A 115,343-nucleotide genomic window follows, 5' to 3' on the forward strand; every position below is an offset into this window, starting at 1 on the left:
CCAGCGGGATTTCAGAATTGGCGATCCGGATTCTGTTCTTTTTCTTCGCCGCGCTTCTGGTGAACCGCTTTGTGATGGAGAACCGCAAACAGGTTGAGCGCTATCAGGCGCTCTCCGCCATCCTTACGGAAGCCAATCGGCAGCTCCAGCAAGCCCAGGCTGATGCCCGGCGGGCGGAGAGGCTGGCCGCTCTCGGCCAGCTTTCTGCCGGACTGGCGCACGAAATCCGCAATCCGCTCGGGGTTATCAAGGGCTCCGCTGAAATGCTGACCAAAAAACTGCAGGTCTCACAGCCCCTTGAAAGCGAGCTCGCGGGTTACATTTCTTCAGAAGTCAATCGGCTGAACGCGCTCGTCGCCCGCTTTCTGGATTTTGCGCGCCCCTCACAACTTGATCTGCGCCCGGTTGAAGTTCGTACGCTGGTGGAGCACGCCCTTGAGTCCGTTCATGCGCAGTTTCCTGACTCGAAAATCTCCGTCGAACGCCACTACGCGGATGCCCTGCCCCAGGTACAGGCCGACGAGCAGCTATGTGAGCAGGTTTTCGTGAACCTTATCTGCAATTCGTACGAGGCGATGAACTGTGCTGGAGGAAAAATTAAAGTCTCAATTGCGCCCGACGAGACCAATAGCCAGGCCGGGGTGACCGTGGAGATCGAGGACTCTGGCCCCGGCATTCCCACGGAACTGCGCGAACAAATTTTCAATCCCTTTGTCACTTCGAAGAAGAGTGGCGTTGGTCTTGGTCTTTCCATCGTCGCTAAAATTGTGGACGACCATCGCGGCTCCATTCAGCTCAAGAGTGGACCCGGGGAAGGAGCTAAGTTCCGCGTGTTTCTGCCCAAGGCGGCGAGTTGATATCCATGGCATCAATACTGATCGTTGAAGACGAAGCCAAGATGCGGCGGCTGCTTGAGCTGAATCTCGGCCAGGAAGGCTTCACCACCCACGTCGCGGCGGACGCCGAGACCGGACTGAAGCTCTTGAACAGCGAAAAAATTGACCTGGTCGTCACCGACTTTCGGCTTCCCGGCATGAGCGGTCTCGAATTCCTGCAGCAAGTGAAGCGGGTGAACGCCGCGCTCCCGGTTGTGGTGATGACCGCCTATGGCTCCGTGGAGTCTGCAGTTGAGGCCATGAAGATTGGCGCCAGCGACTACGTTCTTAAGCCTTTCTCGCTGGATGAAATGGTTCTGGTCATTCGCAAGGAATTGGATTCCCACAAACTGCGCGAAGAAAACCGTTCCCTGCGGGAGGCGCTCGGCCGCCGCTACGAGTACAAAAATATCATCGCGCAGAGTGACCGGATGCAGGCGGTTCTCGGGTTAGTGGAGAGGGTTGCTCCCACCACCACCACGGTCCTGGTGGGCGGCGAAAGCGGGGTTGGCAAGGACCTGATTGCGCGTGCTATTCACGAGCACTCGCATCGCAGCGCCGGACCCTTCATCAAGATCAACAGCACTGCCATTCCGGAAAATCTGCTCGAGAGCGAACTTTTCGGATACGAGAAAGGCGCGTTCTCCGGCGCGACCACGAGCAAGCCCGGAAAATTCGAACTGGCCGACAAGGGAACTCTTTTCCTCGACGAAATCGGCGACGTTCCACCCGCCATACAGGTAAAGCTGTTACGGGTTCTTCAGGAGCGTGAGTTCGAGCGTTTGGGCGGAACTAAAACTCTAAAGGTGGATGTCCGCCTGGTGGCAGCTACCAACCGTGACCTGCGCGCCGCACTCGAGGAAGGTACTTTCCGCGAAGATCTTTACTATCGCCTGAATGTTGTTGCCATTGATATTCCGCCGCTGCGCGAACACAAAGAAGACATCCCGGCACTGATAAATAGCTTCCTGCAACGTTTCGCCCGAGACGCGAAGGCGCCGGTGAAAACCGTCACTCCCGCCGCTGTGAAGATGCTGATGGATTTCCATTGGCCCGGTAACATTCGGGAGTTGGAAAATGTAATTCAACGCGCCGTCACCCTGGCGACAGGCCCAATCCTCGACAGCGACGACATTCATCTTGATTTGCCCGTGTCGAAGGTAGGGGCCGCACCGACCCTCCCCGAAGGGGTGACCCTCGAGCAATGGGAGCAGGAGATCATCCGCGAAGCTCTTCGCCGCGCCAATGGCAACAAGAGCCAGGCGGCACGCGTGCTAGGGCTCTCGCGTAATGCTCTACGCTATCGCTTGTCGCAAATGGGCGTTTCCGATCCCCCAGAAAAAGATTAGGGTCGAACCCCGGTGGTTGAAATCCACCACCGCCGCTTGAAAACCACCACTCCGGCCAGCGGCCTAGATTTTCATCTCGCTAAAAACACGGCACTTACAACTTCGTCTATTTGGCACATCCGGTGCATTACTGAGGGCGGATTATGGCATCTCGACTGGACCAATTCAGCGGGAGGTGGGCCGTGAAAAGCTACTTGGGAATACTGGCAGGCATTTTGTTAGTGATAACGGGAACTGCCTTTGCGGGTGATCCGGTGCGCCTGCAACCGGGTGTTGCTCGGGTGAGCCTGATTCATGGGGACGTCACCTTGCAGCGCGGTGATTCCAAGGATTGGGTAGCTGCCACGCTGAACACGCCGGTAGTTGCCGGCGACCAGATCGCAACCGGCGTCCGCTCCCGCGCTGAGATCCAGCTCGATTACGCGAATGTGGTCCGGCTCGGCGAAAACTCCACCGTCAAAATCGCCGACCTCACCCGCACGCGCATTCAAGTGCAAGTAGGGATGGGCCTGGCTAATTACAGCGTGCTGCGGGGCAGCGAGGCCGACGCCGAGGTGGACACTCCGAACATCGCCGTGCACCCGGTGCGTGATGGTAGATATCGCATTGAGGTTAATTCCGAAACCGAAACGGAAGTCATTGTCCGCGACGGCGAAGCAGAGATCACAACTCCTCAGGGCAGCACTCGCGTACCCAGTGGGCAAATGATCACTGTACAGGGCACTACCAATCCTCAGTATCAGACGGTTGATGCCCCTCGCAAAGACGACTTTGATAGCTGGAACAGTGACCGCGATCACCTTATCGCGCGCGCTGAGAGCTGGCGCCACACCGATCGCTATTACACCGGTTCCGAAGACCTGGACGTCTACGGGCACTGGCAGAGCGTTCCTGACTATGGCAGTGTCTGGATTCCGGCTCAGGGCCCCGATTGGGCTCCATATCGCGATGGTCGTTGGGTTTGGGAACCTTATTATGGATGGACATGGGTTTCCTACGAGCCGTGGGGTTGGGCGCCGTACCACTATGGCCGGTGGTTTCTCTATAGCGGCTCATGGTGCTGGTGGCCGGGCCCGGTACGGCTGTACCCGGCCTACTATCCGCTGTGGGCGCCGGCTTACGTATCGTTCTTCGGCTTCCACCACGGTGGCTTCGGATTCGGCTTTGGCTTCGGCCACATCGGCTGGTTGCCTATTGGGCCTGGGGATGGCTTCTACCCCTGGTATGGCCGCCACGTAAACGTCGTCAACGTCACCAACATTACCAACATTACGAACATCACCAACGTTCGCAATGTGAACGGAGTTCAGCCGCTCTTCCGCGGCGCACGCGGAATCTCCAACCTTCATACGGCCATGAATAATCCGCGCCTGTTGCGCGGAGTCTCGACGATGCCGACTGAGCACTTTGGAAGAGGAGCAGTTCCTCGCGGTCAGCAGGGAATTGACTCGGGCGAGTTCCGTCAGGGAGGCGTTCTTACTGGTCGCGTCCCCATAGTGCCAACCCGCGCGAGTCTGCGACCTGTAGATCGGAACGTGAATCCTCCGGCCAATGCAGTACGCGGCGGGAACCAGCGCTTCTTCGGAACACGGCAACCGACAACTAGCTCGCGTCCTTTCAACCAGCAGGCAGCGCAGGTGCAGAAGATGATCGCGCAGTCACCTCGCACTCAGCCGATGCCATCGGGACGGCATCCCAACGTGTCTGCGGGTCGTTCACCTGCCACTGATCGAGGTTCGCCTCCAGAGGGAACGCGGTCCGGTGGGTTCAGGCCGATGGGTCCATCTGGCTCTCGCAATGGCGTGGACAAACCACTGGGACCGTCAAGCCCTCAGCGGGGCGCGCCCGGAACAATGGATCGCTCTCCCGCGTCGAGAACTTCTCAAGGCCAAGGCCCCACTCAGTCTGAAGCGCGGCCCGGCTGGCGCAGCTTCGGTGAGGGCAGCGGCGGAAGTATGGGCAGGGGAGCCGCTCCACAAATCAATCGTCCGCTAAACAACGGAGCCGTTCCTCGCGGTTCTAGTAACAACCAACCCTCCGAAGCTTCGGGATCTCGCGGCCCGGCATGGCACAGCTTCTCGCGCCCTAACGGCTCAACCGCCGGTCAATCCGGGGAGTCGGCCGCGCCTTCCACCATGAGGCCCTCGGGCAGCGGGGCTTGGAACCGGACCGGTGATCGCGTTGAAAGTGCACCTGCGGCGCGCGGAATCGGCCAGACATCCGGCGGAAACAGCAATGGGTGGCATCGCTTCACGCCTTCATCTCAGTCAGCATCTGGCGGCGAGTCGCGCGGCGCCCAGCCACAGGAGTTTGGCAACCGCGGTTCAGGTTCTCGCGTGGCCCAACCTCCGAGGAGCGCGCCGTCGGAAGGATCCGGCTGGCAGCGTTTCACGCCGCGATCAGAGTCAGGAGGATCGTCTTCGCCTTCCAACAATAATTCCTGGCGATCACCTTCCTCGAACGGCGGCGGGCGTCCGCCACTCGACCTCCGACAGCCGGTGGTGACGCCGCGCTCATCCTCGGGACAAGGTGACTACGGGCGGGGAGGATATGGCCGGGGTAGCTACTCGGGCAGCTCAAGTGGCGGTTATAGCCGGCCGCAAGGCGGCTATTCTTCGGGAGGCGGATACCAGGGCGGTGGCGGTCCCTCAGGTGGACACAGCAGCGGTGGCGGCGGTGGTGGTGGACGCCAGTCGGGGGGAGGGCACCCTTCAGGAGGCGGAGCTTCACACTCTTCCGGTAACCATCATTAATGAAATGTCCGGCCCGCGCTTCCCAAAAGCGCGGGCCATTTCTTTTTCCGTAATTTCGTGACGACTCATCGAACCGGCGTAATGCTAGTCTGACCGGTATGATCTCCCGCAGATGGTAAGGCCGAAAACTTATTCCCTTACGATAGCCGCCGCGCTCTTGTTGGCAGCATTTCTTGCGTCGCCTCTCAATATAGCGGCGCAAGAGCAAACTGCTTCCGTGACGCCTGCAGCGTTTTCGCGGGAAACTCCGCCGCAATTACGAGTTAACGCACAAACGCCGGTCAAGCGGCCCGGCACGCACAAAGAATTTTGGGACGAAACGAATATTTTGCTGGTCTCCGGAGTCGCGGCAGCCCGTGGTTTGGACTACGCTTCCACCTTGCAATTTCGCACGCGCGGCCGGAAAGAGCTTCTACTCAATAACTCGATCGTGGACAATAAACCACTCTTTCTCAGCATCGAGGTGGCAGCCGCCGCAGCTTCGGTTGGGGTTTCCTACTGCCTGCATCGCAGCGGACATCATCGCCTGGAACGCCTGATATCCATCGCGCACATCGCAGCAGGAATCGGGGGCGCCATCCACAATTATGAGCTTGCGGCCCCAGTTCGACACTGAAGTTCCAATTTGGCGGGAACCATGCAGCTCCTTGAAACGATTCAAGTTGTGCGCTCGCGACCGAGGAATCCCGCTCCCGGCAAGCCTTTCAAGGGACATGTCCCTCTGGCCACCACACCTCGGTGATGTTTGCTGGTAACCGCACAGGTTTATAGTCGTACTCAATGAAGCACTTACATGCCCTTATCCATTCCCGGGATTCACAAGCCTTCCAGGCCCTCAGGCCAGTGCTCGAGTTCCTGGGTGTAACCGCGGAAACCTGTACCGAGGAGGAGCGGGCCGTGCAAGTTGCCATGAGCCGGCACTTCGATGGCTTCCTGGTTGACTTCGCAAGTGGAGTCGCGGCCAAGGCCGTGGTCAGTGGAATTCGCGCGTCGCGATCAAATGCTGTGACGCCCATCATTGCTCTGGTGGACAGTTCAGCCAGCGAGCGGTGGGCGCAGGAGATGGGAGTCAGTATCCTGTTCAACAAACCTATTTCAGTCAGTTATCTTCGGGCCTCGCTGAGAATTGCTTCTCTATCCATGGCCCGGGAGCACCTGCGTTATTTCCGCCATCATATTTGCACTCCAGCCTTCATCAGTTGCGCCGACCGCCGTGTACTTGAAGCCGACACTACGAATGTCAGCAAAGAGGGGTTGGGAGTACGCTTGGGACACCCCACGCCCCTCAGTTCAACTGTGCGCGTGCGCTTTCAGCTCCCGGGAAGCGAGCGCGTCATCGTTGATGCTCAAGGGGAGACCGCATGGACGGATGGCGCCGGCCGTGCCGGAATTCGCTTCAAACACATGCCTGAAATCTCGCGGGAAAACTTTCAGCGCGGACTTGCCGAATTGAACAGTCGCGCCACCGCCGACCTGGCGCTACACTGCTTCTAAAGCCGTGGAGAGCGGACATTCTTGTCCGCCCTGCTCTTAGCTGACTTTCTCTTCGTTACCTCTTCTGAGAAGACGCGCCAGTAAACCGCGTCTTGGCCGGTCAATCGCTTTTTCGGAGGGCGTTCGTGGAGACTCTACCGCACATTGCGAACCCAGCTTGCTCCGCAGAGTGGACACTTCGTGAATTCGGGTCTCTTGTTGTCTTCGTTCCAACCGCTGTTGTTGCCGCTCATGCAGCCGGACCTTAATTGCGAGTTCTAACAACTCATCCACCCACGGGCCTTCGATGAAGCTCTCAATGCTGCGGGGTGACCACCTCCGCCCGCCGCTTGCCAAACGGCTGCAGGAGGCGCCAATTTTAAACACCAGCGTGTTATTGCAGCGCACTTCAAGTTGGCCGGTTTCAATGGCTTCATTGATCTCATCTATGATCGTGGACCGCTGCGTGAAGCTGAAAATGTACTCGGCGGATTTGGTCTTGACTCGCGTCGCGTTGTAGCTGATCTCGACCGCTTGCAAAACATCCGGATGCAGGTAGGGCTGGCACAATTTTTTCCAGCTCGGATAATTGCGCAAGCTGCTCACGTATAGACGCAGCACGCGATGCGGGACTTTGCGCTCCCACGGAGATGAGGCGGGCTTGTGGAAGTCTAGATTCGGTTCTGGGCTGGACATACGACCGATCCCTACGGCAAAACCACTCGAGTTTCGCCATTATATGCCGTTTGGTGTATACCGGCTCCGTCTTCGGAATTTATCTGTTGGAAAGCCCCTCTGCCGCCCAATCTCGCGGTAATGGTCACTCATGTTGATGATGCAATGATTTGCGGAAGCTGCGATCAAGCTCGGGGCCCATATCTCGCAATTCAGGGACAAATTATTGTCTGGAAACAACTTGCATCAGATGTGCAAAATCATGCTCGGTCGCGCCGTTCGCGCCCAAACCCGCGCTGGCCGCACTTTTCGCTTCCCCATTCCTCGCTGGTTGGGTAGAATTTCAGACTCGAGAGTTGCTGGTAGGTGCAATGGTCTCCCCTCTACGTAAGGCCCGCAGCAACGAGGCGGGCGCCGAGTTACTGGAATTTGCTTTCGTTCTCCCGCTGTTTGTCGGGTTGATCCTGGCGATCATCTGGTTCGGACAAGCGTTCAACGCTTACGAAACCATTACTCGCGCTGCGCGCGAAGGCGCGCGTACGGCATTGGCGCCCACGTGTGGCTCGTGTGGGAACGCCTCGGATCCGTCAAAAGTTGTGGATGCGGTCACCACTGCTTTGCAAGCTTCTCACATTGATTTGGACGCACTACAGGTTTACGCGCCCAGTGCTATCTCTTGCAGCGCAACCTTGGACTGCAGCATGTTGGACCATAACATCAGATTGTGTCGCAACATAAAGCTCAACTCTTCGTCTCCCAGTTCAGATCCGCAACAATGCGGGGTGTTGGTGAGCTTCGGTTATGCGACGCCATTTTCATTTTCCATGAATACCAATGTCAGCTCGGTATTGAACCTGCCGGCGGTCACACTGAAGACCAGCGTGCAGATGGCACAGGAACAATAAGTGAAAGAACAACAATCCACGAAAACCACCCTCAGGCGCAGCGGCGATACTCATCCACCGAAGCTGCGTTCAGCCCGCAGCAAAGAGCGCGGATCACAGATCGTGGAATTCGCCATGGTATTGCCGGTGTTTTTGGTTTTCACGGTGGCAGCTTTCGATCTGGGCGGGGCTTTCACATTGCGCGACAAGCTCGCCAATGCCGCGCGCGACGGAGCGCGTCTCGCCGTCCGTCAAAGCACGTTGGATTTGTCATCAGCGGCGCCACCTTCGGTTAACGCCGTGGCTAATGCGGTCCTGAATTACCTGAAGCAGGCCAAGGTCATAGACAGCGCCTGCACTCTCAGCGAAACTCATCCCGGATTTTGGACCTGGACCTTCACCGGGAGTTGTCCCGACAATTTGGTCATCACCATAGAAAGGGCTTATCGGGGAAGTCCCGCGGTATCCGCCAATGGCGCCGCTGTCATCATGAGCCGTGTCACAATCTCTTTTCCGGCCCGGTTTTACATGATCCATAAGGCCATCCAATTGATTGCTCCCGGAGCGAACTTACCCGGTCTGTTTACACTCACCACGCATTCGGTAATGAACAACCAAGTGTAGAGAGACGTGTAGAGAGACGAAATGAAACCTTACAGATTTCCGCAAGCGCCATCCAAAGAACGTGGATCAACCCTCCTCCTGGCAGCATTTGCCCTGGTCATACTATTGGGGATGGGCGCTCTGGCCATCGATGTGGCTACTCTGTATGTGGCTCGCACCGAAGCACAACGCGCTGCCGATGCTGCGGCTCTTGCTGGCGCCAAGGTCTTCGTTGACGCTGGTTGCAGCAATGACGCCACCTGTGACGGCTTTAAACCGCAAGCCAGGACGCAGGCGAAAGCTGTGGGTGATGCCAACGAAGTGTTTGGTCAGCTCGCGAATATTGCGGATACGGATGTGGTTATTACCGACGACACTAGAAATCCCCAAGTTCAAGTGACCATCCGCCGTGCCGTACCGACTTTTCTTGCCGGTGCCTTGCAACGCTTCTTAGGGAGCTCTGGCTCTTCCAGCAATATCGTCGCCAAGGCTACAGCCGAGGCATTCAATCCCTCAGGTTCCTCGGCCCAATTTTCCTCTGCCTGCCTGAAGCCTTGGATCTTTCCAAACAGCACCCCCGATGGCAAACCTATCCTTACGGCCGGCGGGACAATCGCCGATGCAGCCCTCATCGGAACAAGCTTTACCTGGTACGCAGGTGGCGATGCATCAAATTATAGAAAGATCAAATTGGCGCCGGCTGAAGACCCAGCGCAATATCAGCCCAACATTGAAACCTGCAACCCTGCTCAGCACCAGTCCGGCGACCAGATGAGCAAGCTGCCGGACAACGCTCGCGGCACGCAAGCCGGGCTCAATGATCTCATCAACTCTCCCGGGCAGGATGACATCAATGGACCTCCATTTTTAGTCACTCCTGGTAGCTCCAATCCGCTCGTCCAGGCTGGTGTCATCACCACCACCAACCGGGTTACTACCAGTTCATCTATAGTTTCAGTCCCGCTCTACAGCTCTTGCCTCGGTGGCCAGTGCACTATCCTAGGGTTCATGCAGCTTTTCATCCAAAGCTACGCCGGGGATGAAGGTGAAGGCGGGGGCGGTGGGAGCGAAGGCGGCGGCGGAGGACATGGTGGCGGCGGGGGTGTTGATGGAATTAAAGCCACCATACTTAACATAGCCGGTTCGAGTGCGGTCGGCGCGACTCCTGTTGTTGGTGGCGGCGCCAGCCTTCTGCCCGTGCGTTTGATTCAGAACCAGTAACTCCCATCCAAGGCAAGCTCACCATGAGTGGCTGGCCACTTAAATGGCTTGTGCTCAGTGATCGCTTATGTGCACATACCACCCCGCTGTGTTCTAATTTCTCGCCGTTCTTAGGAGGCAAAATGCGCAAGCAATTTTTTGCTGCACTGTTCACGTGTGCTCTCTTCGTCAGTCCACTCTTCGCCGCCGATTCCGGCAGCGGCTACCACCTGCTGAAGAAAGTCACCATTGGAGGAGAAGGCGGGTGGGATTACCTCACTGCAGATGCCGATGCCCGACGCATTTACATTTCCCACGGAACTCACGTGCAGGTGGTGGATGCCGACAATTACTCCGTAGTCGGCGACATTCCGGATACCCCCGGCGTGCACGGTATTGCTGTCGTGCCGTCATTGGGTCGCGGCTTCACCAGCAACGGACGCGAAAACACAGTCAGCATCTTCGATCTCAAGACTCTCAAGCTCATCCAGAAAGTCAGCGTCGGTCAGAACCCGGACGCCATCATCTTCGATCCCGCTTCTGGGCACGTTTTCAGTTTCAACGGCAGGAGCAAGGATGCCACGGTGGTTGATCCTTCGAAGGGCACAGTTATTGCAACCATCCCCCTGGGCGCAAAGCCGGAATTCGCCGCGGCCGACGGCAAAGGTAACATTTTCGTAAATCTCGAAGATACGAGCGCGCTCGCTAAAATTGATTCGCGCCAAAACAAGGTCCAGGCGACTTACAACCTGAAGCCCTGCCAGGAACCTTCCGGGCTGGCCATGGATCGCGAGCACCGGCGCATTTTTTCTGGCTGCGATAACAAGATGATGGCGGTCACCAATGCTGATACCGGCAAGGTAATCACGACTCTGCCCATTGGGGAAGGGGTGGATGCAAACGGCTTCGATCCCGCCACTGCTCTCGTGTTCAGCTCCAACGGCGAGGATGCCACACTCACCGTCATTCATGAGGACTCGCCGGACCAATACAAAGTGCTGGATAACGTTAAGACCGAAAAAGGCGCTCGCACCATGGCGCTGGATGAGAAGACCCACAACGTATTTCTGGTGACTGCAAAGCGCGGCCCCGCAGCCCCCGCCACTGCAGATAATCCGCATCCTCGTCCCAGCGTCATTCCCGGAAGCTTCGTGCTACTGGTATACGGAAAGTAGCCGATTTATTCGGGGACTGGCATCAGGTCATCGCGACGCTTTAATATTGAAGCATCATGAGCAGTCGCGTGAAGAAGGGTACGAGGACCTCGGCAGAATCGAGGGCGCTCGACACCTACGTGAAATTGCTGCGCGCCAGCGAGAGCGTGCATGCCGCGGCAGTGCGCACCCTGGCCGGCCACAATTTAACGCCCAGCCAGTTCGCCGTTCTCGAAGCGCTCTACCACGTGGGGCCGTTGTGCCTTTCGGATTTGGCCCGCAAGATCCTGAAAACCGGCGGCAACCTTACCATGGTGGTGCGCAATCTGGAAAAACGCGGTCTGGTCATCAGAGAACGGGGCGCTCAGGATCGCCGCTATGTCAGCGTGGCCATTTCCGACAAGGGCAAGCGCATCATGGATCGTGCCTTTCCACAACACGCCCGGCGGATTGTCCAACTGCTCGGCCACCTCAGCGCTCAAGAGCAAGAGAGACTGGGCGAGCTCTGCCGCAAGCTCGGATTGGCAGTCACCGGAGCCACGTGGGCACAGGCGCCCTCGCCTGTGCGGCCGAGCGCCAGCTCGGCAGTAAGGTAAGCGGCTGGCCCTAGGCATCATACCCGCTTGAAACTATTTTAACGTTAAAGCATCTAAAGCAGTGAAGGAGAGCGCCTATGACCACCATCCGTCCTGCCGACGAACGCGGCCACGCCAATCATGGCTGGCTGGATTCACATTTCACCTTTTCATTTGCTGATTATCATGACCGCAAGCACATGGGTTTCCGCAGCCTGCGCGTGATTAATGAAGATTGGGTCTCACCGGGCAAAGGCTTTGGCATGCACCCACATCGTGACATGGAAATCATCACCTATGTGCTGCAGGGCGAGCTTGCCCACAAGGACACCATGGGTACAGGTTCCAGCATTCGACCTGGCGAAGTGCAGCGTATGAGCGCCGGCAGCGGCGTCCTGCACAGCGAGTTCAACCACTCTCGCACAGAACCGGTTCACCTACTCCAGATCTGGATCCTGCCGGAGGAGAACGGAATAGAGCCCAGTTATGAACAGAAAACATTTCCGGCAGAAGAAAAGCGCAACACCTTGCGCCTGATCGCTTCGCCTGAAGGGCGGGATGGGTCCGTAACCATTCACCAGGATGCGGAACTCTATGCCAGCTTGCTGCAGAAAGGAAACACCGTACGCCACCCGCTTGAGAAATCCCGGGGTGCGTGGATCCAGGTGGTTGAGGGCGAGATCACGCTCAACGGCACGACCCTAAAAGCCGGCGACGGGGCTTCAATTGAGGGCGAACCCAACGTCGAGGTCAGGGGTGAAGCTGATACTTCTGAGTTCCTGCTTTTCGACTTGGCGTAGCGCCAGCAGGGGGCTCCGACGGGCGCCGGGACGCGGGGAATCCGCCCTCGTGCCCGTTCTCAAACCTTATTGGGCGGCAGCCATCAAATAGGTCACCGGCTCGCCGACGACTTCGCCAAAATAATGGCTGTTCCCGTGGGAATGGAATCGTAGTAGGTCACAAACCGTCGAGTTTCCATAGCTTGATAGGGCGCGAGGTTGTGGGCCCAGCGAAAACCTATTGGCTGATACCACAGCTCCGCATCCACATGAAACGGTCCTGGCGCATCGCCGACTGATACGGAATACCGCACCAGATCTCCCGCTTCGGTAAAGTTAGGATCCTCCGCAGCATCTCCCACCACAGCGATGTCTTGGTCGGCGGTCTGCTTCTGGAAACCGAACGGCAGCAGACGGTTATCCTTTATATATCCCACTGCGTTAACCAGTCCCGTGGTCACATGCCCATCTTGGTCTTTAAGAATGGGTTCGTAAATTTGTACTTCGTCAGTACTCTTGATTTCTCTGTAGTGTGGTTCAAAACGCAGCGGATCGTTATCGTTGTCATTGCCTTGTATGGAGCCGTCGGGATTCAAAGCTCCAGATTCAAACACCTTACGTCCGTTGTGGTCCTGAACCACCAAATGGAGCCAGGCGCGACGCGACGGATAGGCAGTAGGGAGTTTGTGGCCGGTCAAATTTTGTACGAATACGTCCACTTGCAGACGATCGGCACTTTGCTCAATGTTGCGAATCGTCACCTTGGCAGATTGCGATTGCAAAAACGCAGTCGTCCTGTCCACTGCCGCAGCTAACTCCACGGGAAGCGCATCCACGCTGAGGTCATTTCGATAGAGGTTCAGCACCTTCAGCATGAAGAAGTTTGCCCCCACGAATGTGTGCTCCCGAACATTAGGCCGAAGCTCGCCCAACACAGCTGAGATGGGCGCGACTCCGTGGACTTCAGGCATGTGGCACGACTGGCAGCTGTTCTTGCGAGGATAGTCGCTGTGCAACCACTCCAGGTACGGCATCTGTTCCGGGAACAATGCGATCTGTTTGCCGCCCGGTGCCAAAGATTTCGTGTAAAGCGTGTGGCAAGTGGCGCAAAGCGCCGAATCCTGAATATGGGCATCGTTAGTCGGGCGAAAGCCTCCGGTGGAGGTTTGCATGATGTGCGCCTGCCCATTTTGAATCACGTAAGGCCCGTACTCCGGATGGTTATCTTTAGAGATGGGACCATCAATCACGAATCCCCCATTGAAACTTTCTCTTGTGCCTAGTTTTTCCTTTCCGATCTGGTGGCAAAGCGAACAGGTAACGCCGTCTTTGGCCGCAGCGTTCTTCTCGGGATCACTATTAAAAGGCAGGTGCGCGAACACTTCACCCAAACGACCTTGCAATTTTGCCTGATACCGGGCGATTGGCATGTGGCAGTCCGCGCAACCATCCTCGATTGCAGCTTTTGATTCTGGGTGGTCGATGTCTTCGCGTCGAACACTCGCTTGCCAATAAGGATCACGCGCGGAATTCGCCATGATACTGGCCCGCCAATCGAACCCAATTGAGACGTCTTTGCCTGACGGAGTTGTCAGGCCGTTATGACAGGCCAGGCAGCGATCCGAGGTGTGAAACTCTGGCTTCAACTCTTTCTGTTGTCCCCAGCTCGTCGAGACCAAAGGCGAGCTGAGCAGTCCCAGAGCGAGAATCAAACGCCAGGCGTGTGGTCGCATTACCATCCTTCGTTCAGCCTTCCGTCCTGCCAATCCCACAAAATGTAGAACATGACTTGGGTCGATCGTCCGGCGGTGTTGTTCACGGGCACTCGAAGGCCAAGATCGGCCTTAATATGCTGTCTCTTACTGATGGTGACTTGCAGTTGAGGAACCGTATCCCAATCCGTCTTTGCCTTGTCCACAAGATCTCGGGCGGCGACGAACTCCACCATGGGCGACCATAATCGACCCAACCCGTGATCGGCTGCGAAGCTCTGGCCCAATGCGCTGTTGAAAAATACGGATTGAGGTGCGATTTGAGTGTGACGCGGCAACTCAGCGCCGAATTGCGTTTGTATGAAAGTATTCGTGCTAAAAAGGTGGTCGAAAGCGGCGAAGGTCTCGAAAGTCGTGGTTCCCGTTCCGAAGCCTCGTGCTCTGCTGCCGGTCGGCACCAGCACCCCGCCAAATAAACTTAAAATCGATCCCGTGGTCGAAAACATGACCCGCTTCAGACCGATAGTGGTATCGCCGACCCCGCCGTACCAGGTGTGGTTCTGGTCTTCAAAAGTGATCGGAACATCAACCTCAAGCTGATTCTTGATCCCAAAGCGCTGCTCATGGACGATGTGGGTCATCACGCCGGGAGCGCCATGCGCATTGACCGCGGTTGAGATCACCTCTTCTTTCTCTGGAAAGGCCTTCTCTGTCACCAAGGCTCGCGGGAGATTCAATTCGCCTCGCGGCCAATGAGGATTGCGGCAGAAAGCGCGCAGGTACTTAATTACATCGTCCATCTGCTCAGAGGTCAGAGCTTCGCCGAAAGATGGCATGATCTGTGAAAACCCGCGGGTAGGCCCACCGTGAGTTATCACCGCCTTCCAGGCGGTGTCCGGTTCCGGAGTGGTCTGGTCGCATTGGGTGAAATCGGGGAAGGTGCGCGGCGGTTCAAATCCGGCAATGGCCTTGGCCATCCCTGTGCCGTCCGGACCATGACATGCAACGCACCCGGACTTGAAAATCTTCTCTCCCGATCGCAAGTCAGCCGTGGAACTGGTCGTAGTTTGTCCGAGCAGCACGCCGGCGGTCGCGACAACAAAGAGCGCATTCAGTGCGAGAACAACCGCGGAGAGACCAGTACAGCGGCAGTTTTGCTTTCTCATACAGGTGATTTCATAAACTGCGGTTGCTGTTGTGCTTTGTGCTTCGCCAGTACGGAATGCCGACGACCAGATGAATGTTGAAATTGCGGCAGCTGTTCGTACCGCCGTAATTGTCCAGCCATTATACGGAATGAGTTTTGAATTTTCGCCAGGAGCGGTCTTTAGTCTTATTTGCTGCCGGTGAGAAAACGGTAATCCAATAGCAGGATCAGCGCCCATGTGATGCAGGCTGTCTCGCGCACCCACGTCGCCAAGCCTAGGTCTTGCCTACGGCCCTCGGTGGAATTCAGGGCGTAGGCAGGTAACTGGATTTGGTCCATCGGCGGCGTCATATTTCCCGTCAGGAAATCGAACAGCGGGAAAAATACGTTGTAACGTCCGTCAGGAATATCGTGGTGCGCCAGATGATAAATGCGCGCTTCGCGCAGGCCCAAAGGAAGCCACCCGCCCAGATGAAAACGCCAGTGAATTTCCTCTACTGCGATCATGTAAATAGCCCAGCCGAGGAAGAGTCCCGGCACAAGTCCGGTATGCAGAAAGTATTCACCGAGGACCGCCGGCACACCGTTCACCACGAAGAGCGCCATTACGTACACCGGCGACTCACCAAAGGTCGCATGTTCAGCTTCTTCCGGAGTTCCAACGCTGCTGTGATGTAAGAGATGTCCTTTGCCAAACAAGGTCGTGGGACAGTGAAGCAGCCAGCGGTGATAGACGTACTCAAAGGCGTTCGACCAAAGCAATCCGACAATCACCCCGATAACACATCTTTGCCAGCTGGTGGGAAAGTAGTGGGCGAGAACGATCGCCGGCAAAATGCCAGAGAGCATCGCCGACATAGCGTTGTTACGTTTTTTGATTGATCCGTACGCGAGGGCGTGAGCCGTCACTTCGTTGGCGCTCAGCTTGCGAACTTCCGTGGGCCTGAACTCCGTGGCCGAAACATCCGTTGCTGACATATGGGTCCCGGGGACCGCCGAAACCATCTACAAACGTTAGACACCGAACAACACGGCTGAGTTGCTAACCCGCGCCAGTGGCTGCAGAAGAAGGACCCTTCGAGGTTACCGAGGTCACGGTTTGGCGGGCATCCCGGAAAGGGGGTGCCTCCGACCCGACCTTTGGATTAGCTGGAGGGTGGTTTCCTGCACCTGCTTCCATGCATTGGATTCCGGGTCAATAAGGTCAAAGTGCCCTGCGTGCTCAATTTGCAGCAGGTTCGCCTGCTCGCCGCGCTTGCGCTTCACTTCCACGTAATGCCGGCTCATGACGGGCGGAACGGTGTCATCATCTGCGCCATGAATCAACCATTGAGGCGTCTGGCCCAGTGGGAGCTGGATCGGAGATGCCTCTTCGTAGCGTTTTGGGACCCGCTGCGGGGAACCGCCCAAAAATTCGGCGACGGCATCGTGGCTCAAATGCAAATCCCACGCCTGCTGGAGATCGACGACACCGGCCAATGAGATGACAGCGACCGCCAAGCGCTGGTGCGCCGCCAAACAGAGCGCCAGTTGCCCGCCTGCGGAGTGTCCCGCAATTAACGAGCGGTTCATATCCAACGAGTATCGCGCAGCCAATTGGGACAAGAAACGGTAGCCCTGGAGGATGTCCTCAAAGGTTCCCGGCCAGCCACCCCCAAAATTGCCCACTCGACGGTATTCCAGGTTCCAGGTGGCAATGCCGGATTTGGCAAGTGCTGCGCAAAGATGGCCAGCGTGCTTCAGGTCATACTTGGCGCGCCAGAAGCCACCATGAATAAAGGTGAGTACAGGATGTCGCCCCTTGCCGCCAGGCAGCCGCATCTCTCCGAACTGATATGGGTCAGTTCCGTATGCCAGCTTGGCATCCGCAGGGGGCGGGGACTTCGTCAAGATGCTTTCGCTATCCATGGCAGCGGTGAGCGCCAAAAATATACAAAAGACGATATAACCCGGAACGGCAGTCACTTTGGTAACGTTTGAGTTAGATCGCACGTCATGGTTCAATTCATCAGAATGGATCGTCGGCCTCTACCTCGCTTTGTCTTTCGGTGCGAAGTCGAGTTGTCCCAAAATGGTAGCGGCGCTCCTTTGCGAGGGGTGATCAGCGACATAAGTGTAAGTGGATGCTATGTCGAGACTATCACCCCCGAACCCGCCGGCACGCGCCTGGAGTTGCGATTCCAGGTTAATGGGCAGCCCATGCGCTTCCCCGGATTGGTGCGAGTTGTCCACCCGACCATGGGAATGGGGATTGAATTTATCGACCTGGGCCCCGAAAACAAAGCCCGCTTGCAAGAGCTGGTTCAGGCACAGTCCGGAAATCCTCTGTAGATCACAGTCAGCCTCTTAACCTCTACTTGTCCCGAACCGTTTTCAAATATTTACCGGGAATCATATTTCCTTTACGCTCGGAGTCCCACAGAATGCTCAACACCCACCAGCGAGTGCCATCGTTGACCAACTGAAAACTGTTGATGCCGCGCTCGAAAGGCTTTCCATCTTTGGTGTGCCGCGAGGCGTAAGTGCTCCACACGTGCGTCACCGCGCCATAGGCTTCGCTGCGACGCCCGATCTCGTTCTCGAAAAAACCTTCCTTGTCGAAGTAGGGCTGAGCAAGCTTGATGTAACCATCGGGGCTGACTACCATTAATTCCGGCGCTGCCCCGGGCTTGGCTTCGACCGTGGCGAGCGTTGCCTGGGGTAGGAAAAGAGTGTGGAATCGGTCCCAGTTGCGCGGGCCGGGCGGCCCGGAGATTACGTCATAAACCGCCGCCATAATACCGTCAACGGTTTTCACGTCGCTGGAATTGGCAGCCGTGCTTGAATTTTTTGCCTGCGCTTCCGCGCTGTTATTGGAACTCGCGGCTTTCTCCTGGTCAGTAGCAGTTGTTTGATAACTCGCGGCGCGGGCCCAACCCGCACTGCTCACCAGAATAGCTAACCCCACTACCATGACTCTTGGCTTCATTTCCCCTCCACCCTTCTTACTGTTTGATTTATTTTTTCGGTCCGCTCGCTTGCCTGGCAGGCGCCTGAGCTCCAGCCCCCTGAAGCGCGGGTTCCCGGCCGACTCCTAACGCATCTGCAACGCGGTTGATGTAATTGAACCAGGACGCGATCAATGTAATCTGCAGGATAGCCTTGTCATCAAACCCAGCTTTTCTCAGTTTCGCATGGTCATCGGGGCTAACCCGCGTCGCATCCTTCGTGAGCTTGACCACGTAATCCAGCATGGCCAATTCTTGAGTTGTAATGGGGGCGGTGGTGTAGTCCGACTCAAGCGCCCGCACCAGCGATTCATCCAACGTGACCCGACGCAGAAACTCTGCGTGAGACTCAATTCAATAAACGCACCGGTTCGTAACTGACACCACGGTAGTGATCATCTCGTGCTGCCGTCGAGTCAGAGGAAGATCGGGCGACATCAGCACCCCGAAGGTGGCAAAGGCGTGGTACAGGGCCTGCGGCAATAAGGTGTGGGAAGCTACGATTTCGGCAGGGCCTCCTTCCACACTGGGATGGACCGGAACGAGGTACTCGGCCGGATAAAGCTCGTGGGCCTTCTTCATAGCATCCAGCAAATCCTGGCTGGCTTCGCTGATGGGAATGGTTTTGATCCAAGCCATCTTCCCTCCTGTCTGGTTAAAGTACACGGAGCGGTGCCTGTTGCCAAGCACGTCAGGAATATTGGACAAGGCTGTTAAGCAGTCGCGATTGTATACTTGACACACCCAAGATTCTCACGCTGGTGGCTCTTTGGTTTGGTCGCCACTCGCTCAGTGACAACCCCGTTAAAGAGGATCACGAGGACGCATCACAGACGGGAGCCTATGGCGTACGTGGTAGTCACAATCAAGAAAATCCTCGATCATAAAAGTTTTGATGAATATGCGGAGAAGGTACGTCCGATGCTGCAAAAGCACGGCGGATACTGGGTGGCAATTGAACCGGAGCATGCCACCAAGGCGGGCACATGGCCGTATGTGCGCACGGTGATCGTGCAATTTCCCTCTATCGAACAGGCGCAGCAGTGGTATGACTCGCCAGAGTACCGTGAAATCATCCCCCTGCGAGAACGCGCGATTGACGCAAACATTGTCATGGTTCGGAGCCTGCGCGAGAAGGCCTGATCCCGAGTTTTGCCCGAGCCGCTCAAGCCGTGTTCCCGAGTCGAATAAATTAGCCCCAGTGCTTGGCCTGTTCTGCCCCGAGTAGCCCCACATCCCACCAGACCCTTCTGCGAAGGCCACTCTGCGAGAATCTCGTTCATCAAAAAGCAGTATCGAGTTGCTCGGGAGGTACCCGTGGGTTGGAAAGCGGTCTTGGGTCTCGGCGCTCTGGGGGTGGCGGGATCAACCATCCTTGCCGGTGCGGGCCTTGGCTTCGCGGGCTACGGACTCTACCGGCGCTTGCGCATGGGTGAGTCCTTGCACGACAAGACCGTCCTCATCACCGGCGGTTCCCGGGGCTTGGGCCTGGTACTCGCACACGAGTTCGCGCGGCAGGGTGTCCGGCTGGTGATCTGCGCGCGTGACCGGGCTGAGCTGCAGCGTGCCGAGTCAAGTCTCGTTTCTCAGGGAGCGCAGGTCTTCGCGATAACCTGTGACGTCACCGTTCAGGAAGAAGTCCAATCAATGGTGGCTCAGGCGACCGCTCGTTTCGGGTCCATAGACATTCTCGTAAACAATGCGGGTGTGATTACGGTGGGCCCGCTGGAATCCCAGACCATCACCGATTTTCAGGAAGCTATGGATGTGATGTTCTGGGGAACGGTGTACCCGACCTTGGCGGTGCTGCCGCAGATGAAACGACGAGGACAAGGGCGCATTGCGAATATCACCTCGATTGGCGGAAAGGTAAGCATTCCGCACTTGCTGCCTTATTGCAGTGCGAAATTTGCTGCCGTCGGCTTTTCAGAGGGATTGCGCGCCGAGCTGGCGAAATCAGCAGTGAAAGTGACTACAGTTGTGCCTGGCCTGATGCGCACCGGTTCGCACATAAACGCCTATTTCAAAGGGAACAACCAACAGGAGTACACCTGGTTCAGTATGGGAGCGACGTTGCCTCTGGTTTCGATGGATGCGCGCCGAGCTGCGCGCAGGATCGTGGCCGCGGTACGGCGGGGGCAAGCCGAAGTGATTCTTACGCCGCAGGCCAAGGCGCTCGCATTAGCCCATGGTGTAGCTCCAGGTTTAACCGCAGATCTCCTGGGATTAGTCAATCGCGTGTTGCCGGAACCGGGCGATGCTTCGACCCGTCACTTGGGAAAGAATAGCGAAACCGCGCTGACCAGGTCCTTTTTGACAAAGCTAGGGCAGGATGCGGCTCAAGAGTTCAACCAGCAGTCGCCAAGTGGCGGAGCAGGAGATCCAGGCGCCGCGGCGGCGTTGGCGTAATCAAGGTAGCGAAGACACCGAATTTGATTTTCTATCAGGAGCACGACATGGCAAGCAAGTCATCTTCTTCCCGGGTAAAGCGACAATCGACTGAGAAGAGTCAGGGCGCGAAGGCAAAGGTACACCAATTTCCCGCAGCAGAGTCTCGTGCGCGCCACAAGGAAGAACCACACCCACCATTTCCGAAGCAGCACCAGCAACGGCCGGGGATTGAGTCGAAAATGAAACCTCGCCCCGAGTACAAAGCACCTTTGTATAAAGCCGCCGATAAGCTCAAGGACAAAGTTGCACTTATCACCGGCGGTGATTCTGGAATTGGACGCGGCGTGGCTGTGCTCTACGCCCGGGAGGGAGCGGATGTCGGCATTGTTTATCTGCCTCAAGAACAGCCAGACGCGGAGGAGACGCAGCGCGCCGTTGAAGGTGAGGGTAGGCGCGCACTATTGATACCGGGTGATGTCACCGATCCGGAGTTCTGTCGCCAAGCCGTCGAAAACGTAGTCGAGGAATTCGGGAAGCTCGACATTCTGGTGAACAACGCTGCGTTTCAGACACACCAGGAGGACCTCGAGGAGATTACCGAAGAGCAATGGGACAAAACGTTCCGCACTAACATTTATGGCTATTTCTACATGGCGAAGGCTGCCCTTAAGCATTTAAAATCCGGCAGCGTAATTGTGAACTGCGGATCCATTGCGGGTTTGCAAGGTAACAAGCAATTACTTGACTACGCGTCTACCAAGGGTGCGATACACGCCTTTACCAAATCATTGGCGCAGAATTTGGTGGACCGCGGAATCCGCGTCAACTGTGTGGCTCCGGGCCCGGTTTGGACACCGTTAAACGTTGCCGACAAGCCAGCGGAACAGGTAGCGGAGCACGGGAAGAAAACACCCATGGAGAGGCCAGCACAGCCCGAGGAGATTGCGCCGGCCTTTGTTTTCTTTGCTTCGGAGGCCGATTCCAGCTACATAACTGGAGAAGTGCTGGCACTCACCGGCGGCGAGACCATGGCGGCATAGAAATGAGTTATCTGCAACGCAGCCAATGGGTGATCGGCTCAATTTAGAGTCGCGACCGGGGGACGATCCCGTTCACATCATTCTCAGGCGGAAAGTAGCTTGAACTCAATCGATAACGCGCGCTAGCGTCGGGGGAGCACTCGCCTTCTTCCTCCTATGCTAGTATCCATAGCCGAATTGCTGGAGCGTTTTACTAAGTGCGAAAGTACATCATCCAATACGGCGCTGCGCTGGTTCTGGCAATTTCTCTCGCCGGTCACGTTTCAGAGATTTTCGACCATTGGGACAATACGGTCCAGACTGGTGGAGATGTGGATTATGGCGCAGTTATGGTGGCAGTACTCGCAGGCGCCGTTCTTACATTGCCTCATGTTGTGCGGTTGATAATCTGCGCTTTGTCCGTCAAAACGTACTTATCATTCTCGCCATCAGGTGCTATCCGTAGGGCGCCGATTCTCATCTTCGCAGTGGAGCAGCCCCCTCCCCCAATTCTCCGCATCTGATCGCACCCCTTCACGCCAGAGCTTCACGGTATTGATCAACTCTGTCTTCCAGGGGTGTCCCTTGCCTTGTTCCAGAAGTAGGTGGCTTTTTGCAACAGGCTCGTGCGTGGTGATTTGTCTGGTAGTGGGTTCATGCTGTGCCCTCGCTCAGACCTCCCGCGTATCGGGTGCTATCCAAGGAGTTGTGGTTGATCAGAGCGGAGGTGCGATTCCAGATGCGAAGATCAACCTTCGCAACCAAGAAACCGGGCAGACTCGCGGACTCTACTCCGGGGCCGAAGGCTCATTTCGCGCTTTCGAACTTCCGGTCGGTACGTATGAGCTTCGCGTGGAATTTACCGGTTTTTCTCCTTACGTGAATAGCGGGATTGTGGTCTCCGTCGGCAACATAGTTCCAGTAACAGTGCAGCTTGCCCCGGCGACCGTACAGCAGCAGGTGACGGTTTCGGAAGCACCCTCGCCCATTGATCCGACCGAGACCGCGGTCACGACAAGCATTGGTTCTGCGAGGATCGAGGAATCGCCTGTAATGACTCGGAATTATCTTGATTTCGTTTTGTTGGCTCCTCAACTAAGTCCATCAAACACTCAGGCCGGGTTAGGAGGGAAGACTTCGCTTGCCGACAGCGGCTTTACCTTCGCAGGTCTTCGCTCGCGCAGCAACAGCCTTTACATTGATGGTGTTGAAAACAACGATGAGTTTGCAGGTTCCGCTCGCACCGAATTGTCGCCTGAGACAGTCCGCGAATTTCAGGTGGTACATAACGGTATTTCCGCCGAATCAGGAGGCGGCGCGGGCGGCTCAATAAACGTGGTCACCAAAAGCGGCGTGAACACCCTTCATGGAGATGCGTTTCTTTTTATTCAAAATGGTGCGCTCAATGCTGGAGAGCCATTGACCAATGAACCGCAAGCTCCCGATCTGAAGCGATTCCGCGCAGGGCTCTCCGCCGGTGGCCCCATCGTCCCAAGCCGCACGTTTTATTATGTCGCGGGCGAGCAGGAAGGTTCTCGCGGTGACGACAGCTCGTTCATCTCGCCCGCGGTCGCAAACACTATCAACCAAGCACTCGCGGCTGCGTCATTTCGCAGGATTGCGACCCGCGCAATCAATCCCGCGACTTTTGGTGTGGAACGCGCAGAAACAGAAGCCTCCGGTCGGTTGGACCACCAGATCGGGACCAAGCACTCACTATTTCTGAAATATGCACTCACCAACAACCGTCAAGTGGGAGACGCATTCAATACGGGGGGGCTGGTTGATCCCAGCGGCAGGGGCAGCACCTTCATTGAGGACCATGGAGCGACTGGCTCTCTCAGTTCCGTGCTCACTAATACGGCGCTGAACAGTGTCCGATTTCAGGTGGGCACCCGAAGAGCCGTGCTGAGAACTGCCGACCAAATCGGGCCTGAAATCAGCATTGCGGGTCTCATCGATTTTGGCCGCGCATACAACGGAAACAACTGGCGGCGCGAAAACCACTACGAGCTGCTTGATGTTGCGTCGGTGCAGAAACATCGCCACCTGATCACTTTCGGGGCAGACGCAGATTGGATCCATGAACATGTTTCCGCTTACGACGGGGCGCTCTACATCTTCCCCACGCTAGATTCATTCATGAGCGGCCAGCCCAATGAGTACCGTCAAGCTTTTGGAAATCCGACTACTCACTTCACCACGCCCAAGTTCGCAGGATTTTTTGAAGATCATTGGACATCAGGAGACCATTTCACCGTTGACGCAGGCTTGCGCTACGACTACGAGCCCCTGCCGAGACCATTTAATCGCGATAGGAATAACTTTGCACCCCGCATTGGCCTGGCATATAGCCCATCGCCCAATTGGGTGCTTCGCTCAGGATTCGGAATTTTCTATGACCGTTATCTTTTAGTTGCTGTGGGCCACGTGCTTGAAAAGAGTGGCGCCCAGGGGTTCGAGCAGGTGGCGGATGGGCCGGCAGCAGTCCAGATTTTTCAGTCGCAACTTGGAGGCAGCGCGAGTGCGCCACTCGCCTCTATTCTTCCATCCATCTTTACCGCAGACCCGAATTTGCGGACTTCCTATAGCGAAATCGCCACTTTGGGAGCGGAGCGTTTGTTGACCAAGAATCTCACACTGAGCACAACGTTTCTCTTTGCGCATGGCGTAAAACTCTCCCGCACCCGCAACGTTAATCTTCTGCCGCCTGTCTTGCTCACCGCCAGCAATGCCTCTTCCCTGGGAATCACAACCCCTTTTCCCCAACAGCTTGGAACGCCTGTATTCCCTCTCACACGGCTATCGCCTGCATTCGACAGCATTTATCAGTGGGAGAACCGCGCAACTTCGTCTTACCGCGGCTTGTCTCTGTCTCTGAACCGGCGCCTTGCCAACGAGCTCGAATTTTCTGCCAGCTATACCTTGTCTAAAGCCACTGATGACGCTTCAGACTTTGATGAGCAGCCGCAGAATCCATACTCAATCCGCACCGAGCGCGCGCTCTCCGCAAATGACCAAAGACATCGCTTTGTATTCAGTGGCACCTTTGACCTTCCTATCGGAGATGAAGAGGACGGCAAAAAATCATCCGGCTTAATCGGGAAAATCTTCGGCAACATTGAAGCCGCTCCCATCTTTTCCCTAGGCAGTGGCAGGCCCATAAACCCGCTGACCGGCTTCGATGCCAATCGCGGCGAGGCGTTCCCATTATCTTCGCGGCCTCTCGGTTTCGGCAGGAACTCTCTGGCTAGTTCGACTCAGGTGCAATTCGACATGCGCATTCTAAAATTCTTTAAAGTAGGTGAACGTGGCAAGCTGGACCTGGTTGCGGAGTCATTCAACCTGCTGAACCACACAAACGTCACCGCAATCAACCCGTTCTTTGGCCCCAATGGCTCGCCGCTGGCAACTTTCAACACACCCAACAAGGCAGGCATTCCGCGAGAATTACAATTCTCGATAGATTTTGAGTTTTGAATTCGGCGGCTGGATTATTTCTTGTTCTTGTGGTCGGCGGAGAGGCCGCGGGTAATTTCGGCAACCAGTTTCGGCTTCAACTGCTCGAAGACCCGATTGACCATGTCTTCGATGGCGCCGGTGCCGACCGCGGGCGGGAGGTCGCTGTCTTTGATTGATGCCCCGCGCAGTTCGTTCTCCGAGGCTTGCACCGCGTCGTCGGTGGCCTTACGAACTTTTTCAGCCGCGGACTCCATCATCGAGATGGGTGACGGCAACTCTGCCTCAACACTGAAGTCCCGCTTGCCGATGGCGTCATCTTCATGCGCGGACTTGGACGCTTTGTCTTCGTGAGAAGCCGCGTGCGGGTCTGCATGAGATGTTCCCCACGGCCATGCGGAAAATGGCGAACTGTTAGAAGAGGACGGGCCTTGGTCAGCCGCGTCTCCGCTGCCCAATTCGCGCGACGCGTCGAGCTTCTGCGGCGAGCCGACGGGCCCGGTTTCCGATGCCGGGTTTGCCCACGGGTCAGTGATCCCGCTCGGCTCGGCCGTGTCTTCGGAGGCAGAACTGGAAACAGAACCGGAAACAGAAAATGGCGTGTGCAGGGATTGCGGAATGGAAGACGTTTCGTCCTCTGCGGTCGCGCGCCCCGCTTCCTGGTGGGAGGCTGGCTTCTGCTGCATCTCCTGGACAAGTGAAATCTTGGCTTCGTCAGCGGCTACTTCGACGTCTTCTGCCGTCCAGGAATCCGCGTCTTCGGCAGGAGCAATTTCCCGGCTTTTATTCGCACCGGCGGCGTTTTTGGCTGCGGACTCTTTCGCGGCAAACTCTTCGACGAAGCGCTCGGCTACCGAGCCTAAAGAACCCGACTCCAATTGCGGCTGCTCGTTTTCCCGCTCACGGCTGTTCGAAGCGGCACTGTCTTCGTCCTGGGACTTGGTCTCTGAATGGTTCGGCGAAGGCAGGTCAATGAAGCGCGTGGCATACTCGCTGGCCCAGCGCGTCCGATCCGGATCAAATGCGGGATCAACCGCCGGCGGCGCGGAACTCGAGTCGGCGTCAGCCCGGTCATCAATAATCGCAACCTCCGGAGTTTCGGCGCGCCACGGTTCTAGCGGCGCTGGTTCCGGCTCTCGCTCCGACAACGATGACTTAGGTGCCGCTTCATCTTCAAATTCTGACGAATCGCCTACAGAAAATGAAGGCAACGGGCTGGCCTCTTGTGTGTGACCTTCGACCGATGCCGACATGCTGGGATGCGACGGCGACTCGGTTTCCGGATCACCATAGCCTCCGTAGTCAGCTTCAAAACCCGCCCCAGCAGCGGCGGCAGCGGCTTTGGGCGGAGCGCTATCCGCTATTGAGCTCGCGCTCTTCGCGCTTTCGGTTACCGCGTCGTTGGTTTCAGCTTCTTGGGCGACCGCGCTACTCACGGGTTCCGGAGTCGCTGTCTCGTCCTCAAAATTGGGTGTAGCCACAACCTCAAACTCGGAAACTGGCGGCCGGGGCTCGGCTTGTTTCCACATCTCCGATTTCAGGATGCCGGCCTGTTCCGCCGCTTCTTGTTCCGCGGCTTCCGCATCCCAATTGCGCTCCACTTTTGCGGGCTTCGCTTTTTCGGTCTTCTTGGGCTTGGGAGCGTGGACCGGCTCGCTTGGCGGCGCGTCTTTACTAATCTTCTCAATGGCGGCGGTCAGCTCGCTGGCTTCAAAGGGCTTGATAATGAGGGCTTCAGCACGGACCTTCTTGGCGTCTTCTTTGCGGAAAGGCTCCAGCTTGCCCACCGTCAATAGCACTGGGACATGAGCGAGGTCGCGCATTTCCTTCATGCGCTGGCACACTTCCAGGCCGCTGTAGCCGGGCATGTAGATGTCGAGAATGACGAGATCAGGGCGAATCTCTGTCACCTTTTTCAAGGCGGCAGCGCCGTTGCTGACCGCGATCACCTCGTGGCCCGCTTCGCTGAGGATCTTCTTGCCCATCTGCTGGGCAGTCACACTGTCGTCGGCCAGTAGTATCTTCACCGGCTGGTAGTTTCCTTTGGAATTTGGATCGGTTGCTCTGGTGAACTTACTGTGTTGAATTCCCTAAGTCAATGAAAACACGAAACCAAAGTAACACCGAAGGACAGGCACCCGAAGCGGTACCAAAATGGATTTCAGGCCTGGGAGGACGGCCTTACTCTCCCCGGCCCGGCCATCGCATTAGAAAACCAGCAGTTTGTGCTTTTTCCTTTTCTTGCGGCTGGAAGAGACATTCTTGTCGTCTTGAGGCTGGTTCGAATTGCCAGCGGCGGACGCATTTCCTTCCGTCCCTGTGGACTGCGGCTGTGCTGCGTCGTTCACCTGGTTGGGGACGGCCGGGCTGGCGGCCGTGCCTTGGGGCGGATTCGTAACCGGTGCGGCCAGCTGAGGAGTTTCCTGGGGAGTGCTCTCTTGGGGGACATTGGGCGCCAGCTCCGGAATGGCGTTCGGATCAGCGGGGGCGGCAGCATTGGGTGCGGCATTCGGAGCTGAGGAGCCGGCTGCTGCACCAGCGCCATTTCCCGAGGCAGCGCCGGAATTCGCGTCTGGCGTGCCGCCAACCGAGGTATTCGCCTCACCATTTCCCGGGTTGTCGCCGGAGTGCGGAATGGCCTGATTTTCCGCAGGCGACGCACCGTTTCCAATCTTCTCTATAGAGACGTTGTTGTTGCCTCCCGCTTGTGCCGGCGCGAGAGTCAGAGCGCGGGTAGCTTCCTGGGCAATTTCAGTGGCGCTGGTCGGTTTCGGGTCAACCAAAGCTGGGTCTCCCACCCTGGAGGCCAGCGAGGTATCTGGGTGGCGGCTGAAGTTCCCCCATACGCGACCTACCATCCCAGTTTCGCGACGACTGGCTTCTTCCGCCTTGTTGCGAGCGATGGCGTCGGGCGTGGGTTTGGGTACTGGCCGATGGAGTGCTTCCAGCCGTTTGCCGGCAGCATCGGCTCGCTCCATAAGAGGATACCGGGTGATGATCTTGTCATAGGCCTGCGCGGCGTCATCAGAGAATTGCCGGATCAGCTTGCCTTTTACAGTTTCATTGAACTTGCCGGCGCGGATCATCTCGATCTCACCCTCGTAAGATTGACCGAGCATATACAGCGCTTCGTCAGCGCCGCTGTACAACGGATATCGGTCGCTGACTCCCTTCAAACGCGCGATAGCAGCTGCCCATGAACCTCGGAGGTAGTAGAAGCGGCCAACGCGAAACTCACGTTCCGCCAACACCTCCTGCACTTCGCGCAGCTTTTCCTTGGCAACCGGGACCAACTTACTGTCGGGATACTGAAGAATGATCTGGCGGTATTCGTCTTCGGCGCGAACCGCATGGGTGAAATCGCGATCGGGCTTCTCCATCTGCGAAAAATGGATGTTCGCAATCTTGAGCTGGGCTTCGGCGGCCTCCGGCATGTTGGGAAAGAAAGTAATGAAGTCGCGGTACTCGGCTTCAGCCTGCGCCAATGATGCCGTGCCCCCTTCTGCGTACCAGGAATCACCGACCGCGAGTTTGGCGCGCGCCACATATTCCGAATCGGGATAGGCGTTGATCAGGGTCTGCAAGGTCAGGCGGGCGACATCGAACTTGTTGTGCTTCATGGCGTCCATGGAGCGGTCGAACAGGACCTTATCAGGCTGTTTAGAGCCGACATCTGCGAGCGGATTCTGAACCTTCTTGTTGCTGCAAGCGACCGTTACGAGCAGCAGAAGCATGAGTACCGAAATATTTAGTTTGCCAACCACCATGTACCGACCTCGGGGGATCCTTAAATTGGGCTTTTCGCCCGCTCAGACCTTAATTGTATGCGGCAACTACACCTTCTGCAGGGTAGCTTCTACCGCTGTCTTCAATAGAGTTTGAACGTTATCTTTTGGACTGCCTTTTCCGAACACCGCGTTGCCAGCCACTAAGATTTCAGCACCGGCCCGCACCACGGAACCAACCGTCTCAACGCCAATCCCGCCATCCACTTCGATCCGAAAGCCAAGCCCTCGCACACTGCGTAACTCAGCCAACTTGAATATCTTGCGCACCGCCCCCGGAATGAACTTCTGGCCGCCAAAACCGGGGTTCACGGACATTACGAGCACGTAGTCCACAATGTCGAGCACTTCGCTCAGGGTGTCAACTGGAGTGGCAGGGTTGATCACCACCCCCGCCTGAGCGCCATGAGTGCGGATGAGAGTGAGCGTCCGATTGAGGTGGCGGCAGGCTTCCTGATGGACGGAGATCCAGTCTGCACCAGCATCAACGAAGTCGGGAATGTACTGGTCAGGATTCTCAATCATTAAGTGGACATCGAGTGGAACTTCGGTGACCTTACGCAACGAGGCCACCACTGGCGGACCGATGGTGATATTGGGCACAAAGTGGCCGTCCATGACGTCCACATGAAGAACCGCGCCGCCGCCTTCTATGGCAGCGTGAACCTGGTCGGCTAGATGGGCAAAGTCCGCCGAAAGAATTGATGGAGCAACCTGGATCAAGGCGTTTTCCGGGGGTGAAATCCTGGGAAATTCTAACACGCGAGAGTGGCCGGAGGGGGCTGGAGTCTGCGCGATTGAGCTCCCGGCCCGGGCCATTCACAGCTTCCTATATGCCGATGCAACCTGACGTGTAAACTGCTGGCATGCCGAGCCAGTCTGGCCCGCGGGGTAAGGGCGGCGCTGCATCTCACCCGCTCTTTCCTCCGGCCGCCGCTTCCACGCCCCAGAACTATCTGATAGCGCACATTGATGGTGGAGCGCGGGGGAATCCAGGGCCGGCGGGATATGGCGTTCTAATCGAGGACCAATCCGGAAAGCCGATTGCCGAGCTGAGCGAATATCTTGGCCACCAAACCAATAACTATGCCGAGTACTCAGGGCTTATAGCTGCGCTTGAATACGCCCTCAGCGATGGCCACAAAGCTTTGAAGGTGATCAGCGATTCCGAACTGCTGGTCCGACAGATGCGCGGAATCTACAAGGTCAAGAATCCGACATTAAAGGAACTACACGCGCGCGCTCAGGACCTGGTACGCAAGCTCGAGTGGTTCCAAATCACGCACGCATTGCGAGAACACAACCGGGAAGCCGATCGCCTGGCCAACGCAGCGATGGATGCGGGAACCGGGAAAAAACTCTGGAGAACTTCGGGATGACGAAAAAATCAATTCTGTTCTTCTATGTGTTGGTGCTGCACACCACATTCCTGCTCGCGGCGCAGACGCAGCCGCGGCTGGAGTCCTCGATTGACGCGCTTTACGCCACCAACAATTTTCAGCAGGTGGCTATTTCTCCCGACGGCACGCATGTGGCTTGGGTGCTGAACCTGCATGACAAGTCGGGGGCCCCGAGTGCGAACACCGCCGTCTATGTTGCAGACCTGCCAGTGTCATCCGCTGCTCCCCGGCGTATAACCGCAGCCACGGACGGCAAGGACTACCTGGAGCAGGATCTCACGTGGTCACCAGACAGCAGGCAATTAGCTTTCCTGTCTGACGCGAATGGTGCTGGGCAGGCTCAGCTTTACGCAGCGGCGATTTCGGGTGGTTCCGCGCATAAACTCACCAATTTGACGGGCTTTCTCGCCGATCCGCAATGGTCACGCGATGGCAAGCAGATCGCCTTCTTGTTCACAGAAAACGCGCCTCGCACTGCTGGTCCCTTGGCTGCCATGACGCCCGAGGTCGGGGTCCTGGGGAGCAAGGTTTACGAGCAGCGACTCACCACAGTTGATTTGGGATCGGGCAGCGTTCGCCAGCTCTCACCGGCAGACATGTACGTCTATGAATATGACTGGGCGCCCGATAACCAGTCCTTCGCGCTGACGGCAGCTCACGGCGAGGGAGACAACAACTGGTACATCGCGCAACTTTATACACTCGGTCTCTCGGGAGAGATGAAATCCATTTACAAGCCGCCTTTGCAGATCGCGGTACCGCGTTGGTCGCCTGACGGCAAATCGGTGGCGTTCATTGGGGGCTTGATGAGCGACGAAGGGGCAACCGGTGGCGACATCTTTTCTGTTCCTTCCACGGGTGGGGGCGAGGCCCGCAATTTGACGCCGGGAATCAAGGCATCTCCCAGTTGGCTAACGTGGCGCTCTGCGGGCGAAATCCTATTCACGGAAAATCTGGATGGATCCGCGGCGGTGGCAACGCTCGACCTGGGCAGCGGGAAGATCACCACTTTGTGGACTGCGCCGGAAGAAATCTCGACTGGCGCTTGGGGCGCGTTTGCTGTTTCTCTGGCCCGCGATGGTAAGAACTCGGCAATCATCCGACAATCTTTTTCGCGTCCTCCGGAAATTTGGGCTGGCCCGGTGGGAGGGTGGCAGCAGGTAACGCACTCCAATCAGCAGCTTCGCCCCAACTGGGGCGAGGCGCGGAACATTCATTGGACCAATGACGGTATGCAGGTGCAGGGATGGCTGCTCTATCCCGCCAATTACGATCCTAACCAGCGCTATCCCATGGTCGTGACCGTGCACGGCGGACCTGCATTTGCGACATCTCCGGGCTGGCCACAAACGTTCTTTGAAACGTCAATTCTGGCAAGCCAGGGCTATTTCGTCTTCTTCCCTAATCCGCGCGGCAGCTACGGTCAGGGGGAAGCTTTCACACGCGGCAATGTGAAGGACTTCGGATATGGCGACTTCCGCGACGTTCTCACCGGAGTCGATGCGGTGTTGAAACAGGCGCCGGTGGATCCGGAGCGCCTTGGCATCACGGGTTGGAGTTACGGTGGCTACATGACTATGTGGTCGGTCACCCAGACGAACCGCTTTCGTGCCGCTGTTTCAGGAGCCGGACTGGCGAACTGGCTGAGCTACTACGGACAAAATGATATTGACGGCTGGATGCCGGCATACTTTGGTGCCACGGTTTACGATGATCCGGCGGTCTATGCTCGCAGCGCGCCCATAACATTTATTAAGAAGGTGAAGACCCCGACGCTGATTCTGGTGGGCGAACGCGACGGAGAGTGTCCGATGCCGCAGTCGCGCGAGTTCTGGAACGCACTCAGGATGTTCGGTGTACCGACCCAGATGGTGGTCTATCCCAATGAAGGCCACTTTGTCGCCAGTCCCGAACATCAGCGCGACATCTCACGTCGCATGGTGGCGTGGTTCGATAAATACTTACAGCCCGCTACGGTCAGCGAAGGCAGCGATCATAAATAGAGGACACCGAAAAACAACCATCCGCTATGGGGCTGCACAGGTGTGATCGTGAATGATCTGCCAGCCTTGGGAAAATTTGCGGAAAACAAGTGTGAACACCCCGTGGGGCTGCTTCCCGTCAGCCATCGTAAGTTGGAATTGGCCGCGCACCAGGGCCGCCTCCGGGCCGAGCGTCTGAACGTTTAGTTCCGAAAATTCAAGTTTGCCCATTTCCCGGCCTTCGGCTTGATATACATTGCGATAGCGCTCGAGCGTGGGCTGCCAGCCGCGAGTCGCTTTCGCCCCTGCCACAAACGTAAGCTCGGAGGATCTCCAATACCCCTGCATGAACGATTCGAGGTCGTGGCGGTTCCAGGCTGCAACCTGATTTTGGAGAACTCGACGGATGGCAGCTTCTTCTCGATTACGGTTTGCAGCAGGATGGCCCGATGCGCCGAAAGCAAAGGAACACGCCAACGCGATTAGTAGACAAGTGATCCAAATAATTCTCATGCTGCGTTCTTATCACAAGAGCCGAATCGAAAGAAGTCGGACGAACGCGAGCCCGTGTCTCCGCGCAACTCGAAAAGCGCTAGTACTTCGGGACGGAGGGATCCACTTTGTCCGACCAGGCGAGAATTCCGCCGGCAAGATTTTTTACCTTGCGGAAACCGGCCTGGCGCAGAAAGTCTACGGCTTTGGCGCTGCGCACCCCGGAACGGCAGTGGGCAATGATCTCGCGGCTGGAATCCAGCTCATTCACCCGCTTGGGCAGGTCTCCTAGCGGAATCAAATATCCATTCAGGTTGCAGATCTGATATTCGTGGGGCTCGCGCACGTCGAGGACAAAGAGGTCCTCGCCCGCATCCAGGCGGGACTTTAACTCTTCAGGCTGGATCTCAGGAACATTAGTGGTCACTGGGGCTTCTTCTCCACGAATTCCACAGAATTCGTTGTAGTCAATCAGCTTGGTAACAGTCGGGTGCGCGCCGCAGGCCGGGCACTCCGGATTCTTCCGCAATTTGAGTTCGCGGAAGCGCATGCCAAGCGCGTCCACTAACAACAGACGCCCGATCAGAGGCTCACCTTTGCCGAGGATCAACTTGATCGCTTCGGTGGCCTGCATCACTCCCACGAGTCCGGGTAGAATTCCGAGCACTCCGCCTTCTGCGCACGAAGGCACCAGCCCAGGCGGAGGCGGCTCCGGATAAAGGCAGCGATAGCAAGGGCCCTCTTTGGTCGCAAAGACGCTGACCTGGCCCTCAAAGCGGAAAATCGAGCCGTAAACGTTGGGCTTGCCGGTGAGCACACACGCGTCATTCACCAGGTAACGAGTAGGAAAATTATCCGTGCCATCAACGATGATGTCGAAATCGCGAAATAGCTCAAGTGCGTTATCGCTGCTGAGCCGGGTGTCAAAACGGCGCAGCTGGACGTAAGGGTTGATAGCTTTGATCTTGTCGGCGGCGGAATCCAGCTTCTTGCGACCGACGTCAGCCGTGGTGTGAATGATTTGGCGTTGCAGGTTGGTGTAGTCCACGACATCAAAATCCACGACGCCCATGGTGCCCACGCCCGCGGCTGCCAAGTAGAGAGCTAAAGGCGATCCCAGGCCACCCGCGCCAATGCACAGCACCTTGGCCGCTTTCAGCTTCTGCTGACCTTCCATGCCGACCTCGGGCATGATCAGGTGCCGCGAATAACGAAGCACTTCCTCGTTGGAGAGGGTGGCGGGTTCGACTTTGGGTTGCGTGATGGTGGCCATAAGAATCTCGGTTGAATTAGTGACTCCATCCTCCAGCAATTGAAGGCACGATCGAGAGGGTGTCAGTCTGTTGCACTTTCGTGTTCTCCTTCTGCAAGTAGCGGATGTCCTCATCATTGAGATAAAGATTCACAAACGCACGCAGCTTGCCTTCGTCGGTATACAAATGCCGGCGCAGGTCAGGGTGCTTGGCCGTAAGGCCCGACAACGCCTCGGCGACGGTGCCGGCTTCAACCTCTATTGTGTCCTTCTTGTCCGCATATTGCCGAAGCGGAGTGGGAATGTGTATCTTCATTATGTAGCTCTCCTGTGTACAGATGACTAAGAGCGCGCCTGGGTTTCAGCCAGCTCACCTGCCTGGGCCGCGCTTACCTCGATCTGCTCGTCCACAAATTGTTTTTGGAGCTCGTCATCCCCCAGCAAAGCAAACGAATTCGTGATCTTGGCTTGGCCGTGATCTACGCCGGTAATCACATAGGAGCAGCCCAGCCAGTGCGCCTCCGCAAGATCGGTCGCCGACCAGCGCGCCGGGTGATCAGGATGAGAGTGGTAGAAGCCCACAATGTCTTCGCCGCGCTCACGACCCTGACGCTGAATACGAATTAGCTCTCGCGGATCAATATGATAGCGGTTTTGCGGCGAATCGGTACGGGTGTTACCAGCGCGGACGATAGAGGTAACAATGCGCTCGTCACCCTCGGCCCGGCCTAGCAGCACCCCACAGCACTCGTGAGGGTAGGTTTCTTCGCCGTGAGCGCGCAAAGCGTCATAGTTAGATTTGTCAATTTTCAGCATGTATTTTTCGACTGATTATTCGTCCCAGAATCTCTCGCTGAGGTACTTGTCGCCGGAATCCGGAAATATCGTGACTATGACCGCCGCCTGCTTACTGTGGGCTGCGCGGTGGGCCACCTGCATACAGCCTACCACCGCCGCACCTGACGAGATGCCAACCAGCAAGCCTTCTTCGCGCGCCATACGCCGCACCATTTCGTAGGCGGCCTCTGTAGAAATACCCATCTCCTCATCGGCGAGATTGGGATCGTAAATCCTGGGCACCATGGCGCTGGCCATGTGTTTGGCGCCCTCAATTCCGTGGAAAGCTGAGTCTGGTTGGAGAGAGATGCACTGAATCCCGGGGTTCAGCTCTTTCAAGCGGCGCGCCGTGCCGACAAAAGTCCCACTTGTGCCCAGCATGGCGACGAAGTGAGTTAGCTGGCCGTCGGTTTGTTGCCAGATCTCATTGGCGGTCCCGTCATAATGGGCTCGCCAGTTCGCATCATTGGAATACTGGTCGGCATAGAAGAAACGCCCAGGATCGGCGGCAAACAGTTCCCGTGCTTTGCGAATGGCGCCATCGGAACCCTCCCCGGCGTCGGTGTAGATGACGTTGGCTCCATAGGCATGCAGGATTCGCTTGCGCTCCAGGGAAACATTTGACGGCATGCAGAGAGTGACGCCGAATCCTTCAGCTGCGCCGATCATCGCGTACGCAATGCCGGTGTTGCCGCTGGTGGAGTCCAGAAGTTCTTTCTCTCTCGTGAACTTGCCGCTGCTGCGACCTTCAGCAACAATGCGCGCGGCAGCACGGTCCTTGACCGATCCTCCGGGATTGAACCATTCGGCTTTACCTAGAACTTCGATTCCTGGGGACCCGCTTTGCAGGTCCGCAGTAATACGCTCGATCCGGAGCAGGGGTGTATTGCCAATCCGCTGCAAAGTATTTTTTCCAAACTTCGGTGGCGCCGTTTGGAGGGTTCCTGTGGCTCTATCTCTCACAATCGCGTACCCTTGTGCGCTCCTGGTGGTGTTGCTCGTAAGCCTTCTGCGCTCGTGCTACGACTGTAGTAACGTGCTAATTGGATGATGTTAAGCATCTAATGGTCGATATAGTTTACGGATTGACTTCGCTGCCCGGCAACCGAGTCAAAAAACGCGGCGCCGAGTAGCCAGCAACCGCATCACATTAAGGGTAGGAACGAAACGGGAACCAATGGCCAAGAAGTCGGAAACGCGTAGCTATGACGAAGCAGTCAACTGGCTGCGAGAGCACCAGTTCGACATCCTGGAAGCGCCGGGCACAACGAATCGTGTATTTCTGAAGAAATACAATTGCTCGGCGGCGATCCAGAAGACAGATGATGACGGCGTGAAAGTCTTCGCCTATCCCGGCTATCAGATTGGAAATGAGATCTCCAAACTGATTAATCGCGGATATCAACAATTTCTGAAAACCACAAAAACGGAAGTGCCGGCGACCGCAGACCACCTCAAGGCACTGCATAATTTCGCCGAAGAGTTCAAAGAAGCGTTAGGAGCTCCAAGTCTGTACAACGAGTCTTTGGGCACGGTCAGTGACGCATACGTTTACGATCGAGTGGAAGAACGCGACAAATCCGAGACCGCCCGTCCCAAGCGTCCCTGGGAGCTAGTAGGCGCTAATCGCGGAAACGGCAAGGTCAGCTAACCCCCCTACGCTATTTCAGAAAATTTCAAGGCCTGCCACTTCGTCGGTGCAGGCCAGGAAAAAGGGGCACGGCTATGCGCCTTGGAACAGTTCTGGCCATACTTCTGGTAAGCGGAACCAGCCTCCTGGGCCAGGAACTAAGCTCTGAAGGTGAACCCAAACTGCAACACAAATTCTTTGACCGCACCAACATCGCACTGATTGCCGGGATGACACTCGCTGAAACCCTCGACATCACCTCCACATTTCACTTTCGCGACGCGCACCCGACGACGGCGCATGAGGCCATTCTGGGCGACTTCGTGGACAACCGGCCGGCATTTGTCGCCTACAGCTATGCCACGGTTGTACTGAACGTTGGAGCTGCCTGGATGCTTCATCGAGCCGGCCATCACCGCCTGGAGCGCGCATCCAGCATCGTGCACATTGGGCTCACCGCACCGTTAGCAATCAACAATTACGCCTGGGTCGGACATACAAGCTCCCAAGCCGCGGCGCAACCGCAATTGTCCAGTCGTCCGCGTTGAAACTAGATCGCTGTTAGTAGCTTATAAAGGAAACGGGGAGCTCCCATGCTCCCCGTTTTTAACCGCTGGCGGCGAGTTGCTACTCTTTTGTACTGTCGCCGCCACCGCTGGTTTTCATTGATTTGTCAGCTTCAGTGCTCTCCTGACCGAAGACTAACTTATATTTCTTTCCACCAAAGCGCGCTTCCAGAAGGCTGCGTGCTCCTTGCCCATCGGACTGTGTGACCGCTGATGTGTTGTCGAACTTGGAGTCAACATCGACTAACTTCGCGGGGGCGGTGGCCAGAACTCTGTTGCCCTGGGTGAATTGCACATGAACATCCGGTCCGCTTCCCTCCCATTTCAGGCGATAGGAACCCGGAGCCAGATGATTGCCACTGATTTGAACTGAGTTGCTGAGGTCGAAACTTGCGCTGTTTCCTTTAGTCCCCGCGAATGCGCTTACCGCCAGCATCAGCGCGAGCGTTAATGTCACGCCACCTTTTACTGCAGTTCTCATAACTAATCCTCTCTTCCCTGCCGGGAACTCTGATGGCGGCCACTGGATCCCAACCTGACGCCAATCCCCTGCGGCGCTGCTGCTGGTGCGCCGGCGGGGCTGGCAATGCCTGCCAGGGTGGATTAGAATGCTCGCGCGGGGTTAAACAAAAAAGGATCGCCCGCAAGGACTTTCCTCCACAGAGACTGTTTTCGCCCGGGCCGCCAAACCGTGGGTGAGACAATCTGTTTAACCCCTCAAAACTTTTTCGGTCGTTCCTTTCAACCGAGTTTCAATTTTGTATACGTTGTAACTTCTGTCGAAGTTCCGTTGCCGCTAAAGATGCTCATCAATCCTTGAGCGATTCAGTTATTCGAAATTCGACTGGCATTTCTGTGAATTCGAACTGTTGGACGTGCTCGTCTAGCGTCGGTTAGCGGAGAATCTCACCGGGTTACCTGATGAGGTTCAGCACAGTTTGTAGGTGTATTGTTGTCTTGCAACCAGATAATGACCGCTCGTCACAAAAATGGCGCGGAACATCCCTGGTTGCTAGTTTCGTTCCGGTGGAAAACAGCATCCTCAAATCTTCAGTACTATTTTTCCGAAATTCTTTCTTTCCAGCATCAACCGGAATGCCTCTGCGGCACGAGCTAGTGGCAGCACAGTCCCTATGACTGGGCGGATGTTACCTTCCGCAATCCACTTGGAGAGGCGCTCCCATGCTGACCGCATGATCTCCGGCTTCAATGCCAAACGACTGAGCCACAAACCATGCACGCTAGAACTTTTGGCGTACATTGACGCGGTGTCGAACTTGGGCTGTTGCCCAGTGGCGGTGCCGTACAAAATTACTCGGCCGAAGTCGCGTAAACATCGCAAGCCCTTGGCAGTGTGTTCGCCACCAAGCATTTCAAAGACGGCGTCCACCCCTTCACCATTGGTTAATTCTTTAATGGCCTGTTCATAATCTGTTTGCTTGTAATTGATTCCGTGCTGCAGGCCGAGTTCTTTTACCTTGGCCAATTTTTCTTCCGATGATGAAGTGCCATACATCTCCAGGTTCAGGATTTTCCCGATCTCAACCGCTGCCGTCCCTACCCCTCCAGCGGCGGCATGAATCAGGACCCGCGGACGCAGGTCTGCAGTGGCCTCATCTAAGAGGCTGGCCTTCCAGTAAGCGAGATAGGCCGTGAAGTAGTTCACCGGAAAGGCTGCGGCCTCTTCAGGGCTCCACCCCATTGGCTGCGGCCACAGGAGCTCGCGCCGGGTGGCAATGAACTCCGCGAAGGCGCCCCATTGCGCGTAGCCCATGACCCGCTCGCCACTGCCTGCGATGGTTCCTGCAAACTCCCTACCTGCAACCAGCGGGGCCGGAGGAGTACCGGGATAGCTTCGTTGCGCGGTCATGATGTCCGCAAAATTCACACCTGCTGCTTGAACCTGAACCAGCACCTCGCCGGCGCCGGGAACGGGCTGAGGAACATCTTTCACTTCGAGAACCTCGGGACCTCCAAATCGCGTAATCACAATGGCTTTCATAGTTGTCGGCACATAATCGCACTCCACACTAACTCACAAGTAGCAGAGGGGTGGAGTCCTTAAATTTTAAGAGGCGCTTTTCCGAGTGCTGTACCACGCCTCTCTGGTATATACTGCGCGGCGATAAAGGTGATAGCGACCGCATACGGTCGCGCGCGAAGCCCGTTCATACGAGTTCATACGCTTCGCCATATGATTGGGTTCCAGTCGAAGTATCAGTGGCTGGAATTTAGCTGTGCGGGACGGCTTTTGGGCCGGGCTGATTACGGTTGGATTAGGTACATCGGCAAGGTTTTAATGGAGCGCGTCCCGGGGAGGTATTCCCTTGGACCTTATTTTGGTTCGGCTTATTTTTATTCTGGTCGTGGCGGGTTCCTGTTACCTTCTTCAGCCGTTCGGATTAAGAGCTCCCATTGCTGCAGCGGTCGGCGGTCTGATCGGGTTGAGCGTCATTCTGTTCGAAGTACGCCTGCACAAAGTCAGCCTCAAACGCTTGATCGGAGCCGCGATTGGCAGCGTGCTCGGAATTTTAGGCGCGTACCTCTTCAGTCTGGTCATAAAAGACAGCATCGCTCCCGGTCACACCCAAAGTTTCCTACAGCTCATGGTCATGCTGCTGATGGCCTACATCGGCCTGATCGTGGGTGCTAATAAAGGTGACCTGCTGAACCTGGCTGCGTTGGGGGGTGTCTTCGGAGGGGAAAAGCAGGGTCGCAAGGCGCACAAGATCCTCGACACCAGCGTGATCATCGACGGCAGAATCGCAGACATTGCCGAAACCGGTTTTTTGGATGGCATCATCGTAACTCCTCAATTTGTTTTGCGGGAGTTGCAACTGGTAGCCGATTCTGCCGACTCTTTGAAGCGCAACCGAGGCCGTCGCGGGCTGGATATTCTCCAACGTCTGCAGAAAGTGGCTTCCCTAAATATTCAGATTGTGGAAGACGACTTTCCCACCATCCGAGAAGTGGACTTGAAGCTCATCGAGTTGGCGAAATTGTACGAGGGAAAGATCATTACTAACGATTTCAACCTTAATAAGGTCGCTCAGCTTCAAGGAGTAGAGGTCCTTAATATTAACGAACTGGCGAACTCGCTCAAGCCGATCGTGCTGCCCGGCGAGATTATGAAGGTTTTCATTCTTAAGGAAGGCAAGGAATATAACCAGGGCGTAGCTTATCTCGACGATGGCACCATGGTGGTAGTAGACAATGCCCGCAAAATGATTGGGAAGAACATAGATATCTCGGTCACATCAGTGCTCCAGACCACGGCAGGCAAGATGATTTTCGGAAAGTTTGACGAACGCAACATGCGCCCAGAGGTACCCAAAGCAGCGCCGATGGCCGAGCCTCTACAGGAGTCGCGTAAGCCCCACCCGATCATGGCCGAACGGCCGCTGGAGTAGTAATCCATTTTTGGCTGGCGGTCCAGTCGGAAGAAACTTCGAGATTTGAACTGCGGCAGACCCGCTCGTATACTGGCGGCCCAGTGAAGGTCGTCGCCATCATTCCCGCTGCGGGTTTGGGCACGCGCATGGCAGCCGCCGAAAATGCGCCGCGCGCCGTAATCGGCAAGACACCTTCCAAGCAATTCACTGAATTGCTAGGGACGCCCATCCTGATACATACCCTTCGCAGATTTGTGAGCAGTCCGTATGTACAGGAAATCTACGTTGCATTACGACAAGCTGAAGCGGAAAACTTTCGTCCGCGGCTGGAGAAGGAACACTTCAGCAAGAAGATTTTCCTGGTTGAGGGGGGTGAGCACCGCCAGCAATCGGTAGCCAACGCTCTGGCGCAGGTGAAAGCTGAGCCGAGCGACGTGATTCTTGTGCACGATGCGGTACGCCCCCTGGTGGAGGAAGAAGTCATTGCCAATGTGGTTGACGCCGCAAAGAAATATGGAGCCGCCATTGCCGGCTTACCTGCCGTGGACACGGTGAAGCAGGTGGAACGCACAGCCGAAGGTGCGATCATCAGCTCTACTTTGCCGAGAGAACGCATAGTGCTGGCGCAGACGCCGCAGGGCTTCCACTTCAGTGTTCTGAAAAAAGCTTTTGAGGATGCGGCCGAGGCCGGCTTTGTGGGCACTGATGAGGCCTCGCTGGTAGAGCGTTTCGGACATGAAGTCGCGGTGGTGATGGGCTCGCCGCGGAATCTGAAGATCACAACCCCGGCCGATCTGGAACTGGCCGAGTTCTACATGTCACAGCCCGCCCGAAGGGCCGCGGGTTAGTTTTCGTCCACCCATGAGAATTGGCTACGGCTGGGATTCGCACGAGTTCAAAAAGGGCATTCCGCTCAAAATCGGCGGGGTTGTAATCCCGCATGGGCGGGGTCTCGCCGGGCACTCTGATGGCGACGTTTTGCTGCATGCTTTGACCGACGCCCTGCTGGGCGCAGTGGCAGCCGGCGACATCGGAACGCATTTCCCTGCCTCTGATCCTAAGTGGAAGGGCGCTGATTCCGTAACTTTCCTGCGCGAAGCTCTGCGCAGGGTCATGCAAGCCGGATATACGGTAGCCAATGTGGACTCCACCCTGATTGTGGCCGAACCGAAGATCAGCCCCCATGCGGCGAAGATTCAGGCGCGGGTGGCGGAACTGCTCGGCGTACCGGGGTCGTGTGTTGGTATCAAAGCCAAAACACCGGAAGGGATGGGGACCGACAATGCGGCCATCGCGCATGTGGTTGTGTTGCTGATTAAAAAGCCGGGCGATGATCGGAGGCAAAAGGCGGCGATGGAAGCCATTCCACAGCCGGAAATTGACAAGGTTGTTGATGAAGTCTTACGGGATGTTCCTACTCCGGCTATAGACAAATCGCGCAAACCTGCTACCAAACTCAAGAAATAATCAGCAGCTTCCTTTGGGAAACACAGCGGACTGTTTATTTGTTTTGCCGCTGGCGCGCAGCTTCTACCAATGCGCCGAAGATCGCCTGTGAAGCGTGCTCGTGGGGTGAGCGCTCTGGGTGCCATTGCACAGCAAGAACGAAGTGATCAGGAGAGGTGCCTTCCAGAGCTTCTATAACGCCGTCGGGCTGGCTGTGCGCCACCGCCCGCAAACCTTCACCGACCGTTTCGGCCGCCTGGTGGTGACTGGAATTCACGCCGATTTCGGGGGCGTTGCCTTTGCCCGGTGCGGTGCTCAGAATTTTCGCAAAGTGTGATTGCGGTTCGATCAGCACTCTGTGTGCTTCCTTCTTTTCTTTGTCCGTGTGGTCAATGCCAGTTTCGAGGTGCTGCACCAATGTTCCCCGGCAAAAGACATTCAGTGCCTGTAGCCCGTAGCAGATTCCCAGGATCGGTTTGCGATTCTTGAAGGCTTCTTTCAGCAGGAGCGTATCTTTCTCATCGCGGCGGGGGTCAGGCGCATGCGTTTTAGGATGTCTTTGAGCCTGGTATTGCTCGGGATCAATATCCGCACGACTGCCCGGCAACAAGACAGCATCACATTCGCGGAGAAGCTTCGCAGCTTGGTCGAGTTCGCTTTCAAGTGGGATGCGGACCGGTTCTCCGCCTGCTTGTTCCACCGCTCGTTCATAATGTGGCAAGGTGCGCTGAGCATACTCGGTGTCGGAGTGGGGCACCGGTATAGCAATTCGCGGCTTCCTTCTGCTTTCCATCAGAACCCCCGCCACGCTGTCAGGCGTTGCCGGTAGCGGCGAAACTCGTTGACCAATGCCGCTACGAACACTACTCCGGCTACGGCAGCGGCTACCGGGAGTGCCACATGGCGGTAAGCATTGGCCATGTCCGAATGCTGCCCGCCGATCGCGCCTGCTACGGCCGTTCCGAGAATCCCTAACAGCAGGCTGACGGCGAAGCTGAGCAGCGTCAGCAGCAAGGTGATGAATAGCGCGCGAAATAGCACACCCGCCAGGCGGGGTTTGCGAGTCACCAGCTCGTCGGAGGCGGGCATCCAGTGCCCAGCATACAACGGTTAGGCACCTGTCCACACCTGAGGCCAGAAGCAACAAAAACCTTGCTGTTCTAATCGCTGCGCTAGAATAAAGGCGATGCCACAAGCGGTAAACGTGATTACGCGCAGCCCCTCGGAGGTGGTCCAGCAAACCCCCGTGGCGCAGGCAGCCAACGGGATCTGCTTTGCTTCCAGCGGCGAGGTCACTCTTGCAACCAGCGACTTGGAACGCATGGTTGCCGCGGTGCCACGCTCTGCCGCAGCCGCGCTCCGGGACAAAGCGTATTACTTTGTTCCGCTGACGGTCAGCCAAGGAGACGAGACGATAATCGCTGATCGCTACGATGTCACTTTGAGCGACAACGCGGTTTGCCACCGCAACCTGACTCTGGGCGATTCGCAATGCGTTTTTATTTCGACGCGATTGATGGATGACAAATTCTCCGTCGCATTCGAGTTTTATATAAACGTGGCGCACGCGATAGTAGAGAGGGCGGGTGTATCCGGCGCATTCTCCGATCTGTCTTGGAAGCAGGTACAAGAAGGGGTACGCGGCGAAGGCAGCTTGGACGCGTTTGAGCTACGCAAGCTGGCTACAACTCCAGGACCGGAGACGGAAAAACACACCAACGACTACTTTGCGGCGGCCTTTTCCGATGCTATTGCGGTTTACCTGCTCTCGCTTTACATAGACGTTGACTATCATGACCTGCGGGAGCGCGATTACCCGCTGCTCGCTCCCACTGCACTGGCGGAGCGCCTCCGGAAGGTTGCAGAACTATTTCCCCCCAACCCAGGCTTCGAATTCGCGATCTACTACAAGCGGCGGACATAGGTGCCCGGCGGTTTTCCTTTAGGATTGAATCACTTCATGACTAAAATGAGCTTGCCATGATTGCGCACCTGCGCGGACGACTGCTCTCCAAACATCCTAACCAGGCTGTTATTGAGACCGCGGGCGTTGGTTATGACGTAACCATTAGCGTGCCGACGTTTTCCGGGCTCCCGGCATTAGGCAGCGAAGTTGCGCTGCACGTTCACACCCACGTGCGCGAAGACTCGATTGCGCTGTACGGGTTCCTACGGTCCAGTGACAAACAACTCTTTGAGCGGTTGATCTCAGTCAGCGGAATTGGACCGAAGCTGGGGATCACAATTCTGAGTGGTATGTCCGGCGAAGAGATGGTTGCCGCTATTCGCGGAAACGATGTCGCTCGGCTTACGCGCATACCCGGGATCGGCAAGAAGACGGCCGAACGTATGGTGTTGGAACTGCGGGACAAGCTCGAAGATTTTGGGGCTGCACCGCCGGTGGCTGCCGCTACTCCGGTAGAGGAAGATGTGCTCTCGGCGTTGGTCAACCTGGGGTATCAGCGAATTGCAGCCGAGCGGGCGCTCTCCAAGGTGACGGGCGGATCGGGAAATGGTGTTCGCGGAAGAGAGGCCCCCTTTGAGGGGCTATTCCGGGAAACCCTGGCGCTCTTATCTAAATAGGCCGCGCAGCCGTTAATTGCCGACAAACTTCAAACGTAGGTCGCGGTCTTTCTGGCACATTTCCGCCATTTCTTTTACTTTTCGCCAGGCCTCGGCTTGTGAATCGTCGTGCGCACGGTCGCGTACCCGCTCCCATTCTTCAATAAGGGGTGCCATCTGCAAGTGATTGAAAATGGTATGGCCGTAAGGGTCAATACACCGCAACATGGGAAACGCGGCTTCTTCATAGGTGGGAACAATTCCGTGCAGCATCACCCATTCGCTACGTTCCCCGAGCTCATCTTCCAGTTTTACTACCCAAGACATTGATCCAGGTCCTTCGATAGCGTAGGGCTTAAATTCTAGGACGGCGCAGGTAATTTATCATTTCCCGATGCAAAACGTGCTGAAGATCAGGTTGAGGATGTCGTCGGCGGTCGTGGCACCGGTGATTTCATCGAGGGAGCGCAAGGCGTTGTAAAGGTCGAGCAGCAGCATTTCGTGCGGCACTTTGATATGCACCGCGTCGGCAGCTTTCTTGAGCGCACGCAAAGAACTATCAACCAGCGCCCCGTGACGCGCATTGGTGAGGAACCCGCTCTCGCGTTGTACCCCATCGCCACCGACTTGCCGCAGGATTTCCCTCCGCAGTTCTGGAATTCCTTGGCCTGTAATGGCCGAGGTGCGGACCTTGGGAAGCGTGGAATTCGATATTCCCAAACTTGAAGAGGCAATGTCAGACTTGTTCTCGACGATAATCCCTTGGCTCTGCTGCACTTGCTGCAGAAGCCGCTGATCTTCGCCGGTTGTGGGCTGCGACGCGTCCACTACCATCAGCACCAGGTCTGCATCGGCGAGCGCCTCTATGGATTTCTTGATCCCGATGCTCTCCACCTCATCCAGCGCGTGCCGGATGCCAGCAGTGTCCACCAGCTTTACGGGGATACCTTCCAGCGAAACGGTTTCGCTGACCAAGTCGCGCGTGGTGCCCGGTGAGGCGGTAACGATGGCGCGCTCCCGTTCGACCAGGCAATTGAAGAGGCTGGACTTGCCCACATTCGGGCGGCCTACGATCGCCAAGGTCAATCCTTCATGAACGATTTTTCCGTAGGATAAAGACCCCGCAAGGTCCTGTAACGGGCGCTGCACTGCTGCAATACTGCTGAGGACCTGCTCCGCAGGAAGCACCGAGACGTCATCCTCCGCGAAATCTATTCCCGCTTCCAGGAGGGCGATCAACTCAACCAGTTTCTGCTTGATGGGCTGTAGGCGCTTCGCGAGTGCGCCTCCGAGTTGCTGGGCAGCAATCTTGGCCTGATAGAGGGTTTGCGACTCGATCAGGTCGCGGACCGCCTCGGCTTGCGCCAGATCAAGCCGCCCATTTAAGAAGGCTCGCATGGTGAATTCGCCCGGTTCGGCGAGGCGCGCACCATTGGCCAGTGCCGTCGCCACGATGTGTTGCAGCACCACCGGTGAACCGTGCGCAGATATCTCCACTACATCGTCGGTGGTATAGGAATGTGGCTTGGCAAAGAACGTGACTACTACTTCGTCGATCTTGCTGACATCGGCATTCACGCCGGGTTCTACCAACTCAGTGAAGGTCGCCTTCCCGGGTTCAAGTTCGTGACGCAGCCGCAGCATGGCAGCAGCGATGGTGCGCGCTTCTGGCCCGCTGAGGCGAACGACTCCTATCCCTCCCCGTCCTGGTGGGGTGGAAATGGCGACGATGGTGTCATCCAGATGCATAACGCTTTTTTGATTCTAGCGGGTGAGCAGGATGGTAGGAGGACGACCGTGATTGGACTACCTGCCCGCAAAGGGAGCGAACGCAGAACTCTATTCCGCGCCGCGGCGAACAACCCGTGCCGGAGTCGCCCTCATGCCCAAACGCTCCAGGATTTGCGGCGCCACGGGCTTTAGCCTGAGCTGCTGACGAAGAAATTCATCCCGATCCATTAAGGCGGCAGGATCGTTGAACTCATGGCTGCAGTAATACCATTTCTGGATCTTGGGCTGACTAGCCGCGTCCCAGTATTCCTTCGCCAGCTTCGGAGTGATGTAGCGATCCTGGTGGGCAAATTGGAAAAATAGGGTTGAAGGCGCGGCGTGCCCCGCGAAGCGCTCCGGCTCTATAGGTGCGAGCGTCGCAATATACTTCTCGATCTGTTGCTGATTGTAATTCTTGTGCACCCATTCACCAATGAAAGTGCCGGCGGAAAAGTCCGCCAAGGTTGGCAACCCGCCCATCACGACGTGGGCTTTGATCCGTTTCTCCACGGCTGCCAAGACTCCCGCCCAGGTCGCACCGTAACTGTGGCCAACATACGCGATGCGCTTGGCGTCCACCTCAGGACGAGATTGCAAAAGGTCAACTCCGCGGCGTATATCGGTCACCAGCTGGATATAGCCGGCTCGCTCTTTTTCGGGCACTGCGAAGTCATCCCCCTGGCCATTCGGCCGATTGAAGACGCCTTCAATGAGCAGCGATTCGGCTCCCGCTCTGGCTAGCATCAGCGACTCCGCCAGAAATTCGCTGCGGTCTCCCTGTCCCCAGTGCACGAAGATGATCGCGGGAAAAGGTCCCTTGCCGCTGGGAATTACCAGGTACGCCGGGACGCTGCCGCCCTTCGGGCTGGCATAAGAAACATCGTGAACTTTGACCCCGCGTACTTCTTCGACGGACTTCTCCTGAAACGCAAGCGGCGCCTTGGCATCATAGTCAAACAGGTGGGCAGCTTCTTCATAGGTCATCTCTTTGGGTAAGGACTGCTGAAAGGCTAAAACACTGGCCGCCAGTAGGATGACCACCAAAATCGAAAGCCATGCAGGTTTCATGAGCGATGCTGCAGGATCAATTTATCGCCGAGAGGGCGTCTTTGGCTTGTATTCCTTTGGATAAACCACAACCGATCGCCGGCCAGCTTCGCCGGCGCTCTCGGTTCTTAAGTCAGCTTCCTCGTGCAACGCCAGGTGCAGAATTCGCCGCTCGCGAGACGACATTGGACTGAACGTGTAAGGGCTGCCGGTCTTGCGCACCCGCTCAGCGGCGACAGTTGCCGCCAACTTCAGCTCTTCTAATCGCATGCTGCGGTAATTCATGCAATCGAAAGCGACCTTGTCGTGCTCCGCAGAGTGCAGCCGCAGAGCCTCCTGGGCAATGTGCTCGAGTGCGCGTAAAAGTTCGGCGCCACGCTCCAAGAGCAGACTGGCGTCAGGTCCGGAGAACTCCACCAAAATAGCTGGCCGCTCCCAGTCACGATCTTCGGGCAAGGGCGGGTCCACGGTGATGCGGTATTTGAGCTTGAAATTGCCCGCGGCGATGAAGGCGCGCAGCAATTCGTCAATCTTTCTTGCTGCTGCCGCTTTGTCCTGAATGGCCATGCAGGCTTATCTTAGACGACCAAAGAAATACCGACTACTTCCCTTTGCTCTTACGCGCGCGCTTTTCCAATTCGGCGCGCATCTCGCGTCCCAATTCGGTGCGGTTCATCACAACCTGCTGCACGATTGCGATCAAGTTGCTAAACGCCCAATACAAACACAATCCGGCCGCCAGATTCCAACTGATCACGCCGAGCATAAGCGGCATCATCAGGTTCATCATTTTCTGTTGCGCTGGATCCATCCCCGCGGCAGGGGTCATGCGCTGGACCAGCAAGGTCCCCAGGATCACAAGAATTGGCAGGATATGCCACGGATCGGGCGACGAAAGGTCGCGGACCCATAGCCAATGCGCGTGTCGCAACTCAATCGCCGCGCCGAGCATGGCGTAGTAGGCGATCAAAAAAGGCATTTGGAGCACAAGCGGCAGGCACCCGCCCACCGGGTTCACACCCTCTTTTTTGTAAAGCGCCGCGACTTCCTGGTTCATTTGCGCGCGCCGCGGGTCGCGCATGCTGTACTTCTTATATTTTTCCTGAATGGCCTTGATCTGTGGCGCCGCCTTCTGCATCTTGAGCGACGACTTCATGCCGGAAATGCGAAGAGGCAGCAAAACCAGAGTGATGATGACGGTCTGGATGATGATGGCCCAGCCCCAATTGCCAACATACTTGTAGGTCCAGCGCAGCCAGATGAAGAGCGGCCGCGCGATGATCCCGAAAGTGCCGAAGTTCACCAGTCCACGCAGATCGCTGGGGGCTTGCTGTCCCGCCATTGCTGCCGCGTGAACGGACTCCACAACGTCCAGTTCCTTAGGGCCGACGAAAACTCTCTCCGTCGTAGGTCCTTTAAGGTCACCGACGGCTGTGCCGATGACCTCCTCCCTCACCACCTCCTGTGGGTTGGGCTTCTCGGGATTCTTGGGAAGCTCAATGACATTGCGCATTGTTACTAGGGCCGCCGTTTCCGGCTGGTCAGGAAGGAATACAGCAGCAAAGTATTGATCTTCAGCCCCGGCCCATAGCAATGGCCCGTTAATGGTGGCGCCGCTGCTGACCTTCTTTATGGGAATTTGCTGGACCGCCTGGCCCCCATGCCAATTGGTCCCCCCAGAGTACGAGACGATACGTCCCGCGGCATAGGCACTGGGAGTGGTCTGGTCACCGAACCCAGCGGGCCATGCCAGAAATGCCGATTGCAGGTTTCCGTTATGTGTGACCGTAGTCTCGGCGCGCACTACGTAGCTGTGATCGAAGCCAAAGCTTTTGCGTACGGTGGTATCGCCATCGGAATACTCAAACGTAACCTGTGCCGGCGTGCGTTGCGTGCCGGTGGCACTGGACACATACATCGCCGAGTTCAGCTTGTTGCGGAGAGTTTCATCGTAGGTCCAGAGTGAGAGTGGGAAACCATATTTGGAAGCGGCTGGCGAATTCACCAGCTCGAGTGGACGCCCGAAATCGTCATCGAATTTCTTCAGCACCCACGACTTGACCTGCGCGCCACGGTTGGTGAACGTGATCCGGTAAAGGTCGTTCTCGATCACAACCTCGGATTCCGCGGTCGCCTGCTTCGTGGGAACCGGCGTGGAGGCTGTACTGCGGGACGATTTCGGAGCGGACGGCGGGCTTAGAGGCGCTGGCGGCGTGGGTGTGGCCGCTTGCTGCTGTACCGGCTTGGGTTCTTCCGGGGCGGCGGGCGCAAAGCGCTTCAGGATCGGCTGCACTGCCAGGATGATTAAAAACGTCAGCGCAAACACCAGCAGCAGCCGGCGCTCGAGGCCGGGATCTTGTTGGGGATTTTTAAATTCGCTCAAACGGTCTCTGTATCAAACAAATTATTTAGAAATCGCATTGACTCAATTCACCCTGTTTTCCGCGGAAGTCAGCCGGTTACGGACCACTGGGTCATAGCCACCCCTGGAAAAGGGATGGCACCTCAGAAGCCGCCACCCCGCTTTAATTCCTCCCTGGAGGGCGCCGAATCGCTCCACCGCCTCCATGGCATATTCGGAGCAGGTTGGAACAAAGCGACAGGAGGCCGGCAGCATAGGCGAGAGAAGCCATTTATATCCACGTAACAGCAGGAGAAGTGCTCGCTTCATGGCTTACATTCTTGCCAGTTTGCCGCTGACCACCTGGAAGCAGCCCGCAACTTCCTTTTCTAGCTCAGTAAAGTCTGCCTTGAGAGCGCTCTTCTTAGGGTTAAAAACCACATCAGCGCTCACTGACAGTTGGTCCCGTTGCAGACGCACCGCTTCGCGCATTCGCCGCTTGATGCGATTTCGTTCTACCGCACCGCCCAGCGCGCGGCTTACCGTAAATCCCACACGTGAGCCGCTGCTCTCGCGGCCAAGGTAGAAAGCGGTCAGGTGCGGAGCAAAGTGCCTTCGGCCAAGCTCATACACTCGCTGAAAATCTGCATGCTTCAGCAATCGGCCGCTGCGGGGAGACTCTCGCACTGGCTTCTCACTTCGCGTATCAGGAAGTTGCCCTGGCGGATTGCCGATCACAACTTTGTTTCGGTTCGACAAGTGCGGATACCGGCCCCGAATGAAACGCTACTCGCGGAAGCCTGGCTTCACCGAGACTCGCTTGCGCCCCTTGGAACGACGCCGCGAAAGCACCGCGCGTCCACTCTTGGTTTTCATTCTCTGCCGGAATCCGTGCGTCTTGGAGCGGTGGCGACGGTTAGGCTGGAACGTGCGTTTAGGCATGAATGCTGGTTGCTCCTGCTGAAACGAGTAGTGCTACGTAAACGAAAAGTATATCTGAGGTAGCTCACTGCGGCAAACCACTGCCAGGCAAGCAGATTTGTCTGCAGGCGCGGAATTCCTGCACAGAGAGTTGTGCTTGCGCTGCTTCAATGACTGCACAACTCTTGCGTCTTTACCAATTAACTACTTGACAGAATTTTCGAGAAGCGTACAAATCGCGCCACACAGAAAAAATTTCTTGGGAAGATTTCCACACATGAAATTTTATTCGTGCTAGTATGCCGGGCAGTCACTTCGAATGTCATTGCACCTGCTGTTAGGCAAACATTTCCCGCTCGTGAATAACGAGTAATCAGTCCCTGGTAGAAAAGGCCGATAATACCGGCCGCTATGGTTCGCTAAATGTCTGTTACAAGTGCAGCAATCTCCCCCAATCCTTGGGTCCGCATCCTCGACGCGCTTGAGAAAAAAATCAATCGCCACTCGTACGACACGTGGCTGAAGCCCACACGTTACAGCCACGCCAGTGGCACGGTCATTTATGTCCGCGTGCCGACTCCGGAGTTCCGCCACATCAGCGAGAAGTACGCCGACCTGATTCAGGAAGCTCTGGACAACCTTGGCCTCGAATTTGAGGACGTAAAGTTCGTCACCCCGGAAGACGACCCTGCTGCGACGCCGGTCCGTCACGACGGCGGACTCTCTGCAGCAGCAGCTGTCACAACTGCATTGGTGGGCGGACAGTCACGGTTCGATTGGGACGGCGCAGCGCAGTTGAACCCGCGCTACACCTTCGACGGCTTCGTGATCGGCGCGGGAAATCAATTCGCGCATGCGGCGTCGTTGGCAGTTGCTGAGCGGCCCTCGAAGGCCTACAACCCGCTCTTCCTCTACGGCGGGGTCGGCATGGGTAAGACCCACTTGATGCAGGCCATCGGCCACGAAATCAAGAAGCGGGCGCCGCAGGTAGCCATCTGCTATCTCTCGAGCGAGAAGTTCACGAATGAAATGATTAACTCGCTGCGCTACGACAAGATGAGCAGCTTCCGCGACAAGTTTCGCAACGTGGATGTGCTGCTGGTGGACGATATTCAGTTCCTGGCCCAGAAGGAACGCACCCAGGAAGAATTCTTCCATACCTTCAACGCGCTTCACGAGTCCATGAAGCAGATCGTGATCGCCAGCGATCGCCCACCCAAGGAGTTGGCCGAGATTGAAGATCGTCTGCGTAGCCGCTTTGAGTGGGGCTTGATTGCCGACATTCAGCCGCCCGACCTGGAAACCAAGGTCGCCATCCTGCAGAAGAAAGCGGAGCAGGAGCACGTCACCCTGCCCACCGACGTGGCGCTGTATATCGCGTCCAATATACGTTCCAATGTTCGCGAGCTCGAGGGAGCCCTGATTCGCTTGATCGCTCACTCTTCGCTGATTGGGGCTGAGATCACCCTGCCCTACACCCAGCAGGTGCTGAAGAATTTTATTGATTCCCAGGCGCGCAAGGTGACGATCGAAGCCATCCAAAAGGCAGTCGCCGAACAGTTTGGGCTACGACTGGTGGAGATCAAAGCCAAGAACAACTCACGGGCGATCGTCTATCCGCGCCAGATTGCAATGTACCTTGCCAAACATCTGACCGAGGCTTCCCTGCCGGAGATTGGTCGTCAGTTTGGGGGCAAGCACCACACCACCGTGCTGCACTCGGTGGAGAAGATTGATGACGTCCGCAAGAACGATAAGGATTTAAACAGGCTCCTGAATAAACTAACGGAGACTTTAGGCGGATGAATCGCCTCTCTGGACACGTTTTCCACTTTCCGCGTCCTTCTTCCTCGCGTGCGTCTGTGAACGGTATGTGGAAGCTGTGTAACCAGGGACGTAATTCGGAGATGCCGCACTGGTACTCCACCCAGAGCGCCGACATTCAGGAGAGTTATATACAGGCGCAGTTATGGGGTGAGGGCGCTCTGCTGGCGGAAATCGGGAAGATTTCCACTTTTCAGAGCCGCCTACTGCTACTGCTAGTTGTATTAGGTTTTATTTTGATATAAGAGGATTAATAATAGCGGGGTTCACTCCCCGGGGTGCCACTTATGCCGGCAGAAGCCACTCTTACCGCAGCAGGAACCTCCACACTGGAAATTGCCGTAAGCCGATCAGAACTCCTCCGGGAGTTGACGGCTACGCAGGGTGTGGTTGAGCGCAAGACCACCATTCCTATCCTTTCCAACTTTTTGTTTGAGGCCGCAGGAGACCGGCTCTCCATTACCGCCACGGACCTCGACCTCAGCTTGCGGACCTCCTGCCCGGCCAAGGTCAAGAAGGAAGGTGCATGCACGATCCCGGCACGTAAGCTCTACGATTACGTGAAGCTGCTGCCGGATACCGACATCTCTCTGAGGCTGCTGGAGAACCACTGGGTTAACATCCGCGCCGGACGGTCCAACACAAAAATGGTCGGGATGGCGAAGTCAAACTTCCCCAGCCTACCGGCGTTTCCCAATGCGGGAATTGTGAAGGTCCCGGTTTCCGTGCTGCGTACCTTGATCAGCAAAACCATTTTTGCCATCTCGAATGAAGAATCGCGCTACACCCTGAATGGCGCGCTCATGGTGTTGAAGCCGGAGTCCATCACCATGGTGGCCACCGATGGCCATCGCCTGGCACACATCGAGACCGCGGAAAAGTTCCCCAATGTTGGCGAGATGAAGACCCTGGTGCCCAAGAAGGCGATGGCTGAACTGCATCTGCTACTCCAGAATTCCGATGAAGACGTGCTGGAGTTCGCCAAGGACGAGTCCACCCTGTTCTTCCGCATCGGGCACCGATTGCTTACCTCGCGTCAGCTCACCGGGCAGTTTCCCAATTACGAAGCCGTACTGCCGAAGGACAACTCCAGAGTCGTCACCGTGCGCTGTGACGATCTGAATGCAGCCATCCAGCGCGTAGCACAGTTTGCTGATGAGCGCTCGGGTGCGATCCGGCTACGCTTGGAGAAGAATGAGCTGAAGATCTCATCTTCCTCCACTGAGGCCGGTGAGTCGGAAGATGCTATTGATACCGCCTACACCGCCGAACCATTGACGATTGGGTTTAATTCCGCCTACCTGCTGGATTTCCTCAAAGCTGCCGATTCGCAGGAGGTCCGCCTCGAGCTTAAGGACTCACAATCCGCCGGCCAGCTCCGCCCCGAGGACAACGAGCAGTACAAGTACCGTTATATTGTTATGCCGATGAGGATCTGAGCTTGGCCCTCGGAGCCGAGGATTACGCCGGTTCCATGGGAGACGCAGGAAACTGCGTCTCTTTTTTTTGGGCGCGCGATCCTATGCCGTCCGTCGCCGGTAGGTCGTCCAGCCAAACCACAAGCCATAGAAGAACGCCAGCAGCGCTGCCGAGAGGCCTATGCTCAAAGGTACCGAACCGGTTACTTTGCGGCACACCACGTAGAAGTCGCCGCTGCTTCCTAACCCAATAAAGAACATTGAAACCAGCATGATGCGCCCGGCAAACTGGTGAAAGTCTTCGCTATCTTCACCCGCGAGCACGATGCGGTGGTAGGCGGCGGGGGTAATCAGCAGTATGGTGCAGATTGCACTGGCGGCGAGGCTGGCAAAATGGATGTATTGGGATGACACTGGCAGTTCGTTGAATCCGTCCATCAGGATGATGATGAATTGAAAGCCCAGCAACGCCTGAGCCCCTGGCAGAACCATGCGGGCTTCGATCAACACTTCTTTGATCTTCTCAGTAAGACTGGGTTGCTGAACTTCTCCGGGCTGATTCGGCATTGTTCCTGAGGGACAGACCGTAGCTGAAACCCGGCCCCGCCCTTCCTCCCTGAGCCGCTTGAACAACTCTAATCCGTACCAACTGGACAAGGCCGCGGTCAGGGTCAGCAGGCCTGTGACGATAGCCAGCCTTGTGTTACCCAATCTTTCGCCGGCCACATACATGCCCGCACCCAGAGCAAACGCGAACGGCAGCAGTCCAATGTCGAGCACCACGGTCAAAAATCGATGAAAGCGTTCGCTGATTTGGCCAGCTTCGACAATACGGTGGTAGGAAGCGGGCGAGAGTGCCAAGCCCAAACCAACCAGCATCAGTCCCAAACTCACGGTCAGCAGCGTACGCGAGAACGATGTCAACCCCCGGAATCCCGGTTCGAAGACGGCCCGGTAGCTGAATCCGATCAGCACCTGACCGCCAAGAATCAATATGCGCGCCTCGTTCAGCGCGTTCTCGATCTTGTCTTTTAACTGGGCCACGACAAGATAAGTTGCTGCAACTCTGATGAGAGTTGCACAGGAGCGGCACCCAATTGACTCGTCTATCTCCCGGGACTAAGCTGACGCACTGCAGTTTGGGGGCGCGCCATGCTGAAAGGCTTCAAGCAGTTTCTGTTGCGGGGTAATGTGATTGACCTGGCTGTTGCCGTGGTGATCGGCGCCGCGTTCGGCGCGGTGGTAACGGCATTTGTCAAAGACCTGCTGACACCGCTCATCGCGGCTCTCGTAGGGAAGCCAGATTTCTCAGCCTTCAAATTCACGGTTCGCGGCAGCACATTTTTGTACGGCGAATTTGTGAACGCCGTGGTTTCTTTTCTGTTGATCGCGGTGGCGGTTTATTTCTTCGTCGTCACACCCATAAATGCGCTCATTTCACGCTCGCGCAAGGAGCCGCCTCCCGATCCGACAACCAAGAAATGTCCTGAGTGCCTGAGCGAAATTCCCATTGATGCGCGGCGCTGTGCTTTCTGCACATCGGCGATTCCCCCGGGTGCGGTCAAAGCGGTTTCGTAGGCTTGCTAAACTACTGAATTCTGGCCTGTTGTGGGAACAGATACCTGCCTTTTTTCCGCCTCAAAAGGGCCCCAAAACGACCTTCGATGTGGTACAATAAACACTGGGTCGAAAGCCCACTAAGTGGGTATAATTTCAATAACTTAATCAAAAGTCCAGCCGACAGAAAAGCGCCCTGTCGCAAGCCCGACCCGCGCGTTTTGAACGGAGCTGAATGGCCACAAAAGCAACCACCCTTGCTCAACCCGTTGCCGAACCAAAATTGAAAAACGGCAAGTCCACTACGGAGGGCACAGTCGCCGCCGTAAACGGAAATGGCGCGCAGGAGTACACCGCCGATTCCATCAAGGTTCTTGGTGGCATGGAAGCCGTACGCAAGCGCCCAGCCATGTATATCGGCTCCACGGGCGAGCTCGGACTTCATCACCTGGTTTACGAGGTAGTTGATAATTCGGTTGACGAAGCGCTGGCCGGCTTTGCCGATCGTATTGACACTGTCATCCACATTGATAATTCCATCACCGTAGTTGATAACGGCCGCGGTATTCCCGTGGACGACATGGAAATTGATGGCGAGAAAGTCCCTGCTGCTCAGGTGGTAATGACCAAGCTGCATGCCGGCGGCAAGTTCGATACCTCCAGCTATAAAGTTTCCGGTGGACTGCACGGCGTCGGTGTTTCGTGCGTTAACGCGCTCAGCGAAGAGCTCGAGCTGGAAATCCGGCGTGACGGATTTACCTGGGAGCAGACCTACTCCAAAGGTGAGCCCACCAGCAAGCTGAAGAAAACTGGCCAAGCCAAGAAGCGAGGCACCAAGGTCCACTTCAAGCCCGACACTACGATTTTCACCACTACGGAATACAACTTCGATACCCTGGCTCAGCGCCTGCGCGAGCTGGCTTTCCTGAATAAAGGCCTGCTGATTACGTTGACCGATGAGCGCGCGACTGACCCAAAGACGGGTGAACCCAAGAAAGTTGAATTCAAGTACAACGGTGGCATCGCGGAATTTATCAAGCACCTGAACAAAGGCAAGAGCGTGCTCCACGACCGTCCTATTTACATGGAGGCGGAGCGCGACGGTGTGGTGCTGGAGATTGGGCTGCAGTACAACGATGGCTATTCGGAGAGTATTTTCAGCTTTGCGAACAACATCAACACGGTAGATGGTGGCACGCACCTCTCCGGATTCCGGACCGCCCTCACCCGCACCATCAACTATGCCGGCCAGCAGTTGGGCCTGTTCAAGGACATCAAAGAGAATCTTACCGGCGACGACGTTCGCGAGGGCCTGGTGGCGGTAATCAGCGTAAAACTGCCGCAGCCTCAGTTTGAAGGCCAGACCAAGGGCAAGTTGAATTCCGACATCGCCGGAATCGTGCAGGCGTTCGTGAACGAGCGTTTGGGCGCGTTCTTCGAACAGAACCCCCCGATTGGCCGCCGGATTATCAACAAGGCGATCGAAGCAGCGCGCGCGCGTGAAGCCGCCCGCAAGGCGCGCGACCTGACCCGCCGCAAAGGCGCCATGGACGGAGGCGGCCTGCCGGGTAAGCTGGCCGACTGTTCCGAGCGCCAGCCCGACCGCTGCGAACTCTTCCTGGTAGAAGGCGAATCCGCAGGCGGCACTGCCAAGCAGGGCCGCGACCGCCGTTTTCAGGCGATCCTGCCGCTTAAGGGCAAAATTCTAAACGTGGAGAAGGCCCGCTACGACAAGATGCTCAGCCACGAAGGCATCCGTGACATGATCACCGCCCTCGGCACCGGCATTTCCAAAGAGGACTTCGATCCGGCAAAGCTGCGCTACGGCAAAGTCATCCTGATGACCGACGCCGACGTGGACGGGTCGCACATTCGGACGTTGCTGCTGACCTTCTTCTTCCGCCACATGCAGGAGCTGATCAAGCGTGGCAATGTGTTCATCGCGCAGCCGCCGCTCTACTCTCTGAAGAAAGGCAAGTCGCAGCAGTACATCAAAGACGACCGCGACTTCGTCAAGGTGATGGTGAAGCGCGCGGCTGATGGTTTGACTGTCCGCTACGGCGAAGGCGCCGCCCGCCTGGAAGGTGCGCCGCTCACTCGCTTCATGACCATACTGAACGAGTATCTGAGTTTCTTCGACAAAGTGGACAAGCGTTTGCGCGATCAGAAAGTCACCGAGCTGCTGCCCAAACTCGATTTGGCGAAGCGTGCTGATTTCGAAGGCGACAAGAAGAACGCGCCGCGCAAGATCGTCCAGCTCGAAAAGGAATTGAAGAAGCTGCAAAAACCGCAAGGCTTCAAGAACGTGGAGTTGCGCTTCGACGAAGAGCACAATTTGTGGGAGGCGGTGTTCGTCAACGCCCAGGGCGCCGAGCACGTGCTGAATTGGGAGTTGGCGTCTACGCCCGAGTACCGTCAGATGATGTCGAAGTACAAGCAGATTGAAGCCAACATGGAGCCGCCGTTCGTGATTGAGACCATGGCCAAAGCTCCTGCCGCCGCAGCTGGCGCAAACGGCGACGAACTGAGCGATGCGGAGCGCGAAGAGCAGGAAAAAGCCCAGAAAAAGACGCCCAAGGCGGCAGCGAAGAAAAAATCAGCTGAGCCCGAAGTGGTGGAGAAACATAGCGCCCGCGAACTCTTTGACCATGTGCTGAACGAGGGACGCAAGGACTTCATCATCCAACGCTACAAAGGTCTGGGCGAAATGACCGCAGAACAGCTTTGGGAGACGACGATGGATCCCGAGCGTCGTACCCTGCTCTCAGTAAAGCTGGAAGACATCGCTGAGTGCGAAGCCATCTTTACCACCCTGATGGGCGAAGATGTCGAGGCGCGGCGCAAGTTCATCGAGGACAATGCGCTGGATGTGAAGAACCTGGACATTTAGACTCACCTGGGCACAGGCGCCCTCACTGTGCGGCCAAGCGCTGGCTCGGCAGTCAGCGTATTTCGTGCTGAGCTTCGCTCAGCTGCCCAGCCGAGGGCGGCTGGGCCTACGCAAGAATCTCCGGCGGCGAAATTGCGGGGGCGCGCACCGCGTCAACGGGATACTTCACTTCTCTGTACAGCGCGTTAAACACCACAAACAGAAGCGCAATCAGGACAAATACCAACACACTGCCTTCGGGGCCTACGGACCCGCCAGTGAGCCAACGGGGGCCGTGGAACGTGGAACTCAACAGGTGCCCGGGAGTGACGAATCCGCTATTGGGCACGGAATAGAGAAACGTCTCACCCCAATCAAACGAGAGATGGAAGCCGATCGCCCACCACAGGCTGCCGGTTCGGCGCAGGGTAAGGCAGAAAAAGAGTCCGATCAGACCGGCGCTCAGCCCCCCTACCCATTCTTCGCCCGGATTTCCCAGGTGTACACCGCCGAAGGCAGCCGAAAGTAATACCGCTGCCGGCCAGAAACCAATCCCGGTGTAAAGCGTGAAAAGTGTGTAACCACGAAAAGAGAATTCTTCGAACAAACCGACCAGCAGGAAGAACACTCCCCAATAGAGCGCCCATTTAATAATGCGCGCACCATGCAGCACCAGGTGCCCATAGTCGAAGGCGTGTCCTCCGTGTAGTGCATAGATAAGCGCGCTGATTGCCACAAGGCCCCAGAGATTGCCCACCCAAAAGCTTTTGCCGAACGCGCCTCGTGCAGGCAAGCCGTACGCGGCCAGCGAGCGCTTCTCGATTGCGCCCATGATTACCGCCGGGATGAAGGCGGAGAGAAAAAGAAGCGACTCACCGGCGAAGACCACTCCGGGCTGGAACCCACGTCCAGGACGGAGCAGCGCCCTCGCCAACAGCGCCAGGAGAAAGTAGCAGCTGCCGGCAAAAGCAAAATAGATAAGCAGCCGCCATCCGGCACGCAATCCGTACGGACCGAAAAAAATGGTTTGCAGTAGAGAAGGCGCGGGTGGCGGAGGCGGCGGCAATTGCTGCCCGGAAATGCTGTCCCCTGGTAGTGGGGAGCCCAGAGACAACGGATCCTGCGAGTCGTGCATGAATAACTTTCTCCTACGCAGCCGGTGACATGGTAAAACACTCGGCTCAGTTAAATGGCGAAATTCTTCACCCGCGAAAGATTCGGAACACCGCAGTTCGCGGCCGGATTTCTGCTGCTCATCTTCCTGGCCCAGTGCCTGTGGCTGGTGTACATCAACCCAATATCTGGAAGTGAGATCGCGCGTATCCAGCGCGGGCTCGACCAGTGGCGGAATGGACAGATCAATATCGAAGATCCGTATCGCTCGCCGCTGTATTACCTGGTGGGCAGCTTTGCTCTTTTTAGCTGGCACGGTCCTGTGGATACTCAAAGCCTTCAGCCCTGGCGTTGGCTGGTACGCGCGCCCTGGATTTGTTTCGGAGTGCTGCTGGGAGCTTCGCTGTGGTATGTGGCGCGGCGGCTGTACGGCAACGCCGGCGGATACATCGCGCTTCTACTGTACTGTTTTTCTCCAGTCATCATCGCGCAGAGCGCCAGCTATGGAGTGCAGCCGGAGATCGGCGCGGCCTGGGGAACATTTGGCGCGGTCTTCACTTCGATTGCGGTGGCACACACACTCTATGCGCCGCGGCGCGTACTTTGGAACTGGCGGCGAATCGCGCTGCTCGGACTTTCTCTGGCGCTTGCCGTCGGCTCGCAATTTTCCCTGTGGGTCGTCCTGCTGATCGCGCTCGGCTTTTTGCTCTATCTGGCGCCAGGACGCCGGGGCGCTGCCCTGGCCATCTTCGCCGCGAGCTGCGCAGCGGCATTGGTGGTCCTGTGGGCAGGATACTCGTTGAGCGCGGCTGCATTCCTGGAAAGCATTCGCCACGCGCGCCTGTTGGATTTCACTCCCCGGGCATTACTGATGGCGGCGAATTACCGGCGGCTTGGGCAAGTGATCGTCCGGGCCAGCCCCGCGCTGATAGTGCTTGTGCCCCTGGCGTTGGTTACTTTTTCGGTTTGGCGACGTGCCCGGTACTTTGGCAATAGCGCGCCCGTGATTGTGTCAGGACTTCTCCTGTTTCTGGGGCTGCTGAATCCGCATCAGCCTGGACTTGGATTTGTGCTGATGACGATTCCAATCCTGTTTGTGTTCATTTCCGGTGTGTTGGCTGACCTGCTCGAAACTGGCGCGCGAAATCAAGTCTTTGCGCTTGCGTCTGGATTGCTCGCCGCCAATACTTTGTGGAGTCTGGTGCACCTTCCCAGATAGGCTGCGGCGGCCGCTAACCATGAATCTTATGTAGCCTCAGGTTGGCGGACGCATCAAATGGGCAGGCGTGAGTTCCAACCGGGGAAGACAGTTGTCCGGCCGAAACCCCGGCTTGTGACTCCCCGCCCGGCACGACTTCTGTTTCGGGCCGGGGTTGGAATTAGGTGAAGATGCAAGGTTTGCGCGGAGGCCGCGCCATGTTGTCATTAGTGAGTTATGATTCGCTTGTGAAACGGTTATCGCTTCTTGCTACCGGACTTGTCCTTGCTGCGCTGGTTGTACCTTCGCTTTCCGCGCAAATTAACGGAATTCCACCGCTGGTTACGTCTTTAAGTAACGGCCGCACGTCTTTGCCGCCGGTGAACATTGGTCCGAGCGTAACCTCGCTGGGACCGCGCGGATTCAGGGGCGGCGGTGTTTTCTTCGGAGCTACAACCCGTGGCTTTACCAGGCCGGCTTTTGAACATAACCCCCACATGCATTTTCGTGTGCGCACTCCGTTTGTAGGTGTAGTCCCTGTTGCTGTCCCCATTGCCGTGCCAGTCGCGGTGCCGGTGTGGTTCGATTCGGGAATGGGTTACGCGTCTTACGAGACGGACCCATCTGAAAACGACGACTCTGAAGTACCCGGGCAAACCGTCTTTGAGCATCGCCGCACTTACGTTCCCAGGGTCGCAGCCTATGACCGCGAGTACGACGACTCGAGAGGCAATGGCGCGTCCGAGCGGCAGGCCAGCAAGGAATCGGACGCACAGGTAGCCGAGTCGGTCCAGATGCCTGCTCCGCCGCCCGCTCCCGAGGCTCCACAGCCAACCAGCATTCTGGTATTTCTTGACGGCCATAAAATTGAAGTCACGAATTACGCCATCCTCGGTGACACGCTCTACGATTTGACCCCTGGCCATCCCCGCAAGATTGCCCTGGCGATGCTCGACCTGAACGCGACTGAGAAGCTGAACAGCGACCGCGGCGTGGATTTCAATGTGCCCGCTGCAAAGGGCGAGTAGAGGCGGCACAAGAGGCGGCATATATGTGGCGGCCCCCAATCCCAAATGTAACGGCGTTGCTGCTATTGGCAGTGGCGCCGGCGCTCGGGCAGATGCGCGGCGGATCGTTGAGCGGCGTTGTCGGGGGCCGTGTCTCTGCCGGCGCCGGATTCACTCATTCGGCAGTAGCGGCACATTTGCCTGCTGCCGGCGTGGCTCCGCAAAGCGGTGGAACCAAGATCACCTTCGGAAGCGGATTTCATCGGCATCATCATTTTCCGCGGTCCCGGTCCGCGCCCTTCTTCTTTGGAGATGGCCTGTTCTGGGGCGACCAGCCGATCGTCGAAGAAGAGCCGGTAGCGATGGAAAAAGGACAGGCTGCGGTTCCGGCCATCCACATCGCGGAACCGGTTAAGCCGGCAGAGCCGCTGATGATTGAACTGCAGGGCGGTCGTTTTGTTCGGCTCACCGATGCCCAAGTTAACGTGGCGCAAGTCAACGTAGCGCAAGTTAACCAGGCGCACGTTGATTCACCTCGGACGAACCGCACTCAACCGGTAGGTGATACGCGGAGGGCGGCTGCCGGGAATGCCCGGCCTGCGGTGCTGATCTTCCGTGATGGGCACCAGCACGAGGTCTCCAGCTATGCCATCATTGGCGCCGCGCTGTACGAATCTGCCGGATACTGGAGCGCCGGTTACTGGACCAGGAAGATTCTGCTGGCCGATCTGGACTTGCCGGCTACGATCACCGCGAACCAGCAGCGCGGGGTCAATTTCATGCTGCCGTCGGCCCCCAACCAGGTTGTAATTTTCTAGCCAAACTCTCACCGCGAAGGATTTTTAACCACAGAGGGCACAGAGCAAAACCAGACCTTTCACCACAAGCGACAGGAAGGGTCACGAAGTTTTGTATTTTTGAAACACGGAGAGCACAGGGATCACCAAATCGCGACCAAACAAGCGCACGGCGAAGTGGGCAAACAGCAAATTCTCAAGATTTCAAGCCTCTCAAAAGCCCCTTCGTGATCCCCTTTCTGGTAAGGATTCGATCTCAAAAACTCTGTGTTTCTCTGAGTCCTCTGTGGTTAAAAGGGTGAAGATTTTGTCCCTGCTCGTGGTATAATTACATCAGGCTCGCAGACGCACTAACTTCCTATAAATGCAACCACTTACGGAAAGTTCGCGGTTCCACCAAAACCGCGGTTCAGGTGGTAATTTTTGGCTGGACGGCAATGTCGCCCAGTGGCTAAGTGCGTCTCTGCTGAGCCGAGACTTAACGGTCAACGAAAGACGAAACTATGGCTGACGAACAGGATCCTCAACTTCCATTAACGCCTCCATCCGGTGACGGTGGCCTGCCCCCGAACGTGCAGCCCATCAACATTGAAGAGGAGATGCGCCGGTCGTATCTCGACTATTCCATGTCGGTGATCATCGGCCGCGCCCTGCCCGACGTAAAAGACGGCCTGAAGCCCGTGCATCGCCGCATTCTTTACGCCATGCACGATATGGGCTTGCTGCACAACCGCAAGCACCTCAAGTGCGCCAAGGTGGTCGGCGAATGCCTGGGTAAGTACCATCCGCATGGTGACGCTGCCCTGTACGATTCGCTGGTCCGCATGGCCCAGCCGTTCTCCATGCGCTACCCCTTGGTAGACGGCCAGGGAAACTTCGGCTCGGTGGATGGAGATCCCGCCGCGGCCTACCGATATACCGAGTGTCGCCTCACCGCGATCGCGGAAGAGATGCTGGCGGACATTGATAAGGACACGGTGGATTTTGTCGAGAATTTCGATAATACCGGCACCGAGCCGGTGGTCCTGCCGACGAAAATTCCCAACCTGCTGATCAATGGCGCCAATGGCATTGCCGTGGGCATGGCGACCAACATTCCGCCGCACAATTTGACTGAGATCGTGGATGCCACCATTACGCTGGTGAACAATCCGGCGACGCCGTTACCGGAAATTTTGAAATTTGTTAAGGGACCGGACTTCCCGACCGCCGGCATTATCCACGGCCGCAGCGGCATTCTGGAGGCCTACAAGACCGGACGCGGCCGCTTCATGATGCGTGCCCGCGCCGCCACTGAGAACATCACCAAAGAACGCCAGGCGATCATCGTTACGGAAATTCCGTATCAGGTGAACAAAGCGCGCTTGGTCGAACGTATCGCCGAGCTGGTGAACAACAAGACGGTTGACGACGTCTCCGACATTCGTGACGAGTCCGACCGCACCGGCATGCGCATCGTGATCGAGCTCAAGCGCGGCGCCGAGCCCCAGATCATCCTGAACCAGCTCTTCAAGCACACTCAGATGCAGGAGAGCTTCAGCATGATCTTCCTGGCCGTAGTGAATGGCCAGCCGCGGGAGCTGGGCCTCATCCCCGCCATTCAGCATTTTATTGATCATCGGGTGGACGTGGTCCGCCGCCGCACCGCATACCTGCTATCCAAGGCCCGTGAGCGCGAGCACATTTTGGAAGGCTACATCACCGCGCTCGATCATCTTGACAACGTGATCGTAATCATCCGCGGCAGCGCCAATCGTAGCGACGCGCGTGAGAACCTGGTGGCCTACTTTGGTGGCAAGAAGATTGACATCAATACCACTGGTCGCGCTCCCAAACTCAGCCCTGAGAAGCCCTTCAGCACGCGCCAGGCCGATGCCATTCTCGAGTTGCAATTGCACCGCCTGACCAGGCTCTCGATTGATGAAATCACCAAAGAGCTGAGCGAAACCCGCGAGCACATTACCGAATACGAAGCCATTCTGGGATCGGAAAAGAAGCTGCGCGGTGTCATTGTTAAAGAGCTGGAAGAAATCAAGAAGCAGTACGGCGACGACCGCAAGACTGAGATCCAGGACGAGACTGCCGAAATCCAACTCGAAGACTTGATCGCCGACGAACAAGTGGCGGTCACGGTCAGCCACTCCGGCTACTTCAAGCGCACTCCCATCTCCACCTATCGTCAGCAGCGGCGCGGTGGCACCGGGCGCACCGGCATGAAGACGCGTGACGAGGATTTTGTCGAGCATCTGTTCATCGCCTCGACGCACGCCTACATTCTGATCTTTACCAACACCGGCCGTGTTTACTGGCTCAAGGTGTATGAAGTGCCGGATGTGAGCGCCGCCGGCAAGGGCAAGCACATCGGCAATCTGGTCGCGCTGCAGCCGGGAGAAACCTTCCGGGCGCTGCTCGAAGTGCGCGACTTGGAGGAAGAGGGCAAGCACGTCTTCTTCGTTACCCGTAAAGGCACGGTGAAGAAGACGCCGCTGAAAGATTTTTCCAATGTGATGTCGCGCGGCATTATCGCCATCGGCATCGAGAAAGACGACGAACTGGTCGCCGCCCATGTCACTGACGGCAACCAGATCGTGTTCCTGGCGTCGCATGAAGGTCAGGCGATCCGCTTCGACGAAGAGGACGTTCGTCCCATGGGACGTCCTGCTTACGGCGTTCGCGGGATGGACCTCGACAAGGGCGACTACATTGTCGGCATGGCGGTCACACCGAAGCCGGGGAAAGCGCCTGTCGCGCCCACCATTCAGCAGAAGGTGGAAGAGGTCACGGGCGCGGGAGCTGCCGAAGCCGAGCCGAAGAAGACAGACGGCAAAGCCGGAGAGGGCAAAGCTGCCAAGTCCGACGACTCCAAATCTGCTCGCTCCAAGTCCGCTGGCTCAACCGTGGAAGCGCAAGGCTTAAGCCCTGCGAAAAAGGGAGCAAAAGGGGAAGGGGCTTCAGCCGCTGCGGCAGAACACCCCAGCATGATCCTCTCCGTCACCGAGAACGGATACGGCAAGCGCACCGGGGTTGACGAATACCGTCTGCAGACCCGCGGTGGCAAGGGCGTCATCAACGTGAAGACCACCGAGCGCAACGGCAAAGTCGTAGGCATTATGCTGGTGGACGAGACCTCTGAGGCGATGCTCATCAGCCACTACGGCAAGATCATCCGCATTGACACGCGCCAGATTCGCGAGGCCGGCCGCTCCACTCAGGGTGTCCGCCTGCTGAACCTGGAGCCGGGAGACAAAGTCGCCGCCGCGACGGTCATCTTGCCGGATGAGAACGGGGCGGAGCCAAGTTTGATTCAGTAGGATTTGGAAAAAAGAAGAATGCATACGCTATTGCTGGCCTTGTCACTGGCCATAGCTTTACAGCTGTGTACAGCGCAAGGGCAGCCTGTTGTGAGTTCCGCCGCTCAGGCTCAGCCCAGCCCCAACGATCCTTCGCACCAGGTCCCGGTGGTGGATGCTGGACTGGGCAACTGCTCAGTGGAGTTTCATGTCACCGACGGGGAGCTGAAGCCGATTTACGCGGCGCAGATCTCGGTCCACATGCGCTACGGCTTTGGCGGGTTCCACAAGATGGACCTCCAGGTCTCCACCAATGTCGACGGACGCGCCCGCTTCGAAGGATTAACCGAGCGCGCCCGCATGCCCCTGGAATTTAACCTCGAAGCCCCGCAGCGCCAGCCCAATGCGGTGGCCGTGGACCTGCGCGAGAAATGCAAGTCGGTACAGGAAGTAGTGCTGCCGGCCAAATGAACTAATGAAATACCAATCGTTCGATTGTCCTCGCTGAAAGCTCTACTGTCCTTGCGGGGCCTTCTCCAGCGCGGCCAGTGGCTCGGAGATGTGCTCGTGCACGATGAGCCAATCCTTGCCGGTCTTTTCCCAGATCACGGTCCAGCGGAAGTCGCCCTGGCCTTTGGTGCCATCTTTCATCGCGTCCTCGTGGTGAACGGTGGCAGTGCCCCAGACGAGTTTGCCATTGCGATGCAGGCGCGCGTCACCATTGACGGTGGCCTGAATAGATTGAAAGCTGGCTAAAACCTTCTTCACGCCCTCCTGATACTCCTCCCACGAGTTGTATTTAAGGGGCGCGATGTCGAAGAACACGTGCTCCGGGCCTTTGGCGTAGAATTTGGCGACGTTGGCGGGATCCAGGGTGCCCCAGCCGTCCCAGATCTTCTGCATCAAATTTTTATCGGGAACTCCGGCGCGCTCGGCCTTTTTGGTTGCCTTCGCGGCCGAAGGCTTTTCTTGTGTAGCCTCTTGTGCGAAGCCGACAGAGCTGACAACCAGCAGCAGAAATCCTATCCACAGAAAATTACGCATCATGCACCTCAGGTGATTTTGTAGCCCGCGATTTTCCCACAAGCGGGGGAGTTTTGCACTTAACGCCTGCCGCAGTTTGACGCTATTTCGCAGCACACGCTAAAATAGTTCAGTTTGCCTGTATTTGCGCCCCGTTCTGGGGTCGCCCGAAGCCGTTGCGTCCTGACGCCGGCGAAGGAACACAGCAAGCACAACGTAGGCGCCCCCGACGCGCTTCTGCGCGAGTGGGACTCAGACTAGAGAGGCATCATGTACGCAGTGATTCGCACCGGGGGGAAGCAGTATCGGGTCGCGCCCGGCGACGTTATCCGAGTGGAGAAGCTGGCCGAGTCCTCACGCGACAATGGCAAGGTGGAGTTCGGCGAAGTGCTGGTTGTCTCCCCTTCTGATGGTGAGGTAGGCAGGCCGCAGTCGGAGGCGCTAGTAACCGGCCGCGTTGTGGGCGAAGGCCGTGCCGACAAGGTGCTGGTCTTCCACTACAAGCGTAAGAAGCAGTACAAAAAGCTGGCTGGCCACCGGCAGCCGTTCACCGCGGTAAGGATCACGGAGATTACGTTTGATGGGCAGCGCTTCACCGCGCCCGAGGAGCCAGCGAAGGCAGCCAAGCCTAAGAAGACGAAGCCGGAGGTGGAGGAAGGCGCCGGAGAAGCAAGCGAGAAGGCAACGCCCAAGGTCAAGGCACAAGCAAGCGAGGGCGGAACGGCGAAGAAAACTGCTGGCCGCGGAAAAGCAAGGTCGAAAGCGAAGGGCGCACCCAAGAAAAAGAAGTAAAGCGCGGGAACGAGCCGGCGGACGAAAATCTGAAGAGAGAGTTGTTGAGAGGAAATCAGCAATGGCGCATAAAAAGGGCCTAGGAAGTTCACGAAATGGCCGCGATTCCAATTCCCAGCGGCTGGGGTTTAAAGCTTTTGGAGGACAGGTTGTACCCGGCGGCACCATCATCGTGCGGCAACGTGGCACACGCGTCAAGCCGGGCCTGAACGTTGGCCGGGGCAAGGACGACACGCTGTTTGCAAAGATCAGCGGCAAGTTGAAGTTTGTAGATAAGGGCTCCATGGGGAAGTTCGTGATGGTCGAGCCGGTTCCCGAGTCGTAAGTTAAGACCACAGAGGACGAGGACGCAAAGTTCAATTTCAGTTTTCGTTAATGAGAAGAGAAGGCCTCGTGCATCGGCGAGGCCTTTTGTTTTGCCGTGAGAGCTGATGTTTATTGATGAAGCAAAAATCCGGGTGATGGCGGGAGGGGGCGGCAATGGCTGCATGGCCTTCCGGCGGGAGAAGTTCGTTCCCCGCGGTGGCCCGTCGGGCGGGGACGGTGGTAAGGGCGGCGACGTGATCATGGAGTCGAGCGAGCGCCACAACACGTTGGTGCACTTTCGCTTCAATCCCGAATACAAGGCGGAGCGTGGGCGCCACGGTGAAGGCTCGAACAAAACCGGGCGTGAGGGCGCCGATGTGGTGTTGAAAGTTCCGGTGGGTACGATCGTCTATGACGATGAGAGCGGGGAGAGGATCCATGATTTCTCGCAGCCGGATGAGCGTTTGGTCATCGCCCGGGGTGGGCGCGGCGGCAGGGGAAATGCGCGTTTTGCAACGTCTACTCATCAGGCGCCGCGCGAATGTGAGCCCGGTAAGCCCGGCGAGGAACGCGCGTATCGCCTGGAACTCAAGCTGCTGGCCGATGTGGGGCTAGTGGGTTATCCCAATGTCGGCAAGTCCACGCTGATTTCGCGGATTTCCGCTGCTCGCCCCAAGATTGCCGATTATCCATTTACTACTCTCCAGCCCAACCTGGGTGTAGTTGCCGTGGGAAACGAACCCGAGCAGATCAGCTTTGTTGTCGCCGACATTCCCGGATTGATTGAAGGCGCGCACACCGGAGCTGGACTGGGGACGCAGTTCCTCCGCCACGTTGAGCGCACGCGCCTATTGGCTCACCTGGTGGATGTCTCAGACGCGAGCGGCCGGCCCGAACCCGTGCATGATGTTGAGGTAATCATGGGGGAGCTGAAGAGCTTCGGCGCGCACCTGGAAGAAAAGCCGATGGTCCTGGTGGCATCGAAAATAGATGTCGCGAATAAGGACAAGCTGGCCAAGCTGCGCCGTTACGCCAAGAAGCAAGGGCTGGAGCTCTTTCCGATTTCCGCCGTGACCGGCAAGGGTATCGAGGAGCTGAAATACGCCATGGCGGAGCGCCTGCAGGAAATGCGCGAGCAGGAGCGCACGGCAGCGCAGCCGACCTCGCAGGTGGCAGACTAAAACATGAACGTCGCCCTTTTTGGCGGTACTTTCGATCCGGTGCACCGCGGGCACATTGTCTTGGCACAAGAGGCACAGAAACAACACGAATTAAAGCAGGTGCATTTCATTCCGGCGTATGTGCCGCCGCACAAGGCACAACCTTCAACTGCATTCGAGCACCGTTACGCAATGTTGGCTTTGGCCACGCAGGATGAGAAGGCATTCCTGCCATCGCTGCTGGAGTCGCCAAGCGCAGCATCGCCATCGGCACATGATTCAGGAACTGCTGCAAAGGCGAAGCGCCGCTCGGAAACGGCCGCGAAGTCAGGTGATCAACACCAGGGCGCCGCGGGAGCGAATTACAGCGTCGATACAGTGCGGCGGTTCAAAAGAACGCTGGGCAAGAGCGACCGCCTGTTTTTTCTGATTGGTATTGACGCATTCCTGGAGATCGCAACCTGGAAGGACTCGGAAGCTCTGCTGGCGGAATGTGAGTTCATTGTGGGCAGTCGCCCGGGGTATACGCTGGCCGATGTCGCGAATGCGTTGCCACCCGGGATTCGTCCCTCCGCGCATGTGACCAAACCGTTCCGCCATCAGCCTGCGAAGGGCGAATTGGTATTAGGGCCGGCACGAATTCACCTGCTGGAAGGGGTGAACGTGCCCGTTTCCGCCACTCAGGTGCGTCAGGTCGCTGCCCACGGTAAGTCACTGACGAAGTACGTGCACCCCGCGGTGGCGGGATATATAAAGAAAATGCGGTTGTACCACGGTGAGAGCTGAATTCATGGAAAATTCAAGTTCAGAGCAGCAGAACCGTGGTGAAATTAATCTGAGTGCGGGAAGCATAGCAACGCAGTTTCCCATCGAATTCTCCGAATGGCCAAAAAGAATACCCTGAAGCAGCAAGTTTCCGATGCCATCTCCGCCTGCGTGGAAAAAAAGGCGGAAGATATATCTGTGCTGGAGATGGAAAAGAATTCCGGCGCGTTCACCGATTACTTCGTGGTTTGCAGCGGGACCAATCCGCGGCAGATCCAGGCCATTGCCGATGAGGTTGAGCACAGGCTCACTCGTTACGGCATGAGGCCCACCCACGTTGAGGGCTATAACCAGGCTGAGTGGGTCTTGCTGGACTACGTGGATTTTGTGGTCCACGTTTTCTCCGAGCGGGCACGGAGGTTTTATGATCTGGAACGGCTGTGGAAGTCCGCCAAGCGCCTGGAACCTTCTGCGCTGACGAGCCGCAAGCGCCAAAAAGCTTCGCCGTTAGTGGGCGAAGCTGTAGAATCTGTCCCGCCGCGAGCCCGCCGCAAGAAGGCGTAGAAACCTACTCCTTTCCCCTCCCAGGTGACCTGGGAGGTACAATCCTCTTTCTGTGAAGCTTCATATTGTCTGGATTGGCAAGACGAAGCAGCCCGCAATTCAAAGTTTGACCGCCGAATACCTGGAGCGGCTGAATGGATTTACCCAGGTAGATGCGCTCTCGCTAGCGAGCGAAGCCGCGCTGCTGCGCATGATGGAAAAGAAAGCACCAAGGGCTCCAAGCCTGGTGTTGCTGGACACGGCCGGTCGGCAGCTTACCTCGGAAGAACTCGCTAGATTCATTGGTGACCATCAGAACCGCAGCCCGCAGCCTCTGCTTTTTGCAATAGGTCCGGCGGACGGTTTCAGCCAGCAGACCCGCAGCAAAGCATCATTGGTGCTCTCTTTGAGCAAGATGACCCTGCCGCATGAACTTGCGAGAGTGGTGATGCTCGAGCAACTCTACCGCGCGTACTCCATCCTCAAGGGACATCCTTACCACCTGGGCCACTGAGATCATTGGTCCTTTCGCTCTACTGCTGTCCTGCTGCGCGGGGCTTGATGATGTCGCTCAGCAGGTCGGGTTGCGATGCAAGGCGCACAAGATGGGGGGATTGGGGACCGCCTTCGTAGTTCACTACCAGAGTTTTATAGAAGCCAACATTTTCCACCAGAAGCTCGAGCTTGCCAGCACTTGGTTTCTGGGTGCTGCGCAGCACGTCTTTCAAGATTTCAGGCGACCATCGCCGGCCGTTGATCGCCAGCAGCACCATTCCGGGTGCGACTCCAGCCTGGGCCGCCGGCATTCCAGGGACAACATCCGCGATTGTTCCCTCTTTCGGATTTTGAGACTTCCGCAGCACCATGCCGAGTGAATCAGTGAGATCGAAAAAATGATAGGTCTTTTCCGCCGACTTACGGAGTTCATTCGGCGTATCGTTATAAACCAATGTCCAGCCGCCTTGTTGGATCCCGCCTAGCGGAGCGCGTGTATTGACTGCGACAACGCGACTCCCGAAGAAAGACTTCCAATCATAGGGAGCGACCTGGTTGAGCGCCACAATAACGTCCTCCAGCACGTAAGGTTTTACGGTGGGCGGTCCGCTGGGTGGACCGAAGAAGGCGCGACAGAAATCATCCAGTGAGCGCTTGCCGGTTGTCTGGTTACGAATGATGGTGTCGGCTTCCAGCCAGATGAGCACGCTCTCGGGATAGAAATCGGCGCTGCGGCGCCAGGAAGTCCATTCCGGCGGCGCCTCATAGAGCAGCTGCGCCGATACGGCCGTGTCCTCGAGAGGGCGCCAGATCCGTCCGGCGTGGTGATCCATGTTGGCGGCGGTGAGGGCTAGGCCTTCGCGGAACTGCTCAGGCGTGGCCAGACCGCTTCGTGCCATGAGTATCTCGCCTAGATATTCGGTGAGGCCTTCGTAAATCCATAGGAGACTGCCCTTCATCGGCTGCTGGTAATCAGGAGTGAGAAGTCCAGCCGGGCGGCGGTACTTGCCATTCCAGGAATGTACGAATTCATGGGGCAAGAGGCCGGCCATGAGTTTACGGCGATCGGCATCTATCAGTAACCGCTCCTCGACGCGATTGTCGCTGGACTCGTGATGTTCAAGCCCGCTGCCGTTCTCCAGATCACTCAGCGAAAGCAAGAAATGGTAATCGCGATAATGATGAGCGCCAAAGAGTGCGGCGGCCTCAGCCATGAGCCGCTGATAATTCTGGATGAGCGCCGGTGAAGCCTGCAGCGCCTCGTCGGAATCAGCCGCCATATCAAGCTCCTGTGGAGGCGTGCCGGGGGCGGGCAAAGGGACCGCGCGGTAATGAGCACCCGCGAGCAGGGGAGAATCAACCAGAGTTACGAGCGAGGCAGGGGCGAAATTAACGGTGTCGCCGGACTGGCTTTCGATCGGCAGCGCGGTGCCAAATTTCCAGCCAGGGGGCAGGCGCAGGCTTGCCTTGTAGGTGTAATCGGCTGCCGGCTTACCCTGCGGATAGAGCAGGACCACGTTCCAATTCAGAATCATGAGCTGGTCGGTGCTGACGGGATCGAAGCGCCCAGGTCCGTGGCTCGGAGTAACGTAGTTGAACCAGACTTCCAGCGTGTTGGCGCCGGGTGGAACTTCGCAGTGGAAAGCGTACATATCAACGTCATCGCGTCGCCAGGCGAGCAGGTGGCCGGCGGCCATGATCTTCAGGGCAATCAGATTATTAATTGGCCCCGTTGGACGGTGATTGCCGGGAAGCCACTTGGGATATACCAGGGTGAGCGGGCCAGAAGAGACGGGAAACGCGAGATGAGCATGAAACACTCGGCGCGGCGCCTCGCTGGCATCAACGCTCAGGGTGATGGGAGCAGTTTGGGCGGAAAGGGCCGCTGAAACTGCGCAACCGAACCCAAGAAGAGCAACAAATTCAAGCCAACGAAAGCATCGCATTGGGTAGTCCCTATGAGAAAGCCGCAATGTTAGGTGGCAGCAAGCGGCAAGTCAACGCGGCAAAGAACACGCAGGCCAAGTACAATCGTGAAATTGCAAACGCAGTGTAATTTTGCAATCTGGTAATTAATGGCCGAAGTCAGACGCGGTCTCATCATCGTGAATACCGGGCCGGGCAAGGGCAAGACCACCGCCGCCATGGGCACGGCGCTGCGCGCTGTCGGTCAGGGCATGCGGGTCCTGATGCTGCAGTTTTTGAAGGGCTCATGGCACTACGGTGAACTGGACGCGGTGAAGGCGTTCGGGGACAAGTTCATCATGAAGCAGATGGGCCGCGGATTTGTAAAGGTGGGCACGGAGAAGCCCGATCCCGAAGACGTGCGCATGGTAGAGGAGGCTTGGGCGGAGGCGGAACGTGCGATCCAGTCCGGTGAATGGGATCTGGTGATTCTGGATGAAATTAATTACGCGATAAGCTACGGTATGCTGGACGTCGCAAAAGTGGCAGAGTCGCTGAAGCGAAAACCGGAGATGGTACACGTAATATTGACCGGCCGTAATGCCCACCCGACAATTACTGAGTTGGCGGACACCGTCACTGAAATGCGGCAAGTGAAACATGCTTATGAAAAGGGCGTGATGGCCCAACGAGGGATTGAGTACTAAAGAATCGGGTAATCTGTATTTGCGGAGTCGGGAAATCGGAAATCTCTATGGCTTGGTTCAAGCGGCAAGATAGCGAACTGGACACTTCCGGCGAGCGCAAGGTGCGCACCGAGGGGTTGTGGGTGAAATGTGATCAATGCCGCCAGATCATCTGGAAGAAGGACCTGGAAGAGAACTTGAATGTGTGTCCCAAGTGCGATCGGCACTTCCGTATTGACGCACGCACGCGGCTGGCGCAACTGCTCGACAATAATGAGTACGAAACAGATGATGCCAACCTTGAGTCAACCGACCCGCTGAAGTTTGTGGACTTAAAGTCTTATAACCAGCGTCTGCGCACCGCGCAACGCGATACGGGACTGAAAGACGCGGTGATCAATGCTCGCGGCAAGCTGGAAGGGCGGCTAGTCATTGTCAGCGCGATGGAGTATTCGTTTATTGGTGGGAGCATGGGTGCAGTGGTAGGGGAAACGATTACACGAGCGGTGGAGCGCGCCACGGCGAGCGGAACCCCTCTGATCATAGTTTCGGCCTCGGGCGGGGCCCGCATGATGGAGGGCGCCGTGAGCCTGATGCAGCTGGCCAAAATCTCTGCCGCACTAGCAGCGATGGACGAAGCCAAAGTGCCCTACATTTCTGTTCTGACGGATCCCACCACCGGCGGAGTAACAGCTTCCTACGCCATGTTGGGTGATCTGAATATCGCGGAACCAGGCGCGCTGATCGGCTTTGCTGGGCCGCGCGTGATTGAGCAAACCATCCGCCAGAAACTTCCGGAAGGTTTTCAGCGCAGCGAATTTCTGCTGGAGCACGGAATGCTGGATGCCGTAGTGCACCGCAAGCAGCTCAAACCCTACATTGCGCGGGCATTGTCCTTCATGGCGCCGGCCAACGGCACGCATTAGCAGGTTCCGCGTCGCAACTGAACAACTATAATTCTGTCGCTGCGGGCTGATGCACTCCTTATCTGCATTTTGCTTCGTACCTGGAACTGTAGAACCAATGTCCTACGAAACCGCTGTCGCAAACTTGTATGCATTGGGACACGAACTGGCGACCATGCCGTCGCACAAGTTCGACCTGGAACACATGCGCGTGCTCCTGGGTGCGATGGGACATCCCGAAAAGAAATTTCCAGCGGTGCTCATTGCCGGCACCAATGGCAAAGGGAGCACAGCAGCAACTCTAGCTGCGATTCTCCACGCCGCAGGTTATCGCACCGCACTGTACACATCTCCGCACCTGATTCGACTGAATGAACGGATTCGCGTGGGCGGACGAGAAATCAACGATGCCGAATTCGCCAAGGTTCATGATCGAGTAGAGGAAATCGCAAATGGGTTGGTGAGAGCAGGAGAGCTGCCATGGCATCCCAGCTTTTTTGAAATGCTGACCGCTATCGCCTTCGGCTACTTCGCCCTAAGCAAAGTTGATATTGCGGTGTTGGAGGTAGGCATGGGTGGGCGGCTGGATGCCACCAATGTTGTCGAGCCGCGGCTTTCGGTAATAACCGATATTTCACTGGATCACCAGAAGTTCCTTGGAAATACGGTGGGCGAGATCGCTCGGGAGAAAGCCGGAATCATCCGCGCCGGTGGAGCGGTGGTCACGCTGCCGCAACATCCGGAGGCGAATGACGTAATTGGAAACACGATTCTCGAACGCCAGGCCCGCGCGGTGAGTGCTGTGCCCTATGTGCCGCCCGTTTCCCCGGGATCGGAGGTATACATCAGGGGAAACGGTACAAGCGAACGAAGCGGGCGCAGTTCATATCCCCTTACGGTGCTCGGGGAGCGGATTCAGGTGCAATCGCCACTTATAGGGAGGCACCAGTTGCGCAATGTTGCCCTGGCGATTGCAGCAGCGGTGGAATTGAACCAGCACGGGTTCAAAGTTACTGCCGCGCAGGTCGAGCGCGGCATCCGCGATACCCACTGGCCAGCCCGCTTCCACATTCTTCCCGCGACAAAGGACATGCCAGAGCTCGTGCTCGATGTGGCACACAATCCAGCAGGCGCCTGGGCGCTGCGGTCGGCGCTTTCGGAACGGTATGATGATCGGCCAAAGACGATGATATTTGGCGCAATGCGCGACAAGGCGGTGCACGAAATGGAAGAGATACTGTTTCCTGTGACGGAGCACGTGATTGCCACTCAGGCAGAGAATCCGCGCTCTGCTACCCCTGAGGAAATCCGCGAGGCAGCGCAGCGCACCGGAGCCGATGTGGAAACTGCGGAAAATGTACCTGCGGCGATTGCGCGCGCGCGTTCCCTGGCAAAACCTAATGGAGTGGTGGTGATCACCGGTTCCATTTACCTTGTGGGTGAGGCCATGCGCGCCTTGGGAATCTCCGCGTAATGGATCTGCTCAGCCGCCTCCGGTCGTACCTGATCTTCGACCCGTTGATCTGGAGCTACACCATCGTCCTGGCAATACTTTCACTTCTTTCATCGTTCGTAGATCGGGGCGGGCGCGTTCAGCATGGCTTTGCGCGCCTGTGGTCATGGTTGATTCTGCGGACAATCGGCGTTCCAGTGACGGTGCGCGGGCTGGATAAGATCGACACCTCGCGCCCGCATGTTTTCGCGGTCAACCATGCGTCCGCAATGGACATCCCGGTGTTGTACGTTTACCTGCCTTTCCAGTTTCGGATCGTTGCCAAGAAGGAGCTATTTCGATATCCATTCATGGGGTGGCATCTGCAGCGGTCGGGTCAGGTATGCGTTGATCAGCAGAACCCGGCAAAATCAATTGGAGACATCAAATCAGCGGTGAAGACATTGAAAAGCGGCATGCCACTGGTGATCTTTCCCGAGGGTGGCCGCACCCCTACCGGGCAAGTTCGTGCTTTCTTGCCGGGAGCGTTCTTTCTGGCCGTAAAGGCGCAGGTTGATATTGTGCCGATGGCATTAGTAGGAACCTATGAATTGCTGCCCATGAACACCTTTCACATCAAACCACGTCCCGTAGAGATGCTGGTGGGAGAGCCGATCCCGACTATTGGAACTAGCCCGCGCGACATGGAGACCGTGTCGCAAAAAGTAAAGAAGGCAGTTGAGGACTTGTACTATTCGCGGGCGACAGTGAAAGACCCACGGCAAGTGGACATCGCCACCGTTTCGAGTGAGCCGCAGGCCGACTAGCCTGCGCGTGTTCCGTCTGGCACTGGGCTCTCCGGTACCGCCAGCACAGGACGAACGCCGTCGGCCCAGCCAATGTCGAATAACATTCCTTCAGAGATGACGCCGCGAATTTTGCGAGGCTCCAGGTTAACGACGAACAATGCTTGCTTGCCAATGATTTCTTTGGGGTCGGTGCGCTCCTGCTTCATTCCAGCGACGATTGTGCGAGTGTGGTCGCCGAAGTTCACATGCAGTTGCACGAGCTTGTCCGAGTTGGGCACGTCCGTGACATCGGTGATCGTGCCTACGCGGACATCGATCTGATCGAGAACGTTGGGTGAGATAGTCGGTTTAACGATGGCCGGCGGCATCGCGACATTCTAATAGAGCCAGCCAGCGACGCGGTACGGTTCGGAAAGAGTTATGGCAGGTTTGACCCTTTCCTGCGGGTTCGCCTACACTCGAATATTCGTCAGACCACGTATTCTCCATGCCAGACACCATCAAAATCAAGCTGCCCGACGGCAGCGTTCAGGAGAAACCTAGGGGCACCACTGCGCTGGATGTCGCGCGGGACGTCAGCCCCAGATTGGCCAGTGCCGCCCTGGTTGCAAAGACGAACCGCGATCTGATTGATCTCACGAAGCCGCTGGATAAAGACACCGACCTCCGCATTTTGACTGAGAAAGATGCCGAAGCGCTGCAGGTGTATCGCCACTCATCGGCCCACTTGTTGGCGGCTGCCGTGCTTGAATTGTTCCCCGAAACCAAGCTGGGCCACGGGCCGGCTACCGATACTGGTTTTTTCTACGATTTTTACCGGCAAACGCCATTTACGCCTGAAGATTTGGAAAAGATCGAAAAAAAGATGCAGGAACTGGCGCAACAGGACATTCCTTATGCGCGCGAGTTTCTGCCACGCAAAGAAGGGCTGGAGAGGTTCAAGGCGGAAGGCGACTTCATGAAATGCCACTTCATCGAGCAATTCACCAAGCCCGATGAGAAGGTTTCCATTTACAAAACTGGAAAGTTCCTTGACTTCTGCCGCGGGCCGCATATTCCGTCAACCGGGAAAATCAAGGCTTTCAAGCTGCTGAGTATTGCCGGCGCTTACTGGTTAGGAGATGAAAAGAATCCGCAACTGCAGCGCATCTATGGCACTTCATTTTTTAACAAGAAAGACCTGGATGATTACCTGCATCAGCTCGAGGAGCAGAAGAAGCGCGATCACCGCGTACTGGGAAAGCAGCTGGATTTATTTTCCATCCAGGAACTGGCGGGACCGGGGCTGATCTTCTGGCACCCCAAGGGCGGCATCATTCGCAAGACCATGGAAGACTGGATGCGCGATGAGTACATCAAGCGTGGATATTCGCTGGTGTACACGCCTCACGTCGCGCGGCTTGACCTCTGGAAGACCAGCGGCCACGAAGGTTATTACTCGCAGAATATGTTTACGCCCATGGAACTCGACGACGCGGACTATCGCGTGAAGCCGATGAATTGTCCGTTCCACATTTTGATTTATAAGGACTCGTTGCATTCTTACCGTGACTTACCGGTGCGGCTGGGTGAGCTTGGCACTGTGTACCGGTACGAGCGCTCAGGGGTGCTGCATGGTCTGCTGCGGGTGCGCGGCTTCACCCAGGATGACGCCCACATTTTCTGCACGCCTGACCAGATCGAAAGCGAGATTGACGGTTGCCTGGATTTTGCGCTGGCCGTGTTGCAGGCATTTGGGTTCAAGGACTACCACGCCGAGCTTTCAATCTGGGATGTAAAAGATCGCAAATCGTATTCCGGCACCGATGAGAACTGGGCCATTGCCATTGGTGCCCTGGAAAACACACTGAAGCGGCGCAACATTTCATACAAGACCATGCCCGGGGAGGCGGTCTTTTACGGCCCGAAAATTGATATCAAGCTCGTGGATGCAATCGGCCGTCCATGGCAGCTTTCGACGGTGCAGTTTGATTTCACTCTGCCAGAACGCTTTGGATTGGTGTACGTAGGCGAAGATGGCAAGCACCATCAGCCGCTAATGGTGCACCGTGCCCTCTATGGCTCGATTGAGCGATTTTTCGGGGTGCTGATTGAGCACTACGCTGGAGCATTTCCGGTATGGCTGTCGTCCGTGCAGGTGGCGCTCATCCCCATCAGCGAACGCCACCATGCGTATGCTGAGCAGGTTGCAAAACAACTCAGAGCTGCGGGTGTACGCGTGCAGGTTGACAGTCGCAACGAGAAGATGAATGCCAAGATTCGCGAGCATACGCTGCAGAAAGTTCCGTTTCTGCTGGTTGTGGGGGACAAAGAAGCCGAGTCAGGCAAGGTCAGTGTACGCACCCGCGGCAAGGGCGACGAAGGACAGGTGGAGGCCGCAGACTTCGTGAAACGTATTTCAAGGCTGATCGAGGAGAAGACTCCGGAGCTTGCGTAGGCCCAGGCGCCCTCGCCTTGGACCACGTGAGTTGAGTAGCATTGAATTATTGTTTCCCGCCCGCCACTTCTGTCACCACTGCCCACAAATAATCCACGAATTGACCTAACCCGTTGATTGACATGCGTTCGTCATTCCCGTGAACGCGATGCAGGTCGTCATCGTCCATTGGGGGATCGATTCCATAGGCTTGCACGCCTTTGGCGCGCAATTGCGCGGAGTCGGTGGCGCCGGTCTGCATTAAAGGGAGGGTAATTGCTGCAGGCCAGATTTGTTTTTGGGCGCGCTCCAGGGCCGTGAACATTTCATTGTGAATGTCGGAAGGTGCGGATGTGGGGCGGTGCTGGCCGCCTTCAAGGCGAGTTACTTCGACTTCAGGATCATTGATCAAGTTGCGGATGGTTGAGATCAGCTGGTCAATGTTCTCATCCGGCAGCGCACGGACGTCCAAAGTAGCCTCGGCGTCGGCGGGGATTACGTTCTCCCGGAAGCCTCCGCGCATGATGGTCGGAACTACTGACGTACGCAACATCGAGTTGTAGAAGATGTTGTTTGCCCGGAGTTTCTCCTGCACTTGTGGATCGTCGAGATGAGTAAAAAGATAGGCCTGATCTGGCGGACTGATGCTCGCGAGCCGGCTGAAGAACTCGCGCGTGGTTTCATTCAGACGCATGGGCGGTTGCCAGGAGCCGACTTTGCCCACTGCCGCCCCAAGATGGGTATTGACGTTATCCAGACGCGGCATCGAACCATGACCGCTGCTGCCATGCGCCACCAGTTTGAGACCGCGGGGGACTTTCTCGGTATTGGAGACGCCGACGTACTGCACGCGTCCGTTCACCACATTGGTAATGCCGCCTTCATTCAGAGCGTATTCCGAGGCGATTTTCTCCCAAGCGTGTTCTACAAGATAGTCAATGCCGTATTGGCTGGTGCCCTCCTCACCGGCCTCCGCCAGCAAAATTACATCGCGGTCTAGTGGCGCCCGGTCGCGATGGAGTTTCAGAAATACAACCAGGTCGGCGGCATCCATGGCCTTGTCATCGCTGGCGCCGCGGCCATAGAGATAGCCGTCTTTGATTACGGCAGCGAAGGGATCCACCGTCCACTTGCTGCGCTCCACCCCGACCACGTCGAGGTGACCCATGAGTAGGAGCGGTTTCTTGCTGCCGTTTCCCTTTAGGCGAGCGATGAGGCTGGCCCGGCCGGGCGCCGACTCGATGATTTCGGACGGAATACCTTCGGCATCCAGCACGCCTTTGATGTACTGCGCCGTCTTGATCTCATTGCCGGGCGGGTTGCTAGTGTCAATCTTTACCAGGGCGGAAAGGAAATCCACCGCCTGTTGGTGAGTGTCTTGCGAAGCCGAGCTCTGGGCGAAGGTTGAGATTGCAAGGAACACTACAGCGACTGCAGTCACTACTTTTTTAGCGATCATGGGCGTGCGCAGGATAACAGAAGGCGATCCCCTCGGCAGCATGAGTCCCAATGGTCGAGGCGCTTGGATTACTATCTAACGGTGGAACAGCTCTCCCAGCGCCTTCGAAGGCACGTACAGGAGGAGGAATTATTGCGGCCCGGAGATCGTCTAGGGGTCGCGGTTTCTGGGGGCGCGGATTCGATTGCACTGCTGCGGCTGTTGCTGGAACTGCGCGATGAACTGGGACTGGTGCTTTCGGTGGTGCACCTGAATCATAAGATTCGCGGGCCAGAAGCGGAACAAGATCAGGTATTTGTCACGGAGTTGGCGCGGGAGTTCGCTCTGGAACTGCACGCCAGTGCAGCCGATGTGCCCGGACATGCGGCTGCTGAACACCTCAGCCTGGAAGCAGCGGGCCGCAAATCGCGGTTTGAATATTTTCGCCAGCTGATGCAACGCCGGGTAGTGGACAAAGTTGCCACCGCGCACACCTTGGACGATCAAGCAGAGACGGTGCTGTTGCGATTAATTCGCGGCGCAGGAACGCGTGGATTGGCAGGAATTTATCCGCGCGTCACAGTTCAAGACGATGACCAACAGCTTTGCGGGGAGATTGTGCGGCCCTTGCTGCAGACTCGTCGTCTCGACCTGCGGGAATATTTAAGAGAGTTGAGGCAGCCGTGGCGAGAAGACGCAAGCAATCTTGACCTGAAACACGCACGCAATCGCGTACGGCAGGCCCTGTTACCTCTTTTGGAGCGCGAGTTCAACCCTGAAACATCGGAGCGACTTAGTGAGCTGGCGGAAATTGCGCGAGCCGAGGAGGAGTGCTGGAAGAAGAGCGTCCAGAAAATCCTGGCGACATGGTCCGCCAATGTTGTAGAGGTCAGTCGCCTGGTTGCGGAGCCACTCGCGTTGCGGCGACGGCTGCTGCGGCAGGTTGCTGAGCAGCATGGACTGCGTTTGGGATTGAAGGAAGTAGAGAGGATCCTGCGCCTGGCCGAGGCTCCAGCATCAGGAGAAAAGATGGTACCGCTCGAGGGTGGCTCGTATGTAGTACGCCGCGGAACGAAGTTGTGGTTTGGTAGAGGTGCCTCCCGGGAAAATCCGGCGTCAAAGCCACCGAACGGTTATGAATACCGTCTGCATATCCCCGGAGAAGTGCAGGTTGCGGAGACCGGGACGGCATTTAAGGCGAAGCTGTTTTCAAACGGCGGCAAAAGCCCAGGCCGGAAGCGCAATTCCGAAGTGTTCAGAGCCGACCTGCTCCCGGGAGAACTGGTGGTTCGAAATTGGAGACCAGGTGACCGTTTCTGGCCGGCCCATAGCAAGGGTCCCAAGAAGATCAAAGAACTGCTGCATGAACATCGGGTGCCCCAGGAAGAACGCCGGCTCTGGCCGGTAGTCGCGGCAGGAGACGAAATTGTATGGGTGCGCGGTTTTCCCGGCGCAGCGAATCGGGTACGCAGCGGGAACGATCCGGGTGTCCTTATCGAGGAAGTGTTTGTCGATTCCTGATCCGGCGCTATACTTCAATCTTCCGTACCTCGTTGCAGTAAAACTTGCAGTGACCTAAGTCACAGAGAACACGAAAGTTCGCCGCGTAAAAAAGATCGGCAAACGGGGTACAATAGGAGACGGGATTTTGTCTCGCAACATCATCTCGCAGCATCTAATTCTGAGAAGCCCAGTCCTCCTTCCATGATTGAGGGGTGTGGGTGTAATTTGGCCTTTATTCAGGGAGTTATTTCGTGAATTCAACGGTAAAAACGGTGGTGTTCTGGCTGGTCATAATTTTATCCGGGGTACTGCTCTGGCAGGTTGTGAAGGCCGGCGGGCAGGGTACCAAGGACCGCGAAGTTAATCTCTCGCAGTTCATGAACGATGTGGACCAGGGCAAAGTTGCGGACGTCACCGTAATCGGACAAGAGGTCCGGGGTCACTACAACGGCGACAAGAGTGCCTTTCATACCACCGTTCCTTCCAGCTATCCAGAGATGATCAAGACGCTCCGCGATAAGGGCGTCAACATCACCGTCAAGGATGTTCAGGGTGGAAGCTGGCCGACCTGGCTACTGAATCTGGCGCCTCTCATTCTGCTGGGTGCGCTGTGGTTCATCATGATCCGCCAGATGCAGACCGGCGGGAACAAAGCTTTGTCTTTTGGCAAGAGCCGGGCGCGGCTGCTCTCGATGCAGCAGAAGAAGGTCACTTTTAAAGATGTGGCCGGCGTGGACGAGGCCAAAGAAGAGCTGCGGGAGATTATTGAATTCCTGCGAGAGGCTCAGAAATTTCAGAAACTGGGTGGCCGTATTCCTAAGGGCGTGTTGCTGGTTGGCCCTCCCGGAACCGGTAAGACGCTTCTGGCGAGAGCGGTTGCCGGCGAAGCCAACGTGCCATTCTTCTCGATTTCCGGCTCTGACTTTGTAGAAATGTTCGTCGGCGTGGGCGCCAGCCGTGTACGCGACCTGTTTGAGCAAGGAAAGAAGAACGCCCCCTGCATTATCTTCATTGATGAAATTGACGCGGTGGGACGTCATCGCGGCGCTGGTCTGGGCGGCGGACACGATGAGCGTGAGCAAACCCTCAACCAGTTGCTGGTGGAGATGGACGGTTTCGAGTCGAACGAAGGCGTAATTTTAATCGCCGCTACTAACCGCCCGGATGTGCTTGATCCGGCGTTGTTGCGGCCGGGACGTTTCGATCGGCGAGTGGTAGTGCCTCGGCCGGACATTCGCGGCCGGGAGGAGATCTTGAGGGTGCACACCCGCAAGATTCCTCTTTCCAATGATGTTGACCTTTCAGTGCTGGCCCGCGGCACACCGGGATTTTCCGGCGCCGATCTGGCCAACATGGTCAATGAAGCCGCCCTTAACGCCGCTCGCCAAAACCGCAAAGTCGTTCTGATGTACGACTTTGAAGTGTCCAAGGACAAGGTCCTCATGGGAGCGGAACGCAAGTCCATGCTGCTCTCGGATGAGGAGAAGAAGGTAACGGCGTACCACGAGGGTGGGCACGCATTGGTAGCTGTTATGCGCAAGCACTCTGATCCGTTACACAAGGTAACGATTATTCCTCGCGGCATGGCATTGGGTGTCACTATGCAGTTGCCCATTGACGATAAGCACACCTACACGCGTGACTACCTGGAGACGCGGCTGGCCATCATGATGGGTGGGCGCGTGGCAGAAGAGCTGTTCCTCAACACCATGACCACAGGCGCAGGCAACGACATCGAGCAGGCCACCGAGCTGGCCCGCAAAATGGTGTGCGAGTTCGGAATGAGCAGCCTGGGGCCGCTGGCGTTCGGTAAGAAGGAAGAGCAAATCTTCCTTGGCCGTGAGATCAACCAGCATCGTGATTACAGTGAAGACACGGCGATCAAGATTGACCAGGAAGTACAACGCTTCGTAGATGAGGGATATAAATCCGCTACCGAGATCCTCTCTGCCAACCGCCCCATCCTGGAGAGAATCGCCAAGGCGCTGCTGGAGCGCGAAGTGCTTGATGCACAGGAAATCCAGATGCTTATTGACGGCAAGGAACTGCCGGCCAAGGCAGCTCCTTCCCAGGATGATGGCGGCGTGCAGCAAGTGTTGAAGCCTGAACCGGGACGGGCCGTAAAGCCCGGGGAACGGCCGGCGCCGGCGTAAATCAGTTTCGAGTTTCACAGTGGGCGGCCTCAGGGCCGCCCATTTTTTTGTCTTAAGGAAGAAAGCGGATCAACGGCTCCGATTGCGGCACCACTTCGCCGATTTCCACTGCGGGAACGCCAGCATGGTGCAAAGCCTGGGTCAGCTTTTCTGAGTCCGTAGCCGCCACTGAGATCAGAAGGCCGCCTGCCGTTTGGGGATCAAACAAAATCGTCCTGATTTCGTCCGGGACCTGGGGATCGAATTCAACTACACATTCGGCGAAATCACGGTTGGCCTTCAGACCGCCGGGAATGTAGCCCGCGCGCACGCACTCGAGTGCACCGGGAAGTAGAGGCACATGCCCGGACCTGATTCGCAGCGAAACTTTGCTGGCCAGGGCGAGCTCACGAGCATGGCCGATCAGTCCGAAGCCGGTAACGTCGGTGAGGGCGTGGACGGCGTAAACCGGACGGGCGAGGGCGCCCGTCCCCACGTGGTTCGTGGTTATCACTTCCGCGGCGGTCTTGTTCAGCATGGTCATCGAGGCTACGGCGGCATCAATCCATTCCGGCCGAGCTTTGCCTTTTTTGATCGCGGTGGAGATCACGCCCGTGCCCAGAGGCTTTGTCAGCAGCAAGCCGTCGCCGGGTTGCGCGCCGCCATTGGCCAGCACGCGCTGAGGGTGAACGGTCCCCGTGACCGAGTAGCCGAACTTAAGTTCCTCGTCGCGAATGCTGTGGCCGCCGACCACGGTGCACCCAGCTTCGACCATTTTTGACAATCCGCCGGCCAGAATCCGCTCCAAGATCTCCAGGTCGCCCTTCTCGGGAAAACACACCAGCGCGAGAGAAGTCAGTGGCCGCCCACCCATAGCGTAAACGTCACTCAAAGAATTGACGGCGGCAATCTGGCCGAAGGTGTACGGGTCGTCCACGATGGGAGTGAAGAAATCAACCGTCTGTACCAAAGCGTTGTCAGGCGCAATTTGATACACCCCGGCGTCGTCGGCGTGATCGAAGCCGACTAGCACGTTCGCGTCCTGTTGCCGGGCTAATTTCCCAAGCACCGCGTCCAGCGCCGCCGGACTCAGCTTGGAAGCTCAACCCGCGGCTTTGACGGTCTCCGTCAGCCGGACTTTTTGCTCGGTCATGCGGACATTGTAAATGGGGCAGCAGCTGACTTCGGAAAAACGCCTGGCGGATCACTTCAAAGTGATTTGCGTAACTCTGAGCTCCGGATACTCGCGGTTCCAATCGGCAGAAAGAGTTCCTTCAACCGTGAGACGAAACGGACGCGTCTGGTTCGGGGCCAGGGGTGCCTGGCTAAGATCAACCACGTCAGGATAGGGGCCGGTAGTTTTGAGCACGCGAATGGGCAGTGTCTCCCGCTGCACGACCTGGCCGAGAGAGTTCTTGAAATTAGCCTCTACGATCACTCGCGTAACCGTCTTGTCGCCGTTGTTAGTGATCTTGCCGTCGAGGTATGTCACCGTTCCACCCACGAAGTTCTCGGCGGCGCTCAGCTTCAGGTCACTGAGCACGAGCTTCCTGGCGTAGGCGGGCGGCGGCGTAGGGCCTTTATGCTCGCCGCGACTTAGGAACGTGAAGGCAGCAACCACAATAACAACAATCAGGACACCCACGCCGATTGTGGGCAAGAGGCCACTGCGTTCGTCCGTTGGAGTCTGCTGACTAAAGCCACCCATGGTTGGGAATTGTAATGGTTAGGAGGTTTTCTCGGGAAATTGTTGCTTTGGATAGCGGGCCCGGGCCAGCGGAATCTTGCCAGGTGATGCTTGGGTTACTGGTTACTGCTGGTCACCGCAGTCACTTTCAGCTCGGGCATTTGCCGGTTCCAGTTCTGGGGGTAATGATCGTAATAAATTCGCACCGGACGTGCTTCGTTAGGCTTAATCGGCGCCTGGGAGAGATCTTGCATTCCGCCACCAGCGCGGACCCCGTTCAGAGGACGGATTTGCGTATCCAGCACTTGGCCGTTCCCGCCCTTGAAGACGGCTTGGAGCTGCACACCAGTGACATCACCGCCGCCATTGTTGATCAGCTGCCCGTCGAGATAAAAAGCGCTCCCGACCTGGGCGGGAACCATTTTCAGGTCGGTGAGTTGCACCTGGATTCCAGTAGGCTGCTGTGGCTGATGGGCCGCGGCGATGGTCGCTACCCGTTGGTTTGGAACACTCGGCAGCGACACGATGAGGGCGGTCAGGATGGCAGCGGTCGCCACAATGGCGACCAGTGGACCGGGAAATTGCCTCTTGGCCGGGGCCTGCGGCTCAGGTACAAGCTGCGGCCCTTTCTGAAGCGGTTGATATTGCGGATTCGTCGCCATCCAAGCCGGACTCAACAATCTCCCCTAACACCGAGTCTGATGGCTAGCGATGAGCGGGAGTTTGCTCCAGCAGGTGTACTGATATTGTGCCCGGGCTATTGGCCGGCGATGGTGAGACCATCTAGACGAATGGTGGGCGCGGCGACCGAGCCCCGGAATTCAAGATCATTCCCGATTTCGGTGATGTTACAGAACATGTCTTTCAAGTTTCCGGCCACGGTGATCTCTTCTACCGGATAGGTGAGTTCGCCTCGTGAAATCCAGAGTCCGCTTGCGCCGCGCGAGTAATCGCCGGTCACCAGGTTCACCCCGAAGCCGAGAAATTCGGTGATGTACAAGCCTTCGTCTATCCCGGCGATGATCTCTTTCGGCGACTTAGTTCCCGGCTGGAGAAAATAGTTCCCCGGGCCGATACCCGGATTGCCGGCCAGTCCGCGGGCGGCATTGCCGGTGGTGACCAGCCCCAGCTTGCGCGCGGTATAGCTGTTCAACAGGTAGGATTTCAGCACGCCCCGGTCAATAACGACGGTGCGGCGAGTGGGGATCCCTTCGCCGTCGAAGGGACTGGTGCCGAAGCCGCCGGGCATGGTGCCATCGTCAATGACGGTTACGTTCTCGCCGGCCACCCGCTCGCCCAGCTTACCGGCCAGGAACGATGCGCCCCGATAAACCGAGTCCCCGTTCACGCCTTCAAAAATGTGGTCGAGAATGGAGCGGGAGACCTGGGGATCGAGTACCACGGGAACCCGAGCAGTCTTCACCTTGCGAGCGCCCAAGCGGCGAAGGGTGCGTTCTGCCGCGATCTGGCCAACTTTCTCCGGCGACTCCAATCGGCTAAGGCTGCGTGCCACCGAATACCAGTAGTCGCGCTGCATACTGCCATCTTCAGATTGGGCGATGGGAACGGCAGCAACTGAGCAATAGGAGCGGCGATATTCGCCTACGAAGCCGCGCGAGTTCGCGAGTACTTTGTGTCCAGTGGCAGCATCGAAGGAACCGCCTTCAGAATTGCGAATGCGCGGATCCGCTCCGAGCGCTGCCTTTTCGCAGCGGCGCGCATACTCAATGCGCTCTTGGGTAGGAAGCGAAAAAACGTCTTCGTAGTAAAGATCGAGATCGCCGGGAATTGAGCCGAGCTGGGATGCTTCGGGAATGCCGGCAAAAGGATCTTCCGAGGTGACGCGCGCCAGCGCCAGAGCCGAGTTGACCATCTGTTCCAAGGCCTGCGGAGCGAAATCGCTGCTGTACGTACTGGCAGCACGTTGCCCAGAAAAGACCCGCACGCCAATGGCCCGGGAACCAGATTCTTTGAGGGTCTCGGTCTCGCCCAGCCGGACCACGGTAGAAAATTCGCTGCCTTCGCGCACTACTGCTTCAGCGTCAGTGGCGCCGCCGGCCATCGCCCGGCGCACCACATCGGTAGCAATTTCCTTAAGATCGGTTTTTTCAGCTACGACTACTTCAGACGTCATATGCATTGAGGTTCCATTGCTGCTACGCAGCCCGCGCTTGCAGAAAACGCTGGCTGCTCTCGGTGATTACCTTTCGTGCGGCGAATTGATCGTGCCAACCGGCTATCTGCGTGCGTTTGCGTTCCAGGTCTTTGTAGATCGAGAAGAAGTGTTCAATCTCGAGAAGCACGTGAGGGTAAATTTCAGAATAATTTCTGATCTCACTATACCGGGGATCGTTATTGGCTACTGCAAGCACCTTCTCATCGCAGAGGCCCTGATCGAGCATTTCGAGAACTCCGAGCGGCCGAACCTCTATCAAGCATCCGGGAAAGCTGGGCTTGTCCACGAGCACCAACACATCGAGGGCATCGCCGTCACCAGCCAGCGTACTCGGGATGAATCCATAGTCGCCGGGATAATGTACTGGCGAGTACAAAGTTCGATCCAGCCGGAAGACTTGCAGTTTCTTGTCGTACTCGTACTTGTTCTCGCCGCCCAAAGGCACTTCGATTACCGCATTGACCAGATCGGGAGCGTTATCTCCGATGGGCAGAGTTAAGTAATTGGTCATCAGTTCTCGATAATTTTGGTACATTGCGCGATTGACGGCGCTTGGGGCGGCACGCTCAACTGCTGTTTACTTCATGTAGTCGCTGGCCGGTTCGCGCTTGCCAGTACCGCCGACTGTGATCCGGTCCACCTTAAGGGTGGGAATTCCGACGCCCACCGGAACCGCCTGACCATCCTTGCCGCAGGTGCCGACGCCTTCATCCAGGCGAAGATCGTTGCCGACCATGGATACGCGAGTCAGCACGTCAGGACCATTGCCGATCAGAGTGCAATCCTTCAGCGGAGCAGTGATCTGGCCGTCTTCGATCATGTAAGCCTCGGAGGCTGAGAAGACGAACTTGCCATTGGTGATGTCTACCTGACCGCCGCCAAAATTGGCTGCATAGACGCCGTGCTTCACGGAGCGGATGATGTCCTGCGGATCATCCTCGCCCGCCAGCATATAAGTGTTGGTCATGCGCGGCATAGGGATGTGCTCATAGCTCTCCCGGCGGCCGTTGCCGGTGTCGGGCATTCCCATCAGCTTGGACGAAAGTTTGTCGCTCAGGTATCCCTTTAGAATGCCTTTTTCGATTAGGACCGTGTTTTGCGTGGGAGCGCCTTCGTCGTCAACGTTGATGGAGCCGCGGCGTCCCGGCATGGTTCCGTTGTCAACTACGGTGCACTTATCGCTGGCCACACGTCGGCCCAACAGTCCGGCAAACGCCGAGGTTTTTTTCCGATTAAAATCGGCTTCCAGGCCGTGACCGATGGCTTCGTGCAGCAGGATCCCAGGCCAACCTGGACCCATGACGACTTCCATTTCACCGGCCGGAGCCTCGCGCGCGTCGAGCTGAATAATGCTCTGCCGAGCGGATTCCTGGGCGAAGTACTCGGGAGTCTTTTCGTTTTGGAAAAAATCCACGGCCACTCGGCCGCCGCCGCCGAAGGTGCCGCGAGCTGAATTCCCCTCAACTTTCGCTATGCAGGAGACATTCAAGCGCGCCAAGGGCTGAGAGTCCTCGGCGAAAGTTCCATCCGAGCCGATAACCAGAATGTTGCGGACTTCGTCGGCGTAGCTGGCGCGGACTTCGCGAATACGGGGATCGTAGGCGCGGGCGGCGCGATCGGCACGCATGACCAGGTCTACCCGGGCGGAAACGTCGGAATCCAGAGTCGGCAGGGCGACCGGGTACAAACTGCGGGCACGCTTCTGCTGCGTCCCCACCACGGGCGTTTTGGCCGGACCGCTGGCGATTAAGGCTGCAGTGCGCGCAGCGTGAAGAATCTTTTCCGGGGCAAGGTCGTCGGTATAGGCGTAGCCGGTGCGCTCTCCCGTGATTACCCGCACTCCGCACCCCGCGGAAATGCCCTGAGAGGCCGACTTCACCATGGATTCGTCCACCATCAGCGAGGTGGAGGAGAGGTATTCGAAGTAAAGGTCGGCATAATCGCCGCCCGCCGAGAGCGCCGCCCCCAGGTAGCGCTCGAGGTCACGCTCGTTCAGACCGTAGCGTTCAAAGAAGAATTTCTGCTTTTCCAAAGTCACACTCATTAGATGTTCCGGCGAGAGGGAAAGAATCTGCCATCCATTATCCCACACAGCCGTCATTGGACAGCGTCCAGTACTCAGTTAGCCACTCGCCTAGTACGCCGAACACCGTGAGTCGCCCAGGACACTGCCCTGAACCTCTCCTTCCCATTTTGGATTGCCAAGGCCCGCGAACTGTGGTGCTCGTCACATTCAGGCTCAGGAGCTAGCGCGACAATTTGCTGGTGCAAGTAGAGTCTCTCGTCCGTGAACTGCAGGGCTTCCTGGCCGACCACCGAGACGCAGTTGTCCTGGAGGATGGCGGTGTAGCTTTTGACTTAGATCGCGCGCGATATTCCATCTCTTCGAAGCACGGCAAGTGCTTGCTCCATCTATGGTCGGAGGAGCGGAATGCGGTGCGTCGTGTGCTGGACATGGACCGCCGCAACGGAGTTGTGCGCCTGGCGGTATTGCGCTTCGGGCAAACCCGCCCCTCCACCCTGGAAATCTGCTGGGAACGCGATCGGCGGACGCCCACCGCCCGGAAGGCGGCACGTGAGAGGTACGAGCATGTACTGCAGCGGGCATTGCAACGCTGTTTGCCGGACCTGAACCTGGTGCGGCTGAGTTCGGCCATGGACCTGGAGCACTGCTTTGGTCCGGTGTATGCGCGTGGCGTGCTGCGCAAGGGCCGCTCGGCTTTCGCGGTCCTGGGCGTGAACTCAGAAGAAATGCAGGCATCGATTGATGCGGCGCTTACGTTCGGCATCCTGTGGCTAGATAGGTGCCGGCAGTCGGAGCCTGCAAACATCCTGGTGGAGGGGTTGAAACTGATAGTGCCGCCGGGGACCTCGGGCGTTATCCGCGAGCGTATGGCGCATCTTGACCAGGATGCCGCCAAATGGCAACTGTTCGAAATGGACGAGCGTGAGCCATCGCTGCAAGAGCTTGATCCAAAAGATCGCGGGAACCTGGACACTCGGTTGCTGCAATGCAGTAACCCGGCTTCGGCTGAGGAGAGGTTTGCCGAATCCATGTCCCGAATGCGCGAGCTGTGCATTGGGGCAGAAATGGCCGTCATCTCGCCAGCAGAAATTGGGTTTCGTTATCACGGGTTGGAGTTTGCGCGGGCGCGCCTGGCCACTCAAGCCAACTCATTCCGCTATGGCCAGGAAATTGTGTTTGGGGTAGCAGGCGCTGAAACCGTCTTGACCGAAGAAAATATCGAAGAATTTAAACGGATGCTGCTGACTTTGGTGGACGCTCGCCAAGCCGATGGAAGTCGGAACCAACCGCTATGGCGGATACACCCCGAGCGCTGGCTCGAGTCGCTAGTCAGGCGCGATGTGCGAGCGGTTGATGGAGCGCTGGAAGCGTCGCCGGTCTATAGCCAGGTGCCGGCCTTTTCAGCGTCAGACCGGGCGATGATTGACCTGTTGGCCGCCACCCGGGAGGGCCGCCTGACCGTGCTTGAACTCAAGGCAGACGAAGATATCCATTTGCCTCTCCAGGGGGTGGACTATTGGGCGCGAGTGCAATGGCATCATGCCCGCGGCGAGTTTACCCGCTTCGGCTATTTTCCTGGACGTGAACTGTCAGCGGAGTCGCCTCGATTGGTGCTGGTGTCTCCGGCGTTGCACGTCCATCCTGCGTCTGACACGGTTCTTCGCTACCTAACTCCGGAAATTGACTGGATGCTGGTTGGGGTGCAGGAACAGTGGCGGGAAGCCGTGCGGGTGGTGTTCCGAAAACGGCCATCAGATCTGCGGCAAGCCATGGTAGCAGCCGACTGACATTGGCAGGGCCGCCAAACTACCGTCTAGTCCTTCCACGCGCCTAGCAGACGGCGGATCAAGACCAATTCTCCCAGGTGATAGGCATTGTGGTCGGCTACCAGCATGGCCTCGCGCAGTAACGTCTGGCCGTCGCCCCAGGGGATCTTGGCGAACAAATCGTTCTGGGGATCTTCAACCAGGTTCTGCATGGCCCGCAGATCAGCGCGAAAAGCTTTGATGCTCTCGTCCCACGCAGTTTCGCTGGGAGGCGCATCGCTTTTTGGCCAATATCCCTTTGGCCACTCCGCCGACACGTGCTTGCGGTTGCGGCTGAATTCGAGGATGTCCCACTGAGCCAATCTCAGGTGTTCCAATAGTCGCCAGGCAGTGTGGGGCTGGCCTCCAGGTTTTTTCCCACGCAGGGAAACCGGAAAATCTGCAATCGCCTGGTCGAACGTGGCGTGCGCGCCACCACCTTTGAGCAGGTACAGCAGATGCTCGCGCAGGGCACGGTCGGAATTACCTTTAGATTTCATGATTACTCCCAGGTTGTTCTGAAATAGACGGGCCCACGTTTGCGGTGGAAACTGGCATGGCGTTCTCCGGTTTCTCGCCGCGGTAAACGCGTGAAATGCCGCGAACTATGCGCCGCAGCGGCAAAGTCCCCTTTTCATCCGCGAGGAATATCTCGCCCACACGGCTGCTGCGGTAGTACCAGCGCTTTAGTATCGCCAAATGTTCCATGCGTTCGATGGCCGACGAGGGTACGGCGGCTGGAAAAGCCCCAAGCGCATCCTGCAGGCGCGATTCCATGGACTGAGATTTCCCCGCCTGTTCGGCGGATGGGGCGACGGCAAAGGTGATCGGGCCAGAAAGGCAGCTGGCCTCCACCCGAAAGATCGCGACAGAGCCTGCCTCGGCTGAGCGCTGAACCATGACTGCCGCGAGCCGGTCGAGGCGCCGGACGATTTCAGGACGCTGGTTGAGAACAGGTGCAAGCTTTTCCAGGCGTGTGTGAGTGGCAGCCGCGGTTTCAAACTCCAGGCTGCCGGAGGCCTGATCGCGTGCCGTCGAGAGCTCCCGCACCAACGAGTGTCCGCCGCTGTCGAAGTAGGCCTGCACCCGGGCCACTTCCGCGCGGTATTCATCGTCCGTGCAGCCGCGGAAGCAAGGCGCCAGGCACATCTTCATTTCCGAGTAAATGCAGCCCGGGAAAGCTGGATCGGGATGAAGCTCATCCACACAGCGGCGCATTTTGAAGAAATCGAGGGAATCATTGGCGAATTTTTCCGCCGCCGCGCGGGAGGCGAACGGTCCGTAATAAAAAGAGCGGCCCCCGAGCTTGCCGAGGCGCGTGGTGATGGAGGCGCGTGGGTAAGCATTCTCCATGTGCATCCGGACCAGCGGGGCAAAACGGAACTTCATCCGCCTGCCATAACTCTCTGGAAATGTGCGGCGGAGAACCTGATAAAGCAGGAGCCCGGATTCAAATTCGGAACCGCTCGCCGTGAACTCAATGTGTGCGACTCGAGCCCGCAAATTCAGTCGGCGGCTTGGCTCATCGGGGCGGCCCAGAAGGCGAATCAGTCGGCGGCGCAGGTTTGCTGTTTTGCTGACATACGGCTCCTGCCCAGGCTCGCTCGCCCACAACATGAAGACCGCCGGGCCGGCCGGCACAGCGGCAAAGATCTCGGCATCGCGTTCCGGGACGAACTCGAGCCGATGAGCGAGCATGCTTCAGTTAACCACACAGGGCCCGAGGAACACAGTTAGACAAGATGCTTCGCCACAAAGGACACGAAGTAGCACGAAGGAGTTTTGTCTTTAACCACAGAGGGCACAGAAGAAAACAGAGGTAAATCGAGAAACAAACAATCGCTAATCCAGAGGGCCAAGTCTCCCAAATTTTAGAATCCTTTGTGATCCTTCGTGCCCTTTTTGGTGAAGGTGTCTTGTGTTTCTGTGTTCCTCTGTGCCCTCTGTGGTTGATTTGGTTTTTATCTGAAGCTGGCGTTGCGGAATTTCTCGCGATAGTCCTGGCCCTCCAGCTTCACAATCCGGCACATTTCGTGAAGCCGAGAACGCATGCGCTCTCCAATACGATCGCCAAGGGTCTCGCCGCGGGCGGCATCATCTGCGGCTTCGCGGCTGCGGCTGCTGAGATTTCCGCGGGCCTCTCGCGCCGGCAGATTGGGAAAGTTGGTCGTAATAATGGTAGTGCGATTGTTGTTATAGCGGGTGTTCAGGATCAAGCTGACGGTATCCCATACCCACTCTGTGGGCTTCACCGCTCCCAATTCGTCTAATACCAGCACTTCGGTCTCAAAAACTGGCTGCAGGACCTGGAGTTCGGTGGCCTGCACCGAGCTGTTATAGGAATTTTGAATTTGCTTCAGCAATTCGCGGTAGTCGTAGAACAGACACGCAATGCCTTTGGTGGTGAGCAGCTCTTTGATGATGCCGACGGCCAGATGAGTCTTGCCGACCCCGATACTGCCAATCAAAAGCAAGCCGGTAGTATCCACGGGATACTCTTCAACAAACTTGCAGGCCGCCATGCGGGCCGGAGCAAGCTTGCCATGTGGTCCTTCGAACTCGAAGTTCGAAAGCTCGCAGTGTTCATAACGTTTGGGGATACGCGCCTGCTGCAGCAATCGCTCGCGGCGGTCACGGACGGCGCAGTCACAGCGCGTAACCCTGCGCGCGTTCGTCGAGCCGGAGGCCGATTGCGCCGCTAATTCGACGCTTGCGAGCGCCTTCCAGCCAGTTCCATCACAAACGGGACAAACGTCGAGGGAGGCCTTCATGAACTATGTGGGTATTTTTTCGGTCAATGTGACTGTGCACCAGCACGACGGTAACACGCAAGGACAAAGCAGCGACCTTCTGTGTACAACTTGTGGACTTGTGCTCCGAGTTGTGGAATACGAAGTCTCAGTACTGCTTGACACATGAACCGAGGAAGAAACCTGACATAAAGGTGAAACAGTATGGCAAGAGGCTCTCCCAATGAGCCTTGCGGTAGCGACTAAGTGGCTAATTTCTGACTACATACATTGCGCTGGCGAGCTCCGGCTTGGCAGAAGGATTGCCCATGCTCCCATGGCCGAAGGTCATCCTGCCTTGGTCGCCTCACAAAATGAGGTGAGCTGCAGCACAACCGGGGATTAAGGTTTGGCTTCTAAACGGAGCGTCATGACCGAACGTCAGTGACAAAAATTGTCAGGAGTGCCATGGCAGTTTCGCCAGTCAATTTGCGGCAAATGGTGGGATTCACGGTCAACACGGCTCCGGCTGGAGCAGCCGAGCGCGATCTCCAAGCGGGCTTTTTGGAGTTCCTGGAGCCTCTGCACAGGCGGTTCACTCCCGGGCAGCAATTTCTTATTGAAAAGCGCCTTCAAGCCCTGGCTGACGCGCATCGCGGCCGCTTGCCGAATCACTTGCCGCCCTCGGAAGCCACCAAGGGCGACTGGCGTATCGGGTTGCCGGAATGGTGCGCCGACCAGCGCAACCAGATGACCGGCCCCGCAGATGACGCGGAGCTTGTGGTCAAAATGCTCAACTCCGGCGCACCCGGAGTGATGCTCGACCTCGAAGACTCCACGGCCAACGAATGGGGACACCAACACCTGGGAGTAGAAAATATCCTCGAAGCCCTCCGTGGCAAGCTGACCTACTTCGATAAGAAGCGCAATCAGGTAGTGGGCATCAAGCCCAGTAAGACGGTCATCTGGATACGGCCTCGGGGATTGCACATCAGCCAGGGTGGAGTTTTCGGGGATGAGCCGGTTGCAGCCTCGCTGTTCGACGTAGCCAGCATCGTGTACCGGATTGACCCGAGCGAGCTGAAGCACCCGCTCGCTATCTACATTCCCAAGTCAGAATCCGCAGAGGAGGCGCTTTGGTGGCGAGACCTGTTTCAAGCGCTGGCCGAAGCTCGCGGTCTGCCGCATGACTTTATTAAGTGCATGGCCCTGGTGGAGTCACATCCGTTGGCATACCAGATGGAGGAGTTCCTCTTCAATCTACGCGAGCACATCCTGGGGTTGAATCTGGGCCGCTGGGACTACATGGCCAGCCTGATCCACTTCAATTTGAACGATCCCGAATGGGTGCTTCCGGATCGCAACACCATTCCCCACGATGTGTCGTTCTTCCAGCGGCTGCGGGAGTTGTTGCCGGAAATTTGTCACAAACGCAGAGCACTTGCGATTGGCGGCATGACCGCCCTTTATCCAAGCCGCGAAGATGCCGAGCTGAATGCCCGCGCTCTGGCGGGTCTGGCAAAAGACAAGAAGAACGAGGCCGATTCCCTAATGGATGGCGCCTGGACCGGCCATCCCGACCAGAACCAGATTGCCATTGAACAGTTTCCCAATCCTAACCAGATAAACGTGCGTCGGCCCGGGGCGGAACGGTATCCGGACTTGCGACCAGCTCCCACAGGCGTCGGGCAGAAGACCCTGGCCGGCACTCGGGCCGCAATTCGCACCGTGATTCGCTATCGCAACGGGGTGCTGAATGGCAAAGGCGCCAGCCTGCTCGACGGCTACATGGAAGATTTGGCAACAGACCGCATCTACAGATTGATGCTGGCGCAGCGCATGAAGCACGGCCGCGCCGCGGAAGTGAAAGATGAATCGGGGAACCTGGTGGAGCACACGCCAGAACTGATCCACGGACTTTTTGATGAAGAGCTGGAAAAGATCATTGCCAATCCGGCCCGCGCTGACCTGGGAACGCCGGAAACATTCCGCGAAGCGCGACGCATCAGTGAGGCGATGGTAGTAAATGGCGAGTTCGACCCAGTTTGAGGACCGCGTCTAGCGCGGAGAGTGTAAGGAAAGAAAGGAAGTACCAACGTGGCAACTAACGGAAAGAATGTCAACGGAAAGAATGGCAATGGAAAGAACGGCAATGGAAAGACCAGCTCGGACTGGACCACCGCGAAAAGATGGCTAGGCGTGATGCGTCCCTACAGCGCGGAAGACGTCGCTCGGATCAGCGGCTCGGTTCATATCGAGCACACGCTGGCGCGTATGGGAGCGGAGCGGTTATGGGACATGCTGCAAAACGAGTCCCACGTTACGGCGCTCGGCGCAATGACGGGAAACCAGGCAATCCAGCAAGTGCAGGCCGGTTTGAAAGCCATTTACGTCAGCGGCTGGCAAGTGGCGGCGGACGCGAATAATGCCGGGCAGATGTATCCCGATCAGAGTTTGTACCCAGCGGACAGCGTGCCCAACGTGGTACGACGTATCAATAATGCGCTGCAGAGAGCCGATGAGATCCACAACGCCCAGGGAAACAACACCACGAACTGGTTCGCACCCTTGATCGCTGATGCAGAAGCCGGCTTCGGCGGGTGTTTGAATGCCTTCGAGTTGATGAAGGGAATGATTGAAGCGGGCGCTGCTTGCGTCCATTTCGAGGACCAGCTTTCGTCAGCGAAGAAGTGCGGGCACTTGGGCGGGAAAGTATTGGTGCCTACCAGTGAAGCGATCCAGAAATTGGTGGCGGCCCGATTGGCGGCGGATGTTATGGGTGTGCCTACCTTGATCCTGGCACGGACGGACGCCAACAGCGCCCGCCTTTTAACCAGCGATATTGACCCGCGCGACCGCGAATTTCTTTCAGGCGGGCGCACCGCCGAGGGTTTTTACAATATCCGCGGAGGATTGGAATCCGCTATCGCTCGCGGTATTGCTTACGCTCCTTATGCGGACCTGATTTGGTGCGAGACCGCCGAACCCAATCTTGAAGAGGCGCGGCGATTCGCAGACGCGGTGCAAGCCCACTTCCCCAGTAAATTGCTGGCGTACAACTGCTCACCATCATTTAATTGGAAGAAGAAGCTGGACGACGCCACGATTGCGCGCTTCCAGACTGAGCTTGCGGCTATGGGTTACAAGTTCCAGTTCATTACGCTGGCGGGTTTCCACGCCTTAAATCTGAGCATGTTCGAGCTGGCACGAGGATTCAAAGACAACGGAATGACGGCCTACTCCCGTCTGCAGGAGAAGGAGTTCAACCGGGAGAAGGGCTACGGCTACGAGGCGGTGAAACACCAGAGTTTTGTGGGTACGGGATATTTCGACCAGGTGGCGCAGATCATTGCCGGTGGAGCATCATCCACTCTGGCGTTGAAGGGGTCAACCGAGCAGGAGCAGTTCGAGGAAGCCATTCTGCCCCCTCCGGTTACCGCCACCACGCCCGCGAAGCGAGTGGCCTAAAGCCTTAGCCGCATACAAATCTTCTGAATTGCTGGCACCACGGACAGGTGGAACTTTCATCCAACCACCTGCGCCATGGATCGCTACCTCTGTATTCACGCCCATTTCTACCAACCACCCCGCGAAAACCCGTGGTTAGAGGCCATCGAGGTCCAGGACTCCGCATACCCCTATCACGATTGGAATGAACGAATCACTGCGGAGTGTTATGCGCCGAATTCGGCCGCGCGGATTCTAGACAGCGAAGGTCACATCGCCAAAATCGTAAATAACTATTCGCGTATCAGCTTCAACTTCGGCCCAACCCTGCTTTCCTGGATGGAAGACTCCGCCCCGCAGGTTTATGAGCAGATTCTGAACGCGGATGAGGAAAGTCAAAACTCGTTCTCCGGCCACGGCTCTGCACTTGCGCAAGCTTACAACCACATGATCCTGCCGCTGGCAACGCGGCGCGACAAATATACCCAGATTCTGTGGGGCATTCGCGATTTCGAAAAACGGTTCGGGCGTTTTCCCGAAGGCATGTGGTTGCCGGAGACAGCTGTAGATGTGGAAACGCTGGAGGTGCTGGCTGAGCTTGGAATCCGGTTCACCATCCTCGCGCCTCACCAGGTGCGGCAGGTGCGCAAGATCGGAGGGCAGCGCTGGCGCAATGTGGAAGGCGCCAGGATTGATCCCACACGCGCGTATGTCATGCCTCTTCCTTCGGGACGAAGCATCAATCTGTTCTGTTACGACGGGCCGATCTCGCGCGCCGTAGCGTTCGAAGGCCTGCTCTCGAATGGGGAGCACTTCGCCCAGAGACTCATGAGCGGTTTTTCCGACTCTCGCCGCTGGCCGCAACTGATGAACATCTCCACCGACGGCGAAACTTACGGCCATCATCACGTGCATGGTGACATGGCGCTCGCCTATGCCTTGGAATATATCGAGTCGAACAAGCTCGCTCGCATCACGAATTACGGCGAATATCTCGAGAAGCATCCGCCCGTGCACGAGGTGGAGATCATTAACAATACCTCCTGGAGCTGTGCCCACGGAGTGGAGCGCTGGCGAAGCGATTGCGGATGCAATTCAGGTGGGCACGCAGACTGGCGCCAACACTGGAGGGCACCACTCCGCCAGGCGCTCGACTGGCTGCGTGATAGCCTGGCCGGGCCTTATGAGCAGAGGGCGCGCGAGTATCTCAAAGTTCCGTGGGCGGCGAGAGATGAATACGTCAACGTGGTATTGGATCGCTCGCGGCGGTCGCGGCAAGGGTTTCTCGAGCGACATGCCGCGCGCCAGCTCACCCTTGACGACGAAGTGGTCGTCTGGAAGCTGCTGGAAATGCAACGCCACGCCATGCTGATGTACACGAGTTGCGGCTGGTTTTTTGATGAGCTCTCGGGAATCGAGACCGTGCAGGTGATCATGTATGCGGGACGGGCCATCCAGCTGGCACGGGAAACCCTGGGACAAGACTTCGAGCCGGAGTTTCTAAATCGGTTGCGGCAGGCCAAGAGCAATCTGCCGGCGTACTCTGACGGTGCTCTGATTTACCAGATATGGGTCAAGCCGGCGAAGCTTGATCTACTCAAAGTTGCAGCTCATTTTGCGATAAGTTCGCTGTTCGATCACCACGCGGAAGAGAGCTCTATCTATTGCTATCAGGTCACAGTGCGGCACAGACGGCCATTGCAGTCCGGCCGCCTCAGGCTGGAACTCGGCCACGCAGATGTTTGCTCCAAAATTACGCAGGAGACTAGCGCCTTTACCTATGGAGTTCTGCATTTCGGCGATCACAACATCAACGCCGGAGTAAGGAACTTTCAGGGGCAGGAGGCTTATCGGAATACGCTGCAGGAAGTGTCAGCAGCGTTTAATCGGACCGATGTGGCCGAATCACTGCGCCAATTGGACAAGCACTTTGCTGGTGCCGGCTACACCCTGAAATCGCTGTTCCGCGATGAGCAGCGCCGCATCGTGCGGCAAATCCTGGACACCAGCCTCACCGAGGCGGAGGCCAACTATCGGCAGATTTACGAGAGCGATGGCCCGCTTCTGAGGTTCCTGAGCGAAATCAAAGTGCCGCGTCCAAAAGTGCTGCACATGACCGCCGAATTTGTGTTGAACAGCAATCTGCGACACGCGTTTGAGGCTGAAGAATTGGATTTGGGTAATATCGCAGGCCTCATGGATTCGGTGGCGCGCGAGGAAGTAACCCTCGACAACGCTGGTCTGGCGTACACCCTGAAGAACAGGCTCTCCGCGATAGCCGACGAGTTGACGAAGGACCCCCAGAACCCCGCGCTGCTCGATCGTTTTGAAGCTGCAGTGCGGCTCGCACGCGCCTTACCGTTTGAAGTTGACTTGTGGAAAGCGCAAAACGTCTGCTATCAGCTGGCACGGCAGGTGTTAGCGGGGACAGGATGCGAGGAGCGCGATGAACGGTTGCGGCGCTGGGTCAAGATCTGCGAACTGCTGGGCGTTCGATGCGAAGCTTCCACTGAGGACCTTTCCCTGAAACCCTTGCCAGTAGCGGCCTAGAATAGAATTTCGCCGCCGAAATGCTACTTTCTTACGCGCGCATTTTGAACCGGAAGTGGTGCAACTGAGACCGCGCATAACGCCGCTGGATGCGCCTTTCCAATGACCGGTAGTTGCAAACGGGCATCCGGAGCCGATTTTCACAGTTGACAACCGCCCACAGGCAGAGCTTAATAGCGGGCACAGGTCCCAAGCTCACATCTATAGCGCGGTACAGGGCAGAAGCGGGCCTGTTCAGGAGCGAAGATGAACAAAGCGGATCTAATCGATAAAATTGCGGCTGGTTCCCGCATCAATAAAACCCAGGCAGCCGCTGCCATTGATACGCTGGTTGATAGTGTTACCGGCGCTCTGCGCAAAGGAGATCGGGTAGCCCTCGTGGGCTTCGGAACGTTCTCCGTATCGCAGAGAAAAGCCCGCAACGGGCGCAATCCCCAAACCGGCGCCGTGATCAAGATCGCGGCCCGCAAAGTAGCCAAATTCACAGCCGGAGCCGAACTCCGCAAGGCAGTGAATAAGAGCAAATAGTTTAGGTGTTTTTCTGGCGGCAGGGGGTCGGCCCTGCCGCCTTTATTATTTTTGGCGCCCGATGGAAACGTGATCCTGCCGCGTAGGGTTGCCGAGCTGGCGCTCGGCCGCACAGGCGAGGGCGCCTGTGCCCACGTGAGTCCCTCCATCGGCTTGCGTACCCCGCCCTCGGCTGGGCGGCTGAGCGAAGCTCAGCACGTAAGCTGCCCCGGGTTTGCCCGCATCGTTTCGCCTCTTGTAGAATCTAATATTCGGTTCACATTCTGGGAGACTTATGAAAGCCGCCATTCATCCTGATTATCATGAGGTCCGGGTGCACTGCGCCTGCGGCCACAACTTCACCACACGTTCCACGCACCGGGGAGACATCCACGTGGAAATCTGCTCCAGTTGCCATCCCTTCTTTACCGGAAAGCAGAAGCTGGTGGATACGGCTGGCCGTGTCGAGCGTTTCCGCCGCAAGTATGCCAAGGTGGATACCGCAAAGAAGGCCGAAACCGCGAAAAAGTAGTTCGCGAAAGAAGAGACTCGGATCCGTTATTCCGGTGGATGCAGAGGTGTTGGTTCCGAGCTCAAGAGAGTCCCGGCGCTGTCGTACTGACAGAACTACCCGGTTTTTCAAAGGCTGTAAAATAGCTTTGTGCAGAAGTTCTGGGACACTCCGGCAAAATTAACCACAACGGCCGCGGACGAGAGTGCCCGCCCTGAAGCTGTCCCTGCCTGCGTGAACATCGGCGGCATCGAGATCACGCCGGCGACCGTGCTCGCGCCCATGTCCGGGATCACGGACACCGTCTTTCGGAGATTCATCCGCAGTCTGGGTGGCTGCGGCCTCATCATGACCGAGTTCACGTCGGCCGATGGTGTCCTGCGTGATAAGCGCGTACCCCGCCGCTATCTTCACTTTTATGAAGATGAACATCCCATTTCTGCGCAGCTTTTTGGCAGTGATCCGCAGGTAATGGCGGATGCCGCCCGCATGGTGGAAGACCTCGGCTTCGACCTGGTGGACCTGAACCTGGGCTGCCCGGCTAAGAAAGTGGTGAAGTGCAACGGTGGCTCGGGGCTGCTGCGCGATCTGCCCGCGATTGGGCGGATTTTTGAGAAAGTGCGCTCGGCTGTGAAGATCCCCTTCACCGTAAAGTTTCGCGCTGGATGGAGCGATCAGGAGATTGTCTGCGTCGAGCTGGCCAAGATGGCCGAGAGCTGCGGACTTGCCGCGGTGGCCTTGCACGCCCGCACCCGCGAACAGGGCTACAGCGGCCAGGCACGCTGGGAGTGGATCGGCGCGGTCAAGGCGGCGGTAAAGATTCCGGTGATCGGGAATGGCGACGTGCGAATGCCCGAAAATGCTGCGGCCATAGTAGGGCAAACCGGTTGTGATGCGGTAATGATCGGGCGTGCAGCGGCGTCAAATCCGTGGATTTTTCGGCAGATTGCACAATATGGAGAAGCTGGCTGCTACGACCACCCGGGCGAAGCCGATCGCTACCAGTTAATCCGCACCTATTTCCAGATGCTCATCGAAGAAGAAATCCCAGGGGCGACGGGCAAGATGAAGCAGTTCGCTTCCTGGTTTACGCATGGCGTCACCAATGGCGCGTCTTTGCGAAAAGCTGTGTATGAGGCCAGAGCGGAGCGCGAAATTTTGGAGCGGGTGGACGAGTTCTTTCAAGTAAGCGTTTCTTAGTCGGACCACTACACGGGTTTGGCGGTCAGCTTGTTTCCTTCCCTTTCTACATAAGCCCATGGCGTGGTCGGATCGTGGGTGAATACAACCAGCCACTTTTCCGGAATTGCTGCTTGATAAAACCGCTTGCGGCTCTCGATCGTTTCCAGCGGAAAAAGATCGTAGGCCATGACCCAGGTCAGGTCGAGATGTGCTGTGGTCGGGATCAGATCGGAGATGTAGCAGGCTTTCTTGCCGCCGCTCTGGATCATGACCGCCTGCATGTTACGTGTGTGTCCAGGAAACACTTGCACTGAAATTCCGGGCACGATCTCGCGGTCTCCGCGGAGCAATCTCATCTGGCCCGACTCGACCAGCGGGTCGTAATTCTCGCTGATGTAGCTGACGCGGTCGCGTTCCAGTTGCTTGCGCCCATGCTGCCACTCGACTTCTTGTACGTAGTAGGTCGCCTTGGGAAAGGTGGGCACACCGCGGCCGTTCTTACGAAGCGTGTTCCAGCCGCAGTGGTCAAAGTGCAGATGCGTATTGATCACGGTATCTATATCTTCCGGCGCCACCCCGCCCGCGGAAAGGTTATCCAGCAGTTGTGATTTGGGACAGTAAATCTCGGTCATCTTCTCGCCAAGCTTATTGCCCATGCCGGTTTCTATAAGCACGGTATGCGTCCCTGTCCGCACCAACAAAGAATTCATGCCGACTGCCACGCGGTTCTTCTCGTCAGCTTGCATGCGGCGCTGCCACAGCATTTTGGGAACCACGCCGAAGAAAGCGCCGCCGTCGAGGTAGTAGTCGCCGTCAGAGAAGATGCTGAGCTCGAAGTCGCCAAGGGTGAAGCGGTGCACCGATCACTGGCTCCCTTGTGCGGAATGTACGCCCAGATGGCGCTCGAAGTGGTCCTGGATGAGATGGAACAGATGGGTACTGGCGGCCGGGCCGGATATGCCGTGGGTCTTGCCCGGATAAATCATAAAATCGAACTGCTTGCCAGCATTGATCAGCGCGTTCACGAATTGCACCGAGTTCTGGAAGTGAACGTTATCGTCTCCAGTACCGTGCGCCAGCAGCAAGCGCCCGTGGAGTTGCTCAGCAAAGTTAACCGGCGAACTTGTCCGATATCCCTCCGTATTCTCTTGTGGCAAGCCCATATAGCGTTCGGTGTAAATGGAATCGTAATCCAGCCAGTTGGTGACCGGCGCAACCGAAATGCCGGTTTTGAATCGGTCGGTGTGAGTCAGGGCGTACGCAGTCATGAAGCCGCCGTAGCTCCATCCCCACCAGCCGAGCCGAGTGCGGTCAAAAACGGGAAACTGCGCGAGGACCTGGTCAAGCGAAGACAACTGATCTTTGAATTCGACAGCGCCGAAATGATGGCGCACCGCCGTCGCGAATTTCTGACCGCGGCCGCCCATGCCGCGATTGTCAACAATGAGCGTCGCAAAGCCTCGCTTCGCCATGAGCTCGTTGAAGAGAAAATGTTGTCCACCCCATTCGTTCGCAACGTCCTGCGCGTGTGGTCCTCCGTAGGGGTTCATGATCAGAGGAACACTGCCGGGCGAACCGTTCGCCGCTTGCGGCGGCATCAACAGCATGCCGTAGAGAACGGTTCCATCGTCAGCTTTAAAGTTGAGGAACTTGGGGGGAATCAGGTCATAGGCGTCGACGCTGCGCGAGCTCCAGACCTGCTTGCAAGCGCCTTGGGCTGCGCAAAGCGACATTATGTGCGGGGTTAGCACAGCCGAAAAATCGTCGACGTAGTATTTGCCGTCCTCGGAGAATGTGGCCTTGTGAAAGCCTTCTTCACGCGTCACCCGGCTCGGTTGTGATCCATCCAGCTTCACCGAGTAGAGGTGCGATTGCCGGGGATCGTCCTTGTTGGCGGTGAAGTAAATCGTGCCGGTGGCCTCATCCGCCCCAGCCACTCCTGCAACTTCGTATTCCCCGCGCTCCAGTTGGCGCTCGAGTTTGGCATCGGCAGCCAGCGGAGCGGACTTATCGAAGCTGTATAGATATAGATGGGTGTAGCCGTCGCGCCAACTCGACCACAGGAAATGGTCGCCGGATTTGAGCATGCGGACGACCTTGAAGTCATCATGAACTTCCACCCAATTGGGGCTGGTTTCCTCCAACACCCGTCGTGAGTGACCGGAATTGGCGTCAACAAAGTACAACGCAAGCTTGTTCTGAGCGCGGTTGAGTACCTGCACGTAAAGCAGGCCATCGCGCATCCAGCCGAAGCGGGGAATGTAGTTATCCTTGTCCTGGGTTAGTGAGATCCACTTCACCTTGCCGCCTCCCGAAGACACTACGCCCACCCGCACGGTCGGATTCGGGTCCCCCGGGTTGGGATATTTCTCAGGGTCTACGGGCGGATGGAGCTGGAGAAGATCGGTGAGCGGATAGGTGGGCACCGCCTTTTCGTGCATTTGGAGAAATACGATGTGCTTGCCGTTCGGTTCCCAGAAGTAATTGCTGCGCACAGCCAGCTCTTCGGCGTATACCCAATCTACCTCGCCGTTAAGCAGGTTCTCGGCTTCTTCGGAGGACGTTGTTTCTCTGCCGGTGATCTGGTTCTCGTTGCCCTCCGCAATCGCACGAACAAACAGGTTATGTTTCCGGATATAGGCGATGTTTTTACCGTCGGGAGAGAACTTAGGATCGCTGCTGGGCTCTGTCGAAGAGGTCATCTGCACCCCGGTACCGGAATCGAGAGAGTAGTACCAGAGCTGTCCTAGTGAATCGAACAGCAGGTGGCGAGAGTCGGGCGCCCATTGGTAAGCGGCGACTGAGTAACGTTGAATGCGTTCTTTTTCGCGCTCACTTTTCACCCGGCTAATGGGCGGCGCCAAATTAGCCAGCTTCTCCTCGGCGACCAAGACCGCTTTTTGACCGGTGGCGGCGTCAACGTACCAGAGTGCGCCATGCTCCCCCGAATCGTCGCGCTGGACGAAGGAAACCTTGGTATTGTCGGGACTCCATTGGATGGTCTCTGGTCCACGGCCGGTGAGTCCGCCCTCCGCGAATATGTTCTCGATGGTCAATTCTGTCGGGGTGGAAGTCTGATTGGTTTGGGCAACGATAAACCCGGCTAAAAAGAGGAACAAAAAGAAGCTTGCAATAGCTCTCACTGACACTCCTGAAGAATTTTGTGCCCACAGAATGGCGGGCTGGAAAGTGTACACCGGTAAGACAGTGGCGCGCAGCGCGCGATGAGTAGGATTAAAAGGTGAAACTGGCGGCTCGGTAGTTCATCTGAGGAACAGCACCCAGATCCGCACTAACTCGAACGTTGCCATGCCGATACCGACGGCGAAGTATACATTCCTCACGGTATCTTTCCCGGGAAGGGTGGGCAGTGCCACGCCTCGCTGGCGGAACATCACCACCAATGAGGTCTCCTGGTCGAGCATAAAATCAGCGATCGGGCGATGGAAGAACGCCACCATCAACCCTAAAACAAGGCGAGTGACTTCAACCGGCATGGTGTAATCCTAGTTTCATTGACTTACCTTCTCAATCGGTTAAATCGCTGAGTTCTTGATTGAGTACCGGGGAGGACCATCTCGGGACTAACCCGGCGGAGGCGGCGGAGTTGCAGCGTGCTAAAATTGCATTAGCGAATACCCAGCAATGCTTTCCGACCTTCAGAAACTCATTGAGCTACAGCAGGTTGACCGCGAAATCCAGCGGTTGCAAGAGGAAGTGGCCGCCTTGCCCCGGCGAGTGGGGGAGATTGAGGCCAAACTGGCCGACACTAAGGCACAGGTGGACAAGGCGCGAGCCACCATTAAGGCTGACGAGACCACCCGGCGCAAGTTAGAGTCCCAGATACAAGACCAGCAGCAGAAAATATCGAAGTTTCGCGATCAATCCCTCGAAGTTAAAACCAACGAACAATATAAAGCGCTGATGCACGAGATCGGCTTTGCCGAAAAAGAGATTCGCCGCCTCGAAGACCAGATATTGGAAGGCATGCTTGACGTGGACGTCAATGAGAAGGCCCTGAAGATTACCGAAGCGGAATTGAAGGCAGAGACGGCGGAGATCGAGAAAGAGAAGGCGGAAGCCCGCAAGCGCACCGCCGAAGACGAGAAGCAGCTAGCTGAGCTGAATGGCCGGCGGGAAGGACTCCGCAGTGGAATCAATGCCGACGTGCTCCGCCATTACGACCGGGTATTGAAATTCCGCAAGAGCGCCCTTGCCGAAGCTCGCGACCACAAGTGTTCAGTCTGCCAGGTAATGCTGCGGCCGCAAACCTACAATGACGTGCGAACTAACGAGCAGATCATCATGTGCGACTCCTGCCAGCGAATCCTTTACTTCGTTCCTGAGCATGAGGCGCCACCAGCCGAATCGGCTGATCACGTACAAGCGCCAGCCGCGCATTAACAATTCCACTCCCAACGGGCCGTTTCACAGTTTGTAACCCAACCCCCGTATCTCCTTATTGCGTAATCTGCTTCGCCGGCCATCGGCGTTTATGATGGACGCGATGCCGCGGCGCTCCAATACCTCTGAAAACTCTAAACCGGAGGTGGATCTCCCCTCGCTGGTCGTAAATGCCCGCGCGGTGGCACGGCTCCGTGCCGGCCATGTTTGGGTGTACCGATCGGACCTGGTCTCAGCCGAAGGCGTGCCTCCCGGAGCCATGGTGCGGGTGCTCGACCAGAAAAGAAAGTCACTCGGGACGGCCCTCTACAGCAGCTCCTCGCAAATCGCAATCCGCATGATCTCTTCCGGCGCAGTACCGGACCTTCCCGCTTTATTGAGGCAGCGAATCCGAGAAGCACTGGCCTATCGCGAGAAGGTGGTCAGCGGCACTGATGCCTATCGCCTGGTTTTCAGCGAAGCTGATTTCCTTCCCGGGCTGATCGTTGATCGCTATAACGATGTCCTCTCCATGCAGGTCCTCACGCAGGGAATGGACGCGGAGACAGTGCGTGACTCCGTGCTCACCACCCTCGAGGAGCAAATTTCGCCGGCGGGAATTGTGGAGCGCATGGATCCGCGGGTTCGCGAGCTGGAACAACTCCCGCCACTCCAAACCAGGCTGTTGCGTGGGCAGAAGTCAGAAACCATTGTGACCATGAATGGCGTTCACTTCCGTTTTCGTGGTCTGGAAGGCCAAAAGACCGGAGCATTTCTGGACCAACGGGAAAACTATGCCGCTGCGGCACAATACGCCCATGGAGAGGCGCTGGACGTCTTTTGCTACCAGGGCGGATTCGCCCTGCACGTTGCGCCGCGCTGTTCGCAGGTGACCGGCGTTGACAGTTCCCGTGCAGCCTTGGAAGCGGCGGAAGAGAATGCCAAGCTCAACGGAATTGAGCTTGAATGGATGGAGGGCAATGCCTTCGACCTGCTGAAAGACTATTCGGCTGCCGGAAAACAGTACGACACCATTGTCCTCGATCCGCCCGCATTTGCCCGTTCCAAGCAGGCCCTGAATACGGCGTTGCGAGGGTATAAAGAGCTGAATCTGAGGGCCCTCAAGATGCTGCGGCCGGGTGGAACGCTGGTGACTTGCTCCTGTTCCTATCACGTCAGCGAGGCCGATTTCCTGGAAACCGTCTCCTCCTCCGCCGTAGACGCTCACCGTAGCCTGCGGCTGGTAGAGAAGCGCGGCCAAGCAAAAGACCACCCCGTCCTGCTGGGAGTGCCGGAAACGGCCTATCTGAAGTGCCTCATATTCCATGTAAGTCATTGAAAAAATGAGTAAATAACGTATTGACAATACAACACTCATATTTTATGATTCCATCGTAGTCACTATGACATCCAAGGCTTAGCGGCAATGCAAGCCTGGGTTGCCACACAATTTCTGAGCAGGAGGAACGGTTATGACAGTCGTTACGCGTTGGGAGCCTTTCCGTGAGTTTTCTGTACTACAAGACCGTCTCAACCGTCTGTTCCAGGATTCTCTTGGAACGGGACGCGAAGAGACACTAGCCAACAGCGGTGCGTTCGTCCCCGCAGTGGACGTGTATGAGGATGAACACAACGTCACGTTGAAACTGGAAGTTCCGGGAATTGACGAGAAGGACATTGATGTCCGGGTGGAAAACAACACCTTGACGGTGCGCGGTGAACGCAAGTTGGAGAAAGAAGAAAAGGAGGAGAACTTCCATCGTATTGAGAGGTCCTACGGAAGTTTTAGCCGCTCCTTCACCTTGCCATCTACCGTGGATGCGGAGAAGGTCGAAGCCGACTATGACAAGGGCGTGCTGAAGATCCGCCTTGCCAAAAAGGCTGAAGCCAAACCCAAGCAGATCAAGGTGAACATCGGGCAGAAGATGGTTGAAGGAAAAAGCGCGAGCAAAGCCGCCTAAAGCTGCCCTCGCGCAAAATAGAGACATCATACCTGGGAGGCGGAATTGATTTCGTCTCCCTATTTTTTTCAGATTCGAAGGTGCAACTTTCAGCCGAGAAGAGGGAGTCGCGGCAGACTTGAAAGTGCGCGCTGGAAGGCTGAAACTGACAGGCGAAAGTGAGGTCGTCATATGGCGATTCGTTGGGACAAATTCACGCTGAAGGCCCAGGAGGCGGTACAGCGGGCGAGCGATCTGGCCTCGGAGAATGGCAACTCAGAAGTTCTGCCCTTGCATGTCCTGGCAGCGCTGTTAGAAGACCAGGAAGGAATTGTGCCGCCGGTGCTGGAGAAGATCGGTGCCAATCCTCAAACCGTGCTGGGGGAAATACGTCGTGAGCTCGAGCGCTTGCCCAAGGTTTCGGGCGGCGGCGCCATGCAGCCGCACATGTCGGCAGGAATGAACGACGTGCTGGAGCAGGCCTTTAAAGAAGCCAGCAACTTCAAAGATGAATATGTTTCAACCGAACACCTGTTGCTCGCCATGTCACGGGGCGGGCGGGGCTCCGGCTATGAGCGGGCTGCCTCTGACCTTCTCGCCCGCCACGGCGCGAAGCATGACGCCATTCTGAAAGCGCTAACCTCCATCCGCGGCTCGCAAAAAGTTACCGATCAAAATCCAGAGGCCAAATACCAGGCGCTGGAAAAATATGCGCGTGACCTTACTGAACAAGCCCGCCGCGGCAAGCTCGATCCCGTCATCGGACGCGATGAGGAGATCCGTCGCGTGGTGCAGGTTTTATCCCGGCGGACCAAGAACAATCCGGTATTGATTGGTGAGCCCGGCGTGGGCAAGACGGCAATTGTTGAAGGCCTGGCTCAGCGGATCATTTCCGGAGATGTTCCGGAGATTTTAAAAAACAAGCGAGTGGTGGCCCTGGATCTGGGCGCGATGCTCGCCGGCGCCAAGTATCGCGGCGAGTTCGAGGACCGGCTGAAAGCCGTGCTCAAAGAGATCGAAGATTCGCAGGGGCAGATCATCCTGTTCATTGACGAGCTGCATACCCTGGTTGGCGCGGGAGCGGCTGAGGGCGCCATTGATGCTTCGAACATGCTGAAGCCCGCCCTGGCACGCGGGGAACTGCGCGCGATCGGCGCGACCACGCTGAATGAATACCGCAAGTACATTGAAAAAGACGCGGCGCTGGAGCGCAGGTTCCAACCTGTCTATGTGGACGAGCCGACGGTGGAAGACACCATTGCGATTCTCCGTGGCCTCAAGGAGAAGTACGAAGTCCATCATGGCGTGCGCATCAAAGATTCCGCCATCATCGCCGCTGCCACGCTCTCGCACCGTTACATCACCGACCGGTTTCTTCCCGATAAGGCGATTGACCTGATTGACGAAGCCGCGGCATCGCTGCGGATTCAGATCGACTCCATGCCGACGGAGATAGATAAGCTGGAACGACGCGCTATGCAGCTGGAGATCGAGAAGCAGGCACTCAAGCGCGAGGATGACCCTAACTCTCGCGAGCGCCTGGCTGCGGTTGAAAAGGAGCTGGCGCAGATTCGCGAGCAGTCGGACGCCTTGAAGGCGCGCTGGAGGCGCGAAAAGGAATTGATTGATCAAGTCCGCAAGCTCAAGGAGCGCATCGAGCAGCTGCGAATTGAAGAGCAGGCGGCGGAGCGCCGAGGCGATCTCGAACGGGTGGCGCAGATTCGCTATTCAGAAATACGACAGGCGGAAGCTCAACTGGCAAAGCTCAATGAGCAGATGCAAGCCAGTGGAGCCTCGCGCATGCTGAAAGAAGAAGTGGACGAAGAGGACGTGGGCCGAATTGTCTCCAAGTGGACCGGCATTCCGGTATCCAGGATGCTCGAGGGCGAAGTCAAAAAGCTGATCGCCATGGAAGACCGGCTGCGTCAACGGGTGGTCGGACAGGACGAGGCTCTCTCGCGTGTTGCCAATGCAGTACGGAGGTCCCGAGCTGGGTTGAGCGATCCGAAGCGGCCGATTGGCTCCTTTATTTTCCTCGGTCCCACAGGCGTCGGCAAAACCGAATTGGCGCGTGCCCTGGCTGAATTCTTATTCGACGATGAACATGCGCTGATCCGCATTGACATGTCTGAATACATGGAGAGGCACGCGGTGGCGCGGTTGATCGGAGCTCCTCCGGGATATGTAGGCTACGAAGAGGGCGGCCAACTGACAGAACAGGTCCGCCGGCGTCCTTACTCTGTGGTGCTGTTCGACGAGATCGAGAAGGCGCATCCGGAAGTGTTCAACATCCTGCTGCAAGTGATGGATGATGGCCGTTTAACCGATGGCAAAGGCCGGACGGTGGACTTCCGCAACACGGTCATCATTATGACCTCGAACATTGGCTCGGTTTACCTGAGTCCGGAAGCAATGCAAACGGCAGAGGATGTGCAACGCGCCCGGGCGCAGGTGATGGACGCACTGCAATCGAGCTTCAAGCCCGAGTTTCTCAACCGCGTTGACGACATCATCATCTTCAATCCGCTCGGCAAGGAGCAGCTGACCAGGATCGTCGAGCTGCGGCTTGAAGACGTTCGCCGCACGCTGGCAGAACGCAAGATCAGCCTGGAGTTGACCGACCAAGCCAAGGAACTCCTGTTCACGGAAGGCTACGACGTGAATTATGGGGCCCGTCCTTTGAAGCGCGCCATACAACGGCTGATCATGGACCCGCTGGCCCTCAAAATACTGGATGGCGAGGTCTTACACGGCGATCATGTAGTGGTTGATGCTGACATGCGCGAACGGCACATGGTTTTTAAGGTGTCACATCGGGTTGGCGAGAAAGAGCCAGCGGCGAGCAAACGATAATTGCCACGACTTACAGAGAGACGCAGCTTTTCTGCGTCTCTTTTTTGTTTGCAGGTGAACAAAATCCAGCAGCAGAAGTTTCTGAATTAGGAACTCCGGTCAGCATCCCTCGATTGCACCAACTGCGCGCCAACCCGATGCAGACGACGTGCGTCACATAGTGCATGGCAACCAGACATAGATCGTCACGCAAATCAAGTAGTTCACGCTCACACCGGTCAACTTCGCGATCAAGTTCCAAGCGCAGTTCGCGCGGACGCAAGTACGGTCGCAAAGCGCAGCAGGAAGTCCGTACCGAGATGCACCATATGCGGTCCGGGAAACACCCGGTAAAAAACCGCAAGCAGGCCATTGCAATCGGACTTTCAAAAGCTCGACAGAAGGGCGCTAAGGTCCCACGTAAACGCCGTAGCTCAAGATAGGAGAAACGAAATGGCAACCCGAAGGTCCAGCAGTCGTTCCAGCCGCAGCAGTGGACGCAGCGGCAGCAGAAGCCGCAGCTCCGGAAGCAGCCGACGGTCGGCGAGCAGCCGTTCGCGCCGTGCAGGCGCTCGTGGAACCAGCAGCCGCTCGGCGAGCAGCCGTCGTCGCACCACAAACACCCGTTCGCGTACGCGTCGCGGGGCAGGCAGCACCGGTCGCAGGGAACAAGGCGAAGAAGCCGCTTAATCGAATTCCATCTGTGCGGCTTCGAAAAAGGTAAGCCGCACAGATCCACAGTGGTGCGGCGAGTCGAAAGCTTACGCTCGCTCGTAGGCGTGTTTTTTTTCGATTTCTTCGAGAGCGCATTTCATCTCAGCCTCAATGGTGTTCGCTTGCGCAAGCAGGCCGTCGGAGGCTTCAGCGTGCTCGTCCTGCAACCGAATCAGGCGTGTGGCCGCGAGCGAAGACGCCACTTCCAGGATGTGCTCCCGAGTAGTATCGAGGTACAGCAGGTCAACTGGGTCTGCCAGCCAAGTCCTGCCGCCCGTTTGGGTAAGCTTGCTATTCCAATAGACCTTACGACGGATAAATGTGGTGAGCTGGCGGTCGTCAGCGTGTCCGAATGCCCAACGTTTGCGTCGTTGATCGTAATGGCGGCTGGAAAATTGCAGCGGCACCAGCTTGCTCGATTTTAAAAATTCCAACTGCTGCGTGTCCGCCTCTTTGCGCAACGCATTGATGACTGGAGCTTCTGCATCTTTCGGCTCCAGCGACGGCAAGGTCTCGCGTACCGTCTGAGTCAAATTCACCGCCACCTTGGCATTCAGGCCAGGGGTGTTCTCAACATAAATCTCGGCGTGTAGAACATAAAAGTCAGCACCTGAGGTTGAGCGGTGGAACGGCCAGTGCAGGATGAACGAAAGCGGCAAACCCGCGAGGGTAATGTATAGCTGCTTCTGGTCGGCGTGCTGCGCTTGGCCTTGTAAGCTGTCTTGGGTTGTCAATCCTGGTTCCCCCAAATTCGTTCGCCTGAATTCGGCAGCTATTCTAAATGTTTGAGCGAGAACTGTAGAAGTGCGGCCGATTTCGCGGTTCTGATCCACTGATATATGGGATTCGGCTCTGTAGAGTCGCCATGAGTTGTCGTTAGTCGGGTGAAACCGAATTCGCGTCCCACATGTTACTTTCTTGATTCTGCTGGATTGCAGCCTCATTCTGGATGTTAACTAGTTAGGTACTCCATGCGCCTTCCTACCACTCGAACCCGATTCTCGAAGGAATTTGTGAAACTTGAGTTCGCGATGATGGCTCCGCTAGGCTTGCCTTCCACTTTTTGCAACTTTGATTCGTGGCGAATCTGGTTCCCACTGCGTACTTGTCCAGGCAAGGAATACGCCCGCAGAGAATTGATTTACCCTGAGATCCGAAAGCCATGGAGCCAACCCGCATCGCCGACCTGCTTACTCCATTTCTAGGCTCAAACTCATTGAGGGCTGAACAACTGGAGGCCCTCCGACGTTATCTCGAGTTGCTGACGCGCTGGAATGCGCGTATGAACCTCACCGCGGTGCGCGACGAAGAAGGTATAGTGACGCGGCACTTTGGCGAGTCGCTGTTCGCGGCGGCGCAGTTATTTCCGTCAGCCAAGTCCTCCGCCAATCGCATGAGCGCAGGAAATGCTGCGACTCAGCCGGGACCACGGGTGATTGACTTGGGATCGGGCGCCGGCTTCCCAGGAGTGCCGCTAAAAATTTATTGCTCGTCGCTTCGCCTGACGCTGGTCGAGTCGAATCAGAAGAAAGCGACGTTCCTGCGTGAGGTAATCCGCGCGTTGCAGTTGCGCGATGCCGATGTTTTTGCCGGACGCGGGGAAGAACTGACCACGGCCACGACCCAGCCACACTTCGGGATCCCGCCAGAGGTAGTTACCATGCGGGCGGTAGAGCGGTTTGAATCAGCATTGCCGGTTGCAGGTGAACTGGCGCGGATGCCCGGTGCGAATCCAAAGTCGCGCCTGGCACTGCTCGTGGGAAAGGCACAGTTGCCTCGAGTGAACGAGCTCGCTCCCGAGTTCAGTTGGGGGTCGCCGATCCCGGTGCCGCAGTCGAAAGAGCGAGTGCTGGTGGTTGGAACCAGCATCGTTGGATGAACCAAAGAAGTAACAAGTGGGAGATGGCGCATTCCATAGCGGGATTGGTAGCGCTCTAACGCACTGCGCTCGGGTTACGCGAGCCTCGAGTGGGAAATCGGATTGAGCGAATCAAGTTAATCAACACCTCTTTGCAATGCGGAGCCTGCGTTCAACAGCTTTTCTCATCTGATCGGAGACGATTTATGTTCCACGTGGAACAATGATCCGGCTACGCCAAAGGCCTGCTTCGCAAGCGAAGCTGCGCAGCCGAGGGCGGCTGCGCCCACGCAGTCCGTGCAACTGCAAAGTTTCTGCCCAATGTTCCACGTGGAACATTCACCCGCATTCTTCAATTGTGTTGCAGATTTCGACACAATTCTTGGTTTTGCACAAAAATGATTATTGAAACCGAAAACTGAGTCGAGTACTCTGCGCTTAACTCTGGTTCTCCTCAAAACTAAATGGGACGCGTAATCGCGATTGCCAACCAGAAAGGTGGCGTAGGAAAGACCACTACGTCCATAAACCTGGCCGCCTCTTTAGCCGCGGCCGAAGTCAACACATTACTCATAGATTGCGATCCGCAATCCAATGCCAGCAGCGGGCTGGGATTCGCCAAGGATCCGGACCGCATTAGCACCTACGACGTGCTTATGGGCATGGCCAGCGCGGAAGAGGCGCTGCAGAAGCTTGAACTCGAACAGCTCTGGGTAATTCCTGCGCACAAAAACCTGATTGGTGCCAACCTGGAATTGATTTCAGAAGAGCGGCGGGAATTCCGCCTGCGGGACGCTCTCGAGCCTCTGCGCGCGCGTTTTCAATTCATCGTTCTGGATTGTCCTCCGGCCCTCGATCTGCTTACCCTGAACGCCTTGGTCGCGGCCGATTCAGTGCTGGTTCCCATGCAGGCGGAGTATTTCGCGCTGGAAGGGGTTAGCGAGCTGCTGGACACGGTCAGTCGCGTCAAAGAGAGTTTTAACCCACGCTTGGAGATCGAAGGCGTAGTGCTGACCATGTTTGACGAGCGCACCAACCTCGCCCAGCAAGTGACGGCCGAACTGCGCAAATATTTTGGCAAGCAACTCTGCCGTGCCAGAATCCCGCGCAATGTCCGCCTGGCTGAGGCTCCCAGCCACGGCAAACCGGCGCTGC

Annotated in this window: 108 protein-coding genes and 1 pseudogene (1 of these 109 running past the window's edge); 61 read left to right on the top strand and 48 right to left on the bottom strand. The window is 57.0% G+C overall.

Annotated elements, in window-relative coordinates:
* The 5 genes from VFA76_11530 to VFA76_11550 all read left to right on the top strand — a co-directional run.
* A partial coding sequence (locus VFA76_11530) for an ATP-binding protein (GenBank protein ID HZR32466.1) occupies window positions 1-857 on the top strand: 857 nt, incomplete at its 5' end.
* Between the two features lie 5 nt (window positions 858-862).
* Window positions 863-2,224 carry a sigma-54 dependent transcriptional regulator gene (locus tag VFA76_11535; protein HZR32467.1) on the top strand — a complete coding sequence of 454 codons (1,362 nt, stop codon included), beginning with the start codon at window positions 863-865 and terminating at the stop codon, window positions 2,222-2,224.
* Window positions 2,225-2,406: 182 nt separating this feature from the next.
* Window positions 2,407-4,977, top strand: a complete 2,571-nt coding sequence (locus VFA76_11540) for a DUF6600 domain-containing protein (GenBank protein ID HZR32468.1) — start codon at window positions 2,407-2,409, stop codon at window positions 4,975-4,977.
* Between the two features lie 112 nt (window positions 4,978-5,089).
* Complete coding sequence (locus VFA76_11545; protein HZR32469.1) at window positions 5,090-5,593, top strand: hypothetical protein; 504 nt, start codon at window positions 5,090-5,092, stop codon at window positions 5,591-5,593.
* Window positions 5,594-5,757: 164 nt separating this feature from the next.
* Window positions 5,758-6,471: a PilZ domain-containing protein gene (locus VFA76_11550; GenBank protein ID HZR32470.1), complete on the top strand. Its 714-nt coding sequence runs from the start codon at window positions 5,758-5,760 to the stop codon at window positions 6,469-6,471.
* Between the two features lie 36 nt (window positions 6,472-6,507).
* Here VFA76_11550 and VFA76_11555 read toward each other — a convergent pair whose 3' ends face one another.
* Entirely contained in the window at window positions 6,508-7,146 is a 639-nt protein-coding gene (locus VFA76_11555; protein HZR32471.1) for a hypothetical protein, read from the bottom strand.
* A 350-nt stretch (window positions 7,147-7,496) separates the two neighbouring features.
* On the opposite strand from VFA76_11555, the gene VFA76_11560 reads away from it, so the two are divergent.
* The 6 genes from VFA76_11560 (at window position 7,497) to VFA76_11585 (ending at window position 12,341) form a co-directional block, all read left to right on the top strand.
* Window positions 7,497-8,030, top strand: coding sequence for a TadE/TadG family type IV pilus assembly protein (locus VFA76_11560; GenBank protein ID HZR32472.1), 534 nt, complete (start codon window positions 7,497-7,499; stop codon window positions 8,028-8,030).
* Window positions 8,031-8,633, top strand: a complete 603-nt coding sequence (locus VFA76_11565) for a TadE family protein (GenBank protein HZR32473.1) — start codon at window positions 8,031-8,033, stop codon at window positions 8,631-8,633. It begins immediately after the preceding gene.
* A 21-nt stretch (window positions 8,634-8,654) separates the two neighbouring features.
* The gene (locus tag VFA76_11570) at window positions 8,655-9,833 is read left to right on the top strand and encodes a pilus assembly protein TadG-related protein (GenBank protein ID HZR32474.1); all 1,179 of its coding nucleotides are present in this window, start codon (window positions 8,655-8,657) and stop codon (window positions 9,831-9,833) included.
* Between the two features lie 122 nt (window positions 9,834-9,955).
* Complete coding sequence (locus VFA76_11575) at window positions 9,956-10,987, top strand: YncE family protein (GenBank protein ID HZR32475.1); 1,032 nt, start codon at window positions 9,956-9,958, stop codon at window positions 10,985-10,987.
* Window positions 10,988-11,043: 56 nt separating this feature from the next.
* On the top strand, window positions 11,044-11,562 hold the full coding sequence (locus tag VFA76_11580; protein ID HZR32476.1) for a MarR family transcriptional regulator: 519 nt from the start codon (window positions 11,044-11,046) through the stop codon (window positions 11,560-11,562).
* Window positions 11,563-11,639: 77 nt separating this feature from the next.
* On the top strand, window positions 11,640-12,341 hold the full coding sequence (locus VFA76_11585) for a pirin family protein (GenBank protein HZR32477.1): 702 nt from the start codon (window positions 11,640-11,642) through the stop codon (window positions 12,339-12,341).
* Window positions 12,342-12,433: 92 nt separating this feature from the next.
* Here the strand turns inward: VFA76_11585 and VFA76_11590 are convergent, their stop codons facing one another.
* The 4 genes from VFA76_11590 to VFA76_11605 form a co-directional block, all read right to left on the bottom strand.
* Complete coding sequence (locus VFA76_11590) at window positions 12,434-14,053, bottom strand: hypothetical protein (GenBank protein ID HZR32478.1); 1,620 nt, start codon at window positions 14,051-14,053, stop codon at window positions 12,434-12,436.
* The gene (locus VFA76_11595; GenBank protein ID HZR32479.1) at window positions 14,053-15,198 is read right to left on the bottom strand and encodes a cytochrome c; all 1,146 of its coding nucleotides are present in this window, start codon (window positions 15,196-15,198) and stop codon (window positions 14,053-14,055) included. The genes VFA76_11590 and VFA76_11595 overlap by 1 nt, the downstream gene beginning before the upstream one ends.
* A 167-nt stretch (window positions 15,199-15,365) precedes the next feature.
* The gene (locus VFA76_11600; GenBank protein HZR32480.1) at window positions 15,366-16,157 is read right to left on the bottom strand and encodes a sterol desaturase family protein; all 792 of its coding nucleotides are present in this window, start codon (window positions 16,155-16,157) and stop codon (window positions 15,366-15,368) included.
* Between the two features lie 114 nt (window positions 16,158-16,271).
* Window positions 16,272-17,171 carry an alpha/beta hydrolase gene (locus VFA76_11605; protein ID HZR32481.1) on the bottom strand — a complete coding sequence of 300 codons (900 nt, stop codon included), beginning with the start codon at window positions 17,169-17,171 and terminating at the stop codon, window positions 16,272-16,274.
* A 21-nt stretch (window positions 17,172-17,192) separates the two neighbouring features.
* Between VFA76_11605 and VFA76_11610 the strand changes: the two genes are divergently transcribed.
* Window positions 17,193-17,510: a PilZ domain-containing protein gene (locus VFA76_11610; protein HZR32482.1), complete on the top strand. Its 318-nt coding sequence runs from the start codon at window positions 17,193-17,195 to the stop codon at window positions 17,508-17,510.
* A 22-nt stretch (window positions 17,511-17,532) separates the two neighbouring features.
* Here VFA76_11610 and VFA76_11615 read toward each other — a convergent pair whose 3' ends face one another.
* From VFA76_11615 to VFA76_11625, 3 genes are read right to left on the bottom strand one after another with little or no spacing between them, the layout of a single operon-like run.
* Entirely contained in the window at window positions 17,533-18,147 is a 615-nt protein-coding gene (locus tag VFA76_11615) for a hypothetical protein (GenBank protein HZR32483.1), read from the bottom strand.
* A 28-nt stretch (window positions 18,148-18,175) separates the two neighbouring features.
* Window positions 18,176-18,484, bottom strand: a complete 309-nt coding sequence (locus VFA76_11620) for a hypothetical protein (protein HZR32484.1) — start codon at window positions 18,482-18,484, stop codon at window positions 18,176-18,178.
* Window positions 18,485-18,520: 36 nt separating this feature from the next.
* On the bottom strand, window positions 18,521-18,805 hold the full coding sequence (locus VFA76_11625; protein ID HZR32485.1) for a hypothetical protein: 285 nt from the start codon (window positions 18,803-18,805) through the stop codon (window positions 18,521-18,523).
* A 204-nt stretch (window positions 18,806-19,009) separates the two neighbouring features.
* On the opposite strand from VFA76_11625, the gene VFA76_11630 reads away from it, so the two are divergent.
* From VFA76_11630 to VFA76_11645, 4 genes are all read left to right on the top strand, one after another.
* Complete coding sequence (locus VFA76_11630) at window positions 19,010-19,309, top strand: DUF1330 domain-containing protein (protein ID HZR32486.1); 300 nt, start codon at window positions 19,010-19,012, stop codon at window positions 19,307-19,309.
* 174 nt (window positions 19,310-19,483) lie between these two features.
* Window positions 19,484-20,575, top strand: coding sequence for an SDR family NAD(P)-dependent oxidoreductase (locus VFA76_11635; protein ID HZR32487.1), 1,092 nt, complete (start codon window positions 19,484-19,486; stop codon window positions 20,573-20,575).
* A gap of 47 nt (window positions 20,576-20,622) precedes the next feature.
* Window positions 20,623-21,597 (top strand): SDR family oxidoreductase, encoded by a 975-nt coding sequence (locus VFA76_11640; protein HZR32488.1) that lies wholly within the window; start codon window positions 20,623-20,625, stop codon window positions 21,595-21,597.
* 687 nt (window positions 21,598-22,284) lie between these two features.
* A complete protein-coding gene (locus tag VFA76_11645) occupies window positions 22,285-25,056 on the top strand; it encodes a TonB-dependent receptor (GenBank protein ID HZR32489.1) in 2,772 nt (923 codons plus the stop codon).
* A gap of 14 nt (window positions 25,057-25,070) precedes the next feature.
* Here the strand turns inward: VFA76_11645 and VFA76_11650 are convergent, their stop codons facing one another.
* The 3 genes from VFA76_11650 to rpe all read right to left on the bottom strand — a co-directional run bounded on the left by VFA76_11650 (window position 25,071) and on the right by rpe (window position 29,543).
* Window positions 25,071-27,062 (bottom strand): response regulator, encoded by a 1,992-nt coding sequence (locus VFA76_11650; GenBank protein ID HZR32490.1) that lies wholly within the window; start codon window positions 27,060-27,062, stop codon window positions 25,071-25,073.
* Between the two features lie 180 nt (window positions 27,063-27,242).
* Window positions 27,243-28,802 (bottom strand): outer membrane protein assembly factor BamD, encoded by a 1,560-nt coding sequence (locus VFA76_11655; protein HZR32491.1) that lies wholly within the window; start codon window positions 28,800-28,802, stop codon window positions 27,243-27,245.
* Window positions 28,803-28,868: 66 nt separating this feature from the next.
* Window positions 28,869-29,543, bottom strand: a complete 675-nt coding sequence (gene rpe / locus VFA76_11660; GenBank protein ID HZR32492.1) for a ribulose-phosphate 3-epimerase — start codon at window positions 29,541-29,543, stop codon at window positions 28,869-28,871.
* A 143-nt stretch (window positions 29,544-29,686) separates the two neighbouring features.
* On the opposite strand from rpe, the gene VFA76_11665 reads away from it, so the two are divergent.
* Complete coding sequence (locus VFA76_11665; protein HZR32493.1) at window positions 29,687-30,199, top strand: ribonuclease HI family protein; 513 nt, start codon at window positions 29,687-29,689, stop codon at window positions 30,197-30,199.
* Entirely contained in the window at window positions 30,196-32,223 is a 2,028-nt protein-coding gene (locus tag VFA76_11670; protein HZR32494.1) for a S9 family peptidase, read from the top strand. Before VFA76_11665 ends, VFA76_11670 begins: the two co-directional genes overlap by 4 nt.
* A 24-nt stretch (window positions 32,224-32,247) precedes the next feature.
* Here VFA76_11670 and VFA76_11675 read toward each other — a convergent pair whose 3' ends face one another.
* The 5 genes from VFA76_11675 to VFA76_11695 all read right to left on the bottom strand — a co-directional run bounded on the left by VFA76_11675 (window position 32,248) and on the right by VFA76_11695 (window position 35,686).
* Entirely contained in the window at window positions 32,248-32,715 is a 468-nt protein-coding gene (locus tag VFA76_11675) for an SgcJ/EcaC family oxidoreductase (GenBank protein HZR32495.1), read from the bottom strand.
* Window positions 32,716-32,794: 79 nt separating this feature from the next.
* Entirely contained in the window at window positions 32,795-33,967 is a 1,173-nt protein-coding gene (gene moeB, locus VFA76_11680) for a molybdopterin-synthase adenylyltransferase MoeB (GenBank protein ID HZR32496.1), read from the bottom strand.
* 16 nt (window positions 33,968-33,983) lie between these two features.
* Window positions 33,984-34,262: a MoaD/ThiS family protein gene (locus tag VFA76_11685; GenBank protein ID HZR32497.1), complete on the bottom strand. Its 279-nt coding sequence runs from the start codon at window positions 34,260-34,262 to the stop codon at window positions 33,984-33,986.
* Between the two features lie 26 nt (window positions 34,263-34,288).
* Window positions 34,289-34,762: a M67 family metallopeptidase gene (locus VFA76_11690; GenBank protein ID HZR32498.1), complete on the bottom strand. Its 474-nt coding sequence runs from the start codon at window positions 34,760-34,762 to the stop codon at window positions 34,289-34,291.
* Window positions 34,763-34,777: 15 nt separating this feature from the next.
* Window positions 34,778-35,686, bottom strand: coding sequence for a cysteine synthase family protein (locus tag VFA76_11695; GenBank protein HZR32499.1), 909 nt, complete (start codon window positions 35,684-35,686; stop codon window positions 34,778-34,780).
* Between the two features lie 274 nt (window positions 35,687-35,960).
* Here VFA76_11695 and VFA76_11700 point away from each other — a divergent pair, with 274 nt between their 5' ends.
* Window positions 35,961-36,434 (top strand): hypothetical protein, encoded by a 474-nt coding sequence (locus tag VFA76_11700; GenBank protein ID HZR32500.1) that lies wholly within the window; start codon window positions 35,961-35,963, stop codon window positions 36,432-36,434.
* Between the two features lie 74 nt (window positions 36,435-36,508).
* Window positions 36,509-36,961, top strand: a complete 453-nt coding sequence (locus tag VFA76_11705; GenBank protein HZR32501.1) for a hypothetical protein — start codon at window positions 36,509-36,511, stop codon at window positions 36,959-36,961.
* 79 nt (window positions 36,962-37,040) lie between these two features.
* Here VFA76_11705 and VFA76_11710 read toward each other — a convergent pair whose 3' ends face one another.
* Window positions 37,041-37,460: a hypothetical protein gene (locus tag VFA76_11710; GenBank protein HZR32502.1), complete on the bottom strand. Its 420-nt coding sequence runs from the start codon at window positions 37,458-37,460 to the stop codon at window positions 37,041-37,043.
* A 561-nt stretch (window positions 37,461-38,021) separates the two neighbouring features.
* Window positions 38,022-38,993 carry an NADPH:quinone oxidoreductase family protein gene (locus tag VFA76_11715; GenBank protein HZR32503.1) on the bottom strand — a complete coding sequence of 324 codons (972 nt, stop codon included), beginning with the start codon at window positions 38,991-38,993 and terminating at the stop codon, window positions 38,022-38,024.
* 313 nt (window positions 38,994-39,306) lie between these two features.
* Here VFA76_11715 and VFA76_11720 point away from each other — a divergent pair, with 313 nt between their 5' ends.
* From VFA76_11720 to ispF, 3 genes are all read left to right on the top strand, one after another.
* On the top strand, window positions 39,307-40,389 hold the full coding sequence (locus tag VFA76_11720; GenBank protein HZR32504.1) for a PIN domain-containing protein: 1,083 nt from the start codon (window positions 39,307-39,309) through the stop codon (window positions 40,387-40,389).
* An 83-nt stretch (window positions 40,390-40,472) separates the two neighbouring features.
* Window positions 40,473-41,219, top strand: coding sequence for a 2-C-methyl-D-erythritol 4-phosphate cytidylyltransferase (ispD, locus tag VFA76_11725; GenBank protein ID HZR32505.1), 747 nt, complete (start codon window positions 40,473-40,475; stop codon window positions 41,217-41,219).
* 13 nt (window positions 41,220-41,232) lie between these two features.
* Window positions 41,233-41,838 carry a 2-C-methyl-D-erythritol 2,4-cyclodiphosphate synthase gene (gene ispF / locus VFA76_11730; protein ID HZR32506.1) on the top strand — a complete coding sequence of 202 codons (606 nt, stop codon included), beginning with the start codon at window positions 41,233-41,235 and terminating at the stop codon, window positions 41,836-41,838.
* Window positions 41,839-41,872: 34 nt separating this feature from the next.
* Here ispF and VFA76_11735 read toward each other — a convergent pair whose 3' ends face one another.
* Both VFA76_11735 and VFA76_11740 read right to left on the bottom strand, forming a co-directional pair.
* Window positions 41,873-42,610, bottom strand: a complete 738-nt coding sequence (locus VFA76_11735) for a gamma-glutamyl-gamma-aminobutyrate hydrolase family protein (GenBank protein HZR32507.1) — start codon at window positions 42,608-42,610, stop codon at window positions 41,873-41,875.
* Window positions 42,610-42,906, bottom strand: coding sequence for a hypothetical protein (locus VFA76_11740; GenBank protein ID HZR32508.1), 297 nt, complete (start codon window positions 42,904-42,906; stop codon window positions 42,610-42,612). Before VFA76_11740 ends, VFA76_11735 begins: the two co-directional genes overlap by 1 nt.
* Before the next feature lie 97 nt (window positions 42,907-43,003).
* Between VFA76_11740 and VFA76_11745 the strand changes: the two genes are divergently transcribed.
* Both VFA76_11745 and ruvA read left to right on the top strand, forming a co-directional pair.
* Complete coding sequence (locus VFA76_11745; GenBank protein ID HZR32509.1) at window positions 43,004-43,741, top strand: hypothetical protein; 738 nt, start codon at window positions 43,004-43,006, stop codon at window positions 43,739-43,741.
* 56 nt (window positions 43,742-43,797) lie between these two features.
* Window positions 43,798-44,400 carry a Holliday junction branch migration protein RuvA gene (gene ruvA, locus VFA76_11750; GenBank protein ID HZR32510.1) on the top strand — a complete coding sequence of 201 codons (603 nt, stop codon included), beginning with the start codon at window positions 43,798-43,800 and terminating at the stop codon, window positions 44,398-44,400.
* Between the two features lie 12 nt (window positions 44,401-44,412).
* Here the strand turns inward: ruvA and VFA76_11755 are convergent, their stop codons facing one another.
* The 8 genes from VFA76_11755 to rpmH form a co-directional block, all read right to left on the bottom strand.
* On the bottom strand, window positions 44,413-44,706 hold the full coding sequence (locus VFA76_11755) for a hypothetical protein (GenBank protein HZR32511.1): 294 nt from the start codon (window positions 44,704-44,706) through the stop codon (window positions 44,413-44,415).
* 57 nt (window positions 44,707-44,763) lie between these two features.
* Window positions 44,764-46,128, bottom strand: coding sequence for a tRNA uridine-5-carboxymethylaminomethyl(34) synthesis GTPase MnmE (mnmE, locus tag VFA76_11760; GenBank protein ID HZR32512.1), 1,365 nt, complete (start codon window positions 46,126-46,128; stop codon window positions 44,764-44,766).
* A gap of 90 nt (window positions 46,129-46,218) precedes the next feature.
* Complete coding sequence (locus VFA76_11765) at window positions 46,219-47,217, bottom strand: acetylxylan esterase (GenBank protein ID HZR32513.1); 999 nt, start codon at window positions 47,215-47,217, stop codon at window positions 46,219-46,221.
* A 21-nt stretch (window positions 47,218-47,238) separates the two neighbouring features.
* Window positions 47,239-47,763, bottom strand: a complete 525-nt coding sequence (locus tag VFA76_11770) for a R3H domain-containing nucleic acid-binding protein (GenBank protein ID HZR32514.1) — start codon at window positions 47,761-47,763, stop codon at window positions 47,239-47,241.
* Window positions 47,764-47,797: 34 nt separating this feature from the next.
* The gene (gene yidC, locus VFA76_11775) at window positions 47,798-49,579 is read right to left on the bottom strand and encodes a membrane protein insertase YidC (protein HZR32515.1); all 1,782 of its coding nucleotides are present in this window, start codon (window positions 49,577-49,579) and stop codon (window positions 47,798-47,800) included.
* Between the two features lie 42 nt (window positions 49,580-49,621).
* Window positions 49,622-49,867 (bottom strand): membrane protein insertion efficiency factor YidD, encoded by a 246-nt coding sequence (gene yidD, locus VFA76_11780; protein ID HZR32516.1) that lies wholly within the window; start codon window positions 49,865-49,867, stop codon window positions 49,622-49,624.
* 3 nt (window positions 49,868-49,870) lie between these two features.
* Complete coding sequence (gene rnpA / locus VFA76_11785) at window positions 49,871-50,224, bottom strand: ribonuclease P protein component (protein ID HZR32517.1); 354 nt, start codon at window positions 50,222-50,224, stop codon at window positions 49,871-49,873.
* Window positions 50,225-50,323: 99 nt separating this feature from the next.
* Window positions 50,324-50,479, bottom strand: a complete 156-nt coding sequence (gene rpmH / locus VFA76_11790; protein ID HZR32518.1) for a 50S ribosomal protein L34 — start codon at window positions 50,477-50,479, stop codon at window positions 50,324-50,326.
* 402 nt (window positions 50,480-50,881) lie between these two features.
* Here rpmH and dnaA point away from each other — a divergent pair, with 402 nt between their 5' ends.
* Window positions 50,882-52,264 carry a chromosomal replication initiator protein DnaA gene (gene dnaA, locus VFA76_11795; protein ID HZR32519.1) on the top strand — a complete coding sequence of 461 codons (1,383 nt, stop codon included), beginning with the start codon at window positions 50,882-50,884 and terminating at the stop codon, window positions 52,262-52,264.
* 305 nt (window positions 52,265-52,569) lie between these two features.
* The gene (gene dnaN, locus VFA76_11800) at window positions 52,570-53,721 is read left to right on the top strand and encodes a DNA polymerase III subunit beta (protein HZR32520.1); all 1,152 of its coding nucleotides are present in this window, start codon (window positions 52,570-52,572) and stop codon (window positions 53,719-53,721) included.
* An 81-nt stretch (window positions 53,722-53,802) separates the two neighbouring features.
* Here dnaN and VFA76_11805 read toward each other — a convergent pair whose 3' ends face one another.
* On the bottom strand, window positions 53,803-54,744 hold the full coding sequence (locus VFA76_11805) for a DUF6328 family protein (protein ID HZR32521.1): 942 nt from the start codon (window positions 54,742-54,744) through the stop codon (window positions 53,803-53,805).
* Between the two features lie 108 nt (window positions 54,745-54,852).
* Here VFA76_11805 and mscL point away from each other — a divergent pair, with 108 nt between their 5' ends.
* Both mscL and gyrB read left to right on the top strand, forming a co-directional pair.
* Window positions 54,853-55,278 (top strand): large conductance mechanosensitive channel protein MscL, encoded by a 426-nt coding sequence (mscL, locus tag VFA76_11810; GenBank protein ID HZR32522.1) that lies wholly within the window; start codon window positions 54,853-54,855, stop codon window positions 55,276-55,278.
* Window positions 55,279-55,492: 214 nt separating this feature from the next.
* A complete protein-coding gene (gyrB, locus tag VFA76_11815; protein ID HZR32523.1) occupies window positions 55,493-58,147 on the top strand; it encodes a DNA topoisomerase (ATP-hydrolyzing) subunit B in 2,655 nt (884 codons plus the stop codon).
* 106 nt (window positions 58,148-58,253) lie between these two features.
* On the opposite strand, the gene VFA76_11820 is transcribed toward gyrB, so the two are convergent.
* Window positions 58,254-59,261: a type II CAAX endopeptidase family protein gene (locus tag VFA76_11820; GenBank protein HZR32524.1), complete on the bottom strand. Its 1,008-nt coding sequence runs from the start codon at window positions 59,259-59,261 to the stop codon at window positions 58,254-58,256.
* Between the two features lie 54 nt (window positions 59,262-59,315).
* Between VFA76_11820 and VFA76_11825 the strand changes: the two genes are divergently transcribed.
* The 5 genes from VFA76_11825 to VFA76_11845 all read left to right on the top strand — a co-directional run bounded on the left by VFA76_11825 (window position 59,316) and on the right by VFA76_11845 (window position 66,002).
* A complete protein-coding gene (locus VFA76_11825) occupies window positions 59,316-60,458 on the top strand; it encodes a hypothetical protein (protein HZR32525.1) in 1,143 nt (380 codons plus the stop codon).
* Between the two features lie 197 nt (window positions 60,459-60,655).
* A complete protein-coding gene (locus VFA76_11830; protein HZR32526.1) occupies window positions 60,656-61,465 on the top strand; it encodes a hypothetical protein in 810 nt (269 codons plus the stop codon).
* 23 nt (window positions 61,466-61,488) lie between these two features.
* The gene (locus tag VFA76_11835; protein ID HZR32527.1) at window positions 61,489-62,262 is read left to right on the top strand and encodes a hypothetical protein; all 774 of its coding nucleotides are present in this window, start codon (window positions 61,489-61,491) and stop codon (window positions 62,260-62,262) included.
* A gap of 482 nt (window positions 62,263-62,744) precedes the next feature.
* Complete coding sequence (gene gyrA / locus VFA76_11840) at window positions 62,745-65,552, top strand: DNA gyrase subunit A (GenBank protein ID HZR32528.1); 2,808 nt, start codon at window positions 62,745-62,747, stop codon at window positions 65,550-65,552.
* Between the two features lie 90 nt (window positions 65,553-65,642).
* The gene (locus VFA76_11845) at window positions 65,643-66,002 is read left to right on the top strand and encodes a hypothetical protein (GenBank protein ID HZR32529.1); all 360 of its coding nucleotides are present in this window, start codon (window positions 65,643-65,645) and stop codon (window positions 66,000-66,002) included.
* 42 nt (window positions 66,003-66,044) lie between these two features.
* Here the strand turns inward: VFA76_11845 and VFA76_11850 are convergent, their stop codons facing one another.
* Window positions 66,045-66,578, bottom strand: coding sequence for a nuclear transport factor 2 family protein (locus VFA76_11850; protein HZR32530.1), 534 nt, complete (start codon window positions 66,576-66,578; stop codon window positions 66,045-66,047).
* 246 nt (window positions 66,579-66,824) lie between these two features.
* Here VFA76_11850 and rplU point away from each other — a divergent pair, with 246 nt between their 5' ends.
* The 6 genes from rplU to VFA76_11880 all read left to right on the top strand — a co-directional run bounded on the left by rplU (window position 66,825) and on the right by VFA76_11880 (window position 70,634).
* Window positions 66,825-67,346, top strand: coding sequence for a 50S ribosomal protein L21 (rplU, locus tag VFA76_11855; protein ID HZR32531.1), 522 nt, complete (start codon window positions 66,825-66,827; stop codon window positions 67,344-67,346).
* A 61-nt stretch (window positions 67,347-67,407) separates the two neighbouring features.
* Window positions 67,408-67,671, top strand: a complete 264-nt coding sequence (gene rpmA / locus VFA76_11860) for a 50S ribosomal protein L27 (GenBank protein HZR32532.1) — start codon at window positions 67,408-67,410, stop codon at window positions 67,669-67,671.
* 106 nt (window positions 67,672-67,777) lie between these two features.
* Window positions 67,778-68,833 carry a GTPase ObgE gene (obgE, locus tag VFA76_11865; GenBank protein ID HZR32533.1) on the top strand — a complete coding sequence of 352 codons (1,056 nt, stop codon included), beginning with the start codon at window positions 67,778-67,780 and terminating at the stop codon, window positions 68,831-68,833.
* A gap of 3 nt (window positions 68,834-68,836) precedes the next feature.
* Window positions 68,837-69,598 carry a nicotinate (nicotinamide) nucleotide adenylyltransferase gene (gene nadD, locus VFA76_11870; protein HZR32534.1) on the top strand — a complete coding sequence of 254 codons (762 nt, stop codon included), beginning with the start codon at window positions 68,837-68,839 and terminating at the stop codon, window positions 69,596-69,598.
* Window positions 69,599-69,694: 96 nt separating this feature from the next.
* Window positions 69,695-70,141: a ribosome silencing factor gene (rsfS, locus tag VFA76_11875; GenBank protein ID HZR32535.1), complete on the top strand. Its 447-nt coding sequence runs from the start codon at window positions 69,695-69,697 to the stop codon at window positions 70,139-70,141.
* 52 nt (window positions 70,142-70,193) lie between these two features.
* The gene (locus VFA76_11880) at window positions 70,194-70,634 is read left to right on the top strand and encodes a 23S rRNA (pseudouridine(1915)-N(3))-methyltransferase RlmH (protein ID HZR32536.1); all 441 of its coding nucleotides are present in this window, start codon (window positions 70,194-70,196) and stop codon (window positions 70,632-70,634) included.
* 19 nt (window positions 70,635-70,653) lie between these two features.
* Here VFA76_11880 and VFA76_11885 read toward each other — a convergent pair whose 3' ends face one another.
* Window positions 70,654-72,561, bottom strand: a complete 1,908-nt coding sequence (locus VFA76_11885) for a PDZ domain-containing protein (GenBank protein ID HZR32537.1) — start codon at window positions 72,559-72,561, stop codon at window positions 70,654-70,656.
* A 129-nt stretch (window positions 72,562-72,690) separates the two neighbouring features.
* On the opposite strand from VFA76_11885, the gene cobO reads away from it, so the two are divergent.
* The 4 genes from cobO (at window position 72,691) to VFA76_11905 (ending at window position 76,370) form a co-directional block, all read left to right on the top strand.
* Window positions 72,691-73,227 carry a cob(I)yrinic acid a,c-diamide adenosyltransferase gene (cobO, locus tag VFA76_11890; GenBank protein ID HZR32538.1) on the top strand — a complete coding sequence of 179 codons (537 nt, stop codon included), beginning with the start codon at window positions 72,691-72,693 and terminating at the stop codon, window positions 73,225-73,227.
* Window positions 73,228-73,274: 47 nt separating this feature from the next.
* Window positions 73,275-74,132, top strand: coding sequence for an acetyl-CoA carboxylase, carboxyltransferase subunit beta (gene accD, locus VFA76_11895; protein ID HZR32539.1), 858 nt, complete (start codon window positions 73,275-73,277; stop codon window positions 74,130-74,132).
* Window positions 74,133-74,229: 97 nt separating this feature from the next.
* A complete protein-coding gene (locus tag VFA76_11900; GenBank protein HZR32540.1) occupies window positions 74,230-75,585 on the top strand; it encodes a folylpolyglutamate synthase/dihydrofolate synthase family protein in 1,356 nt (451 codons plus the stop codon).
* Window positions 75,585-76,370, top strand: a complete 786-nt coding sequence (locus tag VFA76_11905) for a lysophospholipid acyltransferase family protein (protein HZR32541.1) — start codon at window positions 75,585-75,587, stop codon at window positions 76,368-76,370. Before VFA76_11900 ends, VFA76_11905 begins: the two co-directional genes overlap by 1 nt.
* Here VFA76_11905 and VFA76_11910 read toward each other — a convergent pair.
* Window positions 76,367-76,720, bottom strand: a complete 354-nt coding sequence (locus VFA76_11910; protein HZR32542.1) for a hypothetical protein — start codon at window positions 76,718-76,720, stop codon at window positions 76,367-76,369. The two genes, VFA76_11905 and VFA76_11910, sit on opposite strands and share 4 nt — an antisense overlap.
* A 119-nt stretch (window positions 76,721-76,839) precedes the next feature.
* Here VFA76_11910 and thrS point away from each other — a divergent pair, with 119 nt between their 5' ends.
* Window positions 76,840-78,789: a threonine--tRNA ligase gene (gene thrS, locus VFA76_11915; GenBank protein HZR32543.1), complete on the top strand. Its 1,950-nt coding sequence runs from the start codon at window positions 76,840-76,842 to the stop codon at window positions 78,787-78,789.
* Window positions 78,790-78,835: 46 nt separating this feature from the next.
* On the opposite strand, the gene VFA76_11920 is transcribed toward thrS, so the two are convergent.
* On the bottom strand, window positions 78,836-80,227 hold the full coding sequence (locus VFA76_11920) for a M20/M25/M40 family metallo-hydrolase (GenBank protein HZR32544.1): 1,392 nt from the start codon (window positions 80,225-80,227) through the stop codon (window positions 78,836-78,838).
* A 132-nt stretch (window positions 80,228-80,359) separates the two neighbouring features.
* Between VFA76_11920 and tilS the strand changes: the two genes are divergently transcribed.
* Together tilS and ftsH are read left to right on the top strand one after the other, a co-directional pair.
* Window positions 80,360-81,727 (top strand): tRNA lysidine(34) synthetase TilS, encoded by a 1,368-nt coding sequence (gene tilS / locus VFA76_11925; GenBank protein ID HZR32545.1) that lies wholly within the window; start codon window positions 80,360-80,362, stop codon window positions 81,725-81,727.
* A gap of 233 nt (window positions 81,728-81,960) precedes the next feature.
* Window positions 81,961-83,862, top strand: a complete 1,902-nt coding sequence (gene ftsH, locus VFA76_11930; protein HZR32546.1) for an ATP-dependent zinc metalloprotease FtsH — start codon at window positions 81,961-81,963, stop codon at window positions 83,860-83,862.
* A 52-nt stretch (window positions 83,863-83,914) separates the two neighbouring features.
* Here ftsH and selD read toward each other — a convergent pair whose 3' ends face one another.
* The 6 genes from selD to tldD form a co-directional block, all read right to left on the bottom strand.
* Window positions 83,915-84,994, bottom strand: coding sequence for a selenide, water dikinase SelD (gene selD, locus VFA76_11935; protein ID HZR32547.1), 1,080 nt, complete (start codon window positions 84,992-84,994; stop codon window positions 83,915-83,917).
* 51 nt (window positions 84,995-85,045) lie between these two features.
* Window positions 85,046-85,501: a DUF2393 family protein gene (locus VFA76_11940; protein HZR32548.1), complete on the bottom strand. Its 456-nt coding sequence runs from the start codon at window positions 85,499-85,501 to the stop codon at window positions 85,046-85,048.
* 143 nt (window positions 85,502-85,644) lie between these two features.
* Window positions 85,645-86,190 carry a hypothetical protein gene (locus VFA76_11945; GenBank protein HZR32549.1) on the bottom strand — a complete coding sequence of 182 codons (546 nt, stop codon included), beginning with the start codon at window positions 86,188-86,190 and terminating at the stop codon, window positions 85,645-85,647.
* A gap of 95 nt (window positions 86,191-86,285) precedes the next feature.
* Window positions 86,286-87,662: a TldD/PmbA family protein gene (locus tag VFA76_11950; GenBank protein ID HZR32550.1), complete on the bottom strand. Its 1,377-nt coding sequence runs from the start codon at window positions 87,660-87,662 to the stop codon at window positions 86,286-86,288.
* Window positions 87,663-87,684: 22 nt separating this feature from the next.
* The gene (locus tag VFA76_11955; GenBank protein ID HZR32551.1) at window positions 87,685-88,215 is read right to left on the bottom strand and encodes an inorganic diphosphatase; all 531 of its coding nucleotides are present in this window, start codon (window positions 88,213-88,215) and stop codon (window positions 87,685-87,687) included.
* Window positions 88,216-88,281: 66 nt separating this feature from the next.
* Window positions 88,282-89,748 carry a metalloprotease TldD gene (tldD, locus tag VFA76_11960; protein ID HZR32552.1) on the bottom strand — a complete coding sequence of 489 codons (1,467 nt, stop codon included), beginning with the start codon at window positions 89,746-89,748 and terminating at the stop codon, window positions 88,282-88,284.
* A 221-nt stretch (window positions 89,749-89,969) separates the two neighbouring features.
* Between tldD and VFA76_11965 the strand changes: the two genes are divergently transcribed.
* Window positions 89,970-91,517, top strand: coding sequence for a hypothetical protein (locus tag VFA76_11965; GenBank protein HZR32553.1), 1,548 nt, complete (start codon window positions 89,970-89,972; stop codon window positions 91,515-91,517).
* Window positions 91,518-91,543: 26 nt separating this feature from the next.
* Here the strand turns inward: VFA76_11965 and VFA76_11970 are convergent, their stop codons facing one another.
* From VFA76_11970 to VFA76_11980, 3 genes are all read right to left on the bottom strand, one after another.
* Entirely contained in the window at window positions 91,544-92,035 is a 492-nt protein-coding gene (locus VFA76_11970) for a DinB family protein (GenBank protein HZR32554.1), read from the bottom strand.
* The gene (locus VFA76_11975) at window positions 92,025-93,233 is read right to left on the bottom strand and encodes a hypothetical protein (protein ID HZR32555.1); all 1,209 of its coding nucleotides are present in this window, start codon (window positions 93,231-93,233) and stop codon (window positions 92,025-92,027) included. The genes VFA76_11970 and VFA76_11975 overlap by 11 nt, the downstream gene beginning before the upstream one ends.
* Window positions 93,234-93,496: 263 nt before the next feature.
* A complete protein-coding gene (locus tag VFA76_11980) occupies window positions 93,497-94,306 on the bottom strand; it encodes an ATP-binding protein (GenBank protein HZR32556.1) in 810 nt (269 codons plus the stop codon).
* Between the two features lie 426 nt (window positions 94,307-94,732).
* Between VFA76_11980 and VFA76_11985 the strand changes: the two genes are divergently transcribed.
* The 6 genes and pseudogenes from VFA76_11985 to dusB all read left to right on the top strand — a co-directional run bounded on the left by VFA76_11985 (window position 94,733) and on the right by dusB (window position 102,479).
* Window positions 94,733-96,313: a hypothetical protein gene (locus tag VFA76_11985; GenBank protein HZR32557.1), complete on the top strand. Its 1,581-nt coding sequence runs from the start codon at window positions 94,733-94,735 to the stop codon at window positions 96,311-96,313.
* 48 nt (window positions 96,314-96,361) lie between these two features.
* Window positions 96,362-97,732, top strand: a complete 1,371-nt coding sequence (gene aceA, locus VFA76_11990) for an isocitrate lyase (protein HZR32558.1) — start codon at window positions 96,362-96,364, stop codon at window positions 97,730-97,732.
* A gap of 75 nt (window positions 97,733-97,807) precedes the next feature.
* The gene (locus VFA76_11995; GenBank protein HZR32559.1) at window positions 97,808-100,261 is read left to right on the top strand and encodes a DUF3536 domain-containing protein; all 2,454 of its coding nucleotides are present in this window, start codon (window positions 97,808-97,810) and stop codon (window positions 100,259-100,261) included.
* Window positions 100,262-100,498: 237 nt separating this feature from the next.
* Window positions 100,499-100,789, top strand: a pseudogene (locus VFA76_12000) (HU family DNA-binding protein).
* 274 nt (window positions 100,790-101,063) lie between these two features.
* The gene (rpmE, locus tag VFA76_12005; GenBank protein HZR32560.1) at window positions 101,064-101,300 is read left to right on the top strand and encodes a 50S ribosomal protein L31; all 237 of its coding nucleotides are present in this window, start codon (window positions 101,064-101,066) and stop codon (window positions 101,298-101,300) included.
* 129 nt (window positions 101,301-101,429) lie between these two features.
* Window positions 101,430-102,479: a tRNA dihydrouridine synthase DusB gene (gene dusB / locus VFA76_12010; GenBank protein ID HZR32561.1), complete on the top strand. Its 1,050-nt coding sequence runs from the start codon at window positions 101,430-101,432 to the stop codon at window positions 102,477-102,479.
* 8 nt (window positions 102,480-102,487) lie between these two features.
* On the opposite strand, the gene VFA76_12015 is transcribed toward dusB, so the two are convergent.
* The 3 genes from VFA76_12015 to VFA76_12025 form a co-directional block, all read right to left on the bottom strand.
* Window positions 102,488-103,321, bottom strand: coding sequence for an MBL fold metallo-hydrolase (locus tag VFA76_12015; protein ID HZR32562.1), 834 nt, complete (start codon window positions 103,319-103,321; stop codon window positions 102,488-102,490).
* Window positions 103,322-103,324: 3 nt separating this feature from the next.
* Window positions 103,325-105,604: a DPP IV N-terminal domain-containing protein gene (locus VFA76_12020; GenBank protein ID HZR32563.1), complete on the bottom strand. Its 2,280-nt coding sequence runs from the start codon at window positions 105,602-105,604 to the stop codon at window positions 103,325-103,327.
* Between the two features lie 120 nt (window positions 105,605-105,724).
* Window positions 105,725-105,958, bottom strand: a complete 234-nt coding sequence (locus VFA76_12025) for a hypothetical protein (protein ID HZR32564.1) — start codon at window positions 105,956-105,958, stop codon at window positions 105,725-105,727.
* 148 nt (window positions 105,959-106,106) lie between these two features.
* On the opposite strand from VFA76_12025, the gene VFA76_12030 reads away from it, so the two are divergent.
* The 5 genes from VFA76_12030 (at window position 106,107) to VFA76_12050 (ending at window position 112,059) form a co-directional block, all read left to right on the top strand.
* On the top strand, window positions 106,107-106,865 hold the full coding sequence (locus VFA76_12030; protein HZR32565.1) for a C4-type zinc ribbon domain-containing protein: 759 nt from the start codon (window positions 106,107-106,109) through the stop codon (window positions 106,863-106,865).
* A gap of 58 nt (window positions 106,866-106,923) precedes the next feature.
* On the top strand, window positions 106,924-108,183 hold the full coding sequence (locus VFA76_12035) for a class I SAM-dependent rRNA methyltransferase (GenBank protein ID HZR32566.1): 1,260 nt from the start codon (window positions 106,924-106,926) through the stop codon (window positions 108,181-108,183).
* A 133-nt stretch (window positions 108,184-108,316) separates the two neighbouring features.
* Window positions 108,317-108,805 (top strand): Hsp20/alpha crystallin family protein, encoded by a 489-nt coding sequence (locus VFA76_12040; GenBank protein ID HZR32567.1) that lies wholly within the window; start codon window positions 108,317-108,319, stop codon window positions 108,803-108,805.
* A gap of 171 nt (window positions 108,806-108,976) precedes the next feature.
* Window positions 108,977-111,637, top strand: coding sequence for an ATP-dependent chaperone ClpB (clpB, locus tag VFA76_12045; GenBank protein ID HZR32568.1), 2,661 nt, complete (start codon window positions 108,977-108,979; stop codon window positions 111,635-111,637).
* A 164-nt stretch (window positions 111,638-111,801) separates the two neighbouring features.
* A complete protein-coding gene (locus tag VFA76_12050) occupies window positions 111,802-112,059 on the top strand; it encodes a DUF6496 domain-containing protein (protein ID HZR32569.1) in 258 nt (85 codons plus the stop codon).
* On the opposite strand, the gene VFA76_12055 is transcribed toward VFA76_12050, so the two are convergent.
* Both VFA76_12055 and VFA76_12060 read right to left on the bottom strand, forming a co-directional pair.
* Window positions 112,051-112,230 carry a hypothetical protein gene (locus tag VFA76_12055; protein HZR32570.1) on the bottom strand — a complete coding sequence of 60 codons (180 nt, stop codon included), beginning with the start codon at window positions 112,228-112,230 and terminating at the stop codon, window positions 112,051-112,053. The genes VFA76_12050 and VFA76_12055 overlap by 9 nt on opposite strands.
* Window positions 112,231-112,377: 147 nt before the next feature.
* Entirely contained in the window at window positions 112,378-113,064 is a 687-nt protein-coding gene (locus VFA76_12060; protein ID HZR32571.1) for a hypothetical protein, read from the bottom strand.
* Between the two features lie 428 nt (window positions 113,065-113,492).
* On the opposite strand from VFA76_12060, the gene rsmG reads away from it, so the two are divergent.
* Together rsmG and VFA76_12070 are read left to right on the top strand one after the other, a co-directional pair.
* Window positions 113,493-114,209, top strand: coding sequence for a 16S rRNA (guanine(527)-N(7))-methyltransferase RsmG (gene rsmG / locus VFA76_12065; protein ID HZR32572.1), 717 nt, complete (start codon window positions 113,493-113,495; stop codon window positions 114,207-114,209).
* Window positions 114,210-114,652: 443 nt separating this feature from the next.
* On the top strand, window positions 114,653-115,343 hold the 5' portion of the coding sequence (locus VFA76_12070) for a ParA family protein (protein ID HZR32573.1). The gene runs 359 nt beyond the window's last position; the window shows 691 of its 1,050 coding nt (coding positions 1-691); the start codon lies at window positions 114,653-114,655; its stop codon lies off the right edge, out of view.

Source organism: Terriglobales bacterium (assembly GCA_035651655.1).
Lineage (GTDB): Bacteria > Acidobacteriota > Terriglobia > Terriglobales > Acidobacteriaceae > DASRFG01.

Bases quoted from the DNA above. Each gene is read 5' to 3' on its own strand.
- dnaN (HZR32520.1), top strand. From the start codon at position 52,570: ATGCCGGCAGAAGCCACTCTTACCGCAGCAGGAACCTCCACACTGGAA.
- VFA76_11610 (HZR32482.1), top strand. From the start codon at position 17,193: ATGGATCGTCGGCCTCTACCTCGCTTTGTCTTTCGGTGCGAAGTCGAG.
- VFA76_11950 (HZR32550.1), bottom strand. From the start codon at position 87,662: ATGACGTCTGAAGTAGTCGTAGCTGAAAAAACCGATCTTAAGGAAATT.
- VFA76_11970 (HZR32554.1), bottom strand. From the start codon at position 92,035: ATGAAATCTAAAGGTAATTCCGACCGTGCCCTGCGCGAGCATCTGCTG.
- VFA76_11830 (HZR32526.1), top strand. From the start codon at position 60,656: ATGTTGTCATTAGTGAGTTATGATTCGCTTGTGAAACGGTTATCGCTT.
- VFA76_11745 (HZR32509.1), top strand. From the start codon at position 43,004: ATGCCACAAGCGGTAAACGTGATTACGCGCAGCCCCTCGGAGGTGGTC.
- VFA76_12030 (HZR32565.1), top strand. From the start codon at position 106,107: ATGCTTTCCGACCTTCAGAAACTCATTGAGCTACAGCAGGTTGACCGC.
- VFA76_11735 (HZR32507.1), bottom strand. From the start codon at position 42,610: ATGGAAAGCAGAAGGAAGCCGCGAATTGCTATACCGGTGCCCCACTCC.
- VFA76_11665 (HZR32493.1), top strand. From the start codon at position 29,687: ATGCCGAGCCAGTCTGGCCCGCGGGGTAAGGGCGGCGCTGCATCTCAC.
- VFA76_11755 (HZR32511.1), bottom strand. From the start codon at position 44,706: ATGTCTTGGGTAGTAAAACTGGAAGATGAGCTCGGGGAACGTAGCGAA.
- VFA76_12050 (HZR32569.1), top strand. From the start codon at position 111,802: ATGGCAACCAGACATAGATCGTCACGCAAATCAAGTAGTTCACGCTCA.
- gyrB (HZR32523.1), top strand. From the start codon at position 55,493: ATGGCCACAAAAGCAACCACCCTTGCTCAACCCGTTGCCGAACCAAAA.
- rsmG (HZR32572.1), top strand. From the start codon at position 113,493: ATGGAGCCAACCCGCATCGCCGACCTGCTTACTCCATTTCTAGGCTCA.
- obgE (HZR32533.1), top strand. From the start codon at position 67,778: ATGTTTATTGATGAAGCAAAAATCCGGGTGATGGCGGGAGGGGGCGGC.
- VFA76_11670 (HZR32494.1), top strand. From the start codon at position 30,196: ATGACGAAAAAATCAATTCTGTTCTTCTATGTGTTGGTGCTGCACACC.
- VFA76_11535 (HZR32467.1), top strand. From the start codon at position 863: ATGGCATCAATACTGATCGTTGAAGACGAAGCCAAGATGCGGCGGCTG.
- VFA76_12040 (HZR32567.1), top strand. From the start codon at position 108,317: ATGACAGTCGTTACGCGTTGGGAGCCTTTCCGTGAGTTTTCTGTACTA.
- VFA76_11910 (HZR32542.1), bottom strand. From the start codon at position 76,720: ATGCCGCCGGCCATCGTTAAACCGACTATCTCACCCAACGTTCTCGAT.
- VFA76_11570 (HZR32474.1), top strand. From the start codon at position 8,655: ATGAAACCTTACAGATTTCCGCAAGCGCCATCCAAAGAACGTGGATCA.
- VFA76_11765 (HZR32513.1), bottom strand. From the start codon at position 47,217: ATGAAACCTGCATGGCTTTCGATTTTGGTGGTCATCCTACTGGCGGCC.
- VFA76_11770 (HZR32514.1), bottom strand. From the start codon at position 47,763: ATGGCCATTCAGGACAAAGCGGCAGCAGCAAGAAAGATTGACGAATTG.
- VFA76_11585 (HZR32477.1), top strand. From the start codon at position 11,640: ATGACCACCATCCGTCCTGCCGACGAACGCGGCCACGCCAATCATGGC.
- VFA76_11905 (HZR32541.1), top strand. From the start codon at position 75,585: ATGGATCTGCTCAGCCGCCTCCGGTCGTACCTGATCTTCGACCCGTTG.
- VFA76_11705 (HZR32501.1), top strand. From the start codon at position 36,509: ATGCGCCTTGGAACAGTTCTGGCCATACTTCTGGTAAGCGGAACCAGC.
- VFA76_11675 (HZR32495.1), bottom strand. From the start codon at position 32,715: ATGAGAATTATTTGGATCACTTGTCTACTAATCGCGTTGGCGTGTTCC.
- VFA76_11630 (HZR32486.1), top strand. From the start codon at position 19,010: ATGGCGTACGTGGTAGTCACAATCAAGAAAATCCTCGATCATAAAAGT.
- thrS (HZR32543.1), top strand. From the start codon at position 76,840: ATGCCAGACACCATCAAAATCAAGCTGCCCGACGGCAGCGTTCAGGAG.
- VFA76_11590 (HZR32478.1), bottom strand. From the start codon at position 14,053: ATGCGACCACACGCCTGGCGTTTGATTCTCGCTCTGGGACTGCTCAGC.
- VFA76_11740 (HZR32508.1), bottom strand. From the start codon at position 42,906: ATGCCCGCCTCCGACGAGCTGGTGACTCGCAAACCCCGCCTGGCGGGT.
- VFA76_11555 (HZR32471.1), bottom strand. From the start codon at position 7,146: ATGTCCAGCCCAGAACCGAATCTAGACTTCCACAAGCCCGCCTCATCT.
- VFA76_11710 (HZR32502.1), bottom strand. From the start codon at position 37,460: ATGAGAACTGCAGTAAAAGGTGGCGTGACATTAACGCTCGCGCTGATG.
- rpmH (HZR32518.1), bottom strand. From the start codon at position 50,479: ATGCCTAAACGCACGTTCCAGCCTAACCGTCGCCACCGCTCCAAGACG.
- VFA76_11655 (HZR32491.1), bottom strand. From the start codon at position 28,802: ATGGTGGTTGGCAAACTAAATATTTCGGTACTCATGCTTCTGCTGCTC.
- VFA76_11850 (HZR32530.1), bottom strand. From the start codon at position 66,578: ATGATGCGTAATTTTCTGTGGATAGGATTTCTGCTGCTGGTTGTCAGC.
- VFA76_11640 (HZR32488.1), top strand. From the start codon at position 20,623: ATGGCAAGCAAGTCATCTTCTTCCCGGGTAAAGCGACAATCGACTGAG.
- VFA76_11825 (HZR32525.1), top strand. From the start codon at position 59,316: ATGGCGAAATTCTTCACCCGCGAAAGATTCGGAACACCGCAGTTCGCG.
- VFA76_11885 (HZR32537.1), bottom strand. From the start codon at position 72,561: ATGCGATGCTTTCGTTGGCTTGAATTTGTTGCTCTTCTTGGGTTCGGT.
- rpmE (HZR32560.1), top strand. From the start codon at position 101,064: ATGAAAGCCGCCATTCATCCTGATTATCATGAGGTCCGGGTGCACTGC.
- VFA76_11615 (HZR32483.1), bottom strand. From the start codon at position 18,147: ATGAAGCCAAGAGTCATGGTAGTGGGGTTAGCTATTCTGGTGAGCAGT.
- mnmE (HZR32512.1), bottom strand. From the start codon at position 46,128: ATGCATCTGGATGACACCATCGTCGCCATTTCCACCCCACCAGGACGG.
- VFA76_11820 (HZR32524.1), bottom strand. From the start codon at position 59,261: ATGCACGACTCGCAGGATCCGTTGTCTCTGGGCTCCCCACTACCAGGG.
- nadD (HZR32534.1), top strand. From the start codon at position 68,837: ATGAACGTCGCCCTTTTTGGCGGTACTTTCGATCCGGTGCACCGCGGG.
- VFA76_11595 (HZR32479.1), bottom strand. From the start codon at position 15,198: ATGAGAAAGCAAAACTGCCGCTGTACTGGTCTCTCCGCGGTTGTTCTC.
- rpmA (HZR32532.1), top strand. From the start codon at position 67,408: ATGGCGCATAAAAAGGGCCTAGGAAGTTCACGAAATGGCCGCGATTCC.
- VFA76_11945 (HZR32549.1), bottom strand. From the start codon at position 86,190: ATGGCGACGAATCCGCAATATCAACCGCTTCAGAAAGGGCCGCAGCTT.
- VFA76_11980 (HZR32556.1), bottom strand. From the start codon at position 94,306: ATGAAGGCCTCCCTCGACGTTTGTCCCGTTTGTGATGGAACTGGCTGG.
- rplU (HZR32531.1), top strand. From the start codon at position 66,825: ATGTACGCAGTGATTCGCACCGGGGGGAAGCAGTATCGGGTCGCGCCC.
- VFA76_11985 (HZR32557.1), top strand. From the start codon at position 94,733: ATGGCAGTTTCGCCAGTCAATTTGCGGCAAATGGTGGGATTCACGGTC.
- rsfS (HZR32535.1), top strand. From the start codon at position 69,695: ATGGCCAAAAAGAATACCCTGAAGCAGCAAGTTTCCGATGCCATCTCC.
- VFA76_11685 (HZR32497.1), bottom strand. From the start codon at position 34,262: ATGAAGATACACATTCCCACTCCGCTTCGGCAATATGCGGACAAGAAG.
- VFA76_11920 (HZR32544.1), bottom strand. From the start codon at position 80,227: ATGATCGCTAAAAAAGTAGTGACTGCAGTCGCTGTAGTGTTCCTTGCA.
- VFA76_12025 (HZR32564.1), bottom strand. From the start codon at position 105,958: ATGCCGGTTGAAGTCACTCGCCTTGTTTTAGGGTTGATGGTGGCGTTC.
- VFA76_11690 (HZR32498.1), bottom strand. From the start codon at position 34,762: ATGCTGAAAATTGACAAATCTAACTATGACGCTTTGCGCGCTCACGGC.
- yidD (HZR32516.1), bottom strand. From the start codon at position 49,867: ATGAAGCGAGCACTTCTCCTGCTGTTACGTGGATATAAATGGCTTCTC.
- VFA76_11580 (HZR32476.1), top strand. From the start codon at position 11,044: ATGAGCAGTCGCGTGAAGAAGGGTACGAGGACCTCGGCAGAATCGAGG.
- tldD (HZR32552.1), bottom strand. From the start codon at position 89,748: ATGAGTGTGACTTTGGAAAAGCAGAAATTCTTCTTTGAACGCTACGGT.
- ispF (HZR32506.1), top strand. From the start codon at position 41,233: ATGAGAATTGGCTACGGCTGGGATTCGCACGAGTTCAAAAAGGGCATT.
- dnaA (HZR32519.1), top strand. From the start codon at position 50,882: ATGTCTGTTACAAGTGCAGCAATCTCCCCCAATCCTTGGGTCCGCATC.
- VFA76_11625 (HZR32485.1), bottom strand. From the start codon at position 18,805: ATGGCTTGGATCAAAACCATTCCCATCAGCGAAGCCAGCCAGGATTTG.
- moeB (HZR32496.1), bottom strand. From the start codon at position 33,967: ATGGCCACCATCACGCAACCCAAAGTCGAACCCGCCACCCTCTCCAAC.
- ruvA (HZR32510.1), top strand. From the start codon at position 43,798: ATGATTGCGCACCTGCGCGGACGACTGCTCTCCAAACATCCTAACCAG.
- clpB (HZR32568.1), top strand. From the start codon at position 108,977: ATGGCGATTCGTTGGGACAAATTCACGCTGAAGGCCCAGGAGGCGGTA.
- mscL (HZR32522.1), top strand. From the start codon at position 54,853: ATGCTGAAAGGCTTCAAGCAGTTTCTGTTGCGGGGTAATGTGATTGAC.
- VFA76_11955 (HZR32551.1), bottom strand. From the start codon at position 88,215: ATGACCAATTACTTAACTCTGCCCATCGGAGATAACGCTCCCGATCTG.
- VFA76_11550 (HZR32470.1), top strand. From the start codon at position 5,758: ATGAAGCACTTACATGCCCTTATCCATTCCCGGGATTCACAAGCCTTC.
- VFA76_11700 (HZR32500.1), top strand. From the start codon at position 35,961: ATGGCCAAGAAGTCGGAAACGCGTAGCTATGACGAAGCAGTCAACTGG.
- VFA76_11995 (HZR32559.1), top strand. From the start codon at position 97,808: ATGGATCGCTACCTCTGTATTCACGCCCATTTCTACCAACCACCCCGC.
- VFA76_11975 (HZR32555.1), bottom strand. From the start codon at position 93,233: ATGCTCGCTCATCGGCTCGAGTTCGTCCCGGAACGCGATGCCGAGATC.
- gyrA (HZR32528.1), top strand. From the start codon at position 62,745: ATGGCTGACGAACAGGATCCTCAACTTCCATTAACGCCTCCATCCGGT.
- VFA76_11560 (HZR32472.1), top strand. From the start codon at position 7,497: ATGGTCTCCCCTCTACGTAAGGCCCGCAGCAACGAGGCGGGCGCCGAG.
- cobO (HZR32538.1), top strand. From the start codon at position 72,691: ATGGCCGAAGTCAGACGCGGTCTCATCATCGTGAATACCGGGCCGGGC.
- VFA76_11575 (HZR32475.1), top strand. From the start codon at position 9,956: ATGCGCAAGCAATTTTTTGCTGCACTGTTCACGTGTGCTCTCTTCGTC.
- VFA76_11900 (HZR32540.1), top strand. From the start codon at position 74,230: ATGTCCTACGAAACCGCTGTCGCAAACTTGTATGCATTGGGACACGAA.
- accD (HZR32539.1), top strand. From the start codon at position 73,275: ATGGCTTGGTTCAAGCGGCAAGATAGCGAACTGGACACTTCCGGCGAG.
- VFA76_11835 (HZR32527.1), top strand. From the start codon at position 61,489: ATGTGGCGGCCCCCAATCCCAAATGTAACGGCGTTGCTGCTATTGGCA.
- VFA76_11600 (HZR32480.1), bottom strand. From the start codon at position 16,157: ATGTCAGCAACGGATGTTTCGGCCACGGAGTTCAGGCCCACGGAAGTT.
- VFA76_11545 (HZR32469.1), top strand. From the start codon at position 5,090: ATGGTAAGGCCGAAAACTTATTCCCTTACGATAGCCGCCGCGCTCTTG.